The following is a 114,411-nucleotide window of genomic DNA, read 5'->3' on the forward strand; positions in this document are numbered from 1 at the left end:
GAGGCGGTGAGGGTGAACGTGAGTACCCCGAGCCGGCTCAGTTTCCCCTCGTCGCATGCCACCTCGACCGCGGCCGCGGCGGTGCTTTTCGCACCGCTGACCGGGTTGCCATTACCCGCCCTGCTGATTCCGCCGATGGCGTTGTCGCGGCTGGTTCTCGGCGTGCACTACCCCACAGATGTGGCCGCGGGCGCCGCGCTCGGTGCACTGATCGGCGCGGCCGTTCGCCGGGCGGACTCTCGTCTGGCGCTCAAGGAGGAACAGCGATGAGTGAGGAAGCAGCTCCGACCGTGGGGCCGCCCAAGAACCTTGTCTCGGGGATCGTCAAGGCGGTCCGCCCTCGGCAGTGGGTGAAGAACATCCTGGTCTTCGCGGCGCCGTTGGCGGCCCTCGGCGACATTCCGCCGCACGACTACCGCACGGTTTTCACCAAGGTCGCGATTGCATTCGTAGTGTTCAGCATGGCGGCGTCGTCGATCTACCTGATCAACGACGCCCGCGATGTCGAAGCCGACCGCCAGCACCCCACCAAGCGCTTCCGGCCGATTGCCGCGGGGGTGCTGCCCGTACCGGCCGCCTATGGGCTTTCGGTGGTGCTGGCCGCCGGATCCCTGGCCATCGCGTCACAGGTCAATGCGAACCTCGTGGTGGTCATCGCGATCTACATCGCAATCCAGCTGGGTTACTGCTTCGGCCTGAAACACCAACCAGTCATCGACATCTGCATTGTGTCGTCGGCCTACCTGATCCGTGCCATCGCCGGAGGTGTGGCCGCCGGTGTGTATCTGTCGCAGTGGTTCTTGCTGATCATGGCCTTTGGATCGCTCATGATGACCGCGGGTAAGCGCTACGCCGAGCTGCAGATCGTGGAGAAGACCGGCGCGAAGATCCGCAAGTCGCTCGAGGGATACACCGCGAGCTACCTGAGATTCGTCTGGACCTTGGCCGCCACAGCCGTTGTGGTCTGTTACGGGCTGTGGGCCTTCGAACGCGACCACCGGGCCGGCTCCTGGTTTGTGGCTTCGATGATTCCGTTCACCATCGCGGTGCTGCGTTACGCGGTGGACGTCGACGGGGGCGAGGCGGGGGAGCCCGAGGAGATCGCTCTGGGGGACAGGGTGCTTCAGTTCCTGTTCGTCGCATGGATCGGATCGCTCGGTGCGGCCTTCTACTTCTCCTGAGCGGCCACGGGCCGTGGGCCCCAGTAATGGGCTGACTCGCTTCACGGTGTGGGTCAGCGTCCTCACCGTGACCGTGCTGTTCGGGTGGGGCGCCTGGCAGCGGCGCTGGATCGCCGATGACGGGCTCATCGTGCTGCGCACCGTGCGAAATCTGCTGGCGGGCAACGGGCCCGTCTTCAACAAGGGAGAGCGCGTAGAGGCCAATACCTCCACGCTGTGGACATACCTGACCTATCTGGGCGGTTGGGCCGGGGGCGGCATGCGCCTGGAATACGTGGCGCTGACCTTGTCACTGGTCCTGAGCCTGGTGGGTGTGGCCTTGGCCATCCTGGGCACCGCCCGGCTGTACGCTCCTCTTCTTGCCGGGCGTGCGGCCGTGATGGTTCCAGCGGGGATGCTGGTGTACATCGCGATCCCGCCGGCGCGTGACTTCGCCACCTCCGGCCTCGAAAACGGTTTGGTGCTGGCGTATTTGGGTGGGCTGTGGCTCATGATGGTGAAGTGGGCGCAGGCCGTGCGCACGCCGGTGACCCTTGATCGGCGCGGTGGCCCACACCAGCCGGTGGATCCGCGGATCGTTCACGCCCAGAGAGATCAGCGGGACGTTCTCAGCAGGCGATTCACGGTGGGGCTGGCCTTCCTCGCCGGCCTGAGCGTGCTGATTCGCCCGGAGCTGGCGCTCATCGGCGGCGGCTTCCTGGTGATGATGCTGGTTGCCGCCCGCGGATTCATGAGCCGGATATGGATCGTGGTCGCCGGTGGCGCACTGCCCGTGCTCTACCAGATTTTCCGGATGGGCTACTACGGCCTCTTGGTGCCCAGCACAGCGATCGCCAAGGATGCCTCGGGTTCCAAGTGGGGGCAGGGGTTCGTCTACCTGCAGAACATGAACTCCCCGTACCTGATCTGGATTCCGGCGGTATTGCTCATCGCGCTGGGTGTGGCCGCCTACCAGGCCCGCCGCGGGCAGTGGTGGGTGCGGCAGGTGGCGGCTCCCGGTTACGGCTGGTTGGCTCGCCTCGTGCAAAACCCTACGGCCGTCGTCGTTTTCATGCTCGTGAGCGGATTTGTTCAGGGTGTGTACTGGATCCGCCAGGGTGGGGACTTCATGCACGCCCGGGTGTTGTTGACCCCCGTGTTCTGCATGTTGCTTCCGATCTCGGTGGTTCCGCTGGCAGCTCCCGATAGCGCGGCCTTCACCCCCAAGAAGGCGCGTCTGCTCACAGCGGCCACCATCGGGTTGTTCGCCGGTATCGCGGGCTGGTCCGTCTGGGTGGCCAACTCGCCGGGCATGGCAGGTGACGGCACCAAGGTCACCTATAGCGGCATCGTCGATGAGCGCCGTTTCTACGCGCAGGCCACAGGTGTCGCCCACCCGCTGACCGCAGCGGACTATCTCAACTACCCCCGCATGCGGGCGGTGCTGGTGGCGATCGACAACACCCCCGACGGCGCGCTGTTACTTCCATCGGGGAACTACGACCAATGGGATGTGGCACCGGCGATCCCGCCACCGCCGCCGATCCCGCACGGGTACCGCGGACCACATGCGGTGCTGTTCACCAACCTGGGCATGCTCGGCATGAACCTGGGCCTGGACGTACGGATCGTGGATCAGATCGGTTTGGCTAACCCGCTGGCCGCGCATACCGCGCGTATCACCGATGGGCGCATCGGCCACGACAAAAACCTGTTCCCGGACTGGATGATCGCCGACGGGCCGTGGCTCAAGCGTTATCCCTATATCCCCAGGTACATCGATCAAGACTGGGTGGCCGAGGCCGTCGAGGCGCTGAAATGTCCGCAGACCGACGCCATGCTCAGTGCGGTGCGCAAACCGTTGTCGCCGCGGTTGTTCGTGTCCAACATGCTGCACTCCTATGAGTTCACGACCTATCGGATCGATCGTGTGCCGCGCTTTGAACTGGCGCGATGCGGTCTGCCGATGCCGAAGCTGGACACTCCTTCGTACACCGGGCTGCCGGCAACCGGTCCGTAGGGTGTTCGTGCCCGGCCCCTCGAGGCGGCCGCCGTCGTGTCTGATTTGTGATCCCAATTAGGTAACGACGCGGCCCCGTCATGGCGATACGAAGACGACGTTGTCGGACACTTCAGGCGCAACGTTGCGTGACAGAAGTGCCCAGTGTGACTCCTGTGAATTCCTCTATATGAAACGGATGGACCCCCAGATGAGCGTGCGCGTGAAAGCCCGCCGCGTGCTGTCGGCCCTGTTAGCGGCGTTTGTGATGCCCGTGTCGATGGCTGCGGCCATGACGATCAACCCCGCCACCGCGCATGCCTTCTCGCGCGAGGGGCTCCCGGTCGAGTACCTGGATGTCTATTCCAATTCGATGGGTCGCAACATTCGCGTCGAATTCCAGGGCGGCGGGCCCAAGGCCGTCTATTTGCTGGACGGGCTGCGTGCCCAGGACGACTTCAACGGCTGGGATATCAACACCGCGGCGTTCGAATGGTTCTACCAATCGGGAATTTCGGTCGTCATGCCCGTGGGTGGACAGTCGAGCTTCTACACCGACTGGTATTCGCCGTCGGCGCTCAACAAGCAGCCCTACACGTACAAGTGGGAAACATTCCTCACGCAGGAACTGCCCGCCTACCTCGCCACCAATAAGCAGATATCGGCCACCGGTAACGGCGTCGTCGGGCTGTCGATGAGTGGCGGTGCCGCGCTGATCCTGGCCGCGTTCCACCCGGCGCAGTTCCGGTTCGCCGGTTCGCTTTCCGGCTTCCTCAACCCGTCGACCATCTTCATGACCAACGCGATCCGGGTCGCCATGCTCGATGCGGGCAGCTACAGCGTGGACAACATGTGGGGGCCGCCGTGGGATCCGGCATGGCGCCGCAACGACCCCACCGTGCAGGCGCAGGCGCTGGTCGCGGCCGGCACTCGCCTCTATATCTATTGCGCGCCAGGTGGTTCGACGCCGATCGATGACAACACCGATGCCGGTGTGGCCCTGAGCGCCAGCAGTCTGGAGTCGCTGGCGGTGGCCGGTAACAAGGCATTCCAGCAGGCGTACACCGCCGCGGGCGGAAGGAACGCCAACTTTGTCTTCCCCGCGTCCGGGAACCACTCCTGGCCGTATTGGGGACAGCAACTGCAGGCCCTCAAGGGTGATCTGATTGCCACGCTTAACGGCTAAGATCCCGGGGCACCTTGGGAAGGTCCGCAGGCGCACGTAGTGGGAAATCGATTGAGACAGATGGGAAAACGAAGTAAATGAAGCTCTTTTCGAAGATGCGTGGTGCCTTGGCGCGTCAGTCGGCGCGCCGGATTGCGGTAGCGGCCACGGCCGTCGCAGTCTTGCCCGGTGTGGCGGGCATCGTCGGCGGTACGGCGCTGACTCCGGTTGCGGGCGCCTTCTCACGTCCCGGGCTTCCGGTCGAGTACCTGCAGGTGCCGTCGGCGTCGATGGGCCGTGAGATCAAGGTTCAGTTCCAGCCCGGTGGCGCCAAGGCCGTCTACCTGCTGGACGGTCTGCGTGCGCGCGATGACTTCAGCGGTTGGGACATCGAGACCACGGCGTTCGAGGACTACTACCAGTCCGGTATCTCCATGGTCATGCCCGTCGGTGGTCAGTCCAGCTTCTACACGGACTGGTACAACCCGGCCAAGGGCAAGGACGGCGTGTGGACCTACAAGTGGGAAACCTTCACCACTCAGGAACTCCCGGCGTATCTTGCTGCGAACAAGGGTATTTCGCAGACCGGTAATGCGGTCGTCGGTCTGTCGATGGGTGCCTCGGCGGCGCTGACCCTGTCGATCTACCACCCGCAGCTGTTCGTCTACGCCGGTGCGCTCTCGGGCTTCCTGAACCCGTCGGACATGAAGTTCCAGATCGGCCTCGCCATGGGTGACGCCGGTGGCTTCAGCGCCTCCGACATGTGGGGCCCGGACAGCGATCCGGCCTGGCAGCGCAACGACCCGTTCCTGAACATCCAGAAGATCATCGACAACGGCACTCGCCTGTGGATCTACTGCGGTACCGGTGATTCCACCGATCTGGACGCCACGCGTAACGGCTTCGAGAACTTCACCGGTGGTTTCCTCGAGGGCATGGCCATCGGTTCGAACAAGAAGTTCGTCGAGGCGTACACCGCGGCCGGTGGCAAGAACGCACACATCGAGTTTCCTCCGGGCGGTATCCACAACTGGACCTACTGGGGTCAGCAGTTGCGGGCCATGAAGCCTGACATGGTCGCGTACCTGCAGAGCCACTAGGCATAAGCAGTACAAAGAGCGGTGGTCACTCTCCGTGGAGGGGGGTGGCCACCGCTCTTTTTGTCTTCGCCGGGTTGTGTCTCGGTAAAACATCGGTCCGGTTGCGGTGCGCCAACAACCGCGAAACAACGCCGAGGGGATGTGTTGACAGTCCCCCTGATGTGGTTGACTACCTCGGGAACCCCAGGGGCGTCCATCGGGATGTCCATCGGCCTGACATGTGTAACGCCGATTGAAGTAGACGGGATACTGAGGGAATGAAGCTCTTTTCACAATTGCGCGGTAAGACCGCGCGTCGACTTGCCACTGTGGCCGCAGCTGCGGCCGTTCTGCCTGGATTCATCGGTGTCGCCGGTGGTTCCGCGGTCGCCAACGCGTTCTCGCGCCCGGGTCTTCCGGTCGAGTACCTGCAGGTGCCCTCGGCGGCCATGAACACCAGCATCAAGGTCCAGTTCCAGAACGGTGGCGCCAAGTCCGTCTACCTGCTGGACGGTCTGCGTGCGCGCGATGACTTCAGCGGCTGGGACATCGAGACCACGGCGTTCGAGGACTACTACCAGTCCGGTATCTCCGTCGTCATGCCCGTCGGCGGCCAGTCCAGCTGGTACACCGACTGGTACCAGCCGGCCAAGGGTAAGGATGGCGTCTTCACCTACAAGTGGGAGACCTTCCTGACCCAGGAGCTGCCCGCCTTCCTGGCCAACCAGGGGCTGTCCAAGACCGGTAACGCGGTTGTCGGTCTGTCGATGGGTGCCGCTTCTGCCCTGAACCTCGCGAACTACCACCCACAGCAGTTCATTTACGCCGGTGCGCTCTCGGGCTTCCTGCACCCGGCCGACATGAAGGGCCAGATCGGTATGGCCATGGGCGACGCCGGTGGCTTCAACCCGCAGGACATGTGGGGCCCCGACAGCGACCCGGCCTGGGTTCGTAACGACCCGTTCCTGAACATCGACCGGACGGTGGCCAACGGCACTCGCCTGTGGATCTACTGCGGTAGCGGTGACGCCACCGACCTGGACGCCACGCGTAACGGCTTCGAGAACTTCACCGGTGGTTTCCTCGAGGGCATGGCCATCGGCTCGAACAAGCAGTACGTCGATGCCTACACCGCTGCCGGCGGCAAGAACGCCCATGTGGAGTTCCCCCCGGGTGGTCTGCACAACTGGACCTACTGGGGCAACCAGCTCAAGGCCATGAAGTCCGACATGGTGGGCTACCTGCAGAGCCACTAGGCGCAAGAGCAATCTCGGGCGGCGGCGGCCACTCTGTCTCAGGACAGGTGGCCGCCGCCGTCGTCATTTCGGGGGGGGACTGGCCGATGGGCCACAATCACGTAACGAATTCTGTGCTGTGGCGATCATTTGCGCAGGTGCGAGGCGCATCGGTTCGGTAGCCTCGCTCGGTGTTGCCGGTACCTTGGAGCAAGCGAGAGCACGCTGCGAGACCGCACGTCAAGAATGGCCAGGAGACACATGCCCAAGAGCTCGAACAGTAAACGGCACCGGATTCTCGGTATGGCCGCGGCGCTGGCCGTCGCCGTCGTCGTCATTCTGGTGATCGCGATCGTCGTGGTCATCGTCCGCAGGCCCGCAGACGTCACGCCGGGTGCGCAGGTGCCGGTTACCACGACGCCGCCGTTGACGCGGCCGGGCCAGAAGCCCAGGCCGGCCTTCCAGAGCGCAGACTGCCCCGACGTGCAGGCGCTGATCATCCCGGGCACCTGGGAGTCGTCCCGCACGGACGACCCCCTTAATCCGACAGAGTTTCCGCGCTCATTGCTGCTGAACGTGTCCCGGCCCATCAGCGAGAAGTTTGACAAGGCCCGGCTGCAGACCTGGACGGTGCCCTACACCGCCCAGTTCCATAACCCCTTCGCGAACGACAACCAGATGTCATACAACGACAGCCGCAAGGAGGGCACCGACCGGGCCGTCAAGCAGCTCTCCGAGATGTATGACCGGTGCCCGCTCACCAGCTACGTCATCATCGGTTTCTCGCAGGGCGCGGTGATCGCCGGTGATATCGCCAATCAGATAGGTAACGGTGAGGGGCCCGTGGACCAGGATCTGGTGCTGGGCGTGACATTGATCGCCGATGGCCGTCGCCAGGATGGCGTGGGGCAGTCACCCGGACCGAACCCGCCCGGGCAGGGCGCGGAGGTCACTCTCGGGGACCTGGGTGTGCTGGATTCCTTCGGGCTGAAAATGACGGGCCCGCGCCCCGGCGGGTTCGGCGAGCTCAACGACCGCACCAACCAGATCTGTGGCACCGGCGACCTGATCTGTGCGGCGCCTCCGGACGCGTTCAACATCTCCAACCTGGGTAAGACGCTGGACATTCTCTCTGGCGGGGCGGGCGCACCCGTGCACGCGCTGTACGCCACGCCGGAGTTCTGGCAGATTGACGGCAACGCCGCGACGGTATGGACCACCAACTGGGCCGAGGGGCTCATTGAGAACGCTCCCCACCCGAAGCACGGATGATCGCCTGACAAGCGTTGATGTCATCTTCACAACAGGACGCCAAGATATTTGGCTGGCGCGGTACGCTCACCTAAGATTAAGAGAAAAATAAGACTGCAAGCCGTTCGCGGGCCCGAGTGATTTTGGTTGGCCGACGCCGACCGATAATCTCGTCGCGAATGGCCGCCTGAGCTGCCGTAGTACGCGATTGCCTCTCGGTACGATCATCGAGGATTTGACGTTCGCCCCGATGTCATGTCGGCGTGCACGAACTGTTCAGGCCCGCGAACCGCGCATCCGCGCCGTCACAGGAGAGAAGTACACATGGCGTTCGACAACCCGTTCCTTGACTCGGCGGGTCATATCAAGTTCCCGGAGGACGGGAGCATCGTCGGGCACGTTGAGGGCTTCGCGCAGTCACAGGGTGAGAGCCTGGCGTACCGTTTCCTGGACTTTTCCACGGAGCGTGATGGCGCGTATATCGACATCACGTGGGCGCAGTTCGGTGCGCGTAACCGTGCGGTGGCGGCGCGTCTGCAGCAGGTGACCAAGCCGGGTGACCGTGTGGCCATCTTGGCTCCGCAGAGCCTTGATTACTTGGTGGCACATTTCGGTGCGCTGTACGCCGGCGCGATTTCGGTGCCGTTGTTCGATCCGAGCGAGGCTGGTCATGCCGGGCGCCTGCATGCGGTGCTCGATGATTGCCAGCCTTCGGCGGTGTTGACCACCACCGATTGTGCCGAGGGGGTGCGCAAGTTCTTCCGCAATCGCCCGCCCAAGGAGCGCCCCCGTGTCATCGCGGTCGATGCGATTCCCAACGATGTGGGGTCGACCTGGGTCGAGCCGGTGGCGACCAAGGACACCATCGCGTATCTGCAGTACACCTCGGGCTCGACCCGGGCCCCCGCCGGTGTGCAGATCACTCACCTCAATGTGGCCACCAACCTGCTGCAGCTGATCGACGCGCTGTCCGCGCAAGAAGGCGCGCAGGGACACGAGGCGCTGCGTGGCTGCACCTGGCTGCCGTTCTTCCATGACATGGGCTTGATCACCGTGATGGTGCCGTCGATGCTCGGCAAGCACATGACCGTGATGAGTCCGGCGGCGTTTATTCGCCGTCCACTGCGCTGGTTGCGGGAAATGGCCGTCAAGGGCGAGGACCGTGGTGGTAGCTTCTCGGCGCTGCCGAACTTCGCCTTCGAGCATTGCGCGTTGCGCGGTGTGCCCAAGGAGGGCGAACCGCCGCTGGACCTGTCGAACATCCACTCGATCATCAATGGGTCCGAGCCGGTGTCGACGGCGTCGCTGAAGAAGTTCTGCGACGCCTTCGAACCGTACGGTTTTGATCCCAAGGCGATTCACCCCTCGTACGGCATGGCCGAGGCCACCTTGTTCGTCTCCTCGACCATCTGGAACACCGAACCGGCGCGGGTGCTGCACGTGGACCGCACCGAGCTCAATGCCGGGCGCATCGTGCAGGTGGCCCCGGGCGCAGAGAACTCGCTGACTCAGGTCTCCAGTGGCCGCATGGCCCGCGATGAGTGGGCGGTGATCGTCGACGGCGAGAGTGCCTCGGAGGTGCCCGACGGTCAGATCGGCCAGATCTGGTTGCACGGCAACAACATTGGCTCGGGCTACTGGGGCCGCCCGGAAGAGACCCGCGAAGCGTTCCAGAACACCCTCAAATCACGCATCCCGGCATCGCATGCCGAGGGCGCTCCGGACGACGCCAACTGGCTCAACACCGGTGACCTCGGAGTATGGGTCGATGGCGAGCTGTACATCACCGGTCGCGTCAAGGACCTGATCATCGTCGACGGCCGCAACCACTACCCCCAAGACATCGAATACACCGCACAAGAAGCCAACAAGGCACTGCGCCCGGGATATGTCGCGGCCTTCTCGGTGCCGGCCAACCAGTTGCCGCAGGTGGTTTTCGACAATCCGCACGCCGGTTTGAAATACGACCCGGAGGATTCCTCCGAGCAGCTGGTCATCATCGGCGAGCGCAGCGTGGGCGGCCACAAGTCCGACAACCAAGCTGTCGGTGACGACGTGCGCGCCGCGGTCGCGGTACGCCACGGCGTCACCGTGCGCGATGTGCTGCTGGTCCCGGCGGGCTCGATCGCCCGGACCTCCAGCGGCAAGATCGCCCGCAGCGCCGCTCGAACCAGCTACCTGGACGGCAGCCTGCGCGGCGGCTACCAGCAGACCGCATTCCCCGACGACCGGCAGTAGGCGATCCAGCATCGCCTCGCCATCCGATACTCCGGAGATAGGCCTCGAACATGACTGATACTCAACAGGATTCGACACCAGAGACCAGCCTGGAAACCCCAGCTCCGGAGGTAGCGGCACCGACCGGCGGTGCCGGGCTGACCGTGCCCGAAATGCGCGAATGGCTGCGCAATTGGATCGCCAAGGCCACCGGGGTGAGCCCGGACCGTATCGACGACTCGGCGCCGATGGTCGAGATGGGTCTGTCCTCACGCGACGCCGTCGCGATGGCCGCCGACATCGAGGACCTCACCGGGGTCACCCTCACGGCCACCGTGGCCTTTCAGCACCCCACCATCGAGTCGCTGGCCACCCGCATCATCGAGGGCGAGCCCGAGGTGCCGGATGCCGGCGACGAGGACTGGTCGCGCGACCCGAAGATCGCCGCGGGCGAATTCGATATCGCGGTGGTCGGCCTGTCGGCGCGTCTGCCCGGCGACGTCAACAGCCCGGCGCAGCTGTGGGAGGCGCTGCTGGAGGGCCGCGACGCCATCACCGATCTGCCCGAGGGCCGGTGGGAAGAGTTCACCGCCGAGCCGCGTATTGCCGAGCGTGTGGCTCAGGCCGCCACCCGCGGTGGATATCTCAAGGACATCAAGGGATTCGACGCCGAGTTCTTCACGCTGTCCAAGATGGAAGCCGACAACATGGATCCGCAGCAGCGGATCGCGCTGGAATTGACTTGGGAGGCACTGGAAAACGCCCGTATTCCGGCATCCAGCCTCAAGGGTGAGAGCGTCGGTGTGTACATCGGTAGCTCCAACAATGACTACAGCTACTTGTCGGTGGCCGATCCCACCGTCACCCATCCGTACGCCATCACCGGTAACGCGAGTTCGATTATCGCGAACCGGGTTTCGTACTTCTATGACTTCCGTGGCCCGAGCGTCGCCGTCGACACGGCATGTTCCTCGTCGCTGGTCGCGGTGCACCAAGGGGTGAAGGCCCTGCGCTCCGGTGAGGCCGATGTCGTGGTGGCCGGTGGCGTCAACGCACTCATCACGCCTGTGGTGACGGTCGGGTTCGACGAGGTCGGCGGCGTGCTGGCGCCCGATGGCCGGATCAAGTCCTTCTCGCAGGATGCCAACGGGTACAGCCGGTCCGAGGGCGGCGGCATGCTGGTGCTGAAGCGTCTCTCGGACGCGCGCCGCGACGGCGACCCGATCATGGCGATCATCGCGGGTTCGGCCGTCAACCACGACGGACGCTCCAACGGCCTGCTGGCCCCCAACCCGGATGCCCAGGCCGAGGTGCTGCGCAAGGCCTACAAGGACGCCGGAATCGACCCCCGCAGTGTCGATGTCATCGAGGCGCACGGCACCGGCACCATCCTGGGCGACCCGATCGAGGCCGATGGGCTCGGGCGTGTGGTCGGCCGTGGCCGCGACGCCGACAAGCCCGCGCTGCTGGGCTCGGCGAAGTCGAACTTCGGACATCTGGAGTCCGCGGCCGGCGCCGCCAGCCTCTCGAAGATCGTGCTTGCCTTGCAGAACAACAAGGTTCCGCCGTCGATCAACTACACCGGCCCCAACCCGTATATCGACTTCGACGCGATTCATCTGAAGGTTGTCGATCAGGTCTCCGAATGGCCGCGCTACAGCGGGCACGCCATCGCGGGCGTCTCCGGCTTCGGTTTCGGTGGAGCCAACGCCCACATCGTGGTGCGCGAAGTGCTGCCGATCGACCTGGTCGAACCCAGCGAAAGCACTGAGCCGGAGTCCGACGACGCCGACACCAACGGCAAACATGCGGTGGCAGAGGCGGATACCGCTGACGGCGACGAATTCTCCGTCTCGCGCTTTGACGAGTACGGCGAGTTCACCGGCGGCTATTCCGATGAGCCGTACGAGCTGCCCGGCCTGACCGATGAGGCCAAGCGGCTCAAGGAAGAGGGGCTGGCGGCGCTCGCTGCCGAAGAGCCGGTCGCTCCGGTTGTGCCGCTGTTCATCTCGGGCTTCCTGTCCTCACGCAAGAAGGCCGCCGCGGCGGCGCTGGCGGACTGGATGGAGACCGAAGAGGGGCAGTCTTACTCACTGGAGTCCATCGGGCGCTCGTTGTCGCGCCGCAACCATGGCCGCTCCCGCGCCGTGGTGCTGGCCCACGATCACGAGGAGGCCATCAAGGGCCTTCGTGCGGTGGCCGAGGGCAAGCAGAAGCCGTACGTGTACTCCGCGGACGGGCCGGTGAGCAATGGCCCGGTATGGGTGATGGCCGGTTTCGGAGCCCAGCACCGCAAGATGGGCAAGAGCCTGTACCTGCGCGATCCGATCTTCGCCGAGTGGATCGACAAGGTCGACTCGTACGTGCAGGAAGAGCGTGGTTACTCCGTCGTCGAGCTCATCCTCGACGATTCGCACGAGTACGGCATCGAGACCAGTAACATCGCCATCTTCGCGATCCAGATCGGGCTCGGCGAGGTGCTCAAGGCGCATGGCGCCAAGCCCACCGCGGTGATCGGACAGTCGCTGGGCGAGCCCGCGTCGGCCTATTTCGCGGGCGGGCTGTCGCTCGCCGACGCGACACGTGTCATCTGCTCGCGCGCCCATTTGATGGGTGAGGGCGAGGCGATGCTGTTCGGCGACTACATCCGGCTGATGGCGCTGGTCGAATACTCGGCCGACGAACTCAAGACGGTGTTCGCCGACTTCCCCGATCTGGAAGTGTGCGTGTATGCCGCGCCGTCGCAGACCGTCATCGGTGGTCCGCCGGCGCAGGTTGACGCGATAGTGGCCCGCTGCGAGGCGGAAGGCAAGTTCGCGCGCAAGCTGCAGACCAAGGGCGCGGGCCATACGTCGCAGATGGATCCGCTGCTCGGCGAATTCGCCGCCGAACTGCAGGGGATCGAGCCGATGTCCCCGAAGATCGGCATCTTCTCGACGGTCCACGAGGGCACCTTCATCCGCGGCGGCGGGGAGCCGGTCCACGATGTGGACTACTGGAAGAAGGGGATGCGGCACTCGGTCTACTTCACCCATGGCACCCGCAACGCCGTGGACGCCGGGCACACCACCTTCCTGGAGCTGGCGCCAAACCCGGTGGCGCTCATGCAGGTTGGGCTAACGACCATGGCGTCGGGGCTGCCGGACGCGCAGCTCATCGCGACCCTCGCCCGCAAGGAGGACGAGGTCGAGTCCATGGTCAAGGCCATGGCGCAGCTGTACGTGCACGGTCACGCGCTGGACCCGCGCACGCTGTTCAGCAGGGCGGCCAAGTCTTCCGACTACGCGCCGATCCCCGCCACCGAGTTCAAACGCAAGCCGCACTGGCTGCCCGCGCATTTCAGTGCCGACGGATCGACCCGCATCCCGGGTACGCATGTGTCGCTGCCCGACGGTAAGCATGTATGGGAGTGGAGTCCGCGGGAGGTCGCCGGCGTCGACTTCGCTGAACTGGTCAAAACCGCTGCGACATCGGTGCTTCCGGGCGCTCAGCTCACCGCGTTTGAGCAGCGCGCCATCCCGGGCGAAGGTTCCACGCTGGTGACCACGCTCTCCCGGCACCCGGGCGGGGCCACCGTGCAGGTGCACGCCCGCATCGGGGAATCGTTCACGCTCGTCTATGACGCGGTGGTGTCGCGTGCCGGTCAGGGTGGCGCACTGCCGTTCGCGACTGCCGCGGGGGTTGCCACCAACGGCAGCGCCGTGGTGAGTGCCTCTGCGGCGCCTTCCCATGCGGTTGCCGTCGTGGAAGAGGAAGTGCCCGAAGAGATTCACGACAACCTGCTGTCCGGAGCAGGCGCGGGCGCCGACTTCAAGAAATGGAGCAAGGAGTCCGGCGAGCCGGTCATCGACCGGTTGGCCACCATCGTGTCGATGGCCATGGGTTACGAGCCCGAGGACGTGCCACGCGAGGTGCCGTTGATCGAGCTGGGTCTGGATTCACTGATGGCCGTGCGGATCAAGAATCGCGTCGAGTTCGACTTCGACCTGCCGCCGATTCAGCTGCAGGCCGTGCGCGACGCGAACCTGCTGGACGTCGAGCGACTGGTCATCTATGCCTTGGAGAACCCGGACGCCGTGCACGAGTTGCACGACTACCAGCAGACCGACGAGTTCAAGGCGGCCGCGCCGACCGGCGGCATGCTGTCGAAGGCCGATATCGAGGCGGCCCTGACCGCGGGTGCGGCCGAGTCGGTTCCGGCTGAGGTGCCCGCCGCGGAGCCGGCTGCCGATAGCGCACCCCCCGCCATCGCTCAGGAAGCGACGATCTCGGCGGAGACAAGTGAATTGGCCAAGGCCGCGGCCGCCATGAACCAGGAAGCCATTGCCGAGGCGCTCAATGCCGATGTGCCGCCGCGTGATGCGGCCGAGCGGGTGGCGTTCGCGACGTGGGCCATCGTCACCGGCGAGTCGCCGGGCAGCATCTTCAACGCACTGCCCAAGATCGACGATGCGACGGCCGAGAAGTTGGCCGAACGTCTGTCGCAGCGCGCTGACGGCGAAATTCCGGCCGAGGAGGTCAAGCTCGCGCCGACCATCGAAGCCCTTGGCGAGGTAGTCCGCAGCAGGCTCGAAGCAGGCAAGATCGACGGCTTTGTGCGGACCCTGGCACCCCGCCAGGAAGGCTCCACGGCGGTTCCCGTATTCGTGTTCCATCCCGCCGGTGGCTCGACCGTCGTCTACGAACCATTGCTGAAGCGTCTGCCCGAGGGCACGCCGATGTTCGGCTTCGAGCGGGTCGAGGGCACCATCGAGGAGCGGGCCGCCAAGTACGTACCCAAGCTGATGGAACTGCACGACGGCCCGTTCATCCTGGCCGGGTGGTCTCTCGGTGCAGTGCTGGCGTACGCCTGTGCGGTCGGCCTCAAGGAGGCCGGCGCCGAGGTCGCATGGGTCGGCAACATCGACGGTGTACGCCCCGGGACTCCGATCTTGCAGACCAAGGAAGAGACCCGGAAACGCTGGGACCGTTATGCGGCATTCGCCCAGAAGACGTTCAACGTCGAGATCCCGGCCATCCCGTATGAGCAGCTGGAGGAGCTCGACGACGCGGGCCAGGTGACGTTCGTGCTGGAGGCGGTCAAGGCCAGCGGTGTGCAGATTCCGGGCGGAATCATCGAGCACCAGCGCACGTCGTATCTCGACCAGCGGGCTATTGACACGTCCACCCCGGTGAAGTTCGACGGGCACATGACGCTCTACATGGCCGACCGCTACCACGATGACGCCATCACGTTCGAGCCCGCGTACGCGACCCGCCAGCCCGACGGCGGTTGGGGTGAGTTCGTCTCCGACCTCGAGGTCGTTCCGGTCGGCGGTGAGCACATCCAGGTCATCGACGAACCGATCATCGCTAAGGTCGGTGCTCATATGAGTCAGGCGCTGCGGACCATCAACGCCCAACAGGCCCAGCAGGCTTAGAAAGGTTCAGACACTGTGCCACCACACACAACTGCGGAGAAGCTCGCCGACCTGCGTGAGCGGATTGCGCTCACCCGCGAGCCGGGTGATGCCAAGGCCATCGCCAGGCGCGACAAGAAGGGCATCCCGAGTGCCCGCGCCCGCATCGACGCGCTGCTCGACAAGGGCAGTTTCTTGGAACTCGACGCGTTCGCCCGCACTCCCGGTGATGCCAACGCGCCGTACACCGATGGTGTGGTCACCGGTCTGGGGCGCATCGACGGCCGCCCCGTCGCGGTGTTTTCACACGACCAGACCGTGTACCAGGGCAGCGTCGGTGAGATGTTCGGCCGCAAGGTTGCCAAGCTCATGGAATGGGCGGCGACCAACGGATGCCCGGTGATCGGCATCAACGATTCGGCGGGCGCCCGCATCCAGGACACCGCCACGTCGTTGGCCTGGTACGCCGAATTGGGCCGCCGTCACGAGCTGCTGCGCGGCACGGTGCCCGAGATCTCGATCATTCTGGGCAAGTGCGCCGGTGGTGCCGTGTACTCACCGATCCAGACCGATCTGTTGGTGGCGGTCCGCGACCAGGGCTACATGTTCATCACCGGGCCTGACGTCATCAAGGACGTCACCGGCGAGGACGTGAGCTTCGACGAGCTCGGTGGGGCCGACGTACAGGCTCAGCGCGGCAACATCCACAAGGTCGTCGAGGACGAGGCCGCCGCGTTCCAGTACGTGCGGGACTACCTGAGCTTCCTGCCCTCCAACACCTTCGATTACCCGCCGATCGTCAACCCGGGCCTGGAGCCGGAAATCACCGAGGACGATCTGTATCTCGACACGTTCATCCCCGATAGCGACAACCAGGGTTACGACATGATGGAGATCCTGCTGAGGATCTTCGATGACGGCGACATCTTCGAGATCTCCGAGCAGCGTGGTCCCGCGATGATCACGGCGTTCGCGCGGGTCGACGGGCACCCGGTGGGAGTGATCGCCAACCAGCCGCTGCAGATGGCGGGCGCTGTCGACACCGATGCCTCCGACAAGGCCGCCAGCTTCATCCGTTTCTGCGACGCGTACAACCTGCCGCTGGTGTTCGTGGTCGACACGCCGGGCGCGCTACCCGGTGTGTCGGAGGAGAAGAACGGCATCATCAAGAAGGGTGGCCGTTTCTTCAACGCGGTGGTGGAAGCCGATGTGCCCAAGGTGACCATCATTACCCGCAAGGCCTACGGCGGTGGGTATGCGGTGATGGGTTCCAAGCAGCTCTCGGCCGACCTGAACTATGTTTGGCCGACCGCACGTATCGCGGTGATCGGTGCCGAGGGCGCCGCGCAGCTGCTGGTGAAGCGCTTCCCGGACCCGACGGCACCCGAGGTGCAGAAGATCCGGGCGGACTTCATCGAGGGCTACAACAAGAATCTGGCGACGCCGTGGATCGCGGCCGAGCGCGGTTATATCGATGGCGTCATCGAGCCGCACCAGACCCGTCTATTGCTACGTAAGTCGCTGAAGCTGTTGCGGGACAAGCAGAAGCATGATCGCATGCAGCGTAAGCACGGTCTGACCCCAATCTAAGGATTCATCGCACGAAGGCCCCGTACGCACCGCGCGTCGGGGGCCTTCGTGTTCGGTGGAGATCAGTCGCGCAGGATCAGGGCACGACTGCCGGCGTGCGCCCACACCACCGCGGCGGCGATCGAGATGAGCATCGTCACCCACGAGAACCAGGTGACGTCGACGCGTGGCCCGGAGACGAAGCTGTCTTGTACGGAGGGCCAGTAACTCGGCATGAGGTGCACGTAGCCCAGGCCCAGAACGCTTGCGCTGCCGACGATCACGGTGGCCTCCGGGGCGTGCCTGCGGTGGCGCAGGATCATCGTCACCGCGACGGCGATGAGAACCGCGTGGGTGGCGGCGAGGTAGGTCAGGGTCAGCGGCGCCGCGGCGAAGCCACGTCGCAGGTGGTCGATGGCATCCAGCCCCCAACCGATCACAAAGGCGATGGTGGCCGCCCGCAGAAACGCGTCGGCGCGAGTCGCTGGCTCTCCCATCGTGACCTCCATGGCCCGCTACTGCTGGTATCAGATGCCTACCCCTTGCCCGGCAAGGCGCTGCCATCCGCGCGGTACGGCTCTCCGTGGGGATCGAAGCAATGCGTCGAGGCCTCGGTGCCCTCGTGGTCGACCTGCAAGGTGGTGTGGTCGATGTCGTACTGCGTATGGAGCAACTCCTCGATCTCACGCCGTATTCCGTGGCAGTCCGCATTGGGCGCCACCAATATGTGGGCCGACAGCGCCGGCTGGCCGGAGGTGATCTGCCAGATGTGGAGATCGTGCACCTCGGCCACCGCGTGCACCGCCGCGAGCTGGGTTCCGATGGTGCCGGGGTCTAGGCCTACAGGCGCGGCTTCCAAGAAGATCCGTCCCGATTCGCGGACCAGGCCCCAGCCCGCCTTGAGCATCAGCGCGGCCACGACAAGTGCGGCGATGGCATCCGCGCGGGTGAAGCCGGTGAGCCACACCACGGCGCCGGCGACGGCGGTGGCGATGAATGCGTAGAGGTCGTTGAGGATGTGCTGGAAGGCGCCCTCGACGTTGAGGCTGGAACGGTTGGCCTTGCTGATGCACCACGTGGCTGCCACGTTGACGGCGATTCCGGCCAGTGCGGTGATGAACACCAGCAGGCCTGAGACCTCCGGGGGAGTGATCAGCCGGCGGATGCCCTCGTAGATGAAGAAGGCGGCCAGTAGGAACAGCGTCACGCCGTTGGCCTGTGCCGACAGGATCTCGGCGCGCTTGAGGCCGAACGTATAGCTACCCCGCGCCGGACGCGACGAGAGGCGAATGGCGATGAGCGCCAATACGATCGATGCCGCGTCGGTCAGCATATGCCCGGCGTCGGAGATCAACGCCAGCGATTGGGCGATGATGCCGATGACGACCTCGATGGCCATGAATCCGCCGATCAGGATCAAGGCGATGGTCAGCCATTTCCGATCGGCGTCGGCGTTCACGCCGTGACCATGGGAGTGCCCGGAGCCGTGCTCGTGTGCGTCCGCTGCCATGTCCGCTCCTTCTTACGATTCATGCAAACATATGCATGCTAGCATTTGTCATGACAAACGTTCAGCCCTTGACCTGTCCGAAGTGTGAATCACAGATGCTGTCGACGAAATGGTTCGGCGTACGCACATTTCAATGCACGGGATGTGCGGCGCTGTTACTGGAGCAGGACAGCCTGCAGCAGTTCGTGGATGGAGCCGCGCGTTTCGGCCCGTCGGCGCATATCGACCAGCCGCCCACGGCGCAGCCGTACCCACCCGCGCCTCCTCAGGACTACCGGGGATTTATGGGCGGACTCTTCGGCGGAGGCGGCCACGGATATCGCCGCCGGGGCCACCACTGACTCACCGGGCGTCTCGAATGTGCGGATTGTGTCGATATCACGTCGGAAATCGACACAATCCGCACACTCGACGTGCCGTTACGGCTTGATCCGGATCTGGTTCGGCTTCCAGAGCCCACTGTGTACCTGCGAGCCGTACTCGATCTGCGCGGGTTGGGCATCGACGATGGTGTCGAGCTTGCGCAGCGAGCCCCAGTCGCGGCCCCAGTCCTTGGACAGGTAGGTCGGCATCACGTGTGCCCGCAGCAGCAGGTCGGTGATGCCGAGCAGGCCACCGTTCTCGCCGTCCTGCCAGGTGTCGGTGTCCTTGCGCTTCTGGTCGTAGTCCGGCGTGATGCGGAACTCGGGAACTTCGGTGATCCCGTACTGATGCAGCATCGGGTGCTGGCACGGGAAGACCAGTCCCACGGTCCAGTCCAGCAGCACCGGCCGGGTGCTGCCCACGTACTCCTGCAGTGACTTCAGCTCCGGCACCCGGGGTGGCGCAAAGGCCAGCCAGTCGCCCGGAGTCAGCGAGCCGTCAATCGCGACAATCCGCACGGCGGTCGCGGTCTCGGGGATATCCGAACGGGCGAAGCGCAGGTTGCGCCAGGATGGCGCGGGCCCAAGGTCGTAGGGCGTCAGGCGTCCCAAGGGGCTGAACGCACCGTCGGGGCCCGCCGTGCCGTACTCCAATTGCAGTGTCTGCCCGGAGAGTTCGCCCTTGACGTTCTTGGCCGCGATGGTGCCGGCTGCCGTCACCACGATCAGTGGATGGGCGGCATCGCGCGCGGGGAGCCGGTACCAATCGGAAGTCACCTTCGCCTGCTGCTGCGGACCGACGCGGTAGGAGCCCACGATCGGTACCCGGGCCGGATCCAGCCCGTAGGGCAGCCGCACCGTGGAGCCATTGACGCCCGGGGTTGTGTTGCGATCCTTGGAATCCCAGTCGTAGTCGGTTCCCGGCCGTGAGTCATTCATCCGGATGGATTCGGCGACGATCTTGTCCGGTACCCCGTCGGCGGTAAAGCCTGACGGGGCGGAGCCGCCGAGCGGCCCCAGCGCGCCGGTCTCTTGCTCGCCGATCGCGGGCAGGAATCCGGCATTCGCGTCGGGCTCGACGAGAACGTCGTCGGCCAGCCCACATCCGCCCGCCAGTTCGCGGATGTTCGCCCATCCGTTGGAATACGACGGGTACTGACGGGCGACGCCGATCGCCAGCTGGCAGATGGACGTGAGCACCATGAATCCGGCGGCCCAGGCGACCGGCGCGGAGGTGATGGACCGCGTGATGCGGTTGTCCTCACGCCGCGGCGAGAAGTGCAGCCATGCTGCGTAGCCGACCGCGAGCGCGAACAGCGCGAAAAATATTGTGCTGACGCTTATTCCGGCGATCTTGGGCATGCTGCTGTTGAACGGAATACCGAAACTCGAGACGTACCACCAGCCTGCGGCGCTGGCCCAGCTGAGAGCCAGCACGAACAGCACCGTGGCCACGACGGCCATGCGGTTGCGACTCCAGCGCAACACCTGTGGTGACACCAGCACCGTGGCCAACGCCGCCACGGCGGCGCCCAGGGCGGCGAACAGCCCGAAGTGGTGTACCCACTTGGTGGGCGCGAACATCAGGAAGAAGATGGTGCCAAAGACGACGCCCAGCACACGCCAGGCCGGCCCGCGGGCCACCCCGGGAACGCGCTTGCGGCGCAGGAGAATGAACATCGCGATGAACAGGCACGCCGCGATCAGCAGGAAGCCGAAGCGCCGCGATACCGAACCGTCCACCGTCGGCAGGAACATGTAGTAGTACCGCAGGTTGTCCGTGTACCACGCCTGCGATGGGCCGATGGCGGTGCGGATCCTGGTCGCCTCGAAAACCGTTGCCAGTGTTTGATCGGAGAACACCACGGGCAGGATGACGGTTCCAGCGGCCAGCATGGGCGCCACCAGCGGCCAGGTGCCCACCTGACGGTGCTTGGTCACGATGATCCGCAGGATCGGCCGGCCACCGGCGAGCAGCGCGGCGACGGCGATCAGACCGGTCGGCTGTATCCCGAGAGTAAAGGCAGCGGTGATGGTCGCCAGCGCGGCGGGAGTCAGTCGCCGGGAGGTGATGGCCCGCTCGATGAGCACCCAGGTGATCAGCGACCCGACCGCGATCTGTCCCTCGGGGCGCAGACCGTTGTTGAACGGGAACCAGGACGCCAGCAGCACGAAGCCGGCCGCCCATGCCGCCGGCTTGCTGCGTGCGACAGCGGGCCCCAAGCGGGGCAACACTTCCCGGCTGATCAAAAGCCAGCAGACCAGCGAGGCGATCAGGTCGGGCAGCCGGATCCACAGGCTGATATCGCTGAACTTGGTCATGATGGCCAGCAGGTTGTAGTACCAGCCGAACGGGTCTTCCGGGCTGCCGAACCAGCGGAAGTAGTTGGCCATGTACCCCGCGTGCTCGGCGGTACGCGCCATACCCATCTGGTAGCCGTCGTCCGACGACCCCGCTCCGATCACGTACCAGAGCACCAGTGCGCTCATGATGACGGTGTCGGTCAGATCGAAGCGCCGCCAGCGGGTCGGAATGAGCCGCCGCATGCGGTGGCCATCGGTCTGGTCGATCCGCCACAGCGCCAGCACCGCGATGATGGTGGAGATGACCGCGCCTACCATCGCCGCGAGCTTGAGAAGTGTTGGACTGGAGGAGAATCGGGTGTCGATATGGGCGGTAAGGCTCAGGCCCTGGGGCGCCGGCCCGCTGAGCTGGGTGAAGACCCCGACAATCTGTGGGCGCAGGTTGGGATCGGGGAATCCGCTGCGCAGATCGGCGGACTTCTCGGCGCCGTCACCGTGAAGCCCCTCGAATGTAGCGAAGGTGCCCTTATCCGATGAGGTGATGACGATCCGTCGGCAGTCGGGAGAGGCGACCTTGGTGCGCGGGACGCTCGCGATGACCACATTGCGGTCGGTGATATCGAGCCGCTCCTTGGTGACCCGGACAAAAAGGCTTTGTAGTGCTGCCTCTTTGCCCTCGGGAGGCGCGGTACCCAGGATGACGGCCCCGTCGGCCGGGGCGGAGTTGACCACGGCGCACGGCACGATCACCGTCATGTCCATGGGCGTCTGGGAGATCAGCGGCGCGGTGACGTTGTTGAGCCGGCCCTGCTGTGGCCAGTCGAGGGTCGCGGTGGACACCTTGACGGGCAGCAGCGGGATCGAGACGCTCAGCACGAACCCGAGCAGACCGAAAACGGTTGCCGTCCAACGTGCGATGTTTAGCTTGCGGGCCTCGGCTGCGGTATCTGTCACGGAATTCTCTGTCATGGCAGGGCTCGAATCGGTCCTTTACGGGTCCAGCCGTTCACGACGACGGTGCCCTCGGTGAGTTGTGCGTCGGGTGCCAGATTCGGAGCCACGATGGGCTCGTACTTCTCTATCGAGCCCCAGTCGCGATACCAGTCGTTGCGCAGGTAGGTGGGCACCGACGAGGTTCGCAGCAGCGCGGTGGTGAACATGAACGGGCCACCGTCTTCGGCCGACATCCACATGTTCGACGAGGTCGCCACCTGCTTGTGCTCGGGCATCACGCGGAACTTGGGCAGTTCGGCCACCCCAAGATGCTCGCTGAACGGCCGTTGGCACGGGAAGTTTTGTGCCACAGCCATATCCAGCAGCACGGGTGTGTCGGACCCCAAGAGATCCTGTGCCGTCTTCAGGGTTGGTACCCGCGGCGGGGTGAACGCGAGCCATTGGTCACTGGACAGGTTGGGGTCGTCGGCGACGATACGGACCACGTTGGCCCCGGGCGGCGCGGTCTTGGTGGGGAACCGCAGGTTGCGCCAGACTGTTTGCGGCCCAATGTCAATGGGGTAATCCTGGCGAAGTGGCTTGAAACCGCCGGGGCTCTGGGGGTCGCGGACACCCCACTCCAGCTTGAGCTGCTGGCCGTAGTTGATCTCGGGGCTGAAGGTGCCGTCCTGCTGGAACGACCAGATCGCACCGGCGGCCGAGATCACCACCAGCGGTCGATCGGGGCTGGGCGGTGGAAGCTCGTACCAGGACGACTTGAGGTGCGCGGCAATCGAGTTCTCCCCGTAGCTGCCCATCACCGGGGTGCGGGCCGGGTCCAGCCCGAACGGCAGCTGCATGCTGGAGCCGTTGATGCCGGTGGGGCCGACGCCGCCGGTGGTTCCCGCTCCGTCGCTTACCTCCATGATCGGCGCGTTCGGGGAGGCATCGGAGTTCACCAGGCCCGGCTTGCCGACGACGGGCAAGGACGTCATGCCGATGCGCACTCCGTCGGGGACGAAGCCGACGGGATCCAGGCCTCCGAGCGGCCCGTACTTGCCCGCTTGCTGGCCGGGAATGGGTTGCAGCAGGCCCTCGTTGGCGTCTGGCTCGACTAACACGTCGCTGGCCATGGCGCACGGATCGCTGCCGGTCAGCGCCAACAGGTTGGCCTTGCCGGTGGTGTAGGTGTCGCTACGCGCGTAGACCCCCTTGGCCATCGAGGTCACTTCGAGAATCACCATGATGGCGGCGACGATCATCAGTGGGGTCGAGGCCAGCAAGCGATTGCGCCGGGTGTTCTCGACCTCGGTGTGCCCGGCATAGTCCAGACGGAAGTGCAGCCAGCCGGCGATCAATGCGGTGATCACCGAGAGCACCAGGAACATGTTGGTGACGGGATGGCTGGCGATCACCGGTTGCTTGTCGAACCATGGCACGCCGTAGTTGCCGACGTAGAACCAGCCGTTGATGCCCGAGGTCGACCAGGCCAGGATGAACAGCAGAGCCGTCACGTACAGCGCCAAATTGCGCCGCGAATGCAGACCGACTCGCGCAAAGGTGAATGCCGCGACCGCTCCGAGCGCGCCCGACAACCCCGCGAAAATGCCGAACTGGATGGCCCACTTGGTGGGGGTGAAGGTCAGTAGCAGCAATCCGATCGCGGTGCTGCCGATGAGGCGCCACACCGGTCCGCTGGCCAGGCCCGGTAGTACGCCGCGGCGCAGCAGTACCGCAAGGGTGCCGAAGAGGCAGAGCAGCAGGATGAACACCGCGATACGCCGGGTCAGTGAGCCGTCGACATTGGATTCGACGGTCAGGAAGTAGTAGCGCAGGAATTCCTGGTACCAGGCGATCGTCGGACCGACCACATATTTGATGCGCGCGGATTCGGCGACGGTGGCCAGGGTCTGGTCCCGGAAGGTGAAGGCGAGCACGCCCGCGACCGAGGCCGCCAGGACCGCGATAGGGGTGAATCGCCCGTACCGCAGGCGGCGCACGGCGACGACGCGGGCGATGGCGCGGCCGCCGGCCAGTAGCGGTCCCAGCGCGATGAGGCCTTGGGGGGCCACCGTCGCGGCCAGCAGGGCTACCACGATCGCCAGCGTGGCGGGCGAGAGGCGGCGGGTGGCGATGGCGCGTTCCACCAGGATCCAGGTGAGCACGGTGCCGAACACGATGATGGGCTCCGGGCGCAGGCCGTTGTTGAACGGAAGCCAGGCGGTGAGGAAGACCAGCGCGGCGGTCCACACGGCGGTCCGGCTGGCGGCGAGTTGCTCGCCCAGCCGGGGCAGCATCTTCTTACGCAGGATGTACCAGGTGCCGATGCCCGCCAGGGTGGCCGGCACGCGCATCCACACCCCGACGGTGCTCACCTGTGTGAGCCAGCTCAAAAGGGTTGCGTACCAATCGAATGGAGACGCGGTGGCACCGAAGTAGCGGTAGTACTCCGCGACGTACCCGGCCTGATGCGCGACGCGCGCCTCGACCAGCACGTTGCCGTCATCGGAGGTGATGGCGCCGATGACATGCCAAAGCAGAAGTGTGCCAACGACTCCGATGTCGGCCACACCGTTGGTCAGTAGTGTGGCGCGGCCCGGCAGCCGGAATGGTTTGCGCGGGAGTTTGCGCCCGCCGCGTTCCAGCACGGCCAGGGCCGCGATGGCGATAGCGACGGCGCCGATGCCGAGCACCATGGCCGCCAGCTTCAAAGTGGTTGGACTGCTGATGAATCGGGTATCGACCACCACATGGGCGGTTGGGCCGCCCGCCGCGGGCACCTTGAGGTCGGTGAACAAGCCGGTGACCTGAGGCTTGTTTTCGATGGACAGGGTGCCGCTGGCATTGGGTAGCCCGGCGAAGTTGGCGCCCACCCCGCCGGCATTGGCCCAGATGTCCAGGGTGGTGCAGCCGCCGGACTCCACGGCCTTGCGTGGCGCGACCGTCGCGACGTTGTCGCGGAATGCCACAACCACCAGATCGGTGGTTGCCCGCACGAACAATGCGTGCCGGCTTGCTTCGAAGCCGCCGTCGGGGCTGGTGGACAGCACCACACCGCCGCTGGCGGGCAGCGTCGCGACGGCGGTGCAGGGTATGTGTGCCTCGAAGGACAGCGGGGCGCCGGACACCAGTGGCGCGGTGATGCCGGTGATGTTCCCGTCGGCGCCGGCTCCCTGGGGCCAGTTGATGTCGACGGTGGACTGACGGACCGGCAGCAGGGGAACGAGCACGCACAACAGCACACCGATGGTGGCCGCAGCCAAAGAAATCAGACGTGCCCGCTGGGCTGTACCTGCTGTCGCGGACTGTGAAAGCTGCGAAGGCACGAGGGCGATGGTATGTGACGAAGCTTCGCGCCCCTGAACGCAGCGCGCGCGTTGGCCGGATTGAGACCTCTAAAACCGATACCAGTCGATAACTCGGTAGAAGTATCGGAAAGTATCCAGAATGTCGGCCCCACCTGATACCTATTGATACGGCACCGAGAAGTATCAAGTGAGGATTTCGGTATGCAGCCCAGTCCGTACACGCCAGGCCAGGTGGCACGTGAGGTCGTCGGCCGCGCCGAGCAGCTGGCCGAGATCGGCGAGCGACTGATGTACATGACGGAGCTTGGGCGGCTGATCGGCCGCATCCGTGTCGACACCGGGCCGCGTGGTGTGGGAAAGACCTCACTGCTGCGTGAGGTCCAGCGTGCGGCCGAGGCGCGCGGTGTGGTGACGGTGTGGGTGACCGCAGGCGGCGAGGAGCCGCTGACGGCGGCGATCGCCACCCAGATCCGCGCCCGCACCGCGGGGTGGAAGAAGAAGTCACGCGGCCGGTTACTGCGAGCCATCGATCAGGTGAGCATCACCGCCGGTGTGCCGGGGGTGGCGCAACTCGGTGCGACGGTCAAACCGGCGCAGTCCGCCGAGGGGGCGTCACCGGAGCCATCCTTCAAGGAACTGATCGTCGAGACGGTCAAGGCGGCGCGCGACGAGGGACACCGGGGTCTGGTGCTGTTGATCGACGAGGTGCAGGACGCTGACCGGCAGGGATTGCGCACCCTGGCCGTCACCTGGCAGGACCTGCAGGCCGAGGCCGACGCCCTGCCTGCCGGGTTGTTCGCGGCGGGCCTCCCGCAGACGCCGGAGATCATCAGCGCCGCAGCCACCTTCAGCGAGCGGTTCGCATACCGCACATTGCATCGGCTAGGCCCCGACGCATCGCGGGTGGCGCTGGTCAAGCCCGCCGGCCAGGTCGGGGTGGACTGGGCGCCGGACGCGCTCGAGGCAGTCATCGCGCAGACGAACGGATATCCGCACACGCTGCAGCTCTACGCGGACGCCGCGTGGGCACGCGCCGGGTATCCGGATCCGGGAGGCCAGATCGGGATGCCCGATGTCGAGCACGCCGCCCGACAGGTCGCCGAGGATATGGACGCACTCTTTCGCGCGCGCTGGAACAACGCGACCCCGGTGCAGCGGCGCTTCATGACGGCGATGGCGCAGTCATTGACCGACGATCGGGTGTCCAGCCGGTCCGATATCGCGGCCGCGTTGGGCCGTGATTCGCGGGCTATCAGCGCCGCCCGCGCCGGGCTCATCGACAAGGGGCTCATCGCCGTGGCCGGCCACGGGCTGCTGGAGTTCAGCATCCCCGGTTTCGCGGAGTTCGTGCACGCGCAGGAGGGCTAGCCACTCCGCCGACACGCCGTGTTCTGCGTTTCGCACGTGGGAAACGCGTCAGAAACCGTAGTCTCGGCGCCCGGTCAGTCGTTATGCGGTGACTTCTCGCGAATCGCTCCCGAGCGTTCACATTTCGGATCGACCTTGACCGGGTGGTGCGGACAGGGCTCGTCGTCCTTGGGCTTGGCGTGGCTGGGCAACGCCGTCACCAGATATGACGCCAGGGATGCAGTCACCAGGAATTGCCAGGCGATTTGTCGCAGCATGGGCCGCACCTTCCTTTGGGATGTCTTTGCTGACAACCCCATTGAAGTCGGCGCGGGCGCCACTGGCTTCCGATAAATTGCCAGGTTTTATCGAAAAGCGGCCAGTGGGCAGTGGTGCGGGCTACCGGCTCTTGCGCAACGGTCCGGGTGTCCAGAGTCCGCTGTGCACGGCAGTACCGAGCTGCAGCTGCGCCTCGGTGGCGTTCCGGTAGTACGGCGTGAACCGTTGCAGCGCACCCCAATCGCGGAACCAGTCGTTCTGCAAGTAGGTCGGTACCGGGGTGGCCTTGAGGAGCAGTTCGGTGATGCCCAGCGGGCCCCCGCCGAGGTAGTCCATCACCGGCGAGTTGGCCTCCGCGCCGAAACGATCGGGGAGGATGCGCCACTTCGGGATCTCGATGACACCGTTCTTGTGGCCGAACGGCCGCTGGCACGGGAAGGCAAGCCCCACGAGCCAATCCAGGAACACCGGATCGGAGCCCACCACCGCCTGCAGCGAGCGCAGCGACGGCACCCGGGGCGGGGTGATCGCCACCCAGTGCTGTGGCGCTAGGTCGTCATCGGTGACCAGCAGCCGGATCCGGGTGGCCTGGGTCGGGATGGCGTCACGCGACATCCGCAGGTTCCGCCAGGCGGGAGACGGGCCCAGATCGGCGAATGAGATGGCGCCCAAGACCTTTCCGTCCTCACCGGCGAACTGCACCTGCAGCTCGACCGGATCGAACCGGCCCGCCGCGGCCAGTACCAACAGCGGCTTGGTGGCGTCCTTCGGGGGCAGCCGGTACCACGACGACAGCAGCCGGGCCGAGCGCTGCGGGCCCACCTGGTAGCTGCCCATGACGGGCGTGGTCTCCGGCTTCAGGTCGAAGGGCAGCCGGGCGCGCGAGCCGTTGACGCCGGCGGCGATGGTGGTGCCGCCCTCGGTGTCTTGACTGCCGTTGGCGTTGCCGCTCTTGTCGCGTTCGACGAAGCTGTCCGAGCCCTGTGGGTTGTTCTCTTCATCGGCCGACACATCCGACGGAATTCCGTTGGGGTCGAACATGATATTGGTATCGGCGGCCAATGCCTGCCCGATCGGGGCGTCGATCGGCTGTAGCATCCCGGCGTTGGGGTCCTCTTCGACCATCACGTCGTTGGCCAGCCCGCAGCCGTTGCCGCGCAGCGCGTCGAGGTTGGAGCGTCCTACCGACCAGGCGGGGTACTGGTTGATCATGCCGGCGGTCAGCGAGAAGATCGACCAGACCACGACGATCCAGGTGCCGACGGCAAGCGGAGACTCGGCGAGGCGCGCCAGCACCGGATGCACCGGTGTGCGGCCGGGATGGTCGCGGCCGGTGAAATGCATCCACGCCGCGATCAGGATGGCGAGCACCGAGAGCCCAAAGAAGACCGTGCTGATGCCGAAGTGCCACTGCGGGAACGAATTCGACCAGGGCACACCGAAGTTGGAGACGTACCACCAGCCGTTGACGCTGGAGAACGACAACGACAGCACAAAGAGCACGATGGCGGCGTAGAGCGTGCGGTTGCGCGGGGAGCGCATGGCCGCGGCGGTCACGGCCACCGCGGCCAGCGCACCGAGTGACCCGGCCAGGCCCGCGAACACGCCGAAGTGGTGGGTCCACTTGGTGGGGGTGAACATGATCGCGACGAACGAGATCAGGGTGATGCCGATGATCCGCCGGCTGGGCCCGCTAGCGGTGCCGGGAATCTTGTTCTTGCGCAATGTCATTGCCACAGCCACGCCGAGGGCGATGACCAGGGCCAGCACGGGGAACCGGCGGGAGATGGCACCGTCGGTGGTGGGCAGGAACAGACGCTCGTACCTGACGTGTTCGTCGAACCAGTTCAGCGACGGCCCGACGGCCGACTTGAGCGCGTTGGCCTGGATCTCCCCGACGAGAGTCTGATCGCGGAAGATGACGATCAGCGTCACCAGCCCGGCGGCCAGGATCGGTGCCAGCAGGGCGGCATAGCCGAAGCGCTTCGCGCGCTTGGACACGATGGTGCGCAGCGGTCCGATCGCGACCAGCAGCGCGCCGATGGACGCGATACCGGTGGGGCCGGAGAACAAGGTGAGCGCGCCGATGATGCAGGCGGCGGCGGCAGGCAGCAGCCGGTTGGTGGCGATGGACCGTTCCACCGAGCACCAGGTCAACAGGATGCCGAGGGCAATGATCGGTTCGGGGCGCAGTCCGTTGTTGAACGGCAGCCAGAACGCCAGGAACATCGCCGCCGCGGTCCACGGCACCACCGGGTTGGTGCGGGCAGCGTGGCCCAACCGGGGGATGACCTCGCGGCTGATCACCGCCCAGCACAACAGGCCCATCGCCAGGGTGGGCAGCCGCATCCAGACGCTGGCAGTACTGACATGAGCCCAGATGGTCAGCAGGTCGTAGTACCAGCCGAACGGCGACTCGGGGGTGCCGAACCAGCGGTAGTAGTTGGCCATGTAGCCCGATCCCTCGGCGACCCGGGCCATGGTGAGGATGTAGCCGTCATCGGACGTGTTCGCCCCGACGAAATGCCACCACACCAGCACCGCCCCGACGAGCGCGTCCAGCGGCCGCGGCTTCCACCAGCCCTCGGGCATGAAGCGCTTGTGTCTGCGGCCGTCGGCCGTGTCCAGCGTGTGCAGCGCGACCAGCGAGACAGCGGTGAGCAGGACGCCGAGGATCATCGCGATGAGCTTGGCGACGGTGGGCGAGCTGCTGTACCGGGTGTCGACGGTGGCCGAGAGCTTCAGGCCCGCGGGTGCGGGGCCGGATAGATCGGTGAAGATGCCGACGATCTGCGGCCGGAAGTCGTAACCGCCGCGCTCCCCGGCACGTGGCTGTCCGGGCTTGGCGTCCTTGGGGCCTTGCGTGAGCCCGACGAACTTACCGGTCACCTTGTCCGAATGCGCGCTGACCTCGAGTCGCTGACAGTTCGGGCCGAGAACCTCGGAGAACGGTGCCGAGACCACCGGCACATTGCGCACGATCACCACGAGATCGCCACCGCTGCGCTGAATCAGCATGCCGCGGTCTACCGCGTTGGGCGCCTGCTTGGGCACAGTGGACAGCAACACGTTGTTGTGTGCGTCAAGGCCCTTGGCTGCCGCGCAGGGCACCGTGATGGTGAGATCGGTGGGTACGTATCCGATGAGGGGCGCATCGACGCTGGCGAGGGTGTTGTTCTGCGGCCAGTTGAGCTGCGCGGTGTCCTGGCGGACCGGCAGCAGCGGGGTGGCGATGGCCAGCAGTGCGCCCAGGAAGCCGGTGACGATGGCGAGCAGTCGGGCCTTGCGGTATTCGCCGTCGCCGTTCCCGGCGACCTTTTCCGTCGCGTTGCCCGCTGTGCTGTCGCCTCTTCGCGCAAGCGGCTCATCGGTCGTCACGGAGGAAGATGTTAGTTGGCGCGCAACGAGCCCCTTGCGCGACGAGCGCTAAGCGTGCGGCGGCACCCGCACCACGAGCACGAACGGACCGATGGTGCGGACGGTGAACCGGGGATCGGCGAACAACTGCTTGTTCAGCGTGACGGTGTACCGCTTCACGTTCGGCTGGTTGGGGTAGACGTCCTTGGCGAGCCGCAGCGAGTAGTTGTCGCCGGACTGGCGCATCAGCAGCACGGTAGGGGCCCGCCACGGCAGGGCGTCGAGCGCACGCACCATCTCGTCGGCGGTATGCAGGTCTTCCCAGCTCTTGATCGCGGCCGCGCGCTTGTCGAACTGTGCCAGCGGGTTCGCATAGTGCGGGGTGAGTCCCTGGAAGCCGTAATAGGGATAGAACGCCAGGAAGCTGTAGTCGGCGGTCAGCACGACAGTCTCATCGCGGGGCTTTCCGGTGATCTCGGTGATCGCCTTGTCGATGGCGATGTAGTGGCTTTCCGGGCCGGGCGGCCGGCGATCGGCGCGTTGTCCGGTGCCGTCGGTATCGGCGTAGGCGATGACGATGTCGGAGCGCAGCACGTCGGGGATGTCCTGGCTGAAGGCCAGGGCCCCGGCCAGGCCGATGGCCGTGGCCACCAGTGTGGCGTGTTTGGTGCGTTTTGCCGCTACCGCAGTGAGCTCCAGGAAGGCGAACACACCCGCGGCCGCGAGCAGCACGGTGAGGGTGGGCACCAGCCGGAACGACAGCAGGGTGGTCTTGGCGAGGGTGGCGAGCATGGACAGCAACGACCACAGATACACGGACGTCACACCGATGGCGAGCGCCCCGGCACGCACCGAGCTACGCGCACGTGCCACCAGCCACACGGTGCCGATCAAACACAGACCGCCCAGCATGGTGGGTTGCAGCATCGGGAAGGACAGCTCGGCACCCTCGTTGGGCAGATAGTGCTGTGCCGAGGCCGCCTTCTCCAGAGAAGCGTGGGCGACGGCGACGAGATACGGGCCCCAGAAGACCAGGGCGATGACAATAGAGATTGCGGCGATGGCGAGCCAGCGCAACAGGGGCTCTTTGACGCCCGGCCACCAACCGTTCTGCCGGACGCGGCCCATCGCGACCACTGCGGCGGCGACGGTGATGGCGAGCGCGCCGAACGCGGTGAGCAGTGTGTAGAACAGTGCCGCGAAGCCCAGGAACACGCCCGTCCCCACGACGGCCCCCCAGCCCGCGCCGCGATCCGCGCGCAGTGCGCTGTACCCCAACACCAGCACGGGTGGAAGCAACACCGTGACGATCGCGCCATAGGGCTCGGTGGAGGCATACGCCAGGGTGACGGCGGCGGTCGCAGTGCTCACGATGAGTGCGTATTCGAAACGAATCATCCTGTTCCACAAGATGAATGCCGCGCAAACCGCGATTGCCAGAGAGGTGATGGCCCACGGCTTGTACATCTCCCAACCGGAGGTTCCGGTGAGCGCCGCGAGACGCCCACCGATCCAGAACCAGCCCGCCGGGTAGAACGGGGGCATATCCGGGTAGGTCATATCGTGCAGTGCGGGCGAATCGGTGAAGCGGGTCAGGTACTCGGTACGGAACTGCTGATCCACCGAGATCCCGAACAGGTACAGCTTGGTGGCGCCCAGCGGCATCCCGACGGTGACCACGGTGAACGTGGCCAGGAAGAGCAGCGATAGCCACTTCGAGACGGCCCGGTGCCCTCGGCGCCAGAGCACCCCGGCCAGCACCAATCCGGCGATGGCGCCGAACTGTCCGACCGTGGTGAGTGCGTGCAGCTGGTTGGACGAGCCGAAGGCCGGCCACTCGACGCGCGCGATCGCGGTGAGTGCGACCACGCTGACGGCGGCGGCTGTGACGACAGCGAGCGTCAGGTCCTTGGTGGTGTCCAGTACGTGCCGACGTGCCGCCTCTGCTGTCTGGGCCGTCATCGCGCGCCTAGACGGGCAGCTTGCGGAAGAGGGGGCGAGGGACGTGGCGCAGCACAGACATCACGAAGCGCCACTGACCCGGTGCCCAGATCAGTTCCTTGCCGGCGGCGGCCGATGCCACCACCAGCTCGGCGATCTCTTCCTTGTCGACCGTGAACGGTGCCTCCTTGGCGCCGGTGGCCTTCCAGTGCTCGATTGTCGTGGTGGTGCGCACCTGGCCGGGCCGGACCACCAGCACGCGAACACCGAACTCGCGCAGGGCTTCTCCGAGGCCGAGGTAGAACCCGTCCAGGCCGGCCTTGGTGGAGCCGTAGACGAAGTTGGAGCGGCGTACCCGCTCGCCGGCGACCGAGGACATCGCGATGACCTGCCCGAAGCCCTGAGCCTTCATCTTCTGGCCGATCAGCACGCCGACGGAGACGGCGGCGGTGTAGTTCACCTGCGCGCTCAGCACCGCCTTGGTCTGGTCCTGCCATAGTTCTTCGGCATCGCCGAGAATGCCGAAGGCGACAATGGCCACATCCACATCGCCTTGTGCCCAGGCGGATTCGATCAGCGCGGGGTGGGACTTGGTATCCAGGGCGTCAAACTCTACGTACTGGACCTCCTTGGCGCCCGCGGCCCTGATCTGCTCGATGGCGGCCTCACGCTTGGGGGCATTCGGCAGGTCGGCCAGGATGACGCGCGCCTTGGCGTTCTTGAGGTAGCGCTCGACGATGGCGAGGCCGATCTCCGAGGTGCCGCCGAATAGCAGGATGGTCTGGGGGTTGCCCGTGGCATCAATCATGTTGTTACAAAAGCCTTTCTAGAGCAGCTCGAGGCGGCGGGCCATGTCGGAGGCAAAGACACCGTGTGGGTCGGCCTTGCGTCGGGTGGCGATCCACTCGTCGACGCGCGGGTACATCCTGTGGAACTTCTCCGCGCTTACCCGGGAATCCTTGGCGGTGTAGACCCGCCCACCGAACTCCATCGCACGATTGTCCAGTTCATTGAGGAACTCGTTGACGCCGGGCTTGTTCGGGAAGTCCATCGCGACGTTCCAGCCCTTCATCGGGAAGCTCAGTGGCGCTTTATTTCCCGGGCCGAACAGCTTGAAGACGTTCAGTGCCGAGTACTGGCCCTGGGTCTGGATCCAGCGGATGATGCCCTTGAATTCCTCAAGTGCGTCGGGTGGGACCAGGAATTGGTGCTGGGCGAAACCTGCTGGGCCGTAAGCGTATTGCCATCCGGTTGTGATGTCGAGCATGTGATAGAACTGCGTCAGGTTGACGATCTTGCCCTGGTAGTTCCCGCTCATCCGGTAGAACGCCTCGCCGATCGCCATGAGCGACGGCTTGATCATGAAGTTGACCGGGAAGAGGTCGGGCAATCCGGGTAGCTGTGGCGCACTGAACTTCAGCGGATCCTTGGCGAGCTTCGGCGGCAGCTGATCCAGCTTAGCCAGGCTTCCCCGGCTGACGGCGGCACGGCCCAGCTTCGGCGGGGGGTTGATGAGGTCGAACCAGGCGCTCGAATAGGTGTAGTTGTCCTCGGTGCCGTCCTGGTGCACCGCGATGGTCTCGTCCAGGTCGCGGGTGGCCACCCCGTCGGCGATGAAATACGCGGTCTCGGTGCGAGTCATGGCGATGCGGGCGCGCACCACGATGCCGGTCAAACCGTTGCCGCCCACGGTGGCCCAGAACAACTCGCTGGCGGGCCCGTCAGGGGTGATGGTGTGCACCTCGCCGTCGGCCATCAACAGATCCATGGACAGCACGTGGTTGCCGAAGCTGCCCGCGCTGTGATGGTTCTTGCCGTGAATGTCCGAGCCGATGGCCCCACCCACGGTCACCTGGCGGGTGCCCGGCAGCACCGGTACCCACAGGCCGAACGGCAGTGCGGCCTTCATCAGCTGATCCAGGCTTACGCCCGCGTCGACGTCCGCGACCGCGGTCTCGGCGCTGATCGAGTGCACGCGCTTCAGCGGCGTCATGTCGACGACGATGCCGCCGCCGTTGCACGCGTGGTCGCCGTAGGAGCGGCCCAGACCGCGCGCCACGATGCCACGTCGCAGATGGGCGGGGCTGTGGGAGCTCGCGTCGGCCACCTGGCGCACCGCCTCGGCAATGACGTCGACGTCCGGGGTGGAGAGCACATGCGCCACGGTGGGTGCGGTGCGGCCGAACCCGGTCAGGGCGCGCGGAGTGAGAGGTAGCTCAGACTTCGGAGTTGTCATCGGTAATTGAGCGTAGCGGCTCAGCGGATTCGGAAGATCACCGCGCGCTGGACGATGAAATTGATGACTGTCGCAGTCCCCTGGGCGATGACAAAGGCCACTGGCACGCGCCATGGCTTGTCCTCAAACTGCATGTAAAACAGGTAATTGATGCCTACCTGGACGGCGTAGGTCAGGCCATAGAGCGCCATCACCGCGATGAACCGGGCCCGGCTGGGTTCTGCCTGGAAGGTCCAGCGCCGGTTGATCAGATAGGCAGTGGTGGTTCCCGCCACAAAACTGATGGACTTGGCCACGTTGACCTGCAGTCCCACGTGCAGGAACAGCACATACAGGCCGAAGTCGACGATCGCCGAAAGCCCGCCGGTGATGACGAAACGGGCCGCTTGCGTGGTCAGCGGCAGCGGCTCCTGATCGGCTGAGACATCTGACACGGGCCAGAGCCTATGACAGGTCCTTGCCGAGGGCGCTGCTCGCCGCGGCGCGGGCGCGGCCTGCCCCGCGCGGGTAGGGTCGCGGAGGATTGCTGGAACATCGACATATGAGGGGCAGCTATGACGACTCCACAGCACGGACGGCACGAACGGGCCGAAGGAGAGGGCGTCGATCCGCTGATCGACCTGTCACGCGATCCGAATCCGGGCGTTGCCGACCACGCCAAGGATGACGAGTAGGTCGCCATAGCTTTTGGCCGCAGGTGAGCCATACGGTTGCCGTATGGTCCCGTTGCGGAACTTCCTGAACACCACGGAAAGCTTCATCCCCGACGCGCTGCGGGGACTGGTCGCGGCCACCGCCGACCTGTGGTGGGATCGTGAGCACGGATATCTGATCCGGGATTCGCCATTGCGGCCCGGCCAGGTGGCCATCGTGTCGGGCGGCGGCTCGGGGCACGAGCCCCTGCACGCCGGATTCATCGGTCGGGGCATGCTGACCGCCGCATGTCCCGGACTGATTTTCACCTCGCCGAACGCCTTGCAGATCGCAGGCGCCACTGTCGCGGCCGATGCCGGTGGTGGCGTGCTGCACGTGGTGAAGAACTACACCGGTGACGTGATGAACTTCTCCATCGCGCGCCAGATCGCCGGCGAATCCTCGGTGCGTACCGAGGTGGTGTTGGTCGATGACGACGTGGCCACCGAGGTGGCGGACGCCGCCAAACCGGGCCGCCGTGGCACGGCCGCCACCGTGGTGGTCGAAAAGCTGTGTGGCGCCGCCGCCGAACGTGGTGACCAGCTGGCCGCGGTGGCCGCGCTGGGACGTCGGGTCGCGGCGTCCGCACGCAGCATGGCGGTCGCGCTGTCGCCGTGCACGGTCCCCGGTGCGCCGGTGCCGTCATTCGATCTGCCCACGGGCGAGATGGAAATTGGGGTCGGGATCCACGGCGAGCGCGGTGTCGATCGTGCGCCGGTCGCCCCCGCCGCAGAGATCGTGGCCGCGCTGCTGGCTCGCATCCTGCCGGCGGCGCAGGTGCGGTCCGGGGATGAGGTGATCGTTGTCGTCAACGGGCTCGGGGCCACCCACTCGCTGGAGCTCAATCTCCTCTTCGGCGAGGTGGCCGCGCAGCTGGCGGCCGCAGGAATCGCCGTGGGCCGCAGCCTTGTCGGCAGCTTCGTGACCGCGCTGGACATGGCGGGTGCTTCGATCACCGTGGTGCGCGCAGACCCGGAGATGTTCGAGCTGTGGGACGCGCCCACCAGCGCCCCGGGCTGGCCGGCGGTGACGGGTCCGCCCGTCGGCAGGCTCATCGACGGGACAATCGTCGAGCCCACGGACAGGGCCGACCGCGGTGGGGAAAATCGTTGGCTCTCCGCGTTTGTGGAGCGCGTGCGGGCATCCGTGGGCATGCTCACCGACTTGGACCGGCGCGCCGGAGACGGTGATTTCGGGACGAATATGGCCGCCGCGCTGCGGCACTACGAGCTGCCGCTGCGCGGAACCGATGCCGATGTGCTGCTTGCCCTGTCGACCTCGTATTTCGTGCGCGCGGGCGGCACCTCCGGTGCGGTATTCGGCACCTTCTTCCGTGCGTTGTACGGCGGGCTCGGCAGCGAGCCCTGGTCTACCGAGCGGGTGGCCCATGCCGTGCGGCACGGTCTGGATCGGATCCAGGCGCTGGGCGGCGCTCGGGTCGGCGACAAGACCGTGGTCGACGCCGTGTCGCCGGCCGCGGACGCCCTCGATGCCGCTGTGCGACAGGGCATCCCACTGGCCCTGGCCCTGCGGTCCGCCGCCGATGCGGCCGCGGCGGGTGTCCAGGCCACCAGGGATGCGATAGCCGCGCGCGGCCGGGCCAGCTACGTGGGTGAGGCGGCCCGCGGCGTCGAAGATCCCGGTGCCCTGGTCATGTCGTGGTTCTTCGAGGCGGCCGCCGGCCGCTGACGTCTACACGCGCTGCCCGACAAATGTCTCTATTTCGCGCACCATCAGCTCCGGTTGGTCCTCGCTGACAAACGTGTAGCTGTCGGGCACCTCGACGAGCTTGGCGTTGGGCAGCAGCCGCAGCCAGCGCTCGGCATGTGCGAACGGGAAGAACGGCAACGTGCGTGGCCACAGCAGCAGCACCGGTCGCTCGAAGCCACGCAATATCTCGGCGGCGGCCAGCGTGTCTCGGTTGTCGATACCGCGCAGGAATGCCCGGACATCGCGCCGGATGCCCTGCTGTGCCAAGAGCGGTGCGACCCATTCGCCGAGCACCGCGTCCGGAATCGAGTGTTTGGCAAGGGTGTTGCCCAGCGCGCGCCGCGCCAGCCGCAGTTTGAACGGCTGCAGCACGAAGTCGGTACCGGGAACGCGCGCCCAGTACTGAAAGATGCGTATCGATTTCGGCAGGAAGTTGTCGAAAGAATCGCACGGCGTCAGGACCACGCGCCCGATCCGGTCGCAGCCGTCTGCCAGGAGAAGCTGAGTGATGGCGCCGCCGGTGTCGGTGGCGACCACGGTGACGTCGTCGAGATCCAGGTTCACGATCAAGTCACGGACCAAACCGGCCACCGCGCGGGGACCGAGCTCTACGCCCGGGTTCATCGGGGTCTTGTGCGCGCCGAGCGGAAGATCCGGTGCGATGCAGCGGAAGCGGCCGCTCAAGGGTTCAACGATCTTGCGCCACATGGTGCCGGTGACGAAAAGCCCGTGCACAAAGACGATTGGCGGGCCGTCTCCGCTATCGCGGTACTGGATGGGGCCGGCGGCGGATTCGAAGGTTGGCATGTCTTGAGCATCGTCGTGACCTGCTGCCATGACGAGGCATGGCACTGCCAGACGGTGCCATCGCGCGGTTAGAGTCCGGTGGCCGCCAGCACGCGGCAAAGCGCGTCGACGGCCGGGCCAAAACCGTGATCGGCCGGGGTGCCGAAGCTGACCACCACGCCGTCCGGATTGGGGATGTGCGGACCGGCCAGTGGATGGCGCAGCCGAGCCAGCCCGGCGAGCGCCACCCCGGCCTCGCCGGCCCGGTACAGCACATCGGATTCAGTGCCCTCGGGCAGTGTCAGCAGCAGGTGTAGCCCGGCCGACAGACCGCGTACGCCGACGTTGTAACCGGCGAGGCGCTGCACGAGCAGGTCGCGCCGGCGCCGGTATCGGCCGCGCATGCGGCGGATGTGGCGGTCATAGTGGCCGCCCGCGATGAAATCCGCCATGGTCAGCTGGGAGATCGCGCCGACGTACCACTGTGCGCCACCCGTGGCCGCCACCGCGGCGTCCATCTGCTCCGGGGGGAGCACCATCCAGCCCAGACGCAGTGCCGGTGCCAGGCTCTTGCTCGCCGAACCCAGGTACACCACGCGATCCGGATCGAGGCTCTGCAGCGCGCCGACGGGTTGACGGTCGTATCGGAACTCGCCGTCGTAGTCGTCTTCGAGGACATAGGAGTCGGTGCGCCGCGCCCAGTCCACCACCGCGGTACGCCGGGCGGGGTGCAGCGGCAGCCCGTGGGGGAAGTGGTGGGCCGGGGTAATCAGCGCGGCGGAGGTATCGAGATTCTCCAGGTCGCTGACGACGGCGCCCTCCCCGTCGAACCCGATCGGGGTGCTGGAGCCCCCGGTCGCCTCGATGCAATCCCGAAAGATGAAGAGGCCGTATGCCTCCACTGCTATCGGCCGGGCCAGGCCGTACATCCGCGTCAGTATCTCCACGGCGTGACGGGTGCCGGCGCAGATCAGAATCGAGTCCGGTGTGGTGCGCACACCGCGCACCCGGGACACGTATTCGGCTACAGCAGAACGTAATTCATGTCGCCCGCGAGGATCGCCGACCCGCAGGGCCTCGTGCGGCGCATGGTTCAGCGCCCTGCGCGCGGAGGCGAGCCAGTCGGCGCGCGGAAAGGCGGTGACGTCGCCGGAGCCGGGCATGAGGTTGTGTGGTGGTGGCGTGCCCGCGCCGCGCGGGCGGGGCGGCAGCTGGTCCTTGCCACGATTGACCACCCGGGTTCCCGAGCCCTGCCGAGACTCGAGCCAGCCCTCGGCGACGAGTTCGGCATATGCCTCGGCGACCGTGTTGCGTGCCAGCCCCAGGTCACTGGCCAGGGTCCGAGATGGCGGGAGCATGGACCCGACGGTGAGGCGACCCGAGCGGACGGCGTCGCGCAGCGCGGAGGTCAGCAGCTCACGCACGCCGCGGGTGCCGGGCGTGATGCTCTGGCGCAGGTCGAGATGCAGATCGTGGCTGAGGGGCCGGGATTCCGCCTTGGCTGAATTGGCCCACGAACTCATGCTGGAATTGAACCATGAGAATGGGCCTTTGCGGTCTTAGCGTTGAGGGATGACAAGCACACTGAATTCACCGCGCATCCGGATGGACAAGGTCTCGCCCGAGGTTTATGAGGCCATGATGGCGCTGAGTATCGCCTCGGCCAAGGATGTCGAGCCCAGCCTCGCCGAACTCATCAAGATCCGTGCCTCTCAGCTCAATCACTGCGCCTTCTGTCTCGATATGCATACCCACGATGCCCGCAAGCAAGGCGAGACCGAGCAGCGCATCTACCTGCTGAACGCCTGGGCTGAGGCGGGGGATATTTACACCGACCGGGAGAAGGCCGCGTTGGCGCTCACGGAGGAAGCGACCGTACTTTCCGCTGGTGAGCACGTGTCCGATGCCACCTATGCCCGGGCTGCCGCCGAGTTCACCGAGCGTGAGTTGGGGCAAATCATCGGGATGATCCTGACGATCAACGCGTGGAATCGCATCGCTGTCACTACCCGCAACGCACCTGTGCGCCGCGGATAGATTTGCCACAATCTTTGCCGTCGGCGTGACAGACGCGTGATCGTTTCGTAATCTGACCGGGTGATCTTGGCGAGATGGCGTGCGAAGGACGGTGAGAAGAGGCCCGCGACGCCCCTTTCGCGCGTCGCGGGCCTTACCGTGTCACTCGTTGCCGGTGCCGCCGTGATGGGCATCGTGAGCGAAGTCGAGAAGCCGCAAGTTCAGCTGTCCATCAAGCCGCCGCAGAACGCCATCGCATTCATCGCCGAGCTGCCGCGGGCGCAGCGGGACCGCCGTTACATCTCGGGCGAGGCGCTTGCCATGGAGGCCCGGGCCCGAGCCATCAAGCCGTGTTCGACGGTGTTGGCGGGTGCGCGGCCGGCGGTGGCCCAGGCCGGAAACTTTCTGAAGGGAATGTTCGGGATCGGTGACATCGGCGGCGCCAACGGCCGCGGCGGTGGCGGCGATCACGGTCGTGGGCTGGCGCTGGATTTCATGACAAGCTCCTACTCGACGGGCACCGCACTCGCGAATTTCGTTCTGGCCAACCGTGATCGGTTGGGCGTCACCTATGTGATCTGGCAGCAGCGATACAACGACGGCAACGGCTGGTCGATGATGGAGAACCGTGGCAGCCCGACCGCCAATCACATGGATCACGTGCACGTGTCCTTCCGGGCCGATGCCAAGCCCCCTGCCGTCAACTGCTGACAGACCACCCAGCCGTGCGGTGTGCGGGATATGTTGGGCTGCATGGGTTTGTTGCCGTCACGGAATTCTTTGAAGGGTCTGCGCCAGATAGGTGACGGGCTGGGCACGCTAGATCGGGAAGTCTTCGAAGCCGTCGCGGAGTCACCGAGCCCGTTGCTTGACGCCGTCATGCCGCGCCTCACCCGCGCCGCCGACCACTCCAAGCTGTGGATCGGAATCGGCGTCGGGCTGGCACTGTTCGGCAAGCCTGCCGCTGCCCGTGGTGCCACCCGTGGGCTGCTCACGTTGGCGGTGACCAGCGCCGTCACCAACCAGGTGGCCAAGCGGCTACGGCGGCGCGAGCGGCCGAACCACCTCTCGGTGCCGCTGACGCGGCGCAGCCGGCGGGTGCCGACGTCGTCGTCATTGCCCTCAGGGCATTCGGCGAGTGCCGCGGCGTTCGCGGTGGGAGTCGGCCTGGAAAGCCCGCCGCTGGGCTTTGGGCTCTCGCTGCTCGCCGGTTTGGTGGGGCTGTCCCGGGTGGCGACCGGCGTCCACTACCCCGGCGACGTCTTCGCGGGATTTGGGATCGGTGCGGGACTGGCAGTCCTGGGCGCGCGCGTGGTGCCGCCGATCGTGACGACGTCTGTTCCGACGGGCGAGCCGCTGCGGGTGGAAACACCCGCACGGCCCGGGGGCGAGGGTGTCGTATTGGTGGTCAATCCGGCGTCCGGCGATGGCACCGGGCAGCGGATCCTGGAACAGGTGCGCAAAGCGCTGCCGCGCACCGAAATTGTCGAGCTGAGCAAGGACGATGACGTCATCGAAGTGATGCGTGCGGCCGCGGGCCGGGCGGAGGTGCTCGCGGTGGGAGGCGGCGACGGCACGGTGGCATGCGCTGCCGGTGTGGCGGTCGAGACCGACAGGCCGCTGGCGGTTTTCCCCGGCGGCACCTTCAATCACTTCGCCAAGGACATCGGCTGCGAGAGCGTGGCCAAGACCGTCGACGCGATCCGACGGGGCAGTGTCAGCCGAGTCGACCTGGTCTACCTGAACGAGCGCCAGGTGGTGATCAATACGGCGAGCATCGGTTCCTACCCCAAGTTCGTGCAGGTCCGCGAGAAGCTCGAGCGCCGCATAGGCAAACCGCTGGCCGCCGTGTACGCGATGCTGTACGTGTTGCGGCGCGATCACCCGGTGCGTATCCGGTTCGACAACAAGACGATTCAGACCTCACTGTTCTTTCTGGGTAATTCGGTCTATCTCCCGGCGGGTTTCGCGCCGTCCCTGCGCAGCCGGCTGGACGATGGCCTGATCGATGTGCGGATCCTGGAAACCGGTCGCCGGTTCAGCGGTGTGCGGATCCTGACTGCGCTGGCACTGGGACGCTTGCAACGCAGCCCGCTCTACCACGAGCTGCAGGTGCCCGAATTCACGTTCACCGCGGTGGATGGCCCTACCGTGCTCGCCCGCGATGGGGAAGCGGGCGACAGGTACACCGAGGCGCACTTCACGGTGCGTTACCGGGCGCTGGCGGTGTTCCGTCCGCTGCCGTGACGGTCCACGGCGGCAGCGCCAACAGACACACGATGAAGTACGCGTAGCCCAGCGCCCACCCCGCCAGCACATCGGAGGGGTTGTGCACGTTGAGTAGGACTCTGCTGATGCCGATCAGCAGAATCAGCACGCCGCCGAGCACGCCGAGCCAGGGACGCCACGCGGCAACCACTTTCGGTGTGAACACCGTGAGTAATGCCAGTACACAGACCATGATGCCGAGTGCGTGCCCGGAGGGAAATGAGGTTCCGTATGCGTCGACCAACTTGGTTGCCGGCCGCGGTCGCCCCGCCAGCAGTTTGGCCAACTCGGTGACCAGTGCGCTCAGCTCGATCGTGACGAGCAGGAACACGGCCGGTCGCCGCTGGCCGCGCACCAGCAGCACGATGATGATGATGGCGCCGCCGATGCGGAAGGCGCCGGGCCCCAGGGCGGTAGCGAACACATCCCAGACGGTGACCCAGCCGGGGTGGGCGATTCCGTAGTGATGCGCCGGCGTCAGCGCCCCGACGTCCAGCCGGGACAACCCATTCCACTGTTGGGCATAGCCCAGCCAGAGCAGTGCGAACACGATGAGGGCAGCGGCAGCCGACAGCAGCGGCCATACGTACCCTCGGTCGGATCTCGCTGGCATGACTAAACCCAATACGGGACCCTGGCCCGATACTGGCGCATCACCACGATCGCAACGATCCAACCGACCACCGTGATCGACAGCGCGATGATCCAGTGGTGCAGCTGCTGATCAAGCCCCAGCAGCGGGTCACGGATGATGGCAAGGAAGTGCACAAACGGGTTGAGCTGCACCACGGTGGCCAACTTGCCCACCCGCTGGTTGAGCATGTTCTCGTTCCAGATGATCGGCGTCATGAAGAACAGCAGTTGCACCAGGCTGCCCAACAGCGGTGAGATATCCCGATAGCGGGTGGCCAGCACGCCGAAAACCAGGGAAACCCACAGGCAATTCAGCGTGATCAACACCAGCGCGGGGATGAAACTGAGATCGGTGAAATGCCAATGCGGCGTGTATACCGCGACCACGATCAGGAAAATGATGATGTTGTGCGCGAACAGCAGCAGCTGTCGCCAGACCAGCCGATAGACGTGCACACTCAGAGGAGTCGGGAGCTGTTTGATCAGGCCCTCATTCGCGACGAAGACGTCCGAACCCTCGAGGATCGCCGCGTTGAAGAGGTTCCAGACGATCAAACCGATTGTCACGTAAGGCAGATGTTCAGCCAGCGGCAGCTTGAACAGTTGCGAGTACAGGATGCCCATGGCCAGCGCTGTCGATCCGGTGGCGATGGTGATCCAGAACGGTCCCAGCACCGAACGCCGATAGCGCTGCTTGATGTCCTGCCAGCCGAGCTGTAACCAGAGCTGCCGATGCTCGAAACCCTCTGACAGGTCACGCCATGCGCGCTTGAAGGTACGGGAGTCCGATGATAGTTCGATCAGTTCGTTCGCCATGTCATTCTCCTTCGACCCTGGGCGCTGGCTTGTCAGGCCGGCCGAACTGCTCACGCCGGCCCAAGCGCCGCAGCGCGATCCACTCACGCAGTCCGGCAGGGTCACGCCGGGTGATCAAGAAGTACCATCCGAAACGCACCCATTCCTGCGCCAGCAGCTTGCGCATGCCGGGCTGGGACATCAGATAGCCGCGGTTGCGGTAGGTGAAGTACCGCTTCGTGGCGTCGTCGGGGTACTGCGTGTGCATGCGCCCGCCCAGAATCGGCTTGAACTCGGCGGCACCGTTGGGATGCAGGTAGGTGGCGTCCAGGCAGGTGCCGAACGGCAGGCCGGAGCGCACGAGTCGCCGGTGCACGTCCACCTCGTCGCCGCGCACGAACAAGCGCAAGTCGGGAACCCCCACGGCCTCAAGGGTTTCCGCACGGAACAGGGCGCCATTGAAGAGTGACGCAATGCCGGGTAGCAGGTCTTGGCTCGCTTCGGTGCGCAGTTCGTCGACCCGGCGGCGCCACACCAGGCCACGCCGCAGTGGGAACGCCAACCGCCCTGGATCATCGATATCGCACACCATGGGCGACACTTCCGCCAGGCGATGTGTGCGGGCGCAGGCCAGCAGTTTCTCCAAAACGTCGGTACCGCCCGGGCGGCCGTCGTCGTCGGCAAGCCAGACCCAATCGGCGCCCAGGGTGAGCGCGTGGAGCATGCCCAGCGCGAATCCTCCTGCACCGCCGAGGTTTCGGTTCGATCCCAGGTAGGTGGTCGCGATGGGTTGACCCTCGACCAGTGTCTTGATGGCGGGGTCGTTGTCGTTGTCCACCACCACAAGGTGGTTCGGGGCGACGGTCTGCGCGGCGACTATCTGCAGCGATTGCGCCAATTCCGCCGCGCGGCGGTAGGTGACGACGACGGCGACAACGTTGTTCCGTGAGGGACTAGCCATCGTGCGCGTCTTCGGCAAGGATCTGGGCCACGTGATCTCCGGCCTCATCGCCTTCGTAGGCACGGACCACGTCCTCGATGCCGCCGCTCATCTTGATGGTGCCGTGGTCGATCCACATCGCCGTGTTGCACAGCCGGGCCAAGAACTCATTGGAGTGGCTGGCGAAGACCAGCATGCCGGAGCGCTCTACCAACTGCTGCAACCGGATTCGCGCCTTCTTCATGAACTCTGCGTCGACGGCACCGATGCCCTCATCGAGTAGCAGGATCTCGGGGTCGATGCTGGTGACCACGCCCATGGCCAGGCGCACGCGCATACCGGTGGAATACGTACGCAGCGGCATGGACAGGTACTCGCCGAGCTCGGTGAAGTCGGCGATCTCGTCGACCTTGGCTTGCATTTGCTTGCGGGTCTGTCCCAGGAACATGCCGCGGATGATGATGTTCTCGTACCCGGAGATTTCCGGATCCATACCCACGCCCAGGTCGAACACGGGTGCGACGCGGCCCTTGATGTAGGAGCTGCCCCGCGTGGGTTCGTAGATTCCCGAAAGGAGCCGCAGCAGAGTCGATTTACCCGCGCCGTTGTGGCCGACGAGCCCAACGCGGTCGCCCTCCTTGAGGGACAGCGTGATGTCACGCAGGGCCTCGATGACCACGACATTGGACTCGTTGCGCCCGATGGCGCCGCCCGCCTTGCCCAGGAACGCCTTCTTGAGCGAGCGTGACTTGGCGTCGAATATGGGGAATTCCACCCACGCCTGGTGAGTTTGGATACTGACCATGTTTCGGACTTACAGGTACTGGCCGGTGCCGCTGCCGCCGCCCTGTGCGGGAACCGAAAGCCCTGGGGGCAGAGCTCCTTTGCGCATCTGCTGCAGCTGTGCGCGGGCCGCCATCTGCTGGGCGAAGAGGGCGGTCTGGATACCGTGGAACAGACCCTCCAGCCAGCCGACCAGCTGTGCCTGCGCGATGCGCAGCTCCGCGTCGGAGGGGATGGTGTCCTCATTGAAGGGCAACGCCAGACGCTCCAGTTCCTCGCGCAGCTCGGGGGCCAGCCCCTCCTCAAGCTCGCGGATGGAGGTGGCGTGGATCTCGCGCAGCCGGGAACGGCTGGCGTCGTCGAGAGGGGCCGCGCGCACTTCCTCGAGCAGCTGCTTGATCATCGTGCCGATGCGCATCACCTTGGCAGGCTGTTCGACGAGATCAGTGACCGACAGATCATCGTCCAGGCCGTCGGCACCCTTGTCGGAGTCGTCTGCGCCCAGGATGATCACCTGGTCGTCGTCCTCGTCATGACCGGGATTGGTCATTTGTCACCTTCCGCGTCTGGTTTCCGGTCGCCAACCCATTCGTAGATCTGGGCGGCGCCGTTGTCGTACAGCTTTCTCCATGATCGGGATATGTCCAACGACCTTAGTCCGTCGGGAACCTTGAAGCCTTGGACCACGGGAGTACTGGTCATGACATAGCGAATATTCAGCGCATGCACGGCCTCCGTCACGCGTCTGTCGGTATCGGCGTCGTCGGCGTAGGCCCAGAAGATGTACCTGTGGTAACCCGGCCCCTGCTGCTGCGGGAAGTCGTAATGCGTCCACAGCGGGTGCAGGCCGGCCACCGCGTACATCCAGCCCGAACCGTCCACGTTTCCGTCGCCGATCGTGGTGGTCTTGGCGCCGGGCAGCGTCGCCAGATACGCGAAGGCATCGAGCTTCTTGGGTCCGACCATCACCTGGTCATACTTGGCTCCAACGAGGTATTTATGCGGCAGGAAGTAGTGCCGGGCAGAGAAACCGCAGATCGCGGCCAACACGATCGCAGCGGCCACCAGCGTCCAGCGCGAATCGGCCCGCGTCTTGCGTGCCCGTCTCAGTGTGGCCAGCGCGGCGGCGGCCAGTGCGAACAGTCCGATTCCGGCGGCCGGGGCCAGCAACAGACACACGATGGCGGACAGACGGCGGGGGTCGCTGTAGAAGGCGTCGGAGAAGAGGGCCACCGCGTGGCCGACGAAACCGCCAAAGGGTTTGGAGGAGTGCACAATCGCGATGACCAGTAGCAGCCAGACGGCGACCGGCCAGTACACGCGCTTGACGATCAACACGACCGCGCCGATCAGGGCCAGCCCCAACAGAGCAGACTGCACCGGGTAATCGGCCAGGTGGCGGGTGTGCTGCGTGAGGGCGTCCAGCAGGGCACGCTTCTTGCCCCACGGCGTGGTGAACTGATGTCCCGCGATGATCTCGGAGAGCTGCATCAGAGTGCGCAGTTGCGGGTAGAGCAGCACCAGCGAGCCCACCCCAGCAACGGCCAGTGGCGTGAATCCACTTCCCAAGCGGTGCTTATCTTTTGACTTGGTACCGGGATACCGCGACAGTGGTGCGAGCACCCACCAGGCGGCCACGAAAACCACGACCACGATGGCGCCAGAGGTATGCACCGACGCCACTCCGGTGAAGGCCAGGATCGCCGCCGGTATGCGGCTGCGGTCGGCGACGACGCTAGTGATGGCGAGCAGCGCCGGGCCGACGAGGGCAAAGGACATCAAGTTGGGGATCGCCGATACGTGGAACTCGACGTACGGCAGCGCGCTGAACGAGGCGGACAGCGCTGCGGCGGTGGCCGCGGCGCCCGCCTGGAAGGTGCGGGTGGTCCGGCCCCGCAGCATCTGCCAAGCGAGCGCCGCGGACCCCAGCGGGAAGAGCAGCGACCCGGCGACGGCATAGAGCGTGTAGCTCGTGGTGGGAGCGGCCCCGGTCAGCTGGCAGAGCACCGCGGCCAGTCCGTGGAAGGCCGACGGGTAGTAGAGGGTGGCGTGCGTCTCGACGTTGCGGAGGTCACCCATTCGGGTCGACGATGCTTGCCCGGTATCGAGGATGTAGCGGATGGTGTTGCCGTGCCACATCGAGTCCCAGGTGCTGGGGATCGATTGCCAGTGGGTGAGCCCGCGCAGGAACGCGTAGAAGATGAGCGCCATCCCGAGCGCGACGCCGAATGTGACGGCGACGAGCGCGGCGCGATTTTGTGACGGGGTTTGTTCGGCCTGCCTTTTTGGCCGCAGCCAGCGCCACAGCAGGCGCGCGATGATGACCGCACCGACAAGCGCAAACCCCGCGGAAAGTGAGTTCCACGGTATGCCAATTGAGCCGAAGGCGACGATGCAGAGTCCAACTAGCCCGTAGGTCAACGCAGGAGCGGTGACGGCGGCCGAATGTGTTGGTAGCCCGAGGGCTCGGCCAATCAACCAGCCTGGGATGAACAGCAACAGCAGTGCCGCAGCCACCCCGAACGCAAACGACATTGTTCTAGTATGACTACACGAGACGGCGCCGCTAACCGTCGTCCGTCGGGGCATGGTGCAACGACGGGTTCAGCGCCGTGACCTGTGGTGAGCATCTAAGGTGTCTGGCATGGCATATGACGTCGCCCGGGTGCGTGGTTTGCACCCGACCCTCGGCGACGGGTGGGTACATTTCGATACCCAGGCCGGGATGTTGATTCCCGATGCGGTTGCTACGACTGTATCCACAGCTTTCCGGGGATCCTTTTCCGACACGCGGGGCCCGCACCCCAGCGCGCGCCGCAGCGCTGCCGTTCTGGAGGCCGCCCGACACGCCGCCGCCGACCTGGTGGGCGCTGACGCGCGCGGCGTGGTGCTGGGCAGCGATCGTGCGATTCTGCTCAACTCCCTGGCCGAGGGATCGTCGTCCAAGGCGGGACTCGGCTATGAGCTGGTGGTATCCAGACTCGACGAAGAGGCCAACGTGCAGCCATGGCTGCGGTCCGCCAACCGGTACGGCGCCAAGGTCAAGTGGGCCGAGGTCGACATCGAGTCGGGTGATCTGCCGTCCTGGCAGTGGGAGTCTTTGATTACCAAGCCGACTCGTCTGGTGGCGGTGACGGCAGCGTCGTCGACGCTGGGCACGGTGCCGGACCTGCAGCAGGCCACCAAGCTCGCACACGCGGTCGGTGGCCTGGTGGTGATGGACTGCTCAAGCCTGGTGCCGTATCGGGCCTTCGATATCGAAGACCTGGACGCCGACGTGATCGCCTTCAACGCAACCGCCTGGGGCGGACCGCCGGTGGGCGCGTTGGTCTTCCGCGACCCCGCTCTACTGGATTCGATCAGCTCCATCTCGCTCAACCCGCTGGCGAGCGGACCCGCGCGGTTGGAGCTGGGTGGACACCAGTTCGCGATGCTGGCCGGACTGGTGGCCAGTGTGGAATACCTGGCCGGTTTAGACGAGTCGGCGTCCGGCACCCGGCGTGAGCGGCTGCTGACGTCTCTGAACTCTGCGGGCGCATATCTGGACTGGCTGTTCCGGTACCTGGTGAGCGCGCTGAGGACTCTGCCACGGGTCATGGTCATCGGTGCCCCCGAGGACCGGATTCCGGCGCTCAGCTTCACCGTGATCGGGGTTCCGGCGGATCGGGTGGTGCAGCGGTTGGCCGACAACGGGGTCTGCGCGATCGCCAACACCAGCTCCCGGGTGCTCGATGCCATCGGCGTAAACGAGATCGGCGGCGCGATAACAGTTGGTCTGGGCCACTATTCGACGGCCGCCGAGGTCGATCAACTGGTGCGCGCGGTCGCCTCGCTGGGCTGATCCACCCCCTGCCGGGTCAGCGGGTCAGCAGCACCTTGCCCACCACCGCGCCGTTCTCCAGCAGGCGATGTGCCTCGGCGGCCTGGCTCAGCGGGATCTCGGCACCGACCACGGGCCGGACCTTGCCCGCCTCGACGAGCGGCCAGAGGTTCTGTGCCACCGACTCGACGATCGCGGCCTTACCGCAGGGACCCGCGATGGGGCGGGCGCGCAGGGTGGTGGCGGTGAGCGAGCCACGTTTGGCGATGAGCTTGGCAATGTTCAGTTCGGCGGTCACGCCGCCCTGCATGCCGATGATGACGAGGTGACCGTCGTTGCCGAGGGCGTCGACGTTCCGGCTCAGATACTTCGCTCCCATGATGTCGAGAATCCGATCGACGCCGGAGCCGTCGGTAAAACTGTGAACAGCCTGTACAAAATCTGTGTCGCGGTAGTTGATGGCCAGGTCTGCACCAAGATCGCGGCAGGCGTCCAGCTTCTCGGGTGTGCCGGCCGTTACCGCTACCCGCAGGCCGAGGGCCTTGGCCACCTGGATGGTGTGGGTGCCAATGCCGCTGGCGCCGCCGTGAATCAGGATGGATTGCCCCGCTGACATTTTCGTGGTCATCATCATGTTGGACCAGACCGTGCACGCGACTTCGGGAAGCGCGGCGGCCACGTCGAGCTGGACATTCGTCGGTACCGGCAGCAACTGGGTAGCGGGCGCCACCACTTTTTCGGCGTATCCACCTCCGGAAAGCAGTGCGCAAACAGGTTGTCCCACAGACCAATGCGCAACGTCGGCGCCAAGTGCCGCGACGGTTCCGGAACACTCGAGCCCGAGAATGGAGCTTGCTCCGGGCGGCGGGCTGTACAAGCCCCGACGTTGCAGCAGATCGGCGCGATTAGCTGCCGCTGCGGTGACGTCGATCAAGATCTCGCCCGGACCCGGGACTGGATCGGGAACTTCCGTCCAGCGCAGCGCTTCTGGCCCACCCGGATTGTCAACGGTGATAGCGTGCATAGCATCCAGACTATGCCGAGCTATCGGTCGCTGGGTTGTTGGACGCAGCGTACGGAGGCGCGGTCTAGGCCACAGCGTGGTCGGCGGGAAGGGGGATGGCGTATGAGTACGCGTTCGGAGAGTGAAGTTCCGGGGCTCGATCTTGCGGAATTTCGTTCATGGCAAAACTTTTGGGTGGCAACAAATCGGTTGAACTTTCTATTGAATCGCAAGATGGTTGCATCGCACAGTATTTCGCTCACGGATTTTCATGTGTTGCAGCAGTTGTTGCGATCCGCGAACGGCAGTTGCCGGATGGGGGATATAGCCAACAGCCTGTTGGCCTCACGCAGCCGGATCACCCATCAGGTGCGCCGACTGGAGGAGCAGGGCCTGGTGAAGCGGGGGTCGATGCCCCAGGACCGCCGGGCGGTATTGGCCGCGCTCACCGAGCAGGGCCGCACGCTGGGCGAGGCGGCGATGCGGACGTACTCCGAGTGCGTGCGTGAGCACTATCTGATGCGCCTGACACGGCCACAGCAGGCCGCCATCGCCGAGAGCTTCCGCAGGGTGGGCGAGGGGGCCGAAGAGGCGCTTCACGACGGCGACGGACGCGGCGGGGAGTAGGTCACCGAGCGGAGCCGCTAGGCTTGCCGACGGTGGCGTGGCAGAGCGGCCTAATGCACTCGCCTTGAAAGCGAGAGACGGCTAACACCGTCCGGGGGTTCAAATCCCTCCGCCACCGCTCTTCGGGGTGTATTTCCGCCGTTCGGCGAGATGTCGGCAATCCTGGAAATGTCGCACCTCGCCACATGGCGCCGGGAGCGCGTCTCCGCCCGGGCGGCGTGTCCCGTACTGAAGCCGGCCTCATCGCTGTGTCGGGGCGGGTTTTCCTGGTAGCACGACTGCCCAGGTTTATCCGGCATCGCATACGGCGTTAGGTTGTGGCGCACGCGCTGCAGGATGGCCGACGATATGAACGCCTGGTTCCCGCGAACTTGCAGCTACAAGCCAGGACGAGGCGGTGCACAGCAGTCCGGGCGTCTGCAGAAGATCCCGCCGACTCCTCTGCCTGAGCAATCGTCAGCCACTACTGCCATCATTCGCGGTTGGCGCCTCTACCGCAGTAGTTGATATTTGCTGTGCGTGTGGACACGTCTGGGTGCCTAGGCGTAGTGTCACGTCCCTGAGGGCTTTGCGGTGGCTGACGGAGGCGATGTGTCGGGGAATGAGAGATCAACTAAACAGCTGATAGCAGTGACCGACTGCCGTGATCTGGTCCGCCCCGCTGCGGCGGCGCAGAGGTTGCCGTCTGGCGATCTTGACACGTCACTTGTGTCGGGACATGAGCGCGGCCGACGTGCTGCAGCTTTCGCTAGCGGGGGCGTTCTGGTTGTTGGCGCGGTCGCGGCGCTGCACAACCTGTATCGCAGCGGTGACGATGCTGCCGAACTGATCGCTTGGTCCGGCCTGTTGTTGCTGGCGTTGACCGCCCTTGGTGGGGGAATCAAGCTTGCGATGTGGGGTGCGCGGCCGGTCATCGCCGCGTTGTTCGATCGGGCCAAGGAGCGTTTGGCGGAGCCGGTGTTAGCGGTGGTCGCGTCGGGGGCGGTCATTGTCGGCGCGTTGGGTATGTGGTGGACGTTCCGCGGCGGATATGCGGGTTGGTGGCAGCAGCTGTCCGGCGAGAGCCAGTGGTCACTGTCGCTGGGGGTTGGCCAGATGCTGGTGGCGGTTCTTGCCGGTGCTGCGCTGTTCACTGGTGGCCGGTATGTGACCGGTTTGGCCAGGGAGGCGCTCACCGAGTCGGGTCTGTTGATCGAGCGTGATCGGGCGGCGGGCAGGCGCCGGGTTCCGGAGGGGTTGTGGCATCCGGGTCTGGTGGCCGCGCTTGTCGGCGGTGGGTTGGCGCTCGTGGTGATGACAGCGTGGCTGACCCCGAAAGTGGGGCCCACCATCGTCGGTGCCAACACGCTGGCGGCGGTCGCTGCGATTGTCGCGGTGTTGGTTTGGGGTGTGGGGGCCAATCTGGGGTGGTGGAAAGGTCTTGCGGGTCTGTGGAAGTGGGCTACTGATGCTTCGCATAAGGCGGCCGCGACGTCCGGTGTTGTTGCGTTGTTGATGTTCTCGGCGGGTGGGTTGGGTTTGGGTTGGTTTACTCCGGCCACGGTGCCCCAAGCGCATGCGCAGTGTCCGCCGGATTGTGGGGGTGGTTCGAACGGGTCTGGTTCGTATGGGCCGGATGCTTCGCAGTTTCAGCCGCCGCAGATGCCCGGTCAGATGCCGGATTATCAGGGTGGGATCAATCAGCCGCCGCTGGATCAAAACAGCTCGATATCGATCTATAACACGCAGGCTCCGTCGGTCAGTAATAACGGGGTTCAGGGGTCTAGTGGGCAGCAGGGGCCTCAGCAGGGCTGGGATCAGCCCGCGCATGGCACTCAAATCCCGGACTATCAGAACGCCGCCCCGTATACGCAGGGGCCGGGTAGGCCGAATCCGGACTTCAACCCGGGATCTGATGCGGGATCGCAAGGTGGGCAGTCGAATCAGGGCGCACAGCAGCCTGTGCAACAACCGCAACAGGCATCGCAACAACCGCCGCAACAAGATGCTGGGCAGCAGCCCAACCAATCGCCGAATCAGTCCTCCGATCAGCAGAAGATCGACGACTTGACCCGGCAGCTGCAGGATCAGCAGCAGCTATCCAGTCAGGATCGTCAACGCATTGATGATCTGACCAAACAGCTGCAGCAGGGTCAGCAGAGGCAGAACGGCAATCAGAAGCTGCCGAAAGCCCCGTCCAGGGACAAAAAGCAGGACGACAAGGACCAGCAGGATCGCGACGATCAGTCTGGTGACAATGATCTGTCGGCGTTGTTGTTGGGTGCGGCCTCCACGCGGCGCCGCAAGCAGGACGAGCAAGACTTGTCTGACCAACAACAGCCGCAAGGCCCCGATACCCAGGCGCTGGCGCAAGATGGTGCGCAGCTGGGTCAGTCGCTGCCCGGCGATATCGCCAATACCGTCTCTGACAGCGTGAATTTGGGGCAGTCGGCGGGCTCGGCGGCACAAAACTTCGGCTCGGCTGCCCAGGCCGGGGCCTCGCTGGCTTCTAGCGCTCAGTCGGGTGCGGTTAATCCGATGGACGCTGTTGCGTTGGTACAAGGGGTTTCTGGAGGGATCAGCGATACCGCTGATGCGGTGGGCTCGGGTGCCTCGATTGCCTCCACCTGGCTCAATGAAGCCGGGCAGGGCGCACAACTGGCCGCCGACGCCAACCCGCAGCTCAAGGCCGAGGCCGAGCAGGTTCGGCAGCTCACCCAGGCCGGTAGCCAAGTCGCCGACCTGACCGGCAAGGTCGCAGGCGGTGTCTCCCAGGTTTCCGGGATGGTCAACACCGCATCCAGCCTGGGCACATCCGGTATGCCCGACACCTCAGGGGCCACCGATGCACTCTCGGGGACGGCGACCGCTGTCAACGGGCCCGGCGATGTCCCCAAACCGCCTACGCCACCGTCTGTGCCGTCGCAATCGCCCTCGAGCGTGCAGGCGCTCGACAGCACCACCACTCGGGCACCCCAGCAGCCGCCTCAGCCGTCTAACCCGTCGACACCGAAGACCGCCAACCAGAGCTCAACCTCTAAGCCGCTATCGCCGCTAGAGGCTTCCACATTCCCGGCACCGCTGCAGGCCCTGAACACGGCGCAGGCGGCCAGCACACCAGATCCGAATGCAGGCCGTTTGTCATCGATGCCCGGGGTGCGTGACGTCAGCCAGCCCCCGCTGCGGCCGGCGCCGACATTGCAGCCTGATCAGGTGGACGCATTCAGGGCCATCACCCGTCAGAACCTGGAAAACCAGAACGTACCTGCCGACCAGATCGAGCAACGCGTCAATGATGCGGTTAAACAAGCACAAACCCCACGGTTCATGCCTGACCCCCAACCGATGCGCACACCCGGCGCGCAGCCATTGGACCGGCCGCTTGGCGACAAGTTCAACGATGTCATGGGCCGCGCCAATGATCGGGCCTACGACGACATCGACGGGCTAGGGCAACTCGGCAAAAACCTCACCGGACAAGGCGGCCCAGGTGCACCCGGTGTCGCTGAATCCTGGAAAGACCTCGGTACCAACACAGTCAAGGGGCTTCCCGACGCAGTTGGCGGCGGCTTCGTCGCGGACGGTAAACGCCTGTACGAGGAACCCGGAAACTTCATCGGCGACAAGATGGTCGAGCTCCCGCTTGCGGCCGTATCCGTGCCCCTCGGCGGCGAAGGCGCAGCCATCGAACGCGGCGTACTAGGCGACCTTGCCTCCACCGAAACCAAAGCAGTAACCAGGGGCCCAGTTGAGACCCCTCCGGTACAGCTGCCTGCTGTCGATGTGCCCAAGCCCCGCCTAGCCGACTATTTTCAGCCAGGCAGTCCGCCGAAGGCGAGTGAACTAGAAAAGTATGCCCTTTCTCAGGGCTGGAAAAAATCACAGACGCCAAGCGGACCCGCAAAATATTCGGACAATAATGGTATTGTGCGAATGACGATAAAAGAGGGAAGTCAACGAGCACCAGGTAGTGAGCTTCCTCATGTGGAGCTCCGTGATCCAAACGGTCAACGGATTGATCCATTTGGGAATCCGGTGGCGCGAAAAAGCCCAGACAACCATACTGCAATTGGATGGGATTGGTAAATTCATGATCGATTACTCCCAGTTTCCGCAACTTGACGGCGTATATCTTGAAGACAGCTTTGTGCTAGGCATCTCTGAGATCGCCGGGGAACTGTCTTTCAAGTTAGAAGCAGTATTGACACCCCAGCACCCCAATTACCATGAGCCGCTACCTGGTACCCAGTATTGCTATGCCGATGGTGAGTTACTTTTTTCGGACGCTACGAGTATCGACTGGATTCGCCGTTCAGCCAATAGTTATATAGACGCGGCTGGCGAGGAAGACCTTGGTAATATTGATAGTCTTACAGATGATGGAGGCACATATACTGTAGAAGGTGATTGGGGTGAGGTTCGGATTTGTAGTACGTCCGAACCGCGATTTATCCTCATAGCTTAGCGGGAACTGTTCAGTAGACGGCGAGTGACCCTCCGAGTTATGGATATTGCTCCTGTGTCTCTATCCTCGACTTCGAAATCTATGTTCTTGTGGCGATGAAGTTGGGGATGATCAATCGAGAAGCCAGAATGGAAGCCAAGTTAGCTGACCATGGATTCACAATGCGCGATGCCGAAGCTATTGCTGAGAGGGTGGCGCAGGCTCTTGGCGACGAATGGACCTTCTTCAATGGTCTGACGCACGGCCTAGCTGCCGATGCAGACTCCGCTTCTGTGGGATTCACCAGTGTTTTGTGGCCGGAGTTCGACTTTGAAGCTACTCGCGACGCGAACGGAGTGATTCAGTCGGCGCGCCATCGACGTGTTCGGGGCCGAGCCCCCGAGGCTGATTCTCCCGAGGATCTGCTGTCTTGGAGCGTGAGTGTGCAAGAGTTCGCAGATCGCTTCGGCCCAGCCACACTCAACTACAGCTCCGCTTTCAGCGAAAAAGTACTGCCGGCGCACGAGCACGACAAGTTCGAGTGGAACCCGCACCCGACAATTCCCGCATCGGCGTGACTGTTACCGCCAGCAAGGTTGAAGGCAGCACGGTGGAGTTCGACATCCAAGTCGATAACAACAAGCTGCCGTAACGGGGTGTCTCACGGGAATAGCTGCCGCCTTATTGAGGGTGGAAGCCGACTCCAACCCAAGAAGGTGTCCTCGTCGGTTGGTGCTTGCGTACGCAAGCACCAAGATCGGGAAGGAAACCATGCAACTGTTCTCACAGATGATTGCTAGGCCGGAGCGTCTAGTGTGTGCGATAGCTGTCACCGTTGGCCTGGTCTTCGCGAGTATCGGTGGTGCAACTGCGCTGTATGAATCTAAATTCCAACAGCGCAGTGCGATTGTGAATGGACGCGTCGTCGACCAGCAGCCACGTCGCAGTTGTAACTCCAGTGATGACTGCCACACATCGATGTATCCCGTCGTGCAGTTCGACGTCGACGGGCAGCGCATCACGTTTGCGTCCGATACCACGGGGTTGCTGTCACCGAGAACTGGAGAGACAGTCCCTGTTCGATACGACCCTGCGAATCCGTACGATGCTGAGATCAGTTCGTTTGAGTCGGAGTGGGGACTCTCCCTGATCTTCGGCCTTATAGGCCTGGCGCTTGTTGGCGTTGGAGTCGTAGTTCTCGTCCAGGCCCGTCAGACGTCAACATACAACGAGTAAATCCCATCATCTAGGGGTGGGTGGGTACTCCAAATCCGGGCTCCGTGGATGGGCCTTCAAACTCGGTTCAATGCCCTCGAAGCTACCGAACGCGTCCGATCCGGCGGTTGCTTGGGCTACCGCTTAGCGGCCGTCACCATATTGGTGTAGCGCAAGGTATCCCAGCCCACGCTGCTGTACGCCGGGAGCTCGAATCCAGATGTGTTCATGTAGTCGAGCAGCGCGATCCGCTCAGCAGCCCACCCTCGGCCCCGGAGCCAGGTCGCTGCCTCGCTCCGAGATTCGTTGTAGATCAATGCGAGAAAGTCCGCCAGCGGAGAGCCGCCGGGTTCTGCGGAATCCGCGGCCGCTGCCCGGCGCATCTCAAATTCGATGTCGGGGTACGTGTCACGCTGTTCCACGGCGATATGACTGCCCGGCGCGGCGAGGCTGTCGATGGTTTCCAGCAGTAGATCCTGAGCAGAGGATTTGAGGAAGAACAGCAGACCCTCAACCAGCCATGCCGAGGGCCTCGACGGATCGAACCCGCTTTCTTGCAAGATGGTTGACCAATCCTGTCGTAGGTCAACCGAAATGGGATGACGTACGGCGCTGGGAGCCGCTCCGTGGGCATCCAGCGTCTCCTGCTTGAACTGTTGAACCAGCGGCTGATCCAACTCGTAGACCTCTGTTTCGGCCGGCCACTGCAAGCGATACGCGCGGCAGTCCAGGCCCGAGGCCAACAACACGACCTGACGCACTCCCGTATCACTGGTGGTCGTGAAGAAGTTGTCGAAGAACGCCGTGCGTGCGGCCTGAAAATTTGCGAAGCTGCGCCCGAAGTCTTCACTGGAGAGCGCGTGATCCGACTGCTTGCCCTGTACCAGGTCGCTCCACTGGCCTCCTGCCGCGCGGCAGAACAACTCGGCATAAGGGTCGATCGGCGCTCCGTTGGCGGGATGCCGTGCGAGCGCGCGGCCGGCGGCCACGGCCAGTGCTGTCGAGCCCACGCTCGTTTGGATATCCCAGGTGTCCGTATCGGTTCGCATACTTCGATGCTACGTACGCAAGGGCGCCTCACCGCTGTGAGTCTGCTGTGAAAAAGTTTGCTAAAATAGCGGGCCGAGCTAGCTCCCTCGCTGGAGCGGAGCCCTGTTAGCTTGGTATTGGGCTGCTGTGATTGTCGATATCGCTAAGCGCGCATGTCATGAATGTGCGCGGCGGGCGGCGCGTACGGTGCTTTTTCCTTTGCTGGCTGGCCCACCAATGTTCTACGGCCGCCCCTGGGTAATCAGTGTGGTGTGTACCGGTGTCGTCCCGGTGGTCAGATCTAGTACGGGGCAGTGGGCATCGACGGCTTCCTGTAGTTCCCGGTACCGCGCATCGGTGTCGGGACCGGCGACCGTCACCGTCACCCTGATCTGCTGAAAGCCGGGCCGGACGCTGTCGTCCAGGCCGAAGAAGCCACGCACATCGAGATCGCCCTCCGCGCTGGCGCTGAGTGAATCAACCTGAATGCCAAGCCTTTCGGCCCAGAAACGGTAGGTGACCACTTGGCAGGACAGCAATGAGGCGAGGTAATACTCGACGGGGTTGGGTGCCGTGTTCTGCCCACCGAGGCTTGGCGGTTCATCAACGTGTACGCGGTACTTGCCCAGGCTGATCTCGCTGCCGACAGCGCCCTCCGGCTGGGCCGATGCCGTGAACACCACGTGCGCCGCGGCGGGTTTGTCGGCCACGGCCTCGCGGGTGGCATCGGTGATGGCATTGAGGGAGGTTGTCGACGCAGTCACGTGCATCAACGCTAGTTGCATCGATGCCGGAGGTGCACAGTTGCAGCCGTGATGAATACAACTCCGCAACGTGGACCTATTTAAAAGGACAGTTTTCCTCTAAATTGGAGGTATGGCCGATAAAGGAACGCTCCCCCTGGCCGGGCGCAGACATGAGGATCTTCCCGGGCACTGGCTGCTCGCGCGGCTGGGCAAGCGCGTGCTCGAATGACCGGCAGTCGTGGGGCAGGTCAACAGCGGGCGCGCGTCCTGAAGGTGCTGCAAGAGGCAGCGGCGCCAGTGGGCGCACGGGAAGTGGCCGACAGCTTGGGGTTGCACATCACCACGGTGCGGTTTCACCTCAAGACCCTCGAAGAGCAGGGACATATTGTCCGGCGTGGTGGCACCGGCGAGCAGAGGGCGGGAAGGCCCAGTCTGTCCTACGCGGTCGCGCCCCGCCTCGACTATGCCGATGTGGTGGCGTTGTTCGCGGTACATCTCGGTGGCACAGCCGCCGAGCGTGAATCGCGCGCCGCGTTGGTCGGGGCCGACCTAGCGCACCGGGTGAATGTGGCGAGGCGCCGGACGCCGCTGCAGGTCACCGACTTGGTGGTGGAAACCCTTGGAGAGCTCGGATTTACCGTGCGCTCGACGTTGATGTCCTTTGGACGGGTCACCGTGCAGATCTGCTCATGCCCACTGGCGGAAATCGCAACGACCGCCCCAGAAGTGGTCCGCGGTATCCAGCGGGGCCTGATCCAAGAGGTGCTCGACGTCAACGCCGACGCGATCGGCGGACAGTTTCAGGTCACCGTGTCCCCCGATGCCGGTCACGGTGATTGCACGGTCAACCTGGCGTTGGTGCCACTGGGAAAAGAGAGTTGGCCGTGGACGTGATCTCGATGACGGCCCTGGCAAATGCACAGGCCGCAACGGCACGCAACGCGCCCAGTGGCCGGGCCGCACACACCGTGCACGGCGGCAGCGGTCATGCGCTCCGGCAGGTGATCATGGCGCTTGCCGCCAGGCACAAGCTGGCCGAACATGAAAATCCCGGCGAGGCCACACTATTGGTGCTCAGCGGACTGGTCGAGCTGGCGACGTCAACCGCTAGGGCCACCCTCGCGGCGGGAGAGTATGTGGTCTTTCCGCAAGAGCGCCACGAACTTACAGCGATCGAGGATTCCGTGGTACTGCTGACGGTGGTGAGCCGGGCGGGGTGAACCGCCCGGCTGCCTGCCCCACTACGCCTTCGGGCCACCGCTTTCCGCCAGGCGCCGTACCGCGTCGATGAACACGTCGATCTCGTCGAAGGTGTTGTAGAACGCGAACGACGGCCGCACCGTCTGCTCCAGGCCCAGCCGACGCAGGATCGGCTGCGCGCAGTGGTGTCCGGCGCGCACCGCGATGCCATCGGCGTTCAGGGCCTTCCCGACTTCCACCGGATCATGCCCGTCGAGCACGAACGACAGCACGGATGCCTTGTGATCTGCCGTGCCCACCAGCGTCACGCCCGGGATTGCGGCCAACCGCGGTGTCGCGTATTCCAGTAGCGCGTGCTCGTATTCGGCGATCCTGTCGATGCCGATCCGCTCCACGTACCGCAGTGCTTCACCCAGTCCGACAGCATCGGCGATGTTGCCGGTGCCCGCCTCGAACTTGTTCGGCGGGCCCTGGAACACCGCACGCTGTAGGGTGACGTCCGCGATCATGTTGCCGCCGCCTTGCCACGGTGGCGTCTCGGCGAGTGCGTCTTCGCTGCCATAGAGCACGCCGATTCCGGTGGGGCCGTAGATCTTATGGCCCGAGAAGACGAAGAAGTCGGCGCCGAGCTCCTGCAGGTTGACCGCCAGATGCGGCACCGACTGTGCGCCGTCGATGAGCACACGTGCGCCATATCGGTGTGCGATCTCGACGATCTGCTTGGCAGGGGTCACCGTTCCCAACGCGTTGGAAACCTGAGTGGCCGCAACTAGTTTGGTGCGTGGTCCAACCAGATCCTCCAGCTCGGAGAGCAGCAGGTTGCCGGCATCGTCCACCGGGGCCACCTTGATCACGGCGCCGGTCTTTTGCGCAATCAGTTGCCACGGAACGATATTGGCGTGGTGTTCCAGGTGGGTAATGACGATCTCGTCGCCGTGCCCCAGGTTCTTGCCGCCCCAGGCATAGGCCACCAGATTGATGGCCTCGGTGGCGCCGCGCACGAAGATGATGTTCTCGTCCGCTTCGGCACCCAGGAACTTGCGGGCCGCTCCGCGTGCGTCCTCGTACGCGTCGGTGGCGCGTGCCGCCAACTCATGTGCGGCGCGGTGGATGTTCGAGTTCTCATGCTGGTAGAAGTGCACCAGCCGGTCGATCACGGACTGGGGCTTCTGCGTGGTGGCGGCGTTGTCGAACCAGATCAGAGGCTTGCCATTGACGGTCTCGGACAGGATGGGGAAGTCCGCCCGGATGGCGGTGACGTCGAAGGCACGTGCGTCCTCGTGGGTGGGTGCCGCGGCCGGAGCACCACCCAGGAAGTAGTAGTTCGCCTCGTCACCAGCCCGGTCACCACCGCTGGGCGCGGCTGGGGGAGCCCATCCCAGATCCGGTACCGACAACCCCTCCGAATACGGAGCGGTCCGCGGCGATGCTGTGACCGGGGCCGTGGCCGGGCTCGCCAACACGCCCGGGATTGTTGGCACCAGTCCGGAGGGGACGGCGAAATCTGCGAGACCCGTTGTCGGATAGCCCGTTGCGGCGGTGTGTGCCGCAGATGTCCCCGAGCTCAGATCGCCGCCACCACCGCGCGGAGCTACCGGCACGGCACCGGGAATGCCATCGGGTGTGGCCGAGCTGAAGGCTGCTACCGGCGGGGCCACCGTAGCCGTCGACAGCGCATCGGCCAGCGGAGCAGGGACATATGGGCTGGCCCACGAACCCGTGGTGGCTGCCGCGGAGGAACCCGCCGTCGCGTCCGGCACGGTGCCCCGGGGCGCGACGGGAACCGCCGGTCCCGGGGTGTCGATACCAGGCGCTCCGGAAGGTGTTGCCTCCCAGAACAGCTGAGTGGCCAGTGCGGCCAGCTCGGCCGACGACGGGAATCCCGGCGGGCTGTCCGCTACTGGAATCTCATCACTTGTAGGCATGGAACTTGTCCACCTGCACGTCGTCGAGAACGGCCAGTGCGTCATCGGTCAGCACAGCCAGCGACGAATACAGGGTGACGAGGTACGAGGCGATGGCCGATCGGTTGATACCGGTGAAACGGACCGACAGACCCGGCGCCTGCTCGCCGACCAGACCGGGCTGGAACAGGCCGACGACGCCCTGACGCTCCTCGCCCGTGCGCACCAGCAGGAACTTGGTCTTGGCGTCCTTCACGGGAACCTTGTCCGAGGGGATGATCGGGATGCCGCGCCAGGTGATGAACTGGGCGCCGAACAGGCTCACCACCACCGGGGGCACGCCGCGGCGGGTGGCCTCACGGCCGAACGCGGCCACACCCAGCGGGTGGGTCAGGAAGAAACCGGGTGTCTTCCAGACCTTGGTGATCAGGGCATCCAGGTCGTCCGGGGTGGGAGGGCCACCGAGCGTCTTGATGGTCTGCTCCGGGGTCGCCTGGGCCAGCAGGCCGTATTCGGCGTTGTTGATGAGTTCGTTTTCCTGACGTTCCTTGATGGACTCGATGGTCAGGCGCAGCTGTTGGGCGATCTGGTCGTGCGGGCTGGAGTACAGGTCAGAGACCCGGGTGTTGATATCCAGCAGGGTCGAGATGGTCCGCAGCGTGTATTCGCGCGGGTTGGTCTCGTAGTCGACGTAGGTCTGCGGCAGCGGGGCCTCGCCCTCACCCTGCTCCTCGCTGTGGATCGCGACCTTGTCGGGGTTGATCACACGGTTGACGCGGTAGATGCCCGCTTCGACGGGAACCCAGTTCAGCAAATGCAGCAGCCACCGCGGGGTGATCGTCGACAGCTGGGGAACTGTCTTGGTGGCATTGGCTAGCTGCCGTGCAGCGAGATCGCCGAGGGCCTGAGATTCGTTCTGGGCAGCGGGCACAGCAGTTTCCTCCTCAGCGACGGGTTCAAGAACTGATGGCTGAAATCCTAATGGCGATCACCGCATCGCATCAGGTAACTAACACCCATGCGCCAAACTCGCCCGGCCCGTTTTCACCGACACGCCGCCTCATGGCGGGTGCGTACCGCACGTGTCCGCCGAAAGGCGGCGTGTCGAAGGAGACATGGCCGAGTGCTCGGACGTACGTAGACTGAATGGCATGCAGCACGTCGCACCGTCGCACCGACTCCGGGCGATCCACGCGCTGCGCGCCGACACCACCGGGGCGCGCAGCGCTTCCGTGTGTTGCTGTTGTTGTTGATTCCCTAACCCCGCCCCTAGCATCCCGGCTCACCGTTTTTCGACGGTATCGAGTTATTGGGCTGCATTCCGCCGGCACAAGGATCAACCAAACCATGACCACTCATTCTTTGCTATCGCTCGTCGAATGGCCGTCGGCCCGCATCACGGGCAGCCGTCGCCGCTCGAACGCCGAGGTGTTGCCGCGCCGTTTGACGAGGTACCGCGGCGGCACCTATTCGTCCACTGTGGACGAGGTTGTGTTCACCGACGGAACTTCTGCTCGCACAGATTTAATTCGCCTGAACCCGACGATCACCGCGTACTCGCTCGATATCGCCGGGATCGCCCCCAACCTGCCGTCCGGCTACGCGGTGGCGGATTGGCTGTCGGTGGCCAACCTGCGGGCACGCACCCGCGAATCGCAGGTGGCCTGGATCTTGGCCAACTCCTTTCCGGCGCTCTCCACGGCGCGGCTGAGCCGCCGGCTGCGCGCGGCCGGATATCTGGGTGAGGCCAACATCAAGGACCACGAGGCGATCGCCGGAACCCAGGCGGCCATCTGGTTCCTCACCAACGGGGTGGAGCTGGATACCGCAGCACGCAATGTGCCGACGGCAACGCGAAAGTCGCCGTCGTTCATCGAGTTTGAATTCCCGGAGCGGCCACAGTTGGGCGGCTTGACGATCCGCACCGGCGTGGGGCAGCAGCCAGCGGATGTCCGGCTGCACGCGTCCGTGAACGGTGCCGTGTGGCGTGAGGTCTCCTCCTCGGAGCTGAGCTTGTCGGCTGGTGCCGCACAGTACGCCAAGGTATTGGGTGTGGGTGCGACGGTCGCCGAAACCCAGTACGGCGCACCGGATCGCGGCTACCGGTTCTATCGCCTTTACGTGCAGGGTGGCACTGCCGACGTTGAGACCGTCGAGTTCTGGTTGCATGACGCGCGCAACCACCGCAACGCCGACCGTGTCGTTCAGCTGTACCGGTACCTGCTGGAGCAGTCGCTACTCGCCGCCGGTCAGGCGGAACACGCGCCCACCATCGATGACTCGCAGGCGGTGATGGCCGCGGGCCTGATGGGGCCGTTCGTGGTGGACTCGCAGCGTCCCGTGGTGCTTTCGCTCTCCGAGGGCGCCAAGGCGATGGACATTTCCGGGGCTGAGCTCTCCGGTCCGGTGGATCCGGGCACCCGCTTCTATGTACGCCCCGCGGAGTGCGTTGCGACGGTGACGGTCTCGGTGGTCGATCTGGCCGCGACGGCTCGGGTGCTCACCGGGGTGGCTGACGGGCCGTTGACCCCCTTGGCGCTGGTACATCCCGGTGCACATGACGTCGTGGAATTGACGGTCGAATGGGCCCCGGCCGCGGAACTGTCGCGGGTGAGCTAGCGCCAGGCGCGCGAGAACTTCAGGAACGCGTCGTTTTCCATCGGTGCTCCGATGGTCACCCGGACGCCATCGGTTCCAAAGGGGCGCACAATGATTCGGGCCTCGGCGGAGGCTTGCGCGAATTCGGTGGAGCGCTCGCCCAGCGGCAACCACACGAAGTTCGCCTGCGACGGCGGCACCTGATAGCCGGCTTCCCGCAGCGCACTGGTCACCCGGGCGCGTTCGGTGACAACGTCATTGGTGCGCGCGAGCAGCTCTTCGGCGGCGCCGAGGGAAGCCACCGCGGCAGCTTGCGCCAGGCTCGACGCGCTGAACGGTACGTACACCTTGCCCAGTGTGGTGATCACATCGGGATCGCCGACCGCGTAGCCGACTCGCAGCCCCGCCAGGCCGTATGCCTTTGAGAAGGTGCGTAAGACAACGACATTGGGGTGCTCACGCACCAGTGCGAGGCTGTCGGTGAAGTCCTCGCGTACGTACTCGACGTAGGCCTCGTCGATCGCGATCAGGATATGCGGCGGCACCGACTCGACGAACCGCCGCAGTTCGGCGGGCCGCACCACGGTGCCGGTCGGGTTGTTGGGGTTGCAGACGAAGATCAGCCGGGTGACGTCGGTTACGGCGGCCGCCATGGCGGCGAGGTCATAGGTGTGGTCGACCAGCGGTACCTGCACCGGAGTCGCCCCCGCGACCCGCACCACCAACGGATAGGTCTCAAAGGACCGCCAGCCGAACAGCACCTCGTCGCCCACCGTTGCGGTGATCTGGACCAGCTGCTGGCATAGGCTCACCGACCCGCACCCCACCGCGATGTGCTCGGGCGGCATGTCGACGTGCTTGGCCAGGTGCGAGCGCAGCTCGGCGTAGCCATTATCGGGGTACCGATTGATCAGCGACCCCGCCTCGGCGAGGGCGGCCCGCACGCTCGGCAGCGGCTCCTGCACGGTCTCATTACTGGCGAGCTTGATGGCGCCGGGGACGTTTCGGCCCGGTGTGTAGGCCGGTAGTTCGGTCAGTTCGGGGCGAAGTCGTGCGGGCACGTGACCAGACTATCGGGGCACGTGGGGCCCGATGACGACCAACGGCTTTGCCTTTGGGGCGCGCGGCCCTGTACTCTGTGCCCTCGGCGGTTCGGGATCCATTTTTATGGGTCCGGAGTCCCGCTCAGGAAGTTCAGGAGGCGTGCCAGAGCGGCCGAATGGGACTCACTGCTAATGAGTTGTCCCCTTTACGGGGGACCGGAGGTTCAAATCCTCTCGCCTCCGCGTCGGTCTGCAGGCCAAACCTGTTGACCTGCAACAATTGAATAGTAAGCGCCCGTAGCTCAACGGATAGAGCATCTGACTACGGATCAGAAGGTTAGGGGTTCGAATCCCTTCGGGCGCACCATTTATCAGGGGGAATGGGAAAATCAGGGCAGGCGACACGCCCGCAACTTGATACTTTCCCGCTACTTTCAGGCGCTACTTTCCCAGTACTGCTCCAGAGCACTCCGGGCGTCCGGGCCTTGAGTCTGGCGCTGTAGGTAGTGGGCCTCGGTCGTCGCCAGCTTGGCGTGGGATAGCTGCTGCTGGGCCTTATCTGGACCTAGCTCGTCGCGGATCACCGTGGCGACTGTGCGCCGGAAACTGTGCGGCGTGACCCAACTCAGTTCTTCCGGCAACGCAGCGCGCATGGAGCGCCGCAGATTGGCCAAGCTCATCCATCCACCGTCGCGATTAACAAACACGGGGCCGTCCATGCCCGACTCACCGATGAGTGCTGTCAGCGTCTCAACGCCGAACTTGGGCAATATCACGGTGTGGTCGGGGGCGCCGGCTTTGCGCTCGTCCTGCCGGTGTAGTGACTTTCCCGCGATGCGCCCGTGGTCGATCAAGGTTCCGGTGATCGTCAACGTCGGCGGGTCGGCAAGGAGGTCTACGTCGCACCACCGCGTGGCCAACACTTCATTGGGCCGACAACCCGTGGCGATGAGAAGCTCCACGAATGCGGGCAGTAGACGGCCGGGGCGCGGCCCCGATCCCTTCCGGTTCGCGTACTCGTGGACGGCGGCACGGATCTGCCTAAGCTCAGTCGCGTCAGCCGAGCGAGGCTTTCTCCTGCCGGTGCCAACAGTCTTGGTCTCCCGCATCGGGTTCACGGGCATCACATCGAACCGGCAAGCCATCGAGAACATGCCCATGAGCACCATGCGCAACCGCTTGGCCTGACTCTTGGAGGCCATGCCCTGTATGTAATTGTGGGCGTTCTGCGTCTCCAGCTCCGTCACGCGCAGAGACCCCAGCTGCGCGGCTCCGTGCGTTCTCCACACCGCCCGATACTGATCTACCGTCTGTTGCTTAACGCCGTCCTCGGCAGCCTTCGCTTCGACCCACAGGTCGAACAGGTCGCCGAGGACGGTTTTTTCGTTCACCAGCTGCCCGGACTTTGGTGGGCGACGCTTCGCCAAGTGCCGCTGTAGGGTACGCCGTGCATCCTCGGCAGACTTCTCACTCGACCGCTCCACCCGCCGACGTTTACCGTCATGATCACGGACGTAGGTGACGGCGAAATACTTACCACCAGAGGATCGTTCGGTGATGCGACCGTGCTCGCCAGGTCGAAGCCGTTCCCTAGGCATCGAGATTCCACCCCCGAGCGGACATTTCAGACTCCATCCGCTCCATTCTTTCTTGATAGATCTCAATGAGCGACCGGATTGCCTGGGGGTTGGCATCGGTTGCGCCGCCCTCAACGAACTCCTGCGAAATCCGCTCACTGCTCATCGCAGTGCGAATCGTCTTCTGCATCGTTTCTCGATTGCGGGACAACTGAAGTCGCCGCAAGTTGGATAGTTCGGCATCCATGCGTGACGGATCGATGGCACCCGCGCTGCCAATCCCTGACCGCGGTGTGTGTCCCGAAAACCACTCCACTGCATTCAATGACCGAACGGGCTCCCCCGGCAAGAGGTCTACTTCTCCATCTGGGAGTGCGGGATACAGCAATGCGACCGGTGGCATATCCAGTGCAGCGGCCAACACGACCAGCTCTGCAACCCCAAGCACGCTGCCTCGGTGGCCCGAGTCCAGCTTGGAGATAACTGTGGCGGGTACCCGGTAGCCAAGTTCTGCTGTCCGATCGCTTAGCCATGTGGCGGATCGCCCGTTTCGCGCATCCTTCATGGCCTTGCCGACACGCTTCACCAGTTCGGCGGCCCAGTCGTCGTCTCGCTCATTCTTCACGCGCCGAGTATCCACCGATTCTATGCGCCTGTCGAATTTAGGTGTACCGTCATACGTGTCACGCAACATTCCACAGCATTCTCTGCGTGTCACGAATGGAAAGGAGGGAAGCATGAACAACTGCTCCGCAGTTCAACGAGCGCTTGGCGACGTGAGCCTGTCAACCGTCCGCCGTCTTTGGAGAACCGGTGAGCTCGAATCGGTGACTATCGGCAGGAGAAGGTTCAGCACCGACCGTCAGCTGGCCGACTTTATCGCCAAGCTGGAGGCCGTCTAATGACCCAGCCAGCGTCCCCGACCGGCAGCAGCACGAGTGTCGAGACCTTGATCAGGCATGCGCATGGCCTTCTTGATCGGTGTGGGATTCGTTTGTCCCCGTCGAAGGTCAGCCGCCTGGTGCGTGAGTACAAGCACCGGGTGGAGCAGAACGGCTTTCCGTTCGAGGCATTCCTCGTCAACACCGTGCAATTGACGGCAGAGCAGCGCGCACAGGCCAGGCAGAACCCGGAGATCGCCCGCGTCATCAACTACGTCGACCGGACCGGGGAGACGGCGGTCAACAACGTAGTGCGGGAGCGGGGGTTCTGATGCGCCATCTACCGCAGTCCGAACACTGCGACCTCGGCCTAGATCCACGGGCCGATCACACACCGGACCTACGCCCGGAAAAAGAACTGCCCCCGACCAGCACCGCCAAGCACCAGGTCGAGGGCAACCAACCAATTCCATTGAGAGGAATCGATCTCTAATGAGTGTAAGCACCGGGTACGACGAGCGGCAAGCGCTCTGCTGCGAGTGCGGGAACCTGCGCAGCTGCCGTCGACCCAAAAACTATCGTGAAGAGAACTTCTGGCTGAACCGACCAGTGGACCGAAGCTGGCACCGGGAAACCGGTGACCTCAAATGCGAGCACTGCGCGCGGACTACTCGGCACGCCCTCCTCTACCGGGAAGGTGACGGCTTCAAGGATCACGCCGAGCGGCTGGAGCGGATCGCGCTCGGAGGCAGTGACCCGCTCGATGCGGAATCGTCGGGCGTCACCGAGCAGATCAAGAAGAACTACCGGATCGGGCGCCAGACCAACCCCCACCTACGTCACTCGTGGTGGACCGGTGACGCCGATCAGGCGCGGGCGCTGGGTACGTCCACGGTCGTCACTCTTTGCGGCGACAAGTATGAAATACCCGACAACCCAGTGGCATACGACGACGATGAAGACGAGATCGGCCCCGCCCAGACTCGCGCCGCCCAGTACCACCGGCAGATCTTTTCCGATGATTCCCCACCCGAGGGATGGGACTATCAGGACTGCCCAGACTGCACGCGCGTAGTCAATGAATGGGTCATAGAACGCAATCGCAACTACTTGATGGCCAAGCTCACCAAGTTGATGCGCACCGCCTTTGATCTGAATGCACCTGCGCTGGAGCGCCTTATCGCAGTCGTTGAGCAGGCGGAGCTATGACGAACTTAGGCAGCATGCCCACACAGGCTCTTCATGATGAGTTGTTCAAACGCATCATCGCGAACTACGAGCACGCCAAGATCCCTTGCCAATACAGGAATCTCGGGTGCCGTCGCCCGGCAAAGTGGTTGTGGATTCGGAAGCACTCACACGGTGGCGAGCGGTTCACCCTCTGTGGTCGCCACAAGAACTATTGGCGCCGAGGGGTAAACACGCTCATCGCCGTCCAGGGCTACTACAAGTGCCCGGGGTGCGAGACGCGGTACCACAGCGCCGATGAGGTCGCGTCTGTGAGGCGGCTCTGATGACTGACCACGAAGAAGAAACCGGGCGACACGACCGGCCCACCCTCTACGACATTCTCGGCGCTGATGGTGAGTGCACGGAATGCGGTGCAGGCGTGGGCGAGGTGTGCCGGTTCACCAATGGCGTGAAGAAGAAGGTGCCGCACGGATCACGGTGGAGGAGGCGGGCCGGATGACAGATGCAAGGTTCCCGGATCGGTGGCTGACAGACCGACGTCTCCAGCGGTTAAGTGACGGCCACTTCCGGGCCTTCATCACCTCGCTCACATGGTCGGTATCCAACCGCACAGACGGGGTGATTGAACCCGAAGATCTGGCGCTGATTCCGAACTTCGCAGCCGGGGCGGTGAAGGCGTTTATCGCGGCTGGACTGTGGTCGCCCAAGGGAAAGAGCTGGCACATCACGGAGTTCACGGTGACCCAGACGACCAAAGAGCAGCTCAATGCCATCGAACAGCAGCGGGCCAATGAACGGGAAAAGAAAGCACGGCAGCGGGCAGCCAAGCTGGACGCGGCTACCAGCACTAATGCCGATGTCCCCGTACCTGTCCCGGCGCCTGTCCCCACCCCTGTCCCGGGGGACGTCCCCGGGGACAACCCAGGCAAGGACAGGCCAGGCAAGGACAGGCCAGGACACTCGCCCAACGTCCTTCCCTTCCCTGACGACTGGCACGGCACCGGAGATAACCCCTACACCGAATACAAGTAGTTCCCCCACAACATCTTTCAGAGGAGTAGATCAATGAGTGAAGTAGCAGTACTAGAGCAGGGTGCCGACGTTGAGGTCGTCGTACCTATGGACCGGCGTTCAGCAGAACGACTAGATCAGCGCATCCGTCAGGTTGCCGGGACAGTCAGGGACAACTTCGTGAAGCTGGCCGCGTTCGTGGAAGAGGCTAAGGCTGGAAATATCCATGAGGTACTTGGGTTCGCCAGTTGGACAGCGTATCTCGCCGACGCCCTCGGTGGTCAGCTGGAAGTGCGCGGGCCGGTGCGTCTGGAGGTCGTGCAGTTCCTAGCCGGTGAAGGGATGAGTACACGCGGTATAGCTGCGATCACCGGGGCGTCGAAGTCCACTATCGCGAATGACCTTGCGCAGGTGTCCAATTCTGGACACGTGGATTCGGACGGCGATCAATCAGCTGTCCCAAATGGGACACCTGCCGATGAGCAGAAGACGGTCGGGCTAGACGGCAAGGAATACCGGAAGCCCAAGCCGCGTAAGAAGCCAGAGCCCAAGCCAGTAGAGGAGACCGCACAAACCGAGGACACTCCCCCGGCACGTGCAGTCCAAATACCCACCGCTATACGGCAGCTCACGGTGAAGCTCAAGGGCGCGACGGACGAACTCACGGCACTGACCTACGACAAGCGTTGGGACAAGGCGTTAGGCCGTCTCACCGATGCGGACGCCGAAGCACTGCAGACCATCGCAGTCACCATCGCCGACATACACGCGGGCATCGCAACCGCCCTGGCCCGGACAGAGGAGGAGGTGTGAGGGTGGGGCCACAAGAGGATCGGCTTGCAGCTGCCCGTGATCAGGCAGCGCAGGCGAAAGCTCAAGCGTTGCAGGATCAGCCGTGGTCCACGTTGTGTGATGTCTACGCGAGTGAGGGGGGTGTGGTGGCAGTGCCCACCCCCGCCGCGTCGGAGTTGATGGGTCGGCGGATGGCGTTCGACATGCTGGCATCCTCGGGTACCGCCGAGGACGTGCACCGCGTGTTCTACGAGTACGTCTCGATTGTGGGTTCGCCCGCGTATGTGCTGCCGGTAGTGACCGGGGCGCTGATGGTGCTGGCGATAGAGATCTGCCAGGCCATGATTGGCGAGCTGGAGAACAAGAGCGACCCCGACCAGCGCATCCATCTGGCCGACGCCGCGCGCATCGCGTGGTCTCTGCGGCTTGAGGGGGGCTCCATTTGAAGGATCTGCCCGACTTCGGCGACTACCTTGACGAACACGGGAATCTGCGTGTGCCTCCCCGCTACGCGAGGTACTTGGAGAACCGGGCGGAGATAACGTCGGCGGTGCGTGACCGGGTGAAGATGTCCGATCCTGCAGGCTGGTTGTTCCTGCAGGCGCTGCATGTTTCAGCATCCCTTGCCGCTAGCGGAAGTAAATCGCCTGTCGTGCAACCAGGTCAGGCATCATTGCTGACAACAGCGGAAGCTGCTGCTGAGATTGGAAAGTCGGCTCGGTGCGTCCGCCAGTGGTGCAAGACAGGGTACCTACGGGCGGAACGTCGAGGTCGTGACTGGATGATCCGGCGCATGGAGCTAGAAGCGCTTAAAGCGTCGATGTAGCCCGCTCACAACTGAATACCCCCTCAATGGCTCGGCTGCACCGATTGCCCGAAGGGGGCAACAGATGGCAGTTGAACTCGCATCAGGGTATGTGTCCCTGTCGGTTAGGGTCGGGGCCACCTCGGGTTTGGGCAAGCTCTTTGATAACGCGCAGAAGCAAGCCACGAGCGCAGGTAAGAAGACCGGCGAAGCCTTCGCCAAAGCTCTTGCTTCCGAAGCGAAAGCCGCCGAGGAGCAGGTAAAGAAGCTCACCGACACCGTAACCAAGTCTCGGGACAAAGAAGCTGACCAGGCAGGCAAGCTCAAGGTAGCGCTGGAAAAGCTCAACGAGGCCCGCCAGGGCGGTGTCTCAGGGTCGAAACTCACCGCCCTGGAGGAATCCCACGCCGCCGCGCTACGCAAGCAACAGGCCGCCGCACAGGATCTAGCCAAGGATCTAGATGCTGTCACCCGCGCACAGAGGCGGGCCACCGATGCTCAAGCCGCCGTGGGGCGCGCGCCGAAGAATGTTCAGAACCGTGTCTCGCAGCTGCTCTCCGGCTCTGCTGATGCAGCGGGGCACGCCGGGGGTTTAGCCGGTCGCAGGTTCGGTGATTCATTCTCTGGCGCTTTGCGTTCCACAGGCATTGTGGCAGCCGGTACAGCAGTGGGAAACCTGGCCGCCAATGCGATGACCAAGGCTGCCAGTTTCGCCACCAGCGGAGTTTCCGCGGTGGTGACTAAGGGTCTGGACTTCGAGAAGACCATGAACACCCTCTCGGGTGTCACAGGTGCTTCGGCAGACGTGATGCAGCGGTTCCGCGACACCGCCAAGGCCCTCGGCAACGACATGACGTTGTCGAACACCTCGGCTGCTGATGCTGCACAGGCCATGACCGAACTCGCCAAGGCCGGTTTCTCAGTGGATGAGTCGATTGCCGGCGCCAAGGGCACCCTGCAGCTGGCCGCTGCTGCGCAAGTCGATGCGGGCAAGGCTGCCGAGATTCAAGCCAACGCCCTGTTGGCCTTCGGTCTCAAAGCCGACTACGCCTCTAAGGCCGCAGATGTGTTGTCGAATGCGGCCAACGCATCCTCGGCGGAAATCACCGACGTGGCACAGGCATTGCAGTCCGGTGGCGCGGTCGCCAACCAGTTCGGCCTCAAGCTCGAAGACACCGCCGCCGCGATCGGCCTGCTGGCCAACAACGGCATCAAAGGCTCCGATGCCGGAACCCTGCTCAAGTCCGCGCTGCTGGCACTGACGGACACCAGCAACCCGGCACAAGGCGCTATTGAAGAGCTCGGTCTGACCGTCTATGACGCCCAAGGCCGATTCGTGGGGCTGGAGAAGCTATTCGGGGACTTGCAGGCCGCCTCCCAGCGGATGACACCAGAGATGTACCAGGCGGCCACCACAACCCTGTTCGGCTCCGATGCGGCCCGCCTGGCCGGCATCGCCGCCAAGGACGGTGCCGCTGGATATGACCAGATGCGCGACGCCATGGAAAAGCAAGGCTCGGCTGCCAAGCTCGCCGCAGCGCAGAACCAAGGACTACCGGGGGTCATTGAACGGCTAAAGAACGCCGCCGAAACCCTGGCCATCACCCTGTTTGAGAAGGTCCAAGGCCCGTTGTCGAGCATCGGGGACGGACTGACCGGGTTTACCAACAAGATGCAGGACGCTTTCGAGAACCCTGCCGTAAGCCAGGCAGCCGGGGCTATCGGTGCCGCCCTGTCCGGTATCGGGGCCGCGTTCGGACGGATCCTGTCAGCCGTGGGTCCGGCGTTGGTGGGCGGGTTGTCGAACGCTGTCAACCTGATCGTCCGCTTCAAAGACTTCCTAATCCCTCTCGTCGCCGGTCTAGTTGCTTACAAGACGGTGATGCTCGCTATCACCGTGGCCACGAAAGCGTGGGCCGCAGTCCAAGCCCTGCTGAATATCGCTTTGACCGCCAACCCAATTGGTTTGATCATCGCCGCCATCGCAGGTTTGGTCGCCGGAATCGTAGTGCTATACAACCGCAACGAGACATTCCGAAAGATTGTCCAAACCACTTGGGCGGCAATAAAGACAGCGATATCGGCAGTGTGGAATTGGCTATCGACCACCGTATTCCCCGGCCTGAAACTGGCATTCACCGCTATCGGGACCGCCGCCACCTGGTTGTGGAATAACGCGATAACCCCGGCCTGGAATGGCATCAAAGCCGTCATCGGTGTCGCGTGGGAGGTTGTCTCCGACATCTTCAACAACTGGGTGCGGGTCGGCCAGCTCGTCGGACAAGGTGCAATGTGGTTGTGGAACAACGCAATCCAACCGGCATGGGACGGAATCAAGAACGCGATCAGCGCCGCGTGGGACTTTGTATCGCCCATTCTCGATAAGTTCTCCGCCGGATGGGATGCACTCAAGTCCGGCATTTCCAGCGCCTCCAGCGCGATCAAAGATGCTGTCACATCCGCATTCTCGGGACTAGCCGCAGTCATCAAAGCGCCCCTGAAATTGCTGGGCACATTCCTTGCCTCTATCCCGTCTGAGGTATTCGGGTTCCAGATCCCCGGCGCAGACAAACTCAACTCGTGGGGTAAATCCCTACAGGGCTTCGCCGCAGGCGGATTGGTGCGCGGACCCGGCTCGGGTACTTCTGATTCCATCCTGGCGTGGCTATCCAACGGCGAAGGAGTGGTCACCGCCAAGGGAATGAAGCACGGCGCGGGAATCGTCGCGGCCCTGAACTCAGGCTGGGTGCCATCGCCCGCATACCTGGCCGACATGATGCGCGCCCCCGGATATGCCGAGGGCCTGAATCCCGGCGCGGACTATCTGCGGTCCCTGGTGATGCGGATGTGGCCGCAGATCAAATCCATCGGCGGCAGGCGCTCCGAGGACGGCTTTGGCGAGCACTCCACGGGGAACGCGATTGACATCATGATTCCGAACTACCAAACCCCGCAAGGTATGGCGCTCGGAAACGCAATCGCAGCTTTCCTGGCCAACAACGCCAGCGCCCTAGACCTCAACGGATTCATCTGGCGTCGGCAAAGTTACGGCTACGGCGGTTCGTTCACTAGCGGCACCCCAATGGATGATCGCGGCGACGACAACAAGAACCACATGAACCACGTGCACGTGATTCTGGGCTCTGGCAGAGGATCTGGCGCCGCAGCGGTAGGACTACCGACAAGCAACATCTCTCTGCCGTCCGGTGGGTCCGTGGCCGCACGAGCGATGGGCAACACCGGATCTTCCGGCGGCTCATCGAAACAGGCCCGCGAGGCCGATGACCGGATCACGGACCTGTCGAACCGGCTCGATGTCACCGAGCAGGAATTGGCCGACCTGGAGTCCAACCCGAAGGCTAAAGAGACCACCAAGCAGCGCAAGCGTGACATGGTCGACAAGCTCAAGCGCGACCTGCAGCAGGCCAAGGATGATCGGGCATCGCTAGACCTGGGTGGTTCCAGTGGTGGATTCGGTGGCGGCAACAACCCGTACGCCAAGATCATGGAGGGAATCTCCGAGATCTTGCCGGACTTCGGCGGCCTGGCCGACATTGGTATCGGTGGGCTCAAGGAATCGCTTCTGCCTCCAGGGTTCTCGGACCCGATGCAGTGGGGCTTTATGCAAGCCGGTTCGACCCTGCTGAAGTTCTTCGGGGGCCTGCGCAACGTCTCCGATGGGAAACCCCTACTTGGTGAGGGCGGGGCGCTCATGGCCAACATCACCGGCGCTGCGATGTCCGGGTCTGGCAGCGGAATCGTCGACGCGATCAAGACAATCATTCCGGCTCCGTTCGGCAGCATGGACGCCGCTCAACTCCAAGGGGCACCAGGCGATATCAATCCCGTTATCGCGGGTGCTCAAATCCCCGGCACCGGATTCGGCGACATGGGTTCGGCCTTCTCGCAAGGCAGTGCGGCACCCAACGGCAACGGGTCTCCGGTCGACCAGTCCATCAACTTCAACGCCCCAGTAGGTACGGGAGTGGATCAGGCGATGCAGAAAGCCCAGTCCGCGCAGAACCAGCAGTACCGCCGCAACAACGGCACACGGACGATGCCGAGCTGATTTCCCCTAGCGGCACAAAACATGTGGCCGAGCAACGGGATACCGCACCATCAAACCATGGAGGCAACAATGACGACCGCCGAGACCCGGCGCGAAGCACTGGCCGCGCAGCTGCTCAACCAACCGCGCCCCGACAACATTCTGGGCGTCCTGGAACAGCGCGACGCTATCGACCGCGTAGCCGGTGTCGAAAACGACGACGTAGCACAGCGGCTCATCACCCTAGCCCTGTCCGTCGATGACGAAACGATGGTGCGAGCTCTACTGCACGGCGCCTACCGATACCGCTGGCATCACGCCGTGGCCGCATACGCGGAGGGCAGGCCCGAAAATGCCACGGCTGCAATGGAATTGTGGCAACTCACAGCAAAGGACGAATGATCATGACCGATCTATCTACCGCAGCACCCCAGAGCATGTACCCGCACCAACCCGGTTACGTGCCCTCCCCACCGCCTGACGACATGCGGCTAGAGCCGGGGGCGCGATCCCATGAACCCAAGTTCGACGGCACCCACTACGAGCAGGCAGAAGCGCTATTCGCCCATGTGCAAAAGGAACTGAAAAAGCACATCGAAAAGACGGCTGCGAATGCGCACCTCTACAGCCAAGAGGGGCTGAGGAAGCAACTAGCGGCATTTCAGCACACCGACGCGGCCAAGGGCATCGACAAGGCATTGGCTCGGGTGGAAGCAGTACACGAGCAGGCTAAGGCAGACATGGAACGCGTCTATCGCGAGCTCACACCCCCCGGGGATGCAGTCGCGGAGTCCCGCGCCGCACGGTACTGGCACCGTTCCGAGCGCCTACTTGACGCATCTAAGGACAAGCAGGGCATCGCAAGGCAACTCATTGAGAAGTCAAGCAATGAAGAGCTCGCAGTGCTACTCGAAGAGCTGCCCGTTTACTTGGCAAGCGTTGGTGCGCAGGGGTCCTGGCTAGATGAAGAGGTGGCCAAGCGGTCTCCCGCGTACGGCATGGCGAAGCGCCGCGAGCATCGGGCAAGTCAGGCCGTAGTTCAGGTCAAGAGCTCGGCGCTTCTCCTGCAAAGCGCACTGAGGGAAGGCCGCGCAATGCATGTGCCCATCCGCTTCAACCGCAGCATCGACCCCGACAAGTGACTTCGGTGTTGACGATGCCACCAGCCGCAACGGCTACCGGTGTCGTGACCACAACGCCGGACGGTGCCGAGGACGGTCACACCTCGCGCACCAACCCCGGCCCGTCCACGTGCACCGCGCCCGGTTCCCGCGTGGTGCCGCACAGGCGAGCCACCGGCCCCGCGCTCTGGTCCTCAGACAAACCAGGGTGCGGGGCCAACACCAAGCAAGGAGAACCCCATTGCCTAGAGCCCCAAAGCTCTGCGCCGACAAGGACTGCATAGCCCTCGTCCACCCGCCGCTGCGCTACTGCCCCGAGCACACCAACCGATGGAAGCACTCACCCCGAACAGTCGGCGCCAAGCGCTGCTCCACAACCGAGTGGAAGCACCAGCGCATCAAGTGCCTACAACGCGACGAACGCAAGTGCCAGATCCGCGGACCCCGCTGCACCGTCATAGCCACCGAGGTAGATCACGTCACCGCAGTCGCATTCGGCGGCACAGACGACCTAGAGAACCTGCAAGCGGCATGCCACAACTGCCACGCCACCAAGAGCGGACGCGAAGGAAGGAGCGCCCAATGACCCCGGCCTCCACCCCCTACCCGGCATGCCGGCTCCCTGACGGCCCACGCTCTAAATCCCGTCTCTGCACGCATAAACGCACCGTTTTGATTGGAGGACACCATGGCTAGGTCCCCAGAGGCCCGTCGCATAGTCCGTGAGCTGGAAAAAGAGCTCGAATCAGCGTCCGTAAGGGCGCAAAGAAAGCTGTCATTTACGGCCACAGAACGGGCCATTTTGGACCTGATTTGCGCCAATATTGACCGAATTTCGGACCTAAAAGCGGCCTACGACGAGACCACAGAGGTCAAGGTACGCATCAAGCTCTCCACCGAGATGCGGTTACTTGAGTCGTCGGCGGCCCGGATGCTCAAGGGATTCAAGACCGATCTTCCTGCCGCCGAGACGAGCACGACGCAGAAGGCGCGCAAGGCTGCCGACGTTAGATGGCTGAACCGTGCCTAGGGTCAGTGACGAGTCTTGGGGTACTTACGCGCAATACCGCCATCCGGGCGCGTGGGCTGCCGTGGTGTCCGAGGAGCGGTCACGACAGTCGGAAAGCATCTCCCCGTACTTGGAAGATCCTCGGATGTTCCTGACGCTGTCCGAGGCCGAGGCCAAGGTGCTGAAAGCCAAGGCGGTGCGAGACGCAGGCGCCCTGTTTGCCCAGCGGCACCAGGACCCCCAGCCCGTCACGGTCTCTCGTGCGGTGCTGCGATGCCTGCGCTTACCGAACGACCTGCCGATGCTCGAAGACCGCAGCATCCACTGGTACACCGTGCATCCTGACGACACGATCGAGGCAGCTGATGCGCCCTGACGGTCCGGGGTTCTTCGCCGAACTCATGTACGCGGTGAATGCGGCGCCGTGGGACATCGGCGGGCCTCAGCCGGTGATCCGGCAGCTGGTCGCCCTCGGCGCGGTACGAGGTGAGGTGCTAGATCCCGGCTGCGGGACGGGCTGGCATGCCATCGAATACGCCCGCGCCGGATGCTCGGTGACCGGCGTTGATCTAGCCCCGACCGCGATAGCAAGAGCCCGGAACAACACCCGAACCGCGGGCGTAGAAGCGCAGTTCGTTCTAGGTGATGCCACCACACTGGACTACGAGGCCCGCTTTGACACCGTGGTCGATTCCAAGCTCCTCGACAACTTGGACAGCGCAGAGGCCAGAGGGCGCTATCTACGGTCGCTGTACCGCGCTATGAAACCGCAAGGGCGGTTGTTCCTGTACGGATTCAGCGATGGACACGTCAACGGGTTCCATAACCACGAACTCGACGGCATCGACTACGAGATGGCCCTGACGGCAGCCGGATTCACCATCACCTACCTCGGTGAGACCACCTACCGGCTGTCCATCCCAAGCTATCGACGTATCTGCACGGACTGCCCAGACCAGGTGCCGCCCGATGGACAGATCCACATTCCCATGATTGAAATACACGCAGTTAGGAACGGACTATGGCAGGCATAACAGGCTGGTGGGCAGAGATTTTCATCGAACCCGAACCGGCAGTCATCACCATCACGGGAGGCGTGCCGAACGTTGAGATAACCCAAGACGTTTTCATTGAGCCAACCCCAGCTCAATTGACGCTGACCGGTGGACAACCCGCCATCCATCAAACGCTACGACCGGAAGCAGCGGCATTGACCCTCACGGGCGGTGTTCCGAATGTGTCAGTGGGACGGACGATTACACCGGCCCCGGCTAACCTGACCCTTGCCGGCGGAACACCATCGCTCGGACTGAAGATAGCCCCTGCAGCGGCCACACTCACACTCACTGGCGGCACACCTACGGTTCGCATCACAACCCCGCTTTCGTATGTCTCTGCCAACGCCAGTACGGCCAATTCGGTAACCATCCCAGCCCATCAAGTCGGGGATCTGATTGTGCTGTGCGCGTTCGATTCACAGAACACCGCGCCCACGAAACCTTCAGCAGGTGGGACTGTCCCTGACTGGAACTACATCGACAACACCAACACCGTTGCCGGGCAAGGGGCTGTGACAACGGCGTGGTTCAAAGCCACCGCCACCAACACCACGTCGGGCACGTGGACCTGGACAGAGCAGATGATCGCCGTAGTGGTGCGCGGAACTATGCCCGCTTCCCCAATTGGCGGGCATGCCGCCGTGGGTGGCGCTGCCGTCAACGTCACCGCACCGGCAGTGACCCTCGCGCACACCGATGGATCATCGATCCTGCTGCATTTCCACGCCACCGCGTTCCTGAACGCCAGCGGGTGGAGTTCCGCGCCTGCTGGCTACACGCGCCGGATCGTCGCAGGGTCGTCGAGTTCACGGTCAATGGTGCTGAACACGAAAGACTCAACAACCACGGACGGGTCGGTTACCCAACCAGATGGATCCGCGGGTTGGGCATTCGCCGCCGCCACCGTCGAGATCATCAACTGACACCCGCCCCTCACTACGGGCGCAGTGTTACGCTCGCCTGGCAAACAGGGTGACGGGCGTCACCGAGTCGGGCGGGAGGTCTGTTATGGATGGGCGCAGTGACAGCGGTGGGGTTATTCGAGTACGGCCAGAAGAACTGCACCACTCGGCGGCCATGCTGCACGAAATTGCGCAGGACCTCAAAACCGCCCACGGCCAGGCGCACGGCCAATTGACAGACCTGTTGTCCGAGTTCGGGGAAGGGCCTGCCCGCTCCATGCTTGCTGAGCATCTGTCTACGTGGGAAGAAGAGACCCGCTCGCACCACGAGCACCTGACTGGCCAAGCAGAGTTCCACACGACGATGGCCCACAAGTTCGTTGAAATTGACAAGCTATAGGGCCTTTTCGTGACCACATTGCAGCAGATGCTTAAGGCCCCGCAGCTATTCCAAGAGGTGTCCGACGCCGTGCGGAAACGACTTCTGGGTACCGTTGCCGCTGCCGAAAGGGCTGACGCGGTACGCGTTCTGTCTGAGTGGGAAGGGGTTAGCGCCGACGCGGCTCACGAGGCCGGTAAGCGCACCGTGAAGGTGTTCGGCGATTCTCAGGCATCGGATTTGAACCTGATTCGGCGAGCTGACGCGGCGGTAGAAAGCGCCACCAAGAATGCTCAGGACGTAAGGGCGATGCTGGAGAAAGCCGATGCATACCCGGCGATAGAGGTGAATTTAGACACCAACGAAGTTATGCAACCTGACGTGACGGGGATGAATAAAGGGGCTCTTGATCGTATATGGCGAAAATATCAAGACCTTAAAGACGAGGTGAAGCGGTTAGTAGGGGCTGGCGATGAGACTGAATCACAGTTCGCTTCCGGTGTGCAGGATGGGGCCATCGTTGACCCTTCGAGCGCTTTCAAGAATTACCCGATTCCAGACGGATTGAAGCTCCCTCCCCCGGACGGGAAGTCTGAGAATATGGGCCACTGGGTGTTCAAGCAGTATCGAGAAGGTGACCCGGAGACCGTGCCCGCGACAGCGGGATTCAAAGAGTACGCGCCGGGAATGGTCCCAGGGTTCGATAAGCCACCGACCGTCGGAACCCATTGGTTCGTTAAGGATCAGAGCTGGACTGAAGATCAATCCGCTGCCGTTTCGTACGTCGAGCAGAGATACGAGATACGACTCGCTGGACAGGATTACACGAATATTCAGCAGGTTGTGACGGACAGTCAGGGCCGTACGTTCACCGGGCAGTGGGTGGATAATTCGTATGAGGGCCGCTGGAGCAGTCGATCAGTTTCAGCAAATGTCCCATCGCTCGACCAGAGTCAGGTGGGCAGTTGGCAACCCATTTCACATGCCGGTATATCGGACATCTCCAAGGAGTTTCCGAAAGAGACCTTTCGGTACCCGATAGCGCAGCCCTGGAGGTTCCCTGAATACAATGGGATGCCCAGCGGCGGTGTGGTTGAGATCGTCAACGGGCAGCAAAAAAAGGTTTATTGATGTCACGTAAGAATGTATTACTTGCAGTCTCAGCCGTCTTGGCGGTAATTGTCTTAGCACTCGGCGGGGTGTACTTTACGCGCTCGTCCGATGCTCCGGTAGACGCGGGCTGCCAAACCACCAAGGATCTCATCAAGTACTCCGATGACAAGATGGCCGACATCGCCAAGGTCATCAAAGAGAACGACGAAGGCGTCACAAACGACCGGTACGAACATCAAGACACAACTCCGATGTACCGCGAATGGGCCGACAAGATTCGCAACTACGCTGACAGCATCTCCGATTCGGAAACCAAGGCAGAAGCATCCACGGTCGCTGGCAAGGCTGATGACTTGGCGAAGGTGCAAGAGAAGTACTCGGCACCCGTCCCAGACGCACAACTGCAGCAGGCCGCTATCGAGAAGTCGAATGACCTGAACAAGGCTTGGGATGCTTACAAAGCAGCGGAGAACCGGCTACGGAACAAATGCCATATGGACTCCAACGATCCGAAGTTGTAGCTAGCGCTCGGCGGCCTCGTCCACATCTATCGGATTCCCGTCATCGTCAACCGGCCACGGCGGTCGTGGAGTGTCAGGCCAGTCCGGCGCGCCACGCCACAGGTAAGGGCTCGGCATATAAGGGTTCCGCCACAGCCGACGCCGTGGCTGTTTGCGTTGCCGATAGGCGACGTACATCATCAGGCCGAAGAACAGGAACATGCCCAGAGTCAGCAGCGGGGCCACATCCCCAAACATATAGCACCCAACGTCAAGACCCCCAGTGGTTCGTAGGTGCTTGGACACCTTGATTTGACTTCATTCCGCTACTTTCCTGTCATAAACACCCGTGACACCCACTGAATACCCCTGACACCTAGTGATCACCAGGCAAGGCAATTCGATTGTGGCGGTGACACTTCCAGACATTCCTAGATACTCGGGTACACTAACAACAAGGCTCGAATATGTCAGAAGGTTAGGGGTTCGAATCCCTTCGGGCGCACTCATCCGCAGGACGGAGAAGATGACCCGGGTTGAGCGTTATATCCCGCATCCTCCGCGTCGCGTCTGGGACGCGATCATCAATCCGAGCAGTTGGTGGGAATCGCCCGAACAGTCGGCCGAGATCGCCGTCGGCGCCACGTTCGAGCTGAAGACCATCCCGGTGGTGGGAACGCGCTTCAGTGGCAACTTTCACATCGAGATCTTGGATGTGCGGCCCGGCGAGCGTTTGACGACCAGTTTGGTGGCGCTGGCGCATCAGGGCCCGCCCGCTCGTTGGGAGCGGCACACGACGTTCCGTGAGCATGAGGGCGGCACGCTGCTGACCGTTGTCAACGCGGGCGTGGACATGGACGATTCCGACGAGCGGCGGCTGCTGCGTGCGGTCAAAGATCTGCAGGAATGGGAACTGCACGGCGTGGCCGAGCTGCTGGATCGGCCCGGGCCTAGGCCCTGACCAAGCTGTGTAGCGATGCGGACGCCAATATCTGCTCGGCGTCGAATTGAATGAATGTCGATATCGACTCGAACCCCAACCGCCGCAACAGATTGATGGATCTCGCGTTCGCGCTTTGGGTCGCGACGAGCACCGGCTGATCAGGCAATTCGGTGGCGGCGGCGCCGATGAGCGCGGCCGCCGCTGCATAGGCCCAGCCCCTGCCCCAGGAGTCGCGCCGGAATACGTAGGACAGTTCCAGTTCGTCTCCATCGGCGCTGACATGGCCGGGAAGCTCCGAATGTCTGCGGTCGAGTGTCACGGTGCCGGCAAACCGGTCGTTGGAGCTGTCGGCCACGATGAAAGCCCCCGCTGCTGCGGTAGCCGCATGGGGCCCCCTTTCGCCGAGAAACCTCTCCACGTCGGCGCGGGGCCGTGGTCCGCCGAGATACGCGCGCACCTCGCGATCCGTCATGATCTCGATCAGCCCGTCGCGGTCGGCGTCACAAGCCTTGCGGAGCACCACCGCGCCCGCATCGATCCGTTCCGCCCGCACCGTCATGCCAGGCCGTCACGTAGTCGTTGAAACCCCTGGGCCACAAGGGCTCCGGGGTCTTTGGAAAGCTTGGAACCGGATACCGCGAGCTGGATGACCGTGGCCAGGACCGCATACGCGGCATTGCAGACCAGCCGCGGATACAGATCTACGTCGGGATCGAGCCCGGCGCGTCGGCTGACTTCCGTCAGCACGACGGTTCCCACGTCTTCGGACCGGGCGGCGTCGTGCGCCGCCAGCCCTGGATTCTGCGCGGATAGCCGGGTGACAGCCACGGTGGTACTGAAGGCTTCGGAGGTCGCCAGGTCCAGCATGACGGCCTCCAGGGAGTCGACAACGTGCTCGTGCTGGGGGCGCTGACGCAGCAGCGCCACGGCATTGTCTTCGATCCCGCGCAGCGAGAACAGCACGGCGTCTTCCTTGCTGGTGAAGTAGTTACGAAAGGTGCGCGCCGAGACGCGCACCGCGTCGGCGATGTCGTCGACCGTCACCGCGGCCAGGTCGCCCCGGTCGAGCGCAAGTTCCAGGGCCGCACGACTCAAGGCCAGTTTGGTCTCCGACTTCTTCTGCTCGCGCAGGCCGCTGGCTGGTCGCATGTGGTCATGGTAACAAACCTTCCAAATTGGGAAACTTTTCCAAATACGGAAACGTTCTACGGGTATATCCGGCGTCGCGGTGAGGCCGGGAGCACCAAGAAGAGGCAACTGACATGCGGAAACTTCTAGCCACTGTGGGTGTCGCTGCGGTTCTGGCAGCTGGAAGCGTCGCGTTGGCCGGGCCAGCTTCGGCGGCACCGTGCGGCAAGGTCGTGGTGTGGGGAAACGGGGGCGGGGTCTGCGAGTCCGACTACGCGCCCGACGGCAGCTTTACCCGCTGCGACACCGTGTACGTGCTGGGTATCGGCGGCACGAACTGCTACCGGGTGTACCCGTAAACGCACGGAGCCGCGGCGAGACGGCCGCCGCCGCCCGAAGTGGGACGCCCTGTACCAGAAGCTGCCCCACATGCTGTCCAGTCCGCTACCGTCCCATTCATGGTTGAGGACCTTGCCGCTGACTTTGTCATTGTGGGCGCGGGATCGGCGGGAGCACCGCTGGCCACCCGGCTCTCCGAACGGACCAACGATCAGGTGCTGGTCCTGGAGGCCGGCCCCAAGGACAAGGACATGGGAATCCACATTCCCGCTGCATTCTCGAAGCTTTTCCGCAGCGATGTCGACTGGGACTACTTGACCGAGCCCCAACCTCAGTTGAACAACCGTCAAATCTATTGGCCGCGAGGCAAGACGCTCGGCGGGTCGTCGTCGATGAACGCGATGATGTGGGTCCGTGGCTTCGCGGCGGACTATGACGACTGGGCGCAGGTGGCGGGCGAGCAATGGTCGTTCGCGAACATCGCGCCCTATTTCAAGCGCATCGAAGCTGTGGAAGGCGCCACCGAGAGCGACGAGGGTACCGACGGCGCGCTGAAAATCTCCAAGCAGCGCAGTCCTCGTTCGAGCACCGCGGCGTGGCTGGAGGCGGTGAAGGAAGCCGGGTTTGATGTCGAGCGAGCCAATACTCCTGAGCCCAAGGGGTTCTCGGAGACCATGGTGTGCCAGCACGGTGGTCGCCGATGGAGCACCGCGGATGGCTATCTCAAACCCGGTCTACGGCGGCGCAACCTGAACGTGGTCACCGACGCCCAGGCGCGCCGGGTGCTGTTCGACGGCATCCGCGCCGTGGGCGTTGAGTATGTGCGCGACGGCATCACCCATACCGTCCACGCGCGGCGCGAGGTCATTCTGAGTGGAGGCGCCATCAATTCGCCCCAACTGCTGATGCTTTCGGGTATCGGCGAGGCCACGCGATTGGGTGAGCTCGGAATTCCGGTCGTGCACGACGCGCCACAGGTGGGTCAGAACTTGCTCGATCACCTGTGTTGCCCGGTGGGTTATGCGGTGAAGTCGGATTCGTTGTTCGGCGCGGAGAAGCCGCTTCAGCTCGCCAACTACTTCCTGCGGCATCGGGGCATGCTCACCTCGAATGTCGGTGAAGCATATGGGTTTTTGCGCAGTCACCCCAATCTCACCCTGCCGGACCTCGAGTTGATCTTCGCGCCCGCCCCGTTCTTCGACGAAGGCATCGGTGTGGCCACCGAACACGCCATTGTGATGGGCCCGATCTTGCTCAAGCCGGAAAGCAGCGGCGAGATCACCTTGACGTCACCCGATCCGCTGGCCAAGCCGCGTATCGACCCTCGCTACCTGAGCGATCCGGCCGGACGAGACCGTGCTGCCATGATGTTCGGGCTGCGGACCACCGCGCGCATTGCCGAGACACCGTCGATGCGCGCGGTACTGGGCAAGATCCTGCGTCCCCGGAATCCCAGCGACGATCTGGAGGAGACACTCGTGGCCGCGCTGGAGAACAACTCGCATACGCTGTATCACCCGGTCGGGACCTGCCGGATGGGTGCGGACGATGCCAGCGTGGTGACGCCGGATCTCACCGTGCGCGGCGTGCAGGGACTGCGGGTGGTCGACGCGTCGGTGATTCCCAGCCTCATCCGCGGGCACACCCATGCGCCGTCGGTGCTGCTTGGTGAGAAGGCCGCAGATCTCATACTTTCTCCACAACCGTGAAACCGAATCTCGTCCGCCTGCGTCTAACTCGGTAAAGCCATTGCCAGGAGTTAGCGGAGGGGAACCATGACCGATCCGTTCGGGGTACGCACCGAGGAGCTCGCGGGCATCTCGAAGGCGTGGTTGGGCGAGACACTGCACATCAATGACATGCCATGGTCGGCGTTCGAGGACGCCACGGGTGCGGGAAGCGAGGTGCTGGCGGCCATTCGCGACACCGCGTCACCGGGCATCAAGGCGATGTCGTCGATTGCCCGCAGGTTCTCGGACATGGCGGGGCTCGTCGATACCTTTGCTGCCAACGTAACGGCCCAGGATGAGAAGACGGCCACCTCCTTCGACGCGCTCAAGCCACGCTGATGCGCCCGACCATCAGCCAGCTGCGTGGCTGGAATCTGGACGCACTGGGTAAGGCGGCCGATGCGGCGCGCGACAATGCGCGGACCCTGGATGCCTCGCTGGACTCTTGCGACAGGGTGTTCAATGACGCCTCCGGCTGGTATGGCAAGACGCACGACGCGGCGAAGATCAAGGTAGATCAGGAACTCGATCACGGTCGTGAGATCCGGAACGTCCTGAACCGCATCTCCGATGATGCCGAGGACGCAGCACGAACGCTCAAGCATGCCAAGGAGTTCACCCTCCAGGATGTGGATGGCGCGGTCTCCGAGGGCTTCACGGTGACCGATACCGGCGAGGTGAGCCACCCGGATGCCAAGAAGGCACAGGCGGCCGCCGACCATCAGCGCCGGATTCAGTCCGGGCTCGACGAGCTCGCGCGCCTCGATGACATGTACGGCAAGAAGCTACGGGAAGCAGCAGACGACCTGGAAAGCATGCGCGACGGACAGCACGATGTGACGCTGCCTTCAGGGGAGAGGGTGGACCCGGACGCACTGGTCGACCGCGTCTCGAAGATGAGTGCCGACGAACGTGCCGCCTTCCTGGCGACGCTGTCACCGGAAACGGTGGATGCGATGGTGATCGCCAACCCCGAGGTCATGGGGAACAGCGACGGGATTCCGTTTGACACCAGGATCGCGGCGAATGAGATCAACATCCGCAACGCGCTCAGCGACGAATTGCAGAAGCAACCGCCCGACCAGGCAAGGGTCAACCAGCTGCAAGACATGCTCAAACCGATGGAAGATCCGTTGGTCACGCGGCCGGCGGATGCCGGGCCGCGTGACTTCATGGTGGACCGCAAGTACGTCATGTTCTCCACCGAAGGAAACGGTCGCATGATCGAGATGATCGGCGATATCAAGCCGGGCGTCCGGGGTGTTGGGGTGATCGTTCCGGGTACCAACACCAATCTCAACGGCAGCGGTTCCAACCACGAGTCTGCGGTCAAGCTGGCCAAGGAAAGCGGTTCGCCCATCTTCTTGTACCTGGGCGGCGACTTTCCACAGGGGCTCGACAAGGCCGCCGATCCCTCCTACGCGGCGGCGATGGCGCCCAAGCTGGTGGACTTCGGGCATGAGGTGGACCGGGCGGTAGGTCAGAACGCGCCGGGTACACCGGTGACATACGTGGGGCACTCCTACGGCGGTGCCATCGTGGGAACTGCCGAACAGATGGGTCTGCGCGCAGACCGCATCCTGCACGCGTCCTCGGCGGGCACGGGCATCTTGCCCGGCGGCTACACCGATCCGAACCCCAACGTGCAGCGCTACTCGATGACGGCGCCCGGCGATCCGATAGCGATAGTGCAATCCCTTCCGCGCGATGTGCGTCTCTCGGATGTTCCCGGCGTGGATCAGATTCCGGGCATACCGCACAACGTGGAGGGAAGGATCGGCAATCCGCTGGGTGGACTGCCTTCGGCGACGGATCCGGACAAGATCCCCGGTGTCACTCGACTGGACACGGGCTACTACGGCGAGTTCGGTAAGCATCCGAACCAAGTCATTGTGGGACCGGACGGTCACGGAAGCTACTGGGACGACCCGAGTTCGGATGCCTTCCACAACATCGCTGCGGTGATCGGCGGAGGTGAGGCGACGGGCTACGTCGAACGGGGCATCCAGACGAATTACGTCGACATCAATGTCGGCGATGACGGCAATTTCCGGGCCGAGGCGTGGGATCAATCGCGCGCGGCCGCCGGCGCGCAGGTGCCCGGCCTGCCGTGGGATGACCCGGGGACCATTGACCGGCGCCACCACCCGTGGGACAACCCACGGGTGACCGACCACCCCGAGCATGGCCAGAAGATCCAGGTGAAATGAAGCCGCTGACAACGATTGTGACCATGCTGGTGCTGGCGGCGGCGACCGCATGCCAAGGCCCGGGCACCGGGCCCGCGAAGACGACAAGTGAGGACACGATGCAACCCATCACGTTGACGGTCACCGAAGCCGCGCGCATCACTGCTGGTTACGTTTCGCTGGTTTCCGGCCAAGAGGTGGACCCCAGTCCCGATGGTGTCGAGAAGGTCGGTTGCCGTACCAACAAGGAATCCTTGATGAGCGAGGGGCCGCCGTGGAAGGTGCGTCGACAGTGGTGGGTGGACCACCCTCCGCGGGAATTGATCAGCGGTGCCATGGGCCGGTTGGAATCTCTTGCCGCACAGGGATTTGAGCGTCAGCCATGGACCCGGCCGGACCCGGAACCGTTGGACACCAAGACCTACCACGACGCCCGGGGCTATGTGGTGGGCGCCCGCGCCTACACCACCGCCGGTGGACGGGAGCTGTTCGAGGTCACCGTGATGTCGCCCTGCGCCAACGAGGGCTAGCGGTAAGTCACCAGATCCCGGTTGCCGCCGTCGCCGATCAGATGGGTGTGGTCGTTGAAGGCGAGTAGGCTGATTCCGCGCTTGCCGTTGACGAGTGACGTTATCGAGGAATTGATGACAACACGTTGTGCGGTAAGCCAATTCGATACACTTCCGCCCCACAGATCCGCGACGATCATGCCGATGACACCGGCGGAGGTAGCGACCACGGTGTCGCCGTCGAGCTGGGTGGCATGGGCCATGGCAGCCAGTACCCGCTGCTGAAAACGCGTATAGCTCTCCGCGTATTCGCCGGATGAATCGGTGCTCGCCCACTGGGCCAGCCCATCTTCCAGGATGGCCTGGGTGTTTCCTTTGGCGAGACTCTTAACGGTGTTCATCGACGCCAGCCGGCGCATCCGGGAGTTCCCGACGATCTCCTTATAGTCGTACTCGTCCCAGCGGTCGTCCTGTTGTGGCTCGGACCGCAGCGTCATCGTGATCGCCTCGGCGGTCTGCCGTTGCCGCTTCATCCCGCCGTGCAGGACCCGCACGCCTCCGAGTCCGCGGCGCGCGAGCTCGGCCGCCACGTTTTCGGCCTGCTGCTGCCCGATGCTGGTCAGCGGGCTATCGGGACTGCTCGAGTAGTTGGCAGCCTGACCATGCCGGACCAGGTAGATGACGCCCATGCAGGGAATGGTATCGACTAGCTGTCGCCGAGTACCCGGCGCTTCTGGGCCTCGGACTCGGCCCCATATGAGTGCGCCGGAACCACGCAGGGCTAGCCCGGAGGGCGCCGCCGGCCGCCCGGTCCTTACCTGGAGTTCGGCGACCTCCGGCGGAGGAAGGATCGACATACCGAGTTGGGGGATGAGCAGACCGTCACGACGCTGAGCACCAGCAGGCTCACGCGGCTCTTGCTCATGCCGCGAAGTCTGTCGCGTGCGGGACCCGCGCCTCTAGCATCGGACAGATGGACTTCGCCCCGTCTGCCCGCGCCGCCGAATTGATCGCCGCCGTCCGAGAGTTCATCGACGCAGAGGTCATGCCGGTAGAACGTGCGGTGTTGGCCCACCATGACGAGCTGCTGGGTGCACGCGCGGGTACGACCGCCGAACTGTGGCACGTGCCCCCCGAGCTGGATTCACTCAAGGCGAAAGCGCGTGCTGCCGGATTGTGGAATCTGTTTCTGCCCGATCCCGAATTGGGTGGCGGGCTATCCAACTCCGAATACGCGCCGCTGGCCGAACAGATGGGTCGTTCGCTGTTCGCGCCCACGGTATTCAACTGCAACGCACCTGATTCCGGAAACATGGAGGTACTGCACCGATACGGCAGTCAGGAGCAGAAAGAGGTATGGCTCGAACCACTGTTGGAGGGCGATATCCGGTCCGCGTTCTGCATGACCGAACCCGATGTCGCATCTTCCGATGCCACGAACATGGCAGCCACTGCCGTCGTCGAGGGCGACGAGGTGGTGATCAACGGGCGTAAGTGGTGGAGCACCGGCGTCGGCCACCCGGACTGCAAGGTGATCATCTTCATGGGTCTGACGGACCCCAACGCGCATCGGTACGCCCGCCACTCCATGGTTTTGGTCCCGATGGACACCCCGGGTATCACCGTTGAGCGCATGCTGCCCACCATGGGCTTTTACGACGAGCCAGGCGGACACGGGGTGGTGTCGTTCGACAATGTGCGGCTCCCGGCCGATGCGTTCATCGCCGGGCCGGGCAAGGGATTCGAGATCGCTCAGGGAAGGCTGGGGCCTGGGCGCGTGCACCATGCGATGCGGCTGATCGGTCTGGCCGAGGTGGCGTTGGAGCACGCGTGCCGACGAGGCCTGGACCGCACCGCCTTTGGCAAACCGTTGGTAAACCTGGGCGGTAACCGTGAGCGCATCGCCGATGCGCGCATCGCCATCAACCAGACGCGGCTACTGGTGCTGCATGCCGCCTGGCTGCTGGACACCGTGGGCATCATGGGAGCGCTGTCGGCGGTGTCCGAGATCAAGGTGGCCGCCCCCAACATGGCCCAGCAGGTCATTGACATGGCGATCCAAATACACGGTGGTGGAGGGCTTTCCAATGACTTTCCGCTGGCAGCCGCCTGGGTGAACGCGCGAGCGCTGCGGCTGGCCGACGGGCCCGACGAGGTGCACCGCGGCGTGGTGGCCCGAATTGAGTTGGCGAAATACGCTAACGACTGACGGTGAGTGCGTAGCGCATCCCGCGATGCAGACTGGCGCCTACCAGCAGCCCCAGCGCGATCGAGAAGATCGCCATGCAGGTGTCGAGCAGCGCGGTCAGGTTGGCATGCCCGGTGGCGGCCACCTCGCTGACGTTCACAAAGCTCAGCGCACCTGGCACCAAGCACCAGAAGGCCGCCAGTAGCAACACAATTGCCGACGGAGCACCCTTGAACCGGGCGGCGAACAATGCGAAGGGAACAACGGCGACCGCGCCCACGAAGCCCGTCATGGCCGGGGCCAGGAACAGGCTTCCCAGCCGCTGTCCGAGCATCGCGACGCCGATAGCCAGCACCAACCAGATCAGCGATCCGCGCGGCGCGGACTTGTAGAGGTAGAACCCGACTGCGATCACCGGCACCGCCAGGGCGATCGTCCAACTGCCGAGTGGTGGGCCCAGCGGCGAGGGCTGCGGCGGGCCAGCCACTTTCACGCCGATCACCACGCCCAATGCCAGCAGCATCAGTTGCGCGATGCCGTACACGATGCGGGTGGAACCGGCCATCAGCTGGGTGCTTGTCAGTTCCAAGGCCCCGATGGTGAGGGTCATGCCGGGAAGGACGGCGATCAGGGCCGGCGCCAGCACGCGCGCCAGCCCCTCGCTGGGAACGTTCGCGACGATGAGGGTGCTGATCACCGTCACCACAAAGGCGGCTACGGCGGGCATGGTGGCCGCCAAGGTGGGCATGGGGTTGGTAGCCAGCATGAGCACGCCGACGATGAGGCCCAATACCAGGTAGGCGGGCAGCGCCGACGAGGTGGGAGCCAGCGCCAATCCGAAACCGAGGGTCAAGATGGTGTGTCCCACGACCGTCAGGACGGTCCCGAAACGCGGCTTCAGACATCTGATCTCGTAGATCCGCGCGATTGCATCGGCCGGGGCGATGGCACCCACGACGGCCATGTCTGCGATGGCGTCGATGTGGCCGGCTTGATCCAACTGCGCCGTGTTACGGGTGGATTCCTCGACTTCGAGCTGTCCGGTGACACCGTCGATCTGGATGATCAGCACCGTCGGCAGCACGACGGCGCGTAACTCCTTGTCGGTGTATTGCGGTGCGATGTCATGCAATTTGGCCAGCACCAGGTTGGTGGGTTGTCCCACCTCAAGCATTGCGATACCGAGCATCCGCAACATGGTGACGACCTCGGCATCCGGGAAATGTCTCGCGTCAGCCAGCGGTACGGGCTTGTCCTTGAGGGTCTTCCGGACAAGCGCCAGGGCTCTTCCACGCCGGGGCAGCGCCGTCATGCGCCGACTGTAGTCGGCAGCTAGGCCCGCAGGTTCTTCTTCGCGGCACGTCGCAGTTGCACGATGCGCACGATGCCCACCAGCGCGGTCAGGAGTGCACCCGCCACGGCGGCGATGAGCACCGTCACGCCCAGCGGCAGATTGAGATGCCAGACCAGAAATGTCGTCGTGACCGTGTTCATGTTCTGCGTGATGAAGATCAGCAGCAGGATCAGGATGAGCAGGCCCAGGATGACGCCGGTCCACGTTGCCGCCGCACGAGTCCGCGTGACCGCGTCCTCTTTCTTCTTGGGCTTGGCGGACCCGGACTTGGCGGGTAGCGGAGCCTGCTCCCCGACGGGGATTTCGGTCGATGAGTCCACAACCGGAGAGTCCGGCGTCGTACCGGGGTCACTGGTCATGGGTTCATCATTTGCTACATGGGCGCTGATTGCAAGCGTAGGAGCTCGACTTTTCGCGGACGGGATCAGCTCGATACCCGGGGAGACCGAGGCTCCATGCAGGTCAAATGCGGATCGTGCCCCTGCCCGCGATCAGCGGAAGATCCAGTGGCGTCAGAAAGCCCGGCTTAGCGTCGATAACCGCAGGTATTGCGTTGATCGCCCGCATTCCGGTAGCCAGGCATCCGCCGATGGCGCCGTCTCCGGAGCGCTCGTCCCGGAAGACGGTCTCTTGGGTGATGTTGGGGCTGCCCTTGATCTCGATTCGGTACGCGTCGTTGTCCACGGACTGCGCCCGCGGCCACTGCGGCGCGGTGTCGTTGGTAATACGGTTCACGTGTTCGATGACGATTTTGGGCTCGCCACCCACCCAGCCACGGATCTCGAAGCGGACGGCAGCACAATGCCCCGCGGGAATGGTGCCGGTGTTTGGCGCGGACCCGTAGCTGATCTCTGTTGGTGTAGCCCACTTTTCGTAGACGGTATCTATCTTGTCGAGTTTGACCCCCACGGCGTCGGCGATCATGGGGATGGTGTGGCCCCAGGCCAGGATCAGTACCTCAGGGATCTCCAGCACCGCCGGTTGGTCCATGGGGGCGCCCAGCCCCATCGGGGTACTGAAATCGCCGTTGTAGTACTGGTAGTCCAGAAGTTCTTGTACCAGAACAGAATCCACCCGTCCGCCCACGCCGAGCAGGGTCATCGGGAACAGGTCGTTGGCGAAGCCCGGATCGATGCCGGTGGTGAAGCAGGAGGTCTGCCCCGCCTCGCACGCGTGCTGGATGTCGGCGAGCATCTCGGGCGGACAGACCTGCGGGTACACCCACGGTGTCATGGCGGTGGAGACGATGTTATGCCCGCTGCGTAATGCGCGGGACATGTTGTCGATGTTCTCCAACGCGTACTGCGCGGTCGGGCCGAAGTACGCGACAGTGCCCTCGGTGCCCAGCGCGGCATCGATATCGGTGGTGGCGGCCAGCCCGGTTGGGTGACTGCCAACCAGGGTTCCGACGTCCACCCCGTCCTTGGCCGGATCGTGGACCAGTACCGCCGCCAGCTCGAAGACCGGATGGTCCAGTAATTCGCGGATTACCAGCTTGCCGACAACTCCTGTGCCCCAAACGATGACGGGATACTTATCACTCATGCTCTGCTCACTCTCTTCGCGCAAGCGCTCATCGGAAAAACTCGCCACCATTGACGAATAGGGTCTGCCCGGTCACCATTCGGGCTCGGTCCGACACGAAGAACACCACCGCGTCGGCGACGTCTTCGTCGGCAGGCATCTCGCCCAAGGGGAATTTGGCCGTCAGTTCCGCGAGCACCTCCTCCTGGGTGATGCCGCGCTGCTGAGCGACCAGGCCGATGTACAGCTGAATGGGCGGGCCGTACATCCACGTCGGCACCACCATGTTGAGACGGATCTTGTGTGGCCCGAGTTCCTTCGCCAACTGATACATCGCGTTCTGCAGCGCGCCCTTGGACGTCGCGTACGCGGACTGCGGCAGTTGCGGATGGAACGCCGATTGCGAACCGATGAAAACCACCGACCCGCCCTTTTTCTTCAGCTCCGGGACCGCGGCCTGTACCAGCTGCAGCGTGCCGACCACGTTGGTGTTCAGCATCGCCTGCCATTGCGCCAGGTCCGCCCCCTCGATGCCACCGAACACGTCCTCTTTGGCGGCGACATTGACCAGCGCGTCCACGGCGCCGAATCTCTTGACAGCGGTATCGATGAGGCCCTGGCATGCGGTCGCGTCGGTGATGTCGGTGACCGCCCATGTGGCGGAACCGCCCGTGTCATCGAGTTCGGTCGTGAGCCTTTCGAGGTTCTCCCGCGTGCGGGCGCCGAGCACCACGTTCGCACCGTCTTGATGTGCCTTCAGCGCGACCTCGCGACCCAATCCGGTGCCCACTCCGGATATCACCACCGTTTTTCCGGAAAGAAGTCCTGTCATCGGCTGCCCTTCTGTCTGTGACCCACGCCTCAACGTTACACAGTGTTACGATATTTGCAATGAGTACCGAAGAGTCATCCTTGGGCAGGGGCCGTCGCCGCAGCTCCGATATCGACGTCAAGGCGCTTGCTGCCGCGCGCGAGCTTTTGGTGGAACAGGGCTGGGAGGCCACCACCATGGTTGCGATCGCCGATCGCGCGAGTGTCGGCAAGCCGGCGCTGTACCGCCGATGGCCCTCGCGCGCGCACCTGGTGTTCGAGGCGGTGTTCGGGTGGACGGCGCCCACGCCGGAGATGAGCGCCGCCGCCGGGGTCACCGATTGGGTTCGCCAATCCTGTTCGTACACAGCTGAACTGTTCGAGCGGCCGGATGTCATAGCGGCAGCTCCCGCGTTACTCGGCCAGATGCGCACCGATCCCGAACTAGGACAGGCCTTGTGGGGGAGTTTCGGTGCCACCGGCGCCGGTCTGCTCTCCCGGGTAATGCGTGCACAGCAGCCGGAGATTGGTCAGGAGGAGGCGCAGGAGCGCGCCAACGCCATCATGTTCATGATCATCGGAGCTAACATGCTCGCGCGCCAATTGCTGCCCGGCGAGCACGCGGAGGCGGTTATCAAACATTTGCCAGAGCTTTTGACGGAGCCGGGTGAGAGTCCCGGATCGGTCAGGCCATCTGGTTAGCCACCGGAATCTTCCTGACGGTAAAGGCGGGCAGGTCGGCGGATGCCCGGCTACTGTCGAGGAATGCGCAGGGCCGCACAACTGCTCGTTGCCGTCATGGCGGCGATTTTCTTCAGCGGCTGCGGCAGCGCCAATCCCCTGGGCGGAGGCCCCCTTTCGGGTAATCTGAATACGCTGATCGTCGGCTCCGCGGACTTCCCCGAATCGAAGACCGTCGCCGAGCTATACGCGCAGATACTGCAGATCAACGGCTTTGACGTCACCAGGCAGTTGGGTATCGGTAGCCGTGAAACGTATATCCCGGCGGTCAAGGACCATTCGATCGACCTCATTGCCGACTACACCGGAAATCTACTGCGCTACTTTGACCCGGAGGCCACCGCTACCAAGCCCGATGAAGTCGAGCTCGCGCTGCTACGCAAGCTCGACGGCGATCTGGACATCTTGTCGCCCTCGCCGGCCGCTGATGCCGACACGCTATGCGTCACCAGGGCCACCGCGGAGAAGTGGAATCTGCGCTCGATCGGCGACCTGGCGGCGCACTCGGCGGAGGTCACGGTCGGCGCGCCCTCGGAATTCCTGCACCGCAGTGTCGGGCTGGCGGGGCTCAAGGCCAATTATGGACTGGATATCCCGGAATCGCGGTTCGTCGCCATCAGCGATGGCGGCGGACCGGCGACGGTCAAGGCGCTGGTGGATGGGACCATCACCACGGCCAACATCTTCAGCACCTCACCGGCCATTGCCGAGCACGATCTGGTGGTCTTGGACGATCCCAAGTTCACGTTCCCGGCCGGCAATCTGGTGCCGTTGGTCAACGCGCAGAAGAAATCCGAGAAATTGAAGAAGGTGCTGGACGCGCTCTCGGCGCGACTGACCACGGCGGACCTCACCGGCCTCAATGCCGCAGTGTCCGGCAACAACGGAGTCGACCCCAAGGAAGCAGCACAGAAATGGTTGACGGACAAGGGCTTCGACAAACCCGTGGGGGCGTGACCGCTTGATTACCTTCGAAAACGTCACCAAGCAGTACCCGGACGGGACCACTGCGGTCGACGATCTCAACATGCATGTGGACAAGGGATCGTTCACTGTGTTCGTGGGGCCGTCGGGATGCGGCAAGACCACGTCGATGCGGATGATCAACAGGATGACCGATCTCACCTCGGGACTGCTGACCGTCGATGGGGCGGATGTCCGGACAGTGGACCCGGTCAAGCTGCGGCTGGGCATCGGATACGTCATTCAGAACGCCGGTCTGATGCCCCACCAGCGGGTGATCGACAACGTGGCCACCGTGCCGGTGCTGCGCGGTGAATCTCGGCGCGCCGCGCGGAAAACCGCGCTCGAAGTGCTGGAGCGTGTGGGGCTCGATCCGAAGTTGGCGACCAGGTATCCCGCGCAGCTCTCCGGAGGCCAACAACAGCGTGTCGGGGTGGCGCGTGCATTGGCCGCCGACCCGCCGATCCTGTTGATGGATGAGCCCTTCAGTGCGGTTGACCCCAACGTGCGCGACGACCTGCAGGCCGAGATGCAGCGGTTACAGGCCGAGCTGAACAAGACCATCGTCTTCGTCACGCACGACATCGACGAGGCCGTCAAACTCGGCGACAAGGTGGCGGTCTTCGGCCCCGGCGGCGTGCTACAGCAATACGACGAGCCCGAACGCGTGCTATCCAATCCGGCAAGCGATTTCGTGGCCGGATTCATCGGGCGTGACCGCGGCTATCGCGGTCTGCAATTCCGCGAAGCGGGCGAGGTGCCGCTCTACGAGATCCGGCAGGTACGCGAGCCACAAATCACCGACCTCATCATTGCGCCCGGCGATTGGGTGCTGGTCTGCAATGCCGACGGCACCCCCTTCGGATGGATGGACGACGCCGGAGCGGACGTCTACCGATCCGGAAAGTCCTTATATGACAGCGTGATAGCGGGAGGTTCTCTCTTCGGTCCAGACGGGACGCTGCGCCAGGCGCTTGATGCTGCGCTGTCCTCGCCGTGCGGGCTGGGGGTGGCCATCGATGCTGATGGGCGGGTACGTGGTGGAGTCCGCGGCGACGACGTACTGACGGCCTTGGACCGCCAGCGCCGCAACGGGCAGCGATGATATGCGCTACCTCTTTACTCATCTCGGCGACGCGTGGCAGCTGTCGTTGATCCACTTGCGGCTATCGCTGGTGCCGATTCTTATCGGACTGGCCATCGCCATACCGTGTGGCGCATTGCTTCACCGGCGCCGGACGGTACGGCGGGTGACCACGGTGATCGCGAGCATCGTGTTCACCATCCCCTCGCTGGCGTTGTTCGTCGCCTTACCGCTGATCATTCCCACTCGGATACTCGATGAGGCCAATGTGATGGTCGCATTGACGCTCTACACCACCGCGCTGCTGATCCGCGCGGTCCCGGAGGCACTCGACGCCATCGCCCCGCAAGTGCGTGACGCGGCCACCGCGGTGGGATACCGCCCGCTGGCCCGTCTGGTCCGGGTTGAGCTGCCGCTTTCCATCCCGGTGTTGGTCGCGGGTTTGAGAGTGGTTGCCGTCACCAACATTTCGATGGTCTCGGTGGGATCGGTAATCGGCATCGGTGGTCTGGGCACATGGTTCACCGAGGGCTACCAAGCCAACAAGAGCAGCCAGATCATCGCCGGAATCGTCGCGATCTTTCTGCTGGCGGTCATCGTGGATTCACTGCTGGTGGTTCTGGGGCGCGTGGCGACACCCTGGGCCAGGGCGACGAAAACCGCTGGTGCCACGTGAATTTTCTCTCCAACGCACTCGGCTACATATTCACCGCCTCCCATTGGGCGGGCAGTAGCGGCTTGGGTGTGCGGATCGGCGAGCACCTGGAGTACACGGCGCTCGCGGTGCTGGCCGCTGTCGTGATCGCGGTGCCGCTGGGTTTGTTCATCGGGCACACCGGTCGCGGCATCTTCCTGGTGGTGAGCGCGGTGAACGCGCTGCGGGCACTGCCGACGCTGGGCATGTTGCTGTTGGGTGTGCTGCTGTGGGGGCTGGGCCTGGTGCCGCCGACCGTTGCGTTGCTGCTGCTGGGTGTGCCACCGCTGTTGGCGGGCACCTACTCGGGCATCGCGAACGTGGACCGCACGGTAGTGGAGGCGGCGCGCGCCATGGGGATGACCGAACGTCAGGTGCTGTTCGGTGTCGAGGTGCCTAATGCGCTCCCGCTCATTCTGTCCGGGCTCCGCACGGCGACGCTGCAAGTCGTGGCGACCGCGACGGTAGCGGCCTACGCCAGCCTGGGTGGGCTCGGCCGGTATCTCATCGACGGCATCAAGGTCCGTCAGTTTCATCTGGCGCTGGTGGGCGCCATCATGGTCACCGCGCTGGCGCTGCTGCTCGATGCGGTGCTCGCCCTCGCGGTGTGGTTATCGGCCCCGGGGACCGGACGGCTGCGGCCGGTGCCCGACCTTCCGGATCGCGAAGGACACGCCGTGTACGCGGATAGCGGTGTGTCCGCGGGCGCAATGCCGCGCTCGCCGGGTTAGCCCGGCCGGTAGGGGCTCAAGGACACCCCAATTTGCGCGGTCGCCTACGGTAGACGGGTGAATACCCCCGAGGCGACTGGGCCTGCCGTGCTGACCTGGCGCGCCCACGACGCATCGCGCATGGAATCCACCAGGGTCCAACTCTCGGGCCGCCGTATCCGTGCGCATGGCCGTTTTGTGGCCGGCGCGTCCGACGCCCATCCCGCGTTCAGCGCCTCATATGACCTGGTAACCGACGAGACGGGTTCCACCAATCGGCTGTCCCTGTCCACCACAGTCGCCGAGCGGGAACGGCAGCTGTCGATCGCCCGGGATGAAGAGGGCATGTGGACCGTGCAGAACCACGAGGGCGCCACGCGTTCCGCGTTCGACGGTGCACTGGATGTCGACGTGGTGTTCAGCCCGTTCTTCAACGCGCTTCCGATTCGGAGGACCGGCCTCTACCAACAGGAAGGTAGCGCGGTGCTGCCCGTGGTCTACGTGACCCTGCCGGATCTGGCGGTCAGCCCCGCCACTATCAGCTATCGCAACGACGGCACGGGCATCAAGGTGGTCTCGCCGGTCGCCGACACCACCGTGACCGTCGATGACGAGGGTTTTCTGCTGGAATACCCCGGACTGGCCGTCCGGATCTAGGGCACCCGCCGCAGCACTCCGCCGGCCCGGCCGGCGTCGGCCAGCTGCTCGCGCCAGTCGGTGTCATGTCGGCTGATGCCGCTGATATCGAACCGCTCGTGCGCCTCGTAGCGCTGTCGAGCGGCATGGCCGGCCTCGACCAGTAGCTCCACCGAGTTCTCGGCGTTCAGGGTGTTCCAGGTCGCCGCGAGCAGCGCCATCGCCTCCTCCAGGGCAGGCAGGACGCCGTGCGGATTGGACTCGCACATGGCGCGCACCAGCGACGGGTCGGTGGCGGCCACACGGGTGCCGTCCCGGAATGAACCGGCGGCCAGCGAGTAGGCCAATGGCACCCCGTCGGCGGTCACGGCCAGGGCCTCGGCGAGCAGGTGTGGCAGGTGCGAGATGGCTGCTGCCGCCGCATCGTGCTCGTCCGAGCGCGCCGGAACCACCACGGACCCGCAATCCAGGGCCAGCTGGGTCACCTGAGCGAAGACGTGCGGATCCACGTCGTCGTCCACACTGACCACCCAGGTGGCGTCGCGGAAAAGTTCTGCATCCCCGGCGCTCCAGCCGGATTCCGTGGTACCGGCCATGGGGTGGCCGCCGACGAATCGTTGCGCCAGACCGTGTTCGGACACCGTTTGCAGGACAGCGGATTTCACACTGGTGACGTCGGTAAGAGGACATTCCGGAGCGAGCTCCGCGATGCGGTTCAGTAGCGGGGACAGGGCCGGCACCGGCACCGCGAGCACGATCAGGGCCTGGGCGTTACGGGCCCGCCGCAACGCCAGATCCAGATCGGCGGTGGCGTCGTAGCCGGCTGTACGCGCGGCGTCGACGCCCTCGGCCGAACGGTTGTATCCCCAGACGTTCCGCCCGGCGGCGGTGGCCGCGCGCATGAGCGAGCCGCCGATGAGTCCGAGGCCAAGTACGCAGATCGGGGGGCGTTGGTGGTCGTGTTCGGCGGCGTTCACCCCACCAGGTTGGCATACGTGACCAAACGGGATGTGGTCACAACACGGGGTGTGGCATTACCGTATTGCCCATGGACGCACAGCGCGCAAAGGCCGCGGGGCCCAGTGCCGAGAGCCTGGAGGGCTTCGGTGTCGCCGTCGTGCGCGAGGAAGGTCGCTGGCGGGTCACCTCGCTGAAGGCCAGGGCGCTCACCGATTTGGCGGCGGCCGAAACCGAGCTGCGCGAATTGCGCAGCGCCGGTGCGGTCTTCGGGCTGCTGGATGTTGACGAGGAATTTTTCATCATCATCAGGCCGGCGCCTTCCGGTACGCACCTGTTGATTTCCGACGCCACGGCGGCCATTGACTATGACATCGCCGTGGAGGTGTTGGAGCGGCTGAATATCCCTGTCCCGGAGCTCGAGCTCGACGAGCTCGACGAGGTCGACCCGTGGGAGGAAGGGGACTTGGGCCTGCTTTCCGATATCGGTCTGCCCGAGCCGGTCCTCAGCGTGATCCTCAGCGAAACCGATCTCTACCCCGATGAGCAGCTCGGCATGATCGCGGCCCGTATGGGTTTCGCCGACGAGTTCGGTGCGGTGCTCGACAAGCTGGATCGGTGACATTTCCCGACGATGAGGCGCTGATTCGGGCCGCGCTGGTAGCTGCCCGGGAGGCCGGTTCTCAAGACGTGCCGATTGGCGCGGTGATCTACGCCGCCGACGGAACCGAATTGGCCCGTGCCGCCAATGCGCGTGAGCGCCTTGGCGATCCGACCGCACACGCGGAGGTTCTCGCGCTGCGCGCTGCCGCTGCCAAGCACGGCGACGGCTGGAGGCTGGAGGGGGCCACCCTGGCGGTGACCGTCGAGCCCTGCACCATGTGCGCCGGCGCTCTGGTTCTTGCGCGAGTGGGCAGAGTGGTGTTCGGGGCCTGGGAACCCAAAACCGGGGCAGTGGGCTCGCTGTGGGACGTGGTGCGGGATCGTCGTCAGGCGCACCGCCCGGAAGTGCGTGGCGGCGTGTTGGAGCACGAGTGTGCCGCGCTATTGGAGCGGTTCTTCGCCGCAAAAAGATAAGTGGCCCGCCCGGCGGCGATCAGGGGTCGGAGTCTCGCGCCGGACGGGCCGATTCGGGGGGTTTAGCGGTGCCAGTCGTTACCGGGCCCGCGGTCCGGCCCACGATCAGGTCCACGGTCGGGGCCGCGGTTGTCACCCGGGCCGGGGCCGTTGTTGCGCCAGCGGCCGTCATCGCCGCGCCAGTCGTCAGGACGGTCGCGGTCCAGAATGCCGTCCGCGTGGCATTCACCCCAGTTCATGTTGAATCCCCAGATCGGATTCCAGAATTCACCGGGGCACCAGTGGTAGGTGGGTGCGGAGGGTAGTGCCGGAGCGGGAGCCGCGTTGGCCGTCGCGGCCAACCCGAGCCCACTCGCGGCGATGGCAGCGGATGCGGCAATTCCGTAGAGGATTTTCACACGGTAAGCAAAACACTCGATGCTGTCAAAGAACCGCTTCCTCGCGTATAGGGCGCTGTAAATATGCTGTCAGTTAATCAATTTCGTTGATGTGGCAATTGGCGGGCATCGAACTTTGTTGGCACATGGCAAACCACTCCACCCGCCGATACGCGTCCGGCGGGTGGAGTGGTTCTCGGTGAGAGGGCTAGGGCCGCCAGTCGCGGTCATGGCCGCGCCAGTCGCCGCCGCGATCATGGTCATGCCAGTCGCCGCGATCGCCGTGCCAGTCGCGGTCGTGCCAGTCGCCGTCACGGTCGCGATGCCAGTCGTCGTGGCACTCGCCGAATTCCCAGTTGAATCCCCAGATCGGATTCCAGAACTCGCCGGGGCACCAGTGGTAGGTGGGGGCGGGGAGCGCCGGCGCCGCGTTGGCGCTGGCGGCCAGGCTGAGTCCGCCGGCCGCAATGGCCGCGGATGCTGCGATTCCCACGAGAATTTTCATCGGTCAGGGCCTCCAAATGTGATGGTGTCGATCTCGGTGGTGCCGATTCCCGCTGGATGTTGATGGCCGGCAGCCTCCGCCCGCCCCGACGAGGCGGATGCTGCGAGGCCCACGAGAACCTGCACAAGGAAGATGAAAAGCCATCTTCCTTGGAGCCACGCCGCTGAATTCGTAGAGCGAGCTGGGAGTTTTCTGTCAGCTATGCGTATGCATGCATGTGAAAGGCGTGCGTTGCCGCGGGTCGCCGGATCAACCGATTGGGGGATAGGGCCGTGCTGCCTGTAGTCTTCTCGGCGGTGGCGTGTCCGAGCGGCCTAAGGAGCACGCCTCGAAAGCGTGTGACGGGTAACCCCCGTCCGAGGGTTCAAATCCCTCCGCCACCGCCATTACCCTCTGACTGTCAGTACAGCTCAGGGGGTATTTTTCTGCGCTTGCAGGTGTTGTCTGGGTAATCTGCGCCAAGCTGTTGTGCGAGCGCTGCGAAATTGGGTGGGGTTATGGCGGTTTGCTTACGGACCTCTGCTTTCGTGAGTTTAGGGGCGGGATAGGTGCGCTCCTATCTCGGTGCGGTTACTTTTGAGCATCCGAGGGTCGATGGCGCTTGGTTCCAAATAGACTCAGGTCATGTGGCTCTTTGAAGGGGCTAGGGGGTTCTGTTGGCAAAGACCTGGCGTTGGCGCGGATGATTCCTGAGCTAACGGCTGATGGGCACCTACCGCCGGGACGGTATCGCGTCACCCTGGAAGCTATTCGAGACCGCTTTGTCGCTCATGAAGACTTTGCGGGAAGCAGCAGTCGAGCGAGGCTGTTTGGCGGACTCGTCGAGTACCTCATCGCTTGGGAGGACGTTCAAGCGATGACATCCGCTAACGGTCGGATTCTTAAGTCGCTGTGGCTCGCTGGGAGCTTCACATCAAGTGTCGTTGATCCACGTGACGTCGACGCGACGCCGATAGTGAACGGTGTGGTTGCTGATTCCGTGGTGGGCCGTCCAGGGTCTAAAGGCATCAAGCGGCTGATACAGCACCGCGACTCCATCAAGGCGCGGTATGGGGTTGAGATATTCCCCGTGAGATGGCATCCTATCGAACATCCGTTCGATCCAAAGGTGGACCTGACTGGCGACGAGGCTGCATACTTATCTGATCGCGGGAAGATGGACGACTGGTGGCAGCGGTGTCGTGTCAACGGTGAAGATGCCCCAACTGCGGCGAGCTGTGAAACGCGAAGAGGTTATCTGGAGGTGATCGCATGAGTTTGCGCGATCGGTTTCCGGAGATCGCTGCGCGGTACAGCCGCGATCCCGAACTCGATGGAGTCGACGGCGAGCCCGCGTCGAGTTACCTACGTGCGTCCTTTCTTGAGGGTGTGCGGAGGTTCTCTCCCGACGCCCGTCTGGATGCCTTTGCGAACATCCATCTCAGTGGGCCGTCTTTCGATAATGGAATATTTGAGCGAAATGCCGCTGACATATTTGTACGGCTGCAGAACGAGATTGATTCCATAACTGATGAGTCGGACCGTGCAGGTGTCCAGATCGGATTCCGGCGAATTGGCAAGGGCAGCGTTGTCATGCACTTGGACCCCGTCCCGCCTGAGATGGCCTCCGATGACCAGCTTCCGATGAGCACGCCTCCGCAGTTGGAGTCTGCACTGGTTCGGGTCCTTGACCTTCATGATGCGTTCGAATCTGGCGATGACGCATTGGCGATAACACGTGCTACGAGCGAACTCGCAACGCGCGCTAGGCAATTGGTTGAGTCACTTGACGTTGCGGACGCGAGACTTGAAGTGGATTTGTCGCGTTCAGATGGAACGCGTCGAAAGTCTAGCCTTACCGATGTTGGTCGGGCTAATGCTCGGAGGTTTTTCGAGCGGACACCTACGATCGAGGACACTGTAGTGTCGGGTTATCTCAGGACAGCGTCCACTACGGGCCACATCGAATTAGTGAGCGGCAGGCAGATCCTAGAAATTGTCGATGTACCGGCAGAGATTGCTAAGTCACTTCAATGGGACAGGATCTACCGCATCCGGGTGAGGCGAACCACTAGCGCAGCGAAGGCCGGCAGCCGACCTAAGGTTGAGAATCAGTACATCTCGATCGCTCAGCACGACGAACCGATCCCGTTCGATTGATATCCGCAGCTCGGCAGTCGGGGCAAATCTCGCACTGGTACCGATATGTTGAACGGGGTCAGGCTCGGCGGCGGTCCCCCAGTCGGTCCGCCAATACGTGCAGCGACCGCGCCGTGCTGTCGACCACCACACGCATCAGCACCTTCTCGGAGTGACGTTGATATCAACCCCGTCGAGACACGTGGTGAGGTCGGTGCCGCAATCCGTAGCGCTGAGTCCATGGCTGATGGTCCAGCGAGCGGGGTCACCCTCGCGTACCGCACCCACGAACTCGACCGCCAGCAGGGCACCCGGATCGGCGGCGACAACGGTGCACTTACCGGTGCCCAATAGTCGGGTGCCCATGATGGCCGGGTGCGTGATGCGGTACTGGCAACCAACCACCGGTCGGAACCCATTGGTCTGTAGTGATCACAGATCGGGATCGACCATTGCATGCCACATCTGCCGCGGGGAATGTGTGAAAGATCGCTCGAGCAAGATCATTTCGGCGCCCTCACCCGGGCCGCCTAGATGGTCGTCAACACGCCTCAGTCCCGGCGCAACGTGAAGAAGTACGGCTGGTCCATATCACGCAGGTCCATGATGCCCAGCAATGTCGCGTCATCGACCTTGCGGAAGTGGTCGATGATCGCCTTGTGGTCGTAGACCATGGCCGCGCTGACGGCTCCGCGGAATTCGATATTGCGCAGCCGGGCGCGGTGTTTGGTGGTTCTGATCAGTGGCTTGAGTGCGGATAGTGCAGTCGGCGACGTCCGCTTGACCATCGGGGACTCGGTCAGTCCGCTGATCCGGCCCGCCAGTCCCATCGGCGCCAGCATCGGATCGACCGCGAAAATATCGCCCCCGCCATCGCTGAAGAGCAACGGATGCACGTGGTCCACATCGTCGAACTGCTTGCCGTACCAGCCCGACACCGTCAGGATGCCGTCCATCGAATGCCCGGTGGGCACCTCGCCGCCGTGCCATCGTTGACCGATCAATTCCTCGGCTCGGATGGGCTCCAGATTGTCGAAGAAGGTCAGCGCTTCCTGCGTGGTGGTCCCATGCTCCAGCGCGAAAAGATCAGACGTCGATGTCATGACCTGAGCCTACGACCCACGGCCCCGACGCGCCCAGGCAAAATAACTCCCAAATGACTGACCCGTATTTCTCCATTGACGCCACCTTGTCCGGAACCGCGGGCCGGGCCGGAGTCATCCACACCCCGCACGGCGACATCCAGACCCCGGCGTTCATCGCGGTCGGCACCAAGGCCACCGTCAAGGCGGTGCTGCCGGAAACCATGGCCGCACTCGGCGCCCAGGCGGTGCTCGCCAACGCCTACCACCTGTATCTGCAACCGGGCCCCGACATCGTCGACGAGGCCGGCGGACTGGGTGCCTTCATGAACTGGCCCGGGCCGACGTTCACCGACAGTGGCGGCTTCCAGGTGCTCTCGCTGGGCTCCGGGGTGCGCAAGGTGATGGCGATGGACGTCAACAGAGCCAGGGCCGACGATGTCACGGTCGCCGGTAAGGACAAGTTGGCTCATGTCGACGATGACGGCGTCACCTTCACCTCACATCTGGACGGCTCTGCGCACCGGTTCACCCCGGAGGTGTCCATGCAGATTCAGCACCAGCTCGGTGCCGACATCATGTTCGCCTTCGACGAGCTCACCACGCTGATCAACACCCGTGAGTATCAAGAGGATTCGGTGCAACGCACCCACGAGTGGGCGCAGCGTTGCCTGGACGAGCACGAGAAGCTGACCCGGGAGCGCGCCGACAAGCCGTATCAGGCGTTGTTCGGGGTGGTGCAGGGTGCGCAGTACGAGGACCTGCGGCGGCAGGCCGCGCGTGGGCTGGAATCTCTTGCCGGACCGTCCGGACGGGGATTCGATGGCTACGGAATCGGTGGTGCGCTGGAGAAGCAGAATCTCGGCACGATCGTCGGCTGGGTGACATCCGAACTGCCCGAGCACAAGCCGCGTCACCTGTTGGGGATCAGTGAGCCTGACGACCTGTTCGCGGCGGTCGCGGCGGGCGCGGACACCTTCGACTGCGTGTCCCCGTCCCGAGTCGCGCGCAACGCCGCCGTCTACACCCGCGACGGGCGGGTGAACATCACCGGGGCCAGGTACCGCCGGGATTTCACCCCCATCGACGCCGAATGTGACTGCTACACCTGCGCGCATTACACCCGGGCCTACATGCATCACCTGTTCAAGGCCAAGGAGATCCTTGCCTCGACTCTGGCCACCATCCACAACGAGCGGTTCACCATCGGCTTGGTAGACCGCATTCGCGCCAGCATCGTGGAAGGCTGCTTCCAGGAGCTGCGCGAAGACACCCTGGGCCGCTATTACCGCTGAGCCACGAAGCTCAGGTGCATCTCAGTATTTCGGCGCACACTGGACACATGCCTATTACGACCGACCCGGGCACGCTGTTGCTTCAGGTGCTCGACCCGGCCAACCGCGCGAATCCATACCCCGTGTACGGCCAGCTGGTCGAGCAGACGCAGGCCGGTCCGGTGCACCCACCCGGCATGGACGTGAGTGTGCTTGCCACCTTCGCGGACTGCAATGCCGTGCTGCGCCACCCGCAGGCGTCGTCGGACCGCCGTAAGTCGAACATCGTCCAGCGGCAGCTTGCGCAGAATCCCAATCTGATCGCCAGACCCTCTTTCCTGGGGCTGGACGCGCCCGACCACACCCGGTTGCGCAAGTTGGCATCAAAGGCGTTCGCCCCCAGGGTTATCAATGCGATGGCCGAAGATATCCAGACGTTTGTGGACAAGATGTTGGACGATATCGCCCTGCGAGGCACCTTCAATCTGGTCACCGAATTTGCCTACCCGCTACCCGTCGCGGTGATCTGTCGCATGCTGGGGGTTCCGATCGAAGATGAGCCGGAATTTGGCAGGGCCTCAGCGCTTCTGGGGCAGGGGTTGGACCCGGTGTACGCGTTGACCGGCCAGTCGCCGGCCAACATGGACGAACGGTTCCAGGCCGCCCGCTGGATGTGGGACTACTTTATCGACCTCATCGCGTCCCGCCGGCGCAACCTCGGGGACGATCTGCTGTCCGCGCTGATCCAGGTGGAAGAGGCGGGTGATCAGCTGACCGAGGAAGAGATCATCTCCACCTGCACCCTGCTGCTCATCGCCGGACACGAGACCACGGTCAATCTGATCGCGAATGCCTCGCTGGCCATGTTGCGGCATCCGGAACAGTGGAAACTGTTGGGACAGAATGCTGATCGAGCGCCGCTGGTTGTCGAAGAGACGCTGCGTTACGATCCGCCGGTGCACATGGTCGCCCGTGTCGCGGACGGAGAGATGGCCATTCGTGACTTCATACTGCCGGACGGGGAGTGGGTGTTGTTGATGCTTGCTGCCGCGCAACGTGATCCGGACGTCGGACCCGATCTGGACGTCTTCAATCCGGATCGTTCCGAGATCAAACACCTGGCCTTCGGGCACGGGCCGCACTTTTGCCTGGGAGCTCCGCTGGCCCGCCTGGAGGCCCGGTTGGCGTTGAGTTCGATTACCGCCCGGTTCCCCGGCGCGCGGTTGATGGACGAACCCACCTACAAGCCGAATGTCACACTGCGCGGGCTTGCCGAGCTTCCGGTGAGCATCGCCTAGATGCCGCCGACACGCCGTGTTCTGCGCGCGGCTCTCGGCGTTTAGATCGAAACACGGCGTGTCGGCGCTGAAGGGTTAGCGCGCGACGGATTTCTCCAGACGCTGCTCCAGCCGGTCCTGCACCGCCGACATCGCCATGCAGACAATCCAGTAGTAGACGCCGGCGGTGACGTAGAGCGTGAAGAACTGAAAGGTCGGCGCGGCGGCGACCTGTGCCGTACGCATCACGTCCGTCACCAGGATCGCCGAGGCCAGCGAGGTGTCCTTCACCAGGGAGATCAAGGTGTTCGACAGCGGGGGCACCGCCACCCGGCTGGCCTGCGGAATGACGATCCGCCACAACGTGGTGCTGTAGCTCATCCCCAGGCTGGAGGCCGCCTCCCACTGCCCGCGGGGGATGCTCAGGATGGACGAACGAATGATTTCGGCGGCGTAGCCGCCCACGTTGAGACTGAACGCGATGACGGCGGCAGGAAAGGGACTGATCTTGACCCCGAATTCGGGCAGCGCGAAGAAGATGAGAAACAGCTGCAGCAGCAGCGGCGTGCCACGGATGACAGAGATGTAGATGCGGGCGAGGCCGGTCACCACGCGATGACCGGACATGCGGGCCAGTGCGACCCCGAGGGCGATCACCAGTCCGATCACGAAGCTGATGGCGGTCAGCGGCAGCGTGACGGTGATCATGGCTCGGGCCATGGGCCACAGGTTGTCCAGCACCAGCTGGGTGTCGGACCGCGTACTGCCGGAATCTCCCTTCCCGGCTTGTGGTTTGGTAGTCCCGCTGGCGTCCGTCTTGAGGTACTTCTGAGAGATGCGGGTGAGCGTCCCATCGGCCGCCAACTGATCCAGCGCCTTGTCCAGGTCCGGCAGCAGGCCGCTGTTCTTGCGTGCGGCGAACCCCTGCTCGCTGCGCTGGCCGGTGGCCCCGGCGATCTTCACCGCAGGGTCACCGGTGCTGGCCAGGTAGGCATAGACGGCGATGCTGTCGTTGATGACGACGTCTACCCGACCCTGGCTGAGCAGTGTGATGGATTGGGTGAAGCCCTCCACCGCCTCAACGCGGGCGCCGGCGTCGCGGGCGATCTGCGACCAATTACTGGTCGCGTTCTCGGCGGCCACCTTGCCCCGTACATCGGACAGGCTGTGAATGCTGTTGTCGTCGGCCCGCGTCACGATCACACCCTCGCCCACTGCGTACGGTGTGGAAATGTCGTACTTTGCCTTGCGCGCCGGGGTGATCGTGACTTGGTTGGCGACGACGTCGAACCGTTCTGCGTCCAATCCGGCGAAGATCGCATCCCAGGGAATCTCGACGAATTCCACGGGGCGACCCAGCTTCTCGCCGACGGCGCGGGCCACGTCCACGTCGTAACCCGTCAGCTCGCCGGTGTGCCCGTCGTGGAAGCTGAACGGCGCGTACACGCCCTCGGTGCCGACCCGCAGCGGCTCCTGTGTTGGGGCCGCACATCCGGCTACCGCCACAAGCGCCAGAAGCGCAAGCACGATGGCACGAAACACCGCGGGAGGCTAACACGTTTCGGGTCCATCTAGGCAGCTTCGGATCAGCCCGGGTATATCCACGGCTCGCGCGGGATACGTCCGGCATCGAACTGGCGCAGCAGATCGGTAGCGTCGGCCGCCTGGTACCCGAGAGAATCGCAGATCATCGCGAATGCCCGCTGCGCACCGAGATCGGCGAGCGTCACCGCACCGTCGCGCTTGGCCAATCGTGCGCCTGCGGTGTTGAGTACCAAGGGCACATGGGCATAGGTAGGCGCCGGATAGCCCAGCAGCGCGGCCAGATAGGCCTGCCGCGGAGCGGAGGCCAGCAGGTCTTCGCCGCGCACCACCTGGTCGATGCCCTGCGCGTGGTCATCGATCACTACTGCGACGTTGTAGGCGGTGACGCCATCGCCGCGCCGTACCACGAAATCGTCGACCAGGCCCGTGTATTCACCGTGCAGTAGGTCTTGCACGGTGAACGGGCTGTTTTCCGTGCGCAGCCGCAGCGCAGGTGGGCGCTGTGCCCTGTCTAAACGGCGCTGCGCACGTTCGGATTCCGACAGGTCGCGGCACGTGCCCGGATAGGCGCCGGGTGGCGCATGCGGGGCAGTCGGCGCCTGCGCGATATCTTTTCTGCTGCAATAGCATTCGTAGAGGAGGTGGCGAGAGGCCAACGAGGCTATCACCTCGTCGTAGGCGGGGGCGCGGTCGGACTGCCACACCACGGGCAGCTCCCACCGCACTCCGATCGCGGCGAGGTCGGCCAGCTGGCGCTGCGCCACCGCAGAGCTGGTGCGGGTATCCAGATCCTCCACTCGCATCAGGAATCGGCGGCCCGTCGAGTGCGCGAGCAGCCACGCCAACAGCGCCGTCCGCAGATTTCCTATGTGCAGATCGCCCGACGGGCTCGGCGCGAAACGTCCTGCCCCGGTCACACCAGACCTGGAACGATATCGTTGAGGCTGAATGTAATTGGTTGTTCTAGCTGCTCGTAGGTGCAGGATCGCGGGTCGCGATCCGGGCGCCAGCGGTTGAACTGCGCGGTATGACGGAACCGCACACCCTCCATGTGGTCGTAGCGAACCTCCACCACTCGCTCGGGACGCAGCGGGACAAACGAAAGATCCTTGCCCGCGTTCCAGCGGGAGCCGGCGTTCTTCTGCGGAGTGCGCTCGCCGGCTTCGTGTGCGGCCCAGTTCCACGGGTGATTTTCGAGCGGGATGATCAACGGTTGCAGTTCTTGGAATAGGCGCTTGCGTTCGGCCATGGGGAACGCGCCGATCACACCGACCGACGCCAATATGCCGTCCTCCTGGTACAGGCCCAGCAGCAGCGAGCCGATGGCATCGTCACCCGATTTGTGCACTCGGTAGCCCGCGACCACGCAATCGGCGGTTCGCTCCGGCTTGATCTTGAACATCACTCGTTTGTCGGGTTGGTAGGCGATGGCCAACGGTTTGGCGATGAGACCGTCGGTACCGGCGCCCTCGAATTCCTCGAACCAGCGCTGCGCCAGTGCCTGATCTGTGGTGGCGGGGGTCAGATGTATCGAGGTCCCGGCACTCGAGAGCGCTTCCGTCAGCGCGGCACGGCGCTCGCTGAAGGGCCGCCCGGTGTAGTCCTCGTCGCCCAAGGCGAGCAGGTCGAATGCGATGAAGGAGGAGGGTGTCTGCTCGGCCAACAGCCGTACCCGCGAATCCGCCGGGTGGATCCGTTGTTGCAGCGCCTCGAAATCCAGACCCGCCTCGGTGGCGATCACGATCTCACCGTCGACGACACACCGTGGCGGTAGTTCGGCGAGCACCGCCGCTACCAACTCGGGGAAGTACCGGGTCAGTGGCTTCTCATTGCGGCTACCCAGCTCCACCTCGTCGCCGTCGCGAAAGACGATCGACCTGAATCCATCCCACTTGGGTTCGTAGGAGGCGCCGTCAGGGATTTTTGCGACAGGTTTGGCAAGCATTGGCGCGATTGGAGGCATGACGGGCAGGTCCATTCCCATATGATGACGGTAATGCCCACGCCCGCCGAGGAACTGGATGTCGACGGTATCGCCGTCCGGCTGAGTAACCCTGACAAGGTGTATTTCCCCCGGTTGGGAGCCGACGGTGGCACCAAGCGGCACCTTGCGGAGTACTACCGCACCGTCGCTGTCGGTCCGATGCTGCACGCATTACGGGACCGGCCCGCCCATCTGCAGCGCTTTCCCGACGGCATCGACGGCGAAGAGATCTATCAAAAACGGCTGCCGAAGCACTATCCCGATTATCTGGACAGCTGCGAAGTGACCTTTCCCTCGGGTCGTACCGCCGAGGTGCTGCGGGTGACCAAGCCGGCCGCCATCGTGTGGGCGGCACAGATGGGCACCGTGACATTGCATCCCTGGCAGGTCCGCTATCCCGATCTGGATCACCCCGACGAACTGCGCATTGATTTGGATCCGCAACCCGGAACCGGATTCGAGGAGGCCAAGGTGGTCGCGCTCGAGGTGTTGCGCCCGTTGCTCGAGGAGCTGGGACTGGTCGCCTACCCGAAGACTTCCGGTGGTCGCGGTATCCACGTGTATCTGCGTATCGCGGCTCGTTGGGACTTCATCGAGGTGCGAAGGGCCGGCATCGCGCTGGCCCGAGAGGTGGAACGTCGTGCGCCCAAGCAGGTGACGACATCATGGTGGAAGGAAGAGCGGGGCGAGCGTATCTTCATCGACTTCAACCAGAATGCGCGCGATCGCACCATGGCATCGGCATATTCGGTGCGCCGCACGCCCATCGCTACCGTTTCCACACCGGTGACGTGGGAAGAGCTCGTCGACGCCGAACCTGATGATTTCACCATCGCGACCGTGCCGGCACTGCTGCGGAAACGGCCCGACCCCATGGCGGGTATGGACGACGCCCCGCAATCGATCGAGCCGCTGCTGGAGATGGTAGAATAGGACGAGGTGAACGGGCTGGGCGATATGCCCTATCCGCCGAACTACCCGAAGATGCCGGGAGAACCGAAACGCGTTCAGCCTTCCCGGGATACCGATAGGAAGCAGTAGTGACGGTCCGCATTATGTCGTGGCGGACGGCCGGGTTCTGGCTGGCGGCCGGCCTTGTGGCTGTGCTGTTACAGCATTGGCTGATACCGCTGAACGCCCCAAACAGCTTCGGGTTGTTCAGCAACGGTGGTGATCTGATGACCTACCGGTTCGGCGGGCTGCGGGTACTGCACCGTGAACTGTTGTATGCCACAGAAATTCCCGACGCGGGATGGTTCACCTACACACCGTTCGCGGCGATGCTCTTCGCGCCATTGGGTTTTGTGACGTTGGGGGCGGCGAAGGTCATCTGGTTTCTGGTGAATCTGGGCGCGCTGTTCATCATCATCTGGCGCTGCTGGCGGGTGCTGGGATTCTCCGCGAATGCTCCCCTGGCCATCGCGTGCGTCGGAATGAACTTGGTGGCCTGGGATATTCAGCCGATTCACGGCACCCTGTGGCAGGGGCAGGTCAACCTGGTGCTGGCCGCGCTCATCATCTGGGACCTGACTCGGCCGGAGGGCGCCCGCTGGCGCGGCTGGTCGGTGGGTCTGGCGTCGGGAGTCAAGCTGACAGCCGTCATCTTTGTCCCCTACCTGTTGATCACCCGCCAATGGCGCGCCGTAGCGGCTGCGGCGGTCACGGCGATCGGCACGGTTGTACTGGGATGGATTGTGCTGCCCTCCGATTCATCCGACTACTGGTTGGGCGCGGTACGCACCACCGGCCACATCGGCTCGCTGGACCACCCGGCCAATTCTTCTATTGGCGGCGCTTTGGCGAATGTGTATACACCGCAACCGATGCCGACGTGGTTGTGGGTGCTGCTCGCCGGTGGCGCGGCACTGCTGGGGATGGCGGCCGCGTGGCGGGCACACCGGACGGGCCGTGAGCTCCTGGCCATCACCGTCGTTGGCATGGTCGGCTGCGTTGTGTCGCCGCTGGCATGGACCCACCACTGGGTGTGGACGGTGCCGCTGATGGTGTTGTTGGTCAACCAGATCATGACGACGCAGGGCGGGGCACGGTGGCGATGGGCCGCGGCCACCACCGTGATCGCGGTACTCGTATCCATGTGGTGGTACTGGGGGCTGTACGTACGCGCGATGCGGCTCAACCCTGACTTCGAGTCGTACATCACCGGCTGGGGCGCCGTCATCGCGCACATGTCGCGTGCGGAGAGGGTCTTCGACACCGCCCTCTACCCGTTGCTGTTCCTTACGGTGGCGACCTGGGTCCTAGCGACCAAGTCCCTACGTGCCGGTACCGTGCAGGAATGAGACGTTGGGCGGCGACCTGTGCCGTCGCACTGTTCACGGTGAGTGGTTGTTCGGTATGGGACAAGGCGGAGTCCACCCCGACGTCCTACACACCGCAACAAACCGGGGCGTCGCCGGTGCGCTATGACTCGGACCCGCTGGAACAGCGGTTTCCCAAGCTGCCGAAGCCGGTGACCGGCGAGTGGGTGCAGGGCTTCTTCAGCGACGAGCCCCTGCCCGGACCGAACACCACCTACTGGATGGACGCGATCATCGAGATGCCGCCGCAGCAGCTGGCGGCGTACGTGGCGCCGTTCCGCGCGAGCATGGTCCTCGCCTCCAGGCCGCGCCTGTGGAAGACACTGGACACCGGCGTGCCGGCCGCTGCGCAATTCGAACGCAGCGACGAACTCGATCGGATGCTGTCCACCAACACGGATAAGGGCGGCTGGCAGGTCAAGGCATTCGCGCCCAAGGACGGCTCGGTGCTCATCCTGTCCGCGCGAGGTAAGGACGCGGGCTAGGACCGCCGGGTGCGACGGTTCCGCAGGCCGCGGGCGGGTTCGAGTACCTTCTCGTCGGAGTCCGGGGAGTCACCGGACGGTTCGTCGGCAGGCTCCCGGGCCTCGGGCTCGGACGCGATCGCCTTGTCCACGTCGGAGTCATCGGCGTTTTCGGTGGTGGCCCTGGTGAGCTTCTTCTTGGCCGGGCGCGGCGTGCGTTCCGGCGCGGGACGCTCGGCCACAAAGGCCAGGTGATAGGCCGCGAAGGCCAGTATCCCGATTGCCGCGGCGGCGCCGTACCCCCCGAACTCCCAGATACCGAAGCGGTCTAGGTCCAGCCAGATCTCGGCGATCGCTGTCCCGACGATCAGCACACCTGCCAGGAAATGGCCGGTAAAGGATGCGGCACGCAATGTGAGCGCCAGCCGCGGTGTCGCGAACTCGGGCCGGCGGGTCCGCCGCCAGGAGATGAGCACCGGTGCACCCGCGGCGGCCACCAGCAGGCCGCCGACGATGCGCATCCCGGTACCGAAGGTGTGGCCGGTGGCACCGTTCAGCTCGGGCCAGCGGGGCAGCACAAAAAAGAAAAAAAGCAGTCCCGCGATCAAGGAGAGAGCGGCA

At 64.2% G+C, this 114,411-nt stretch carries 108 protein-coding genes, 4 tRNA genes and 2 pseudogenes (2 of these 114 cut by a window edge); 71 read left to right on the forward strand and 43 right to left on the reverse strand.

Annotated features, from left to right (window positions below; all coding sequences use genetic code 11):
* The 10 genes from MAB_RS01015 to MAB_RS01060 form a co-directional block, all read left to right on the forward strand.
* Positions 1-270, forward strand: partial view of a phosphatase PAP2 family protein gene (locus tag MAB_RS01015; RefSeq protein WP_005062953.1) — the 3' end only. It extends 294 nt beyond the left edge of the window; the window shows 270 of its 564 coding nt (coding positions 295-564); its start codon lies beyond the left edge, outside the window; its stop codon occupies positions 268-270.
* Complete coding sequence (locus MAB_RS01020; RefSeq protein ID WP_005084084.1) at positions 267-1,181, forward strand: decaprenyl-phosphate phosphoribosyltransferase; 915 nt, start codon at positions 267-269, stop codon at positions 1,179-1,181. The genes MAB_RS01015 and MAB_RS01020 overlap by 4 nt, the downstream gene beginning before the upstream one ends.
* Before the next feature lie 13 nt (positions 1,182-1,194).
* A complete protein-coding gene (aftB, locus tag MAB_RS01025) occupies positions 1,195-3,180 on the forward strand; it encodes a terminal beta-(1->2)-arabinofuranosyltransferase (RefSeq protein WP_005091969.1) in 1,986 nt (661 codons plus the stop codon).
* Positions 3,181-3,370: 190 nt separating this feature from the next.
* Positions 3,371-4,345, forward strand: coding sequence for an esterase family protein (locus MAB_RS01030; RefSeq protein WP_005091136.1), 975 nt, complete (start codon positions 3,371-3,373; stop codon positions 4,343-4,345).
* A gap of 77 nt (positions 4,346-4,422) precedes the next feature.
* The gene (locus MAB_RS01035; RefSeq protein ID WP_005072330.1) at positions 4,423-5,424 is read left to right on the forward strand and encodes an esterase family protein; all 1,002 of its coding nucleotides are present in this window, start codon (positions 4,423-4,425) and stop codon (positions 5,422-5,424) included.
* Positions 5,425-5,681: 257 nt separating this feature from the next.
* Positions 5,682-6,659 (forward strand): alpha/beta hydrolase, encoded by a 978-nt coding sequence (locus MAB_RS01040; RefSeq protein WP_005072332.1) that lies wholly within the window; start codon positions 5,682-5,684, stop codon positions 6,657-6,659.
* A 240-nt stretch (positions 6,660-6,899) separates the two neighbouring features.
* Positions 6,900-7,910, forward strand: coding sequence for a carboxylesterase Culp6 (culp6, locus tag MAB_RS01045; RefSeq protein ID WP_005084076.1), 1,011 nt, complete (start codon positions 6,900-6,902; stop codon positions 7,908-7,910).
* Positions 7,911-8,213: 303 nt separating this feature from the next.
* On the forward strand, positions 8,214-10,127 hold the full coding sequence (gene fadD32 / locus MAB_RS01050; protein WP_005112890.1) for a long-chain-fatty-acid--AMP ligase FadD32: 1,914 nt from the start codon (positions 8,214-8,216) through the stop codon (positions 10,125-10,127).
* A 50-nt stretch (positions 10,128-10,177) separates the two neighbouring features.
* On the forward strand, positions 10,178-15,526 hold the full coding sequence (pks13, locus tag MAB_RS01055) for a polyketide synthase Pks13 (RefSeq protein ID WP_005112891.1): 5,349 nt from the start codon (positions 10,178-10,180) through the stop codon (positions 15,524-15,526).
* Positions 15,527-15,541: 15 nt separating this feature from the next.
* A complete protein-coding gene (locus MAB_RS01060; RefSeq protein ID WP_005084071.1) occupies positions 15,542-17,095 on the forward strand; it encodes an acyl-CoA carboxylase subunit beta in 1,554 nt (517 codons plus the stop codon).
* A 62-nt stretch (positions 17,096-17,157) separates the two neighbouring features.
* Here the strand turns inward: MAB_RS01060 and MAB_RS01065 are convergent, their stop codons facing one another.
* Together MAB_RS01065 and MAB_RS01070 are read right to left on the reverse strand one after the other, a co-directional pair.
* Positions 17,158-17,571 (reverse strand): hypothetical protein, encoded by a 414-nt coding sequence (locus MAB_RS01065; protein WP_005091131.1) that lies wholly within the window; start codon positions 17,569-17,571, stop codon positions 17,158-17,160.
* A gap of 38 nt (positions 17,572-17,609) precedes the next feature.
* The gene (locus tag MAB_RS01070; RefSeq protein ID WP_005084065.1) at positions 17,610-18,584 is read right to left on the reverse strand and encodes a cation diffusion facilitator family transporter; all 975 of its coding nucleotides are present in this window, start codon (positions 18,582-18,584) and stop codon (positions 17,610-17,612) included.
* Positions 18,585-18,679: 95 nt separating this feature from the next.
* Between MAB_RS01070 and MAB_RS01075 the strand changes: the two genes are divergently transcribed.
* Entirely contained in the window at positions 18,680-18,925 is a 246-nt protein-coding gene (locus MAB_RS01075; RefSeq protein WP_005062983.1) for a hypothetical protein, read from the forward strand.
* Positions 18,926-19,003: 78 nt separating this feature from the next.
* Here the strand turns inward: MAB_RS01075 and MAB_RS01080 are convergent, their stop codons facing one another.
* Together MAB_RS01080 and MAB_RS01085 are read right to left on the reverse strand one after the other, a co-directional pair.
* Positions 19,004-22,219, reverse strand: a complete 3,216-nt coding sequence (locus tag MAB_RS01080) for an arabinosyltransferase domain-containing protein (protein WP_005112892.1) — start codon at positions 22,217-22,219, stop codon at positions 19,004-19,006.
* Positions 22,216-25,509, reverse strand: a complete 3,294-nt coding sequence (locus MAB_RS01085; RefSeq protein WP_005091978.1) for an arabinosyltransferase domain-containing protein — start codon at positions 25,507-25,509, stop codon at positions 22,216-22,218. The genes MAB_RS01080 and MAB_RS01085 overlap by 4 nt, the downstream gene beginning before the upstream one ends.
* A gap of 183 nt (positions 25,510-25,692) precedes the next feature.
* On the opposite strand from MAB_RS01085, the gene MAB_RS01090 reads away from it, so the two are divergent.
* Positions 25,693-26,859, forward strand: a complete 1,167-nt coding sequence (locus MAB_RS01090) for an ATP-binding protein (protein ID WP_005112893.1) — start codon at positions 25,693-25,695, stop codon at positions 26,857-26,859.
* A gap of 74 nt (positions 26,860-26,933) precedes the next feature.
* Here MAB_RS01090 and MAB_RS01095 read toward each other — a convergent pair whose 3' ends face one another.
* The 6 genes from MAB_RS01095 to MAB_RS01120 form a co-directional block, all read right to left on the reverse strand.
* Positions 26,934-27,116, reverse strand: a complete 183-nt coding sequence (locus MAB_RS01095; protein WP_005062992.1) for a hypothetical protein — start codon at positions 27,114-27,116, stop codon at positions 26,934-26,936.
* Positions 27,117-27,237: 121 nt separating this feature from the next.
* On the reverse strand, positions 27,238-30,495 hold the full coding sequence (locus MAB_RS01100; RefSeq protein ID WP_005112894.1) for an arabinosyltransferase domain-containing protein: 3,258 nt from the start codon (positions 30,493-30,495) through the stop codon (positions 27,238-27,240).
* A 48-nt stretch (positions 30,496-30,543) separates the two neighbouring features.
* Entirely contained in the window at positions 30,544-32,436 is a 1,893-nt protein-coding gene (locus MAB_RS01105) for a galactan 5-O-arabinofuranosyltransferase (RefSeq protein WP_005084053.1), read from the reverse strand.
* Between the two features lie 7 nt (positions 32,437-32,443).
* Positions 32,444-33,223 carry a decaprenylphospho-beta-D-erythro-pentofuranosid-2-ulose 2-reductase gene (locus MAB_RS01110; RefSeq protein WP_005072347.1) on the reverse strand — a complete coding sequence of 260 codons (780 nt, stop codon included), beginning with the start codon at positions 33,221-33,223 and terminating at the stop codon, positions 32,444-32,446.
* A gap of 18 nt (positions 33,224-33,241) precedes the next feature.
* The gene (locus MAB_RS01115; protein WP_005112896.1) at positions 33,242-34,651 is read right to left on the reverse strand and encodes a decaprenylphosphoryl-beta-D-ribose oxidase; all 1,410 of its coding nucleotides are present in this window, start codon (positions 34,649-34,651) and stop codon (positions 33,242-33,244) included.
* A 20-nt stretch (positions 34,652-34,671) separates the two neighbouring features.
* The gene (locus tag MAB_RS01120; RefSeq protein WP_005063011.1) at positions 34,672-35,085 is read right to left on the reverse strand and encodes a GtrA family protein; all 414 of its coding nucleotides are present in this window, start codon (positions 35,083-35,085) and stop codon (positions 34,672-34,674) included.
* A gap of 283 nt (positions 35,086-35,368) precedes the next feature.
* Here MAB_RS01120 and MAB_RS01125 point away from each other — a divergent pair, with 283 nt between their 5' ends.
* Positions 35,369-37,033, forward strand: a complete 1,665-nt coding sequence (locus MAB_RS01125; protein WP_005112898.1) for a dihydroxyacetone kinase family protein — start codon at positions 35,369-35,371, stop codon at positions 37,031-37,033.
* A 3-nt stretch (positions 37,034-37,036) separates the two neighbouring features.
* Here the strand turns inward: MAB_RS01125 and MAB_RS01130 are convergent, their stop codons facing one another.
* Together MAB_RS01130 and pdxR are read right to left on the reverse strand one after the other, a co-directional pair.
* The gene (locus MAB_RS01130; RefSeq protein ID WP_005098640.1) at positions 37,037-37,891 is read right to left on the reverse strand and encodes an alpha/beta fold hydrolase; all 855 of its coding nucleotides are present in this window, start codon (positions 37,889-37,891) and stop codon (positions 37,037-37,039) included.
* Between the two features lie 38 nt (positions 37,892-37,929).
* Positions 37,930-39,363 (reverse strand): MocR-like pyridoxine biosynthesis transcription factor PdxR, encoded by a 1,434-nt coding sequence (gene pdxR, locus MAB_RS01135; protein ID WP_005091111.1) that lies wholly within the window; start codon positions 39,361-39,363, stop codon positions 37,930-37,932.
* Between the two features lie 49 nt (positions 39,364-39,412).
* On the opposite strand from pdxR, the gene MAB_RS01140 reads away from it, so the two are divergent.
* Genes MAB_RS01140 through MAB_RS01150 form a run of 3 tightly spaced genes read left to right on the forward strand, consistent with a single transcriptional unit; the run spans position 39,413 to position 42,103 of the window.
* The gene (locus MAB_RS01140) at positions 39,413-39,877 is read left to right on the forward strand and encodes a carboxymuconolactone decarboxylase family protein (protein WP_005063025.1); all 465 of its coding nucleotides are present in this window, start codon (positions 39,413-39,415) and stop codon (positions 39,875-39,877) included.
* A gap of 60 nt (positions 39,878-39,937) precedes the next feature.
* A complete protein-coding gene (locus tag MAB_RS01145; RefSeq protein ID WP_005084043.1) occupies positions 39,938-40,567 on the forward strand; it encodes a VldE C-terminal domain-containing protein in 630 nt (209 codons plus the stop codon).
* A 42-nt stretch (positions 40,568-40,609) separates the two neighbouring features.
* Positions 40,610-42,103, forward strand: a complete 1,494-nt coding sequence (locus MAB_RS01150) for a bifunctional phosphatase PAP2/diacylglycerol kinase family protein (RefSeq protein ID WP_005091992.1) — start codon at positions 40,610-40,612, stop codon at positions 42,101-42,103.
* Here MAB_RS01150 and MAB_RS01155 read toward each other — a convergent pair.
* The 6 genes from MAB_RS01155 to MAB_RS01180 are packed head-to-tail and all read right to left on the reverse strand — an operon-like array spanning position 42,057 to position 47,810.
* Complete coding sequence (locus MAB_RS01155) at positions 42,057-42,737, reverse strand: phosphatase PAP2 family protein (protein ID WP_005091994.1); 681 nt, start codon at positions 42,735-42,737, stop codon at positions 42,057-42,059. The genes MAB_RS01150 and MAB_RS01155 overlap by 47 nt on opposite strands.
* Before the next feature lie 2 nt (positions 42,738-42,739).
* Positions 42,740-43,573, reverse strand: coding sequence for a galactan export ABC transporter permease subunit Wzm/RfbD (wzm, locus tag MAB_RS01160; protein WP_005063033.1), 834 nt, complete (start codon positions 43,571-43,573; stop codon positions 42,740-42,742).
* 1 nt (position 43,574) lies between these two features.
* Positions 43,575-44,513 (reverse strand): galactofuranosyltransferase GlfT1, encoded by a 939-nt coding sequence (gene glfT1, locus MAB_RS01165; protein ID WP_005091105.1) that lies wholly within the window; start codon positions 44,511-44,513, stop codon positions 43,575-43,577.
* Positions 44,506-45,297, reverse strand: a complete 792-nt coding sequence (wzt, locus tag MAB_RS01170; protein ID WP_005084033.1) for a galactan export ABC transporter ATP-binding subunit Wzt/RfbE — start codon at positions 45,295-45,297, stop codon at positions 44,506-44,508. The genes glfT1 and wzt overlap by 8 nt, the downstream gene beginning before the upstream one ends.
* Before the next feature lie 9 nt (positions 45,298-45,306).
* Positions 45,307-45,825: a bacterial proteasome activator family protein gene (locus MAB_RS01175; protein WP_005084031.1), complete on the reverse strand. Its 519-nt coding sequence runs from the start codon at positions 45,823-45,825 to the stop codon at positions 45,307-45,309.
* On the reverse strand, positions 45,822-47,810 hold the full coding sequence (locus MAB_RS01180; protein WP_005091102.1) for a DUF6541 family protein: 1,989 nt from the start codon (positions 47,808-47,810) through the stop codon (positions 45,822-45,824). The genes MAB_RS01175 and MAB_RS01180 overlap by 4 nt, the downstream gene beginning before the upstream one ends.
* Positions 47,811-47,919: 109 nt before the next feature.
* Here MAB_RS01180 and MAB_RS01185 point away from each other — a divergent pair, with 109 nt between their 5' ends.
* Positions 47,920-49,116: a cysteine desulfurase-like protein gene (locus tag MAB_RS01185; RefSeq protein WP_005063039.1), complete on the forward strand. Its 1,197-nt coding sequence runs from the start codon at positions 47,920-47,922 to the stop codon at positions 49,114-49,116.
* A 16-nt stretch (positions 49,117-49,132) separates the two neighbouring features.
* Here MAB_RS01185 and MAB_RS01190 read toward each other — a convergent pair whose 3' ends face one another.
* On the reverse strand, positions 49,133-50,119 hold the full coding sequence (locus MAB_RS01190; protein ID WP_005112900.1) for an NAD(P)H-quinone oxidoreductase: 987 nt from the start codon (positions 50,117-50,119) through the stop codon (positions 49,133-49,135).
* Between the two features lie 213 nt (positions 50,120-50,332).
* On the opposite strand from MAB_RS01190, the gene MAB_RS01195 reads away from it, so the two are divergent.
* From MAB_RS01195 to MAB_RS01220, 6 genes are all read left to right on the forward strand, one after another.
* Positions 50,333-50,725 carry a MarR family winged helix-turn-helix transcriptional regulator gene (locus tag MAB_RS01195; RefSeq protein ID WP_005113781.1) on the forward strand — a complete coding sequence of 131 codons (393 nt, stop codon included), beginning with the start codon at positions 50,333-50,335 and terminating at the stop codon, positions 50,723-50,725.
* Positions 50,726-50,756: 31 nt separating this feature from the next.
* Positions 50,757-50,843, forward strand: a tRNA-Ser gene (locus MAB_RS01200).
* A 590-nt stretch (positions 50,844-51,433) separates the two neighbouring features.
* Positions 51,434-54,790 carry a hypothetical protein gene (locus tag MAB_RS01205; protein ID WP_005112902.1) on the forward strand — a complete coding sequence of 1,119 codons (3,357 nt, stop codon included), beginning with the start codon at positions 51,434-51,436 and terminating at the stop codon, positions 54,788-54,790.
* A 4-nt stretch (positions 54,791-54,794) separates the two neighbouring features.
* On the forward strand, positions 54,795-55,169 hold the full coding sequence (locus tag MAB_RS01210) for a hypothetical protein (protein ID WP_012296277.1): 375 nt from the start codon (positions 54,795-54,797) through the stop codon (positions 55,167-55,169).
* 161 nt (positions 55,170-55,330) lie between these two features.
* Positions 55,331-55,726, forward strand: a complete 396-nt coding sequence (locus tag MAB_RS01215) for a hypothetical protein (RefSeq protein ID WP_005112903.1) — start codon at positions 55,331-55,333, stop codon at positions 55,724-55,726.
* 331 nt (positions 55,727-56,057) lie between these two features.
* A complete protein-coding gene (locus tag MAB_RS01220; RefSeq protein ID WP_236740170.1) occupies positions 56,058-56,384 on the forward strand; it encodes a DUF3592 domain-containing protein in 327 nt (108 codons plus the stop codon).
* 116 nt (positions 56,385-56,500) lie between these two features.
* Here the strand turns inward: MAB_RS01220 and MAB_RS01225 are convergent, their stop codons facing one another.
* Together MAB_RS01225 and MAB_RS01230 are read right to left on the reverse strand one after the other, a co-directional pair.
* Entirely contained in the window at positions 56,501-57,412 is a 912-nt protein-coding gene (locus tag MAB_RS01225; protein ID WP_005112905.1) for an SAM-dependent methyltransferase, read from the reverse strand.
* Between the two features lie 222 nt (positions 57,413-57,634).
* Positions 57,635-58,162, reverse strand: a complete 528-nt coding sequence (locus MAB_RS01230) for an OsmC family protein (RefSeq protein ID WP_017206458.1) — start codon at positions 58,160-58,162, stop codon at positions 57,635-57,637.
* Positions 58,163-58,268: 106 nt separating this feature from the next.
* On the opposite strand from MAB_RS01230, the pseudogene MAB_RS25335 reads away from it, so the two are divergent.
* The 3 genes and pseudogenes from MAB_RS25335 to MAB_RS01240 all read left to right on the forward strand — a co-directional run.
* A pseudogene (locus tag MAB_RS25335) lies at positions 58,269-58,361 on the forward strand (SAM-dependent methyltransferase); the annotation flags it as partial.
* A gap of 2 nt (positions 58,362-58,363) precedes the next feature.
* On the forward strand, positions 58,364-59,032 hold the full coding sequence (locus MAB_RS01235) for a helix-turn-helix transcriptional regulator (protein ID WP_005115189.1): 669 nt from the start codon (positions 58,364-58,366) through the stop codon (positions 59,030-59,032).
* On the forward strand, positions 59,023-59,358 hold the full coding sequence (locus tag MAB_RS01240) for a cupin domain-containing protein (RefSeq protein ID WP_005112907.1): 336 nt from the start codon (positions 59,023-59,025) through the stop codon (positions 59,356-59,358). Before MAB_RS01235 ends, MAB_RS01240 begins: the two co-directional genes overlap by 10 nt.
* Before the next feature lie 21 nt (positions 59,359-59,379).
* On the opposite strand, the gene MAB_RS01245 is transcribed toward MAB_RS01240, so the two are convergent.
* Positions 59,380-61,263, reverse strand: a complete 1,884-nt coding sequence (locus tag MAB_RS01245; RefSeq protein ID WP_005112909.1) for a family 2A encapsulin nanocompartment cargo protein cysteine desulfurase — start codon at positions 61,261-61,263, stop codon at positions 59,380-59,382.
* On the reverse strand, positions 61,250-62,173 hold the full coding sequence (locus MAB_RS01250; protein ID WP_005090680.1) for a family 2A encapsulin nanocompartment shell protein: 924 nt from the start codon (positions 62,171-62,173) through the stop codon (positions 61,250-61,252). Before MAB_RS01250 ends, MAB_RS01245 begins: the two co-directional genes overlap by 14 nt.
* A gap of 416 nt (positions 62,174-62,589) precedes the next feature.
* On the opposite strand from MAB_RS01250, the gene MAB_RS01255 reads away from it, so the two are divergent.
* Positions 62,590-63,861 (forward strand): thioester domain-containing protein, encoded by a 1,272-nt coding sequence (locus MAB_RS01255; RefSeq protein ID WP_005090677.1) that lies wholly within the window; start codon positions 62,590-62,592, stop codon positions 63,859-63,861.
* Here the strand turns inward: MAB_RS01255 and hisC are convergent.
* The gene (gene hisC / locus MAB_RS01260; protein WP_005112910.1) at positions 63,858-64,901 is read right to left on the reverse strand and encodes a histidinol-phosphate transaminase; all 1,044 of its coding nucleotides are present in this window, start codon (positions 64,899-64,901) and stop codon (positions 63,858-63,860) included. The genes MAB_RS01255 and hisC overlap by 4 nt on opposite strands.
* A 136-nt stretch (positions 64,902-65,037) precedes the next feature.
* On the opposite strand from hisC, the gene MAB_RS01265 reads away from it, so the two are divergent.
* Positions 65,038-65,126 (forward strand) — tRNA-Ser (locus tag MAB_RS01265).
* Positions 65,127-65,174: 48 nt separating this feature from the next.
* Positions 65,175-65,250, forward strand: a tRNA-Arg gene (locus MAB_RS01270).
* 67 nt (positions 65,251-65,317) lie between these two features.
* Here the strand turns inward: MAB_RS01270 and MAB_RS01275 are convergent.
* Positions 65,318-66,481 carry a tyrosine-type recombinase/integrase gene (locus MAB_RS01275; RefSeq protein WP_005112911.1) on the reverse strand — a complete coding sequence of 388 codons (1,164 nt, stop codon included), beginning with the start codon at positions 66,479-66,481 and terminating at the stop codon, positions 65,318-65,320.
* Positions 66,474-67,154 carry a hypothetical protein gene (locus MAB_RS01280; protein WP_005112912.1) on the reverse strand — a complete coding sequence of 227 codons (681 nt, stop codon included), beginning with the start codon at positions 67,152-67,154 and terminating at the stop codon, positions 66,474-66,476. Before MAB_RS01280 ends, MAB_RS01275 begins: the two co-directional genes overlap by 8 nt.
* An 82-nt stretch (positions 67,155-67,236) precedes the next feature.
* Here MAB_RS01280 and MAB_RS25280 point away from each other — a divergent pair, with 82 nt between their 5' ends.
* The 19 genes from MAB_RS25280 to MAB_RS01370 all read left to right on the forward strand — a co-directional run bounded on the left by MAB_RS25280 (position 67,237) and on the right by MAB_RS01370 (position 81,291).
* Positions 67,237-67,362, forward strand: coding sequence for a hypothetical protein (locus MAB_RS25280; protein WP_005113792.1), 126 nt, complete (start codon positions 67,237-67,239; stop codon positions 67,360-67,362).
* Positions 67,362-67,673 carry a hypothetical protein gene (locus MAB_RS01285; protein ID WP_005112914.1) on the forward strand — a complete coding sequence of 104 codons (312 nt, stop codon included), beginning with the start codon at positions 67,362-67,364 and terminating at the stop codon, positions 67,671-67,673. Before MAB_RS25280 ends, MAB_RS01285 begins: the two co-directional genes overlap by 1 nt.
* 160 nt (positions 67,674-67,833) lie before the next feature.
* Positions 67,834-68,550 carry a hypothetical protein gene (locus MAB_RS01290; RefSeq protein ID WP_005115702.1) on the forward strand — a complete coding sequence of 239 codons (717 nt, stop codon included), beginning with the start codon at positions 67,834-67,836 and terminating at the stop codon, positions 68,548-68,550.
* A gap of 304 nt (positions 68,551-68,854) precedes the next feature.
* Entirely contained in the window at positions 68,855-69,031 is a 177-nt protein-coding gene (locus tag MAB_RS01295) for a zinc finger domain-containing protein (RefSeq protein ID WP_005112919.1), read from the forward strand.
* Positions 69,028-69,564, forward strand: a complete 537-nt coding sequence (locus tag MAB_RS01300; protein WP_005112920.1) for a hypothetical protein — start codon at positions 69,028-69,030, stop codon at positions 69,562-69,564. The genes MAB_RS01295 and MAB_RS01300 overlap by 4 nt, the downstream gene beginning before the upstream one ends.
* Before the next feature lie 33 nt (positions 69,565-69,597).
* On the forward strand, positions 69,598-70,356 hold the full coding sequence (locus MAB_RS01305; RefSeq protein WP_005112921.1) for a hypothetical protein: 759 nt from the start codon (positions 69,598-69,600) through the stop codon (positions 70,354-70,356).
* Positions 70,357-70,358: 2 nt separating this feature from the next.
* Positions 70,359-70,781, forward strand: coding sequence for a hypothetical protein (locus MAB_RS01310; RefSeq protein ID WP_005112922.1), 423 nt, complete (start codon positions 70,359-70,361; stop codon positions 70,779-70,781).
* A 122-nt stretch (positions 70,782-70,903) separates the two neighbouring features.
* A complete protein-coding gene (locus MAB_RS01315) occupies positions 70,904-71,161 on the forward strand; it encodes a helix-turn-helix domain-containing protein (protein ID WP_227975877.1) in 258 nt (85 codons plus the stop codon).
* A gap of 64 nt (positions 71,162-71,225) precedes the next feature.
* Positions 71,226-75,209: a phage tail tape measure protein gene (locus MAB_RS01320; RefSeq protein ID WP_005112923.1), complete on the forward strand. Its 3,984-nt coding sequence runs from the start codon at positions 71,226-71,228 to the stop codon at positions 75,207-75,209.
* A 69-nt stretch (positions 75,210-75,278) separates the two neighbouring features.
* Positions 75,279-75,590 (forward strand): hypothetical protein, encoded by a 312-nt coding sequence (locus MAB_RS01325; protein WP_005112924.1) that lies wholly within the window; start codon positions 75,279-75,281, stop codon positions 75,588-75,590.
* 2 nt (positions 75,591-75,592) lie between these two features.
* Positions 75,593-76,330 carry a hypothetical protein gene (locus tag MAB_RS01330; protein WP_005112925.1) on the forward strand — a complete coding sequence of 246 codons (738 nt, stop codon included), beginning with the start codon at positions 75,593-75,595 and terminating at the stop codon, positions 76,328-76,330.
* 220 nt (positions 76,331-76,550) lie between these two features.
* Entirely contained in the window at positions 76,551-76,895 is a 345-nt protein-coding gene (locus MAB_RS01335) for an HNH endonuclease (RefSeq protein WP_032701295.1), read from the forward strand.
* 102 nt (positions 76,896-76,997) lie between these two features.
* The gene (locus tag MAB_RS01340) at positions 76,998-77,339 is read left to right on the forward strand and encodes a hypothetical protein (protein WP_012296284.1); all 342 of its coding nucleotides are present in this window, start codon (positions 76,998-77,000) and stop codon (positions 77,337-77,339) included.
* Positions 77,332-77,694, forward strand: coding sequence for a hypothetical protein (locus MAB_RS25095; RefSeq protein ID WP_012296285.1), 363 nt, complete (start codon positions 77,332-77,334; stop codon positions 77,692-77,694). Before MAB_RS01340 ends, MAB_RS25095 begins: the two co-directional genes overlap by 8 nt.
* The gene (locus tag MAB_RS01350) at positions 77,684-78,352 is read left to right on the forward strand and encodes a class I SAM-dependent methyltransferase (RefSeq protein ID WP_005112930.1); all 669 of its coding nucleotides are present in this window, start codon (positions 77,684-77,686) and stop codon (positions 78,350-78,352) included. Before MAB_RS25095 ends, MAB_RS01350 begins: the two co-directional genes overlap by 11 nt.
* Complete coding sequence (locus tag MAB_RS01355; RefSeq protein ID WP_005112931.1) at positions 78,340-79,299, forward strand: hypothetical protein; 960 nt, start codon at positions 78,340-78,342, stop codon at positions 79,297-79,299. The genes MAB_RS01350 and MAB_RS01355 overlap by 13 nt, the downstream gene beginning before the upstream one ends.
* Before the next feature lie 85 nt (positions 79,300-79,384).
* The gene (locus tag MAB_RS01360; RefSeq protein ID WP_005112932.1) at positions 79,385-79,678 is read left to right on the forward strand and encodes a hypothetical protein; all 294 of its coding nucleotides are present in this window, start codon (positions 79,385-79,387) and stop codon (positions 79,676-79,678) included.
* Between the two features lie 9 nt (positions 79,679-79,687).
* Positions 79,688-80,788, forward strand: coding sequence for a hypothetical protein (locus MAB_RS01365; RefSeq protein WP_005112933.1), 1,101 nt, complete (start codon positions 79,688-79,690; stop codon positions 80,786-80,788).
* 68 nt (positions 80,789-80,856) lie between these two features.
* Entirely contained in the window at positions 80,857-81,291 is a 435-nt protein-coding gene (locus tag MAB_RS01370; protein WP_005112934.1) for a hypothetical protein, read from the forward strand.
* Here the strand turns inward: MAB_RS01370 and MAB_RS01375 are convergent, their stop codons facing one another.
* Positions 81,292-81,516 (reverse strand): hypothetical protein, encoded by a 225-nt coding sequence (locus tag MAB_RS01375; RefSeq protein WP_012296287.1) that lies wholly within the window; start codon positions 81,514-81,516, stop codon positions 81,292-81,294.
* Between the two features lie 280 nt (positions 81,517-81,796).
* On the opposite strand from MAB_RS01375, the gene MAB_RS01380 reads away from it, so the two are divergent.
* The gene (locus MAB_RS01380; protein WP_005083775.1) at positions 81,797-82,231 is read left to right on the forward strand and encodes an SRPBCC family protein; all 435 of its coding nucleotides are present in this window, start codon (positions 81,797-81,799) and stop codon (positions 82,229-82,231) included.
* Here the strand turns inward: MAB_RS01380 and MAB_RS01385 are convergent.
* Together MAB_RS01385 and MAB_RS01390 are read right to left on the reverse strand one after the other, a co-directional pair.
* The gene (locus tag MAB_RS01385; RefSeq protein ID WP_005112936.1) at positions 82,221-82,772 is read right to left on the reverse strand and encodes a GNAT family N-acetyltransferase; all 552 of its coding nucleotides are present in this window, start codon (positions 82,770-82,772) and stop codon (positions 82,221-82,223) included. The two genes, MAB_RS01380 and MAB_RS01385, sit on opposite strands and share 11 nt — an antisense overlap.
* On the reverse strand, positions 82,769-83,362 hold the full coding sequence (locus MAB_RS01390) for a TetR/AcrR family transcriptional regulator (protein WP_005063057.1): 594 nt from the start codon (positions 83,360-83,362) through the stop codon (positions 82,769-82,771). Before MAB_RS01390 ends, MAB_RS01385 begins: the two co-directional genes overlap by 4 nt.
* Before the next feature lie 113 nt (positions 83,363-83,475).
* On the opposite strand from MAB_RS01390, the gene MAB_RS01395 reads away from it, so the two are divergent.
* From MAB_RS01395 to MAB_RS01415, 5 genes are all read left to right on the forward strand, one after another.
* Entirely contained in the window at positions 83,476-83,700 is a 225-nt protein-coding gene (locus MAB_RS01395; protein WP_005063058.1) for a hypothetical protein, read from the forward strand.
* A 99-nt stretch (positions 83,701-83,799) separates the two neighbouring features.
* Complete coding sequence (locus tag MAB_RS01400) at positions 83,800-85,389, forward strand: GMC family oxidoreductase (protein ID WP_005112938.1); 1,590 nt, start codon at positions 83,800-83,802, stop codon at positions 85,387-85,389.
* 66 nt (positions 85,390-85,455) lie between these two features.
* A complete protein-coding gene (locus MAB_RS01405) occupies positions 85,456-85,749 on the forward strand; it encodes a hypothetical protein (protein WP_005063060.1) in 294 nt (97 codons plus the stop codon).
* The gene (locus MAB_RS01410; protein WP_005083769.1) at positions 85,749-87,620 is read left to right on the forward strand and encodes an alpha/beta hydrolase; all 1,872 of its coding nucleotides are present in this window, start codon (positions 85,749-85,751) and stop codon (positions 87,618-87,620) included. The genes MAB_RS01405 and MAB_RS01410 overlap by 1 nt, the downstream gene beginning before the upstream one ends.
* Entirely contained in the window at positions 87,617-88,129 is a 513-nt protein-coding gene (locus MAB_RS01415; RefSeq protein WP_005090637.1) for a hypothetical protein, read from the forward strand. The genes MAB_RS01410 and MAB_RS01415 overlap by 4 nt, the downstream gene beginning before the upstream one ends.
* Here MAB_RS01415 and MAB_RS01420 read toward each other — a convergent pair.
* Positions 88,126-88,797, reverse strand: coding sequence for a histidine phosphatase family protein (locus MAB_RS01420; RefSeq protein WP_005090634.1), 672 nt, complete (start codon positions 88,795-88,797; stop codon positions 88,126-88,128). The two genes, MAB_RS01415 and MAB_RS01420, sit on opposite strands and share 4 nt — an antisense overlap.
* Positions 88,798-89,081: 284 nt before the next feature.
* Here MAB_RS01420 and MAB_RS01425 point away from each other — a divergent pair, with 284 nt between their 5' ends.
* A complete protein-coding gene (locus MAB_RS01425; protein WP_005090631.1) occupies positions 89,082-90,317 on the forward strand; it encodes an acyl-CoA dehydrogenase family protein in 1,236 nt (411 codons plus the stop codon).
* On the opposite strand, the gene MAB_RS01430 is transcribed toward MAB_RS01425, so the two are convergent.
* The 4 genes from MAB_RS01430 to MAB_RS01445 form a co-directional block, all read right to left on the reverse strand.
* Positions 90,307-91,608 (reverse strand): threonine/serine exporter family protein, encoded by a 1,302-nt coding sequence (locus tag MAB_RS01430; protein ID WP_005072408.1) that lies wholly within the window; start codon positions 91,606-91,608, stop codon positions 90,307-90,309. The two genes, MAB_RS01425 and MAB_RS01430, sit on opposite strands and share 11 nt — an antisense overlap.
* Before the next feature lie 20 nt (positions 91,609-91,628).
* Positions 91,629-92,009, reverse strand: a complete 381-nt coding sequence (locus tag MAB_RS01435; protein ID WP_005063067.1) for a LapA family protein — start codon at positions 92,007-92,009, stop codon at positions 91,629-91,631.
* A 103-nt stretch (positions 92,010-92,112) separates the two neighbouring features.
* Positions 92,113-93,246, reverse strand: coding sequence for an NAD(P)H-dependent amine dehydrogenase family protein (locus MAB_RS01440; RefSeq protein ID WP_005112939.1), 1,134 nt, complete (start codon positions 93,244-93,246; stop codon positions 92,113-92,115).
* Positions 93,224-94,006 carry an SDR family oxidoreductase gene (locus MAB_RS01445; RefSeq protein ID WP_005083761.1) on the reverse strand — a complete coding sequence of 261 codons (783 nt, stop codon included), beginning with the start codon at positions 94,004-94,006 and terminating at the stop codon, positions 93,224-93,226. Before MAB_RS01445 ends, MAB_RS01440 begins: the two co-directional genes overlap by 23 nt.
* Before the next feature lie 59 nt (positions 94,007-94,065).
* On the opposite strand from MAB_RS01445, the gene MAB_RS01450 reads away from it, so the two are divergent.
* The 6 genes from MAB_RS01450 (at position 94,066) to MAB_RS01475 (ending at position 98,833) form a co-directional block, all read left to right on the forward strand.
* Positions 94,066-94,686 carry a TetR/AcrR family transcriptional regulator gene (locus tag MAB_RS01450; protein ID WP_005112940.1) on the forward strand — a complete coding sequence of 207 codons (621 nt, stop codon included), beginning with the start codon at positions 94,066-94,068 and terminating at the stop codon, positions 94,684-94,686.
* A gap of 63 nt (positions 94,687-94,749) precedes the next feature.
* A complete protein-coding gene (locus MAB_RS01455) occupies positions 94,750-95,682 on the forward strand; it encodes an ABC transporter substrate-binding protein (protein WP_005112941.1) in 933 nt (310 codons plus the stop codon).
* 4 nt (positions 95,683-95,686) lie between these two features.
* Positions 95,687-96,793, forward strand: a complete 1,107-nt coding sequence (locus tag MAB_RS01460; protein ID WP_005083757.1) for an ABC transporter ATP-binding protein — start codon at positions 95,687-95,689, stop codon at positions 96,791-96,793.
* 1 nt (position 96,794) lies between these two features.
* Positions 96,795-97,448: an ABC transporter permease gene (locus tag MAB_RS01465; RefSeq protein ID WP_005083756.1), complete on the forward strand. Its 654-nt coding sequence runs from the start codon at positions 96,795-96,797 to the stop codon at positions 97,446-97,448.
* A complete protein-coding gene (locus tag MAB_RS01470; RefSeq protein ID WP_005092015.1) occupies positions 97,445-98,197 on the forward strand; it encodes an ABC transporter permease in 753 nt (250 codons plus the stop codon). Before MAB_RS01465 ends, MAB_RS01470 begins: the two co-directional genes overlap by 4 nt.
* 87 nt (positions 98,198-98,284) lie before the next feature.
* Positions 98,285-98,833: a putative glycolipid-binding domain-containing protein gene (locus tag MAB_RS01475; RefSeq protein WP_005063076.1), complete on the forward strand. Its 549-nt coding sequence runs from the start codon at positions 98,285-98,287 to the stop codon at positions 98,831-98,833.
* Here MAB_RS01475 and MAB_RS01480 read toward each other — a convergent pair.
* Positions 98,830-99,789, reverse strand: a complete 960-nt coding sequence (locus MAB_RS01480) for a prephenate dehydrogenase (protein WP_012296288.1) — start codon at positions 99,787-99,789, stop codon at positions 98,830-98,832. The two genes, MAB_RS01475 and MAB_RS01480, sit on opposite strands and share 4 nt — an antisense overlap.
* A 71-nt stretch (positions 99,790-99,860) precedes the next feature.
* On the opposite strand from MAB_RS01480, the gene MAB_RS01485 reads away from it, so the two are divergent.
* Together MAB_RS01485 and MAB_RS01490 are read left to right on the forward strand one after the other, a co-directional pair.
* Entirely contained in the window at positions 99,861-100,391 is a 531-nt protein-coding gene (locus tag MAB_RS01485; RefSeq protein WP_005112944.1) for a tRNA adenosine deaminase-associated protein, read from the forward strand.
* Positions 100,388-100,846, forward strand: a complete 459-nt coding sequence (locus MAB_RS01490; RefSeq protein ID WP_005112945.1) for a nucleoside deaminase — start codon at positions 100,388-100,390, stop codon at positions 100,844-100,846. The genes MAB_RS01485 and MAB_RS01490 overlap by 4 nt, the downstream gene beginning before the upstream one ends.
* Before the next feature lie 62 nt (positions 100,847-100,908).
* Here MAB_RS01490 and MAB_RS01495 read toward each other — a convergent pair whose 3' ends face one another.
* Together MAB_RS01495 and MAB_RS01500 are read right to left on the reverse strand one after the other, a co-directional pair.
* Positions 100,909-101,244 carry an Mtp family mycobacterial-type pilin gene (locus MAB_RS01495; protein ID WP_005072420.1) on the reverse strand — a complete coding sequence of 112 codons (336 nt, stop codon included), beginning with the start codon at positions 101,242-101,244 and terminating at the stop codon, positions 100,909-100,911.
* Between the two features lie 187 nt (positions 101,245-101,431).
* A complete protein-coding gene (locus tag MAB_RS01500; RefSeq protein WP_005112946.1) occupies positions 101,432-101,728 on the reverse strand; it encodes an Mtp family mycobacterial-type pilin in 297 nt (98 codons plus the stop codon).
* A gap of 295 nt (positions 101,729-102,023) precedes the next feature.
* Here MAB_RS01500 and MAB_RS01505 point away from each other — a divergent pair.
* The 3 genes from MAB_RS01505 (at position 102,024) to MAB_RS01515 (ending at position 103,867) form a co-directional block, all read left to right on the forward strand.
* Positions 102,024-102,114 (forward strand) — tRNA-Ser (locus tag MAB_RS01505).
* 296 nt (positions 102,115-102,410) lie between these two features.
* Entirely contained in the window at positions 102,411-102,983 is a 573-nt protein-coding gene (locus tag MAB_RS01510) for a DUF6932 family protein (RefSeq protein ID WP_005112947.1), read from the forward strand.
* Positions 102,980-103,867 (forward strand): hypothetical protein, encoded by an 888-nt coding sequence (locus MAB_RS01515; RefSeq protein ID WP_005112948.1) that lies wholly within the window; start codon positions 102,980-102,982, stop codon positions 103,865-103,867. Before MAB_RS01510 ends, MAB_RS01515 begins: the two co-directional genes overlap by 4 nt.
* Positions 103,868-104,002: 135 nt before the next feature.
* Here MAB_RS01515 and MAB_RS01520 read toward each other — a convergent pair whose 3' ends face one another.
* Both MAB_RS01520 and MAB_RS01525 read right to left on the reverse strand, forming a co-directional pair.
* Positions 104,003-104,251 carry a hypothetical protein gene (locus MAB_RS01520; RefSeq protein WP_005112949.1) on the reverse strand — a complete coding sequence of 83 codons (249 nt, stop codon included), beginning with the start codon at positions 104,249-104,251 and terminating at the stop codon, positions 104,003-104,005.
* Positions 104,252-104,397: 146 nt separating this feature from the next.
* Positions 104,398-104,949: a DUF4334 domain-containing protein gene (locus MAB_RS01525; RefSeq protein WP_005090605.1), complete on the reverse strand. Its 552-nt coding sequence runs from the start codon at positions 104,947-104,949 to the stop codon at positions 104,398-104,400.
* A gap of 53 nt (positions 104,950-105,002) precedes the next feature.
* Between MAB_RS01525 and tgt the strand changes: the two genes are divergently transcribed.
* Both tgt and MAB_RS01535 read left to right on the forward strand, forming a co-directional pair.
* Entirely contained in the window at positions 105,003-106,223 is a 1,221-nt protein-coding gene (tgt, locus tag MAB_RS01530; protein ID WP_005112950.1) for a tRNA guanosine(34) transglycosylase Tgt, read from the forward strand.
* 47 nt (positions 106,224-106,270) lie between these two features.
* On the forward strand, positions 106,271-107,500 hold the full coding sequence (locus tag MAB_RS01535; protein ID WP_005083740.1) for a cytochrome P450: 1,230 nt from the start codon (positions 106,271-106,273) through the stop codon (positions 107,498-107,500).
* A 75-nt stretch (positions 107,501-107,575) separates the two neighbouring features.
* On the opposite strand, the gene MAB_RS01540 is transcribed toward MAB_RS01535, so the two are convergent.
* From MAB_RS01540 to MAB_RS01550, 3 genes are read right to left on the reverse strand one after another with little or no spacing between them, the layout of a single operon-like run.
* Positions 107,576-109,021, reverse strand: coding sequence for an ABC transporter substrate-binding protein/permease (locus MAB_RS01540; RefSeq protein WP_005129586.1), 1,446 nt, complete (start codon positions 109,019-109,021; stop codon positions 107,576-107,578).
* Between the two features lie 44 nt (positions 109,022-109,065).
* Positions 109,066-109,941, reverse strand: coding sequence for a tRNA glutamyl-Q(34) synthetase GluQRS (gene gluQRS, locus MAB_RS01545; protein ID WP_005112955.1), 876 nt, complete (start codon positions 109,939-109,941; stop codon positions 109,066-109,068).
* Positions 109,938-111,002: an ATP-dependent DNA ligase gene (locus tag MAB_RS01550; RefSeq protein ID WP_005121850.1), complete on the reverse strand. Its 1,065-nt coding sequence runs from the start codon at positions 111,000-111,002 to the stop codon at positions 109,938-109,940. Before MAB_RS01550 ends, gluQRS begins: the two co-directional genes overlap by 4 nt.
* Before the next feature lie 18 nt (positions 111,003-111,020).
* On the opposite strand from MAB_RS01550, the pseudogene ligD reads away from it, so the two are divergent.
* The 3 genes and pseudogenes from ligD to MAB_RS01565 all read left to right on the forward strand — a co-directional run bounded on the left by ligD (position 111,021) and on the right by MAB_RS01565 (position 113,811).
* Positions 111,021-112,049, forward strand: a pseudogene (gene ligD / locus MAB_RS01555) (non-homologous end-joining DNA ligase).
* Positions 112,049-113,308, forward strand: coding sequence for a glycosyltransferase 87 family protein (locus MAB_RS01560; protein ID WP_005112957.1), 1,260 nt, complete (start codon positions 112,049-112,051; stop codon positions 113,306-113,308). Before ligD ends, MAB_RS01560 begins: the two are co-directional and overlap by 1 nt.
* On the forward strand, positions 113,305-113,811 hold the full coding sequence (locus MAB_RS01565; RefSeq protein ID WP_005083727.1) for a hypothetical protein: 507 nt from the start codon (positions 113,305-113,307) through the stop codon (positions 113,809-113,811). Before MAB_RS01560 ends, MAB_RS01565 begins: the two co-directional genes overlap by 4 nt.
* On the opposite strand, the gene lucA is transcribed toward MAB_RS01565, so the two are convergent.
* Positions 113,808-114,411, reverse strand: partial view of a lipid uptake coordinator LucA gene (lucA, locus tag MAB_RS01570; protein ID WP_005112959.1) — the 3' portion only. The gene runs 47 nt beyond the window's last position; 604 of the gene's 651 nt are visible here — the last part of the coding sequence; the start codon falls outside the window, past its right edge; its stop codon occupies positions 113,808-113,810. The genes MAB_RS01565 and lucA overlap by 4 nt on opposite strands.

It is taken from the genome of Mycobacteroides abscessus ATCC 19977, assembly GCF_000069185.1.
GTDB classification, from domain to species: Bacteria; Actinomycetota; Actinomycetes; order Mycobacteriales; family Mycobacteriaceae; genus Mycobacterium; species Mycobacterium abscessus.

What these genes read in the sequence shown, in the direction of transcription:
- MAB_RS01020 (WP_005084084.1), top strand. Translation starts at nt 267, where the DNA reads ATGAGTGAGGAAGCAGCTCCGACCGTGGGGCCGCCCAAGAACCTTGTC.
- MAB_RS01030 (WP_005091136.1), top strand. Translation starts at nt 3,371, where the DNA reads ATGAGCGTGCGCGTGAAAGCCCGCCGCGTGCTGTCGGCCCTGTTAGCG.
- MAB_RS01035 (WP_005072330.1), top strand. Translation starts at nt 4,423, where the DNA reads ATGAAGCTCTTTTCGAAGATGCGTGGTGCCTTGGCGCGTCAGTCGGCG.
- MAB_RS01040 (WP_005072332.1), top strand. Translation starts at nt 5,682, where the DNA reads ATGAAGCTCTTTTCACAATTGCGCGGTAAGACCGCGCGTCGACTTGCC.
- culp6 (WP_005084076.1), top strand. Translation starts at nt 6,900, where the DNA reads ATGCCCAAGAGCTCGAACAGTAAACGGCACCGGATTCTCGGTATGGCC.
- fadD32 (WP_005112890.1), top strand. Translation starts at nt 8,214, where the DNA reads ATGGCGTTCGACAACCCGTTCCTTGACTCGGCGGGTCATATCAAGTTC.
- pks13 (WP_005112891.1), top strand. Translation starts at nt 10,178, where the DNA reads ATGACTGATACTCAACAGGATTCGACACCAGAGACCAGCCTGGAAACC.
- MAB_RS01065 (WP_005091131.1), bottom strand. Translation starts at nt 17,571, where the DNA reads ATGGGAGAGCCAGCGACTCGCGCCGACGCGTTTCTGCGGGCGGCCACC.
- MAB_RS01070 (WP_005084065.1), bottom strand. Translation starts at nt 18,584, where the DNA reads ATGGCAGCGGACGCACACGAGCACGGCTCCGGGCACTCCCATGGTCAC.
- MAB_RS01075 (WP_005062983.1), top strand. Translation starts at nt 18,680, where the DNA reads ATGCTGTCGACGAAATGGTTCGGCGTACGCACATTTCAATGCACGGGA.
- MAB_RS01080 (WP_005112892.1), bottom strand. Translation starts at nt 22,219, where the DNA reads ATGACAGAGAATTCCGTGACAGATACCGCAGCCGAGGCCCGCAAGCTA.
- MAB_RS01090 (WP_005112893.1), top strand. Translation starts at nt 25,693, where the DNA reads ATGCAGCCCAGTCCGTACACGCCAGGCCAGGTGGCACGTGAGGTCGTC.
- MAB_RS01095 (WP_005062992.1), bottom strand. Translation starts at nt 27,116, where the DNA reads ATGCTGCGACAAATCGCCTGGCAATTCCTGGTGACTGCATCCCTGGCG.
- MAB_RS01105 (WP_005084053.1), bottom strand. Translation starts at nt 32,436, where the DNA reads ATGACGGCCCAGACAGCAGAGGCGGCACGTCGGCACGTACTGGACACC.
- MAB_RS01110 (WP_005072347.1), bottom strand. Translation starts at nt 33,223, where the DNA reads ATGATTGATGCCACGGGCAACCCCCAGACCATCCTGCTATTCGGCGGC.
- MAB_RS01115 (WP_005112896.1), bottom strand. Translation starts at nt 34,651, where the DNA reads ATGACAACTCCGAAGTCTGAGCTACCTCTCACTCCGCGCGCCCTGACC.
- MAB_RS01125 (WP_005112898.1), top strand. Translation starts at nt 35,369, where the DNA reads ATGGTCCCGTTGCGGAACTTCCTGAACACCACGGAAAGCTTCATCCCC.
- MAB_RS01130 (WP_005098640.1), bottom strand. Translation starts at nt 37,891, where the DNA reads ATGGCAGCAGGTCACGACGATGCTCAAGACATGCCAACCTTCGAATCC.
- pdxR (WP_005091111.1), bottom strand. Translation starts at nt 39,363, where the DNA reads ATGAGTTCGTGGGCCAATTCAGCCAAGGCGGAATCCCGGCCCCTCAGC.
- MAB_RS01140 (WP_005063025.1), top strand. Translation starts at nt 39,413, where the DNA reads ATGACAAGCACACTGAATTCACCGCGCATCCGGATGGACAAGGTCTCG.
- MAB_RS01150 (WP_005091992.1), top strand. Translation starts at nt 40,610, where the DNA reads ATGGGTTTGTTGCCGTCACGGAATTCTTTGAAGGGTCTGCGCCAGATA.
- MAB_RS01155 (WP_005091994.1), bottom strand. Translation starts at nt 42,737, where the DNA reads ATGCCAGCGAGATCCGACCGAGGGTACGTATGGCCGCTGCTGTCGGCT.
- wzm (WP_005063033.1), bottom strand. Translation starts at nt 43,573, where the DNA reads ATGGCGAACGAACTGATCGAACTATCATCGGACTCCCGTACCTTCAAG.
- glfT1 (WP_005091105.1), bottom strand. Translation starts at nt 44,513, where the DNA reads ATGGCTAGTCCCTCACGGAACAACGTTGTCGCCGTCGTCGTCACCTAC.
- wzt (WP_005084033.1), bottom strand. Translation starts at nt 45,297, where the DNA reads ATGGTCAGTATCCAAACTCACCAGGCGTGGGTGGAATTCCCCATATTC.
- MAB_RS01175 (WP_005084031.1), bottom strand. Translation starts at nt 45,825, where the DNA reads ATGACCAATCCCGGTCATGACGAGGACGACGACCAGGTGATCATCCTG.
- MAB_RS01180 (WP_005091102.1), bottom strand. Translation starts at nt 47,810, where the DNA reads ATGTCGTTTGCGTTCGGGGTGGCTGCGGCACTGCTGTTGCTGTTCATC.
- MAB_RS01185 (WP_005063039.1), top strand. Translation starts at nt 47,920, where the DNA reads ATGGCATATGACGTCGCCCGGGTGCGTGGTTTGCACCCGACCCTCGGC.
- MAB_RS01190 (WP_005112900.1), bottom strand. Translation starts at nt 50,119, where the DNA reads ATGCACGCTATCACCGTTGACAATCCGGGTGGGCCAGAAGCGCTGCGC.
- MAB_RS01195 (WP_005113781.1), top strand. Translation starts at nt 50,333, where the DNA reads ATGGTTGCATCGCACAGTATTTCGCTCACGGATTTTCATGTGTTGCAG.
- MAB_RS01210 (WP_012296277.1), top strand. Translation starts at nt 54,795, where the DNA reads ATGATCGATTACTCCCAGTTTCCGCAACTTGACGGCGTATATCTTGAA.
- MAB_RS01215 (WP_005112903.1), top strand. Translation starts at nt 55,331, where the DNA reads ATGCGCGATGCCGAAGCTATTGCTGAGAGGGTGGCGCAGGCTCTTGGC.
- MAB_RS01225 (WP_005112905.1), bottom strand. Translation starts at nt 57,412, where the DNA reads ATGCGAACCGATACGGACACCTGGGATATCCAAACGAGCGTGGGCTCG.
- MAB_RS01230 (WP_017206458.1), bottom strand. Translation starts at nt 58,162, where the DNA reads ATGCACGTGACTGCGTCGACAACCTCCCTCAATGCCATCACCGATGCC.
- MAB_RS01235 (WP_005115189.1), top strand. Translation starts at nt 58,364, where the DNA reads ATGACCGGCAGTCGTGGGGCAGGTCAACAGCGGGCGCGCGTCCTGAAG.
- MAB_RS01245 (WP_005112909.1), bottom strand. Translation starts at nt 61,263, where the DNA reads ATGCCTACAAGTGATGAGATTCCAGTAGCGGACAGCCCGCCGGGATTC.
- MAB_RS01255 (WP_005090677.1), top strand. Translation starts at nt 62,590, where the DNA reads ATGACCACTCATTCTTTGCTATCGCTCGTCGAATGGCCGTCGGCCCGC.
- MAB_RS01275 (WP_005112911.1), bottom strand. Translation starts at nt 66,481, where the DNA reads ATGCCTAGGGAACGGCTTCGACCTGGCGAGCACGGTCGCATCACCGAA.
- MAB_RS01280 (WP_005112912.1), bottom strand. Translation starts at nt 67,154, where the DNA reads ATGTTGCGTGACACGTATGACGGTACACCTAAATTCGACAGGCGCATA.
- MAB_RS01285 (WP_005112914.1), top strand. Translation starts at nt 67,362, where the DNA reads ATGACCCAGCCAGCGTCCCCGACCGGCAGCAGCACGAGTGTCGAGACC.
- MAB_RS01290 (WP_005115702.1), top strand. Translation starts at nt 67,834, where the DNA reads ATGAGTGTAAGCACCGGGTACGACGAGCGGCAAGCGCTCTGCTGCGAG.
- MAB_RS01295 (WP_005112919.1), top strand. Translation starts at nt 68,855, where the DNA reads ATGACTGACCACGAAGAAGAAACCGGGCGACACGACCGGCCCACCCTC.
- MAB_RS01300 (WP_005112920.1), top strand. Translation starts at nt 69,028, where the DNA reads ATGACAGATGCAAGGTTCCCGGATCGGTGGCTGACAGACCGACGTCTC.
- MAB_RS01305 (WP_005112921.1), top strand. Translation starts at nt 69,598, where the DNA reads ATGAGTGAAGTAGCAGTACTAGAGCAGGGTGCCGACGTTGAGGTCGTC.
- MAB_RS01315 (WP_227975877.1), top strand. Translation starts at nt 70,904, where the DNA reads ATGTCCGATCCTGCAGGCTGGTTGTTCCTGCAGGCGCTGCATGTTTCA.
- MAB_RS01320 (WP_005112923.1), top strand. Translation starts at nt 71,226, where the DNA reads ATGGCAGTTGAACTCGCATCAGGGTATGTGTCCCTGTCGGTTAGGGTC.
- MAB_RS01325 (WP_005112924.1), top strand. Translation starts at nt 75,279, where the DNA reads ATGACGACCGCCGAGACCCGGCGCGAAGCACTGGCCGCGCAGCTGCTC.
- MAB_RS01330 (WP_005112925.1), top strand. Translation starts at nt 75,593, where the DNA reads ATGACCGATCTATCTACCGCAGCACCCCAGAGCATGTACCCGCACCAA.
- MAB_RS01340 (WP_012296284.1), top strand. Translation starts at nt 76,998, where the DNA reads ATGGCTAGGTCCCCAGAGGCCCGTCGCATAGTCCGTGAGCTGGAAAAA.
- MAB_RS01350 (WP_005112930.1), top strand. Translation starts at nt 77,684, where the DNA reads ATGCGCCCTGACGGTCCGGGGTTCTTCGCCGAACTCATGTACGCGGTG.
- MAB_RS01355 (WP_005112931.1), top strand. Translation starts at nt 78,340, where the DNA reads ATGGCAGGCATAACAGGCTGGTGGGCAGAGATTTTCATCGAACCCGAA.
- MAB_RS01360 (WP_005112932.1), top strand. Translation starts at nt 79,385, where the DNA reads ATGGATGGGCGCAGTGACAGCGGTGGGGTTATTCGAGTACGGCCAGAA.
- MAB_RS01380 (WP_005083775.1), top strand. Translation starts at nt 81,797, where the DNA reads ATGACCCGGGTTGAGCGTTATATCCCGCATCCTCCGCGTCGCGTCTGG.
- MAB_RS01385 (WP_005112936.1), bottom strand. Translation starts at nt 82,772, where the DNA reads ATGACGGTGCGGGCGGAACGGATCGATGCGGGCGCGGTGGTGCTCCGC.
- MAB_RS01390 (WP_005063057.1), bottom strand. Translation starts at nt 83,362, where the DNA reads ATGCGACCAGCCAGCGGCCTGCGCGAGCAGAAGAAGTCGGAGACCAAA.
- MAB_RS01395 (WP_005063058.1), top strand. Translation starts at nt 83,476, where the DNA reads ATGCGGAAACTTCTAGCCACTGTGGGTGTCGCTGCGGTTCTGGCAGCT.
- MAB_RS01400 (WP_005112938.1), top strand. Translation starts at nt 83,800, where the DNA reads ATGGTTGAGGACCTTGCCGCTGACTTTGTCATTGTGGGCGCGGGATCG.
- MAB_RS01405 (WP_005063060.1), top strand. Translation starts at nt 85,456, where the DNA reads ATGACCGATCCGTTCGGGGTACGCACCGAGGAGCTCGCGGGCATCTCG.
- MAB_RS01410 (WP_005083769.1), top strand. Translation starts at nt 85,749, where the DNA reads ATGCGCCCGACCATCAGCCAGCTGCGTGGCTGGAATCTGGACGCACTG.
- MAB_RS01415 (WP_005090637.1), top strand. Translation starts at nt 87,617, where the DNA reads ATGAAGCCGCTGACAACGATTGTGACCATGCTGGTGCTGGCGGCGGCG.
- MAB_RS01420 (WP_005090634.1), bottom strand. Translation starts at nt 88,797, where the DNA reads ATGGGCGTCATCTACCTGGTCCGGCATGGTCAGGCTGCCAACTACTCG.
- MAB_RS01425 (WP_005090631.1), top strand. Translation starts at nt 89,082, where the DNA reads ATGGACTTCGCCCCGTCTGCCCGCGCCGCCGAATTGATCGCCGCCGTC.
- MAB_RS01430 (WP_005072408.1), bottom strand. Translation starts at nt 91,608, where the DNA reads ATGACGGCGCTGCCCCGGCGTGGAAGAGCCCTGGCGCTTGTCCGGAAG.
- MAB_RS01435 (WP_005063067.1), bottom strand. Translation starts at nt 92,009, where the DNA reads ATGACCAGTGACCCCGGTACGACGCCGGACTCTCCGGTTGTGGACTCA.
- MAB_RS01440 (WP_005112939.1), bottom strand. Translation starts at nt 93,246, where the DNA reads ATGGTGGCGAGTTTTTCCGATGAGCGCTTGCGCGAAGAGAGTGAGCAG.
- MAB_RS01445 (WP_005083761.1), bottom strand. Translation starts at nt 94,006, where the DNA reads ATGACAGGACTTCTTTCCGGAAAAACGGTGGTGATATCCGGAGTGGGC.
- MAB_RS01450 (WP_005112940.1), top strand. Translation starts at nt 94,066, where the DNA reads ATGAGTACCGAAGAGTCATCCTTGGGCAGGGGCCGTCGCCGCAGCTCC.
- MAB_RS01455 (WP_005112941.1), top strand. Translation starts at nt 94,750, where the DNA reads ATGCGCAGGGCCGCACAACTGCTCGTTGCCGTCATGGCGGCGATTTTC.
- MAB_RS01465 (WP_005083756.1), top strand. Translation starts at nt 96,795, where the DNA reads ATGCGCTACCTCTTTACTCATCTCGGCGACGCGTGGCAGCTGTCGTTG.
- MAB_RS01485 (WP_005112944.1), top strand. Translation starts at nt 99,861, where the DNA reads ATGGACGCACAGCGCGCAAAGGCCGCGGGGCCCAGTGCCGAGAGCCTG.
- MAB_RS01500 (WP_005112946.1), bottom strand. Translation starts at nt 101,728, where the DNA reads ATGAAAATTCTCGTGGGAATCGCAGCATCCGCGGCCATTGCGGCCGGC.
- MAB_RS01510 (WP_005112947.1), top strand. Translation starts at nt 102,411, where the DNA reads ATGATTCCTGAGCTAACGGCTGATGGGCACCTACCGCCGGGACGGTAT.
- MAB_RS01515 (WP_005112948.1), top strand. Translation starts at nt 102,980, where the DNA reads ATGAGTTTGCGCGATCGGTTTCCGGAGATCGCTGCGCGGTACAGCCGC.
- MAB_RS01525 (WP_005090605.1), bottom strand. Translation starts at nt 104,949, where the DNA reads ATGACATCGACGTCTGATCTTTTCGCGCTGGAGCATGGGACCACCACG.
- tgt (WP_005112950.1), top strand. Translation starts at nt 105,003, where the DNA reads ATGACTGACCCGTATTTCTCCATTGACGCCACCTTGTCCGGAACCGCG.
- MAB_RS01535 (WP_005083740.1), top strand. Translation starts at nt 106,271, where the DNA reads ATGCCTATTACGACCGACCCGGGCACGCTGTTGCTTCAGGTGCTCGAC.
- MAB_RS01550 (WP_005121850.1), bottom strand. Translation starts at nt 111,002, where the DNA reads ATGGACCTGCCCGTCATGCCTCCAATCGCGCCAATGCTTGCCAAACCT.
- MAB_RS01565 (WP_005083727.1), top strand. Translation starts at nt 113,305, where the DNA reads ATGAGACGTTGGGCGGCGACCTGTGCCGTCGCACTGTTCACGGTGAGT.